100 protein-coding genes and 4 tRNA genes (2 of these 104 running past the window's edge) are annotated in these 115,343 nt (G+C 47.9%); 53 read left to right on the top strand and 51 right to left on the bottom strand.

Annotated features, from left to right (window positions below; translation table 11 throughout):
• From BLU87_RS09920 to BLU87_RS09900, 5 genes are all read left to right on the top strand, one after another.
• A protein-coding gene (locus BLU87_RS09920; protein ID WP_092347569.1) for a universal stress protein crosses the window boundary here: on the top strand, positions 1-166 show its 3' end. Its footprint begins 260 nt before the window's first position; the window shows 166 of its 426 coding nt (coding positions 261-426); the start codon falls outside the window, past its left edge; its stop codon occupies positions 164-166.
• Between the two features lie 166 nt (positions 167-332).
• The gene (gene serS / locus BLU87_RS09915) at positions 333-1,604 is read left to right on the top strand and encodes a serine--tRNA ligase (protein ID WP_092347566.1); all 1,272 of its coding nucleotides are present in this window, start codon (positions 333-335) and stop codon (positions 1,602-1,604) included.
• A 101-nt stretch (positions 1,605-1,705) separates the two neighbouring features.
• Positions 1,706-1,793, top strand: a tRNA-Ser gene (locus BLU87_RS09910).
• 194 nt (positions 1,794-1,987) lie between these two features.
• A tRNA-Ser gene (locus tag BLU87_RS09905) sits at positions 1,988-2,076 on the top strand.
• Between the two features lie 238 nt (positions 2,077-2,314).
• Positions 2,315-2,391: transfer RNA gene (locus tag BLU87_RS09900), tRNA-Arg, on the top strand.
• Positions 2,392-2,540: 149 nt separating this feature from the next.
• Here the strand turns inward: BLU87_RS09900 and BLU87_RS09895 are convergent.
• Positions 2,541-4,241: a potassium channel family protein gene (locus tag BLU87_RS09895; protein ID WP_092347563.1), complete on the bottom strand. Its 1,701-nt coding sequence runs from the start codon at positions 4,239-4,241 to the stop codon at positions 2,541-2,543.
• A 273-nt stretch (positions 4,242-4,514) separates the two neighbouring features.
• On the opposite strand from BLU87_RS09895, the gene BLU87_RS09890 reads away from it, so the two are divergent.
• Positions 4,515-5,795 carry an MFS transporter gene (locus BLU87_RS09890; protein ID WP_092347560.1) on the top strand — a complete coding sequence of 427 codons (1,281 nt, stop codon included), beginning with the start codon at positions 4,515-4,517 and terminating at the stop codon, positions 5,793-5,795.
• A gap of 7 nt (positions 5,796-5,802) precedes the next feature.
• On the opposite strand, the gene BLU87_RS09885 is transcribed toward BLU87_RS09890, so the two are convergent.
• Together BLU87_RS09885 and BLU87_RS09880 are read right to left on the bottom strand one after the other, a co-directional pair.
• Positions 5,803-6,450, bottom strand: a complete 648-nt coding sequence (locus BLU87_RS09885; protein WP_092347557.1) for a response regulator — start codon at positions 6,448-6,450, stop codon at positions 5,803-5,805.
• Positions 6,447-8,015 carry a PAS domain-containing sensor histidine kinase gene (locus tag BLU87_RS09880; RefSeq protein ID WP_092347554.1) on the bottom strand — a complete coding sequence of 523 codons (1,569 nt, stop codon included), beginning with the start codon at positions 8,013-8,015 and terminating at the stop codon, positions 6,447-6,449. Before BLU87_RS09880 ends, BLU87_RS09885 begins: the two co-directional genes overlap by 4 nt.
• Before the next feature lie 312 nt (positions 8,016-8,327).
• Here BLU87_RS09880 and BLU87_RS17440 point away from each other — a divergent pair, with 312 nt between their 5' ends.
• From BLU87_RS17440 to BLU87_RS09865, 4 genes are read left to right on the top strand one after another with little or no spacing between them, the layout of a single operon-like run.
• The gene (locus BLU87_RS17440; protein ID WP_217637479.1) at positions 8,328-9,092 is read left to right on the top strand and encodes a molybdopterin-binding domain-containing protein; all 765 of its coding nucleotides are present in this window, start codon (positions 8,328-8,330) and stop codon (positions 9,090-9,092) included.
• 45 nt (positions 9,093-9,137) lie between these two features.
• Positions 9,138-11,405 (top strand): molybdopterin dinucleotide binding domain-containing protein, encoded by a 2,268-nt coding sequence (locus tag BLU87_RS09875; RefSeq protein WP_217637478.1) that lies wholly within the window; start codon positions 9,138-9,140, stop codon positions 11,403-11,405.
• The gene (locus tag BLU87_RS09870) at positions 11,406-12,095 is read left to right on the top strand and encodes a TorD/DmsD family molecular chaperone (RefSeq protein WP_092347551.1); all 690 of its coding nucleotides are present in this window, start codon (positions 11,406-11,408) and stop codon (positions 12,093-12,095) included.
• Positions 12,092-12,712: a 4Fe-4S dicluster domain-containing protein gene (locus tag BLU87_RS09865; RefSeq protein WP_092347548.1), complete on the top strand. Its 621-nt coding sequence runs from the start codon at positions 12,092-12,094 to the stop codon at positions 12,710-12,712. The genes BLU87_RS09870 and BLU87_RS09865 overlap by 4 nt, the downstream gene beginning before the upstream one ends.
• Positions 12,713-12,810: 98 nt before the next feature.
• Here BLU87_RS09865 and BLU87_RS09860 read toward each other — a convergent pair whose 3' ends face one another.
• On the bottom strand, positions 12,811-13,908 hold the full coding sequence (locus BLU87_RS09860; RefSeq protein ID WP_092347545.1) for a GNAT family N-acetyltransferase: 1,098 nt from the start codon (positions 13,906-13,908) through the stop codon (positions 12,811-12,813).
• Between the two features lie 305 nt (positions 13,909-14,213).
• On the opposite strand from BLU87_RS09860, the gene BLU87_RS09855 reads away from it, so the two are divergent.
• Together BLU87_RS09855 and BLU87_RS09850 are read left to right on the top strand one after the other, a co-directional pair.
• On the top strand, positions 14,214-14,786 hold the full coding sequence (locus tag BLU87_RS09855) for a manganese efflux pump MntP (protein WP_092347542.1): 573 nt from the start codon (positions 14,214-14,216) through the stop codon (positions 14,784-14,786).
• Between the two features lie 140 nt (positions 14,787-14,926).
• Positions 14,927-16,498, top strand: coding sequence for a bifunctional aminoglycoside phosphotransferase/ATP-binding protein (locus BLU87_RS09850; protein ID WP_092347539.1), 1,572 nt, complete (start codon positions 14,927-14,929; stop codon positions 16,496-16,498).
• A 9-nt stretch (positions 16,499-16,507) separates the two neighbouring features.
• On the opposite strand, the gene BLU87_RS09845 is transcribed toward BLU87_RS09850, so the two are convergent.
• From BLU87_RS09845 to BLU87_RS17810, 4 genes are read right to left on the bottom strand one after another with little or no spacing between them, the layout of a single operon-like run.
• Entirely contained in the window at positions 16,508-17,854 is a 1,347-nt protein-coding gene (locus BLU87_RS09845; RefSeq protein ID WP_092347536.1) for a TolC family protein, read from the bottom strand.
• Complete coding sequence (locus BLU87_RS09840; protein WP_092347533.1) at positions 17,847-20,885, bottom strand: efflux RND transporter permease subunit; 3,039 nt, start codon at positions 20,883-20,885, stop codon at positions 17,847-17,849. Before BLU87_RS09840 ends, BLU87_RS09845 begins: the two co-directional genes overlap by 8 nt.
• A 15-nt stretch (positions 20,886-20,900) precedes the next feature.
• A complete protein-coding gene (locus BLU87_RS09835; protein WP_092347530.1) occupies positions 20,901-21,788 on the bottom strand; it encodes an efflux RND transporter periplasmic adaptor subunit in 888 nt (295 codons plus the stop codon).
• Between the two features lie 24 nt (positions 21,789-21,812).
• A complete protein-coding gene (locus tag BLU87_RS17810; protein WP_281242533.1) occupies positions 21,813-22,454 on the bottom strand; it encodes a TetR family transcriptional regulator in 642 nt (213 codons plus the stop codon).
• Between the two features lie 242 nt (positions 22,455-22,696).
• Here BLU87_RS17810 and BLU87_RS09825 point away from each other — a divergent pair, with 242 nt between their 5' ends.
• The 5 genes from BLU87_RS09825 to BLU87_RS09805 are packed head-to-tail and all read left to right on the top strand — an operon-like array spanning position 22,697 to position 28,742.
• Complete coding sequence (locus BLU87_RS09825; protein ID WP_092347524.1) at positions 22,697-24,643, top strand: LTA synthase family protein; 1,947 nt, start codon at positions 22,697-22,699, stop codon at positions 24,641-24,643.
• Between the two features lie 25 nt (positions 24,644-24,668).
• Positions 24,669-26,258: a phosphoethanolamine transferase gene (locus BLU87_RS09820; RefSeq protein ID WP_092347521.1), complete on the top strand. Its 1,590-nt coding sequence runs from the start codon at positions 24,669-24,671 to the stop codon at positions 26,256-26,258.
• Positions 26,259-26,289: 31 nt separating this feature from the next.
• Positions 26,290-26,658, top strand: coding sequence for a diacylglycerol kinase (locus BLU87_RS09815; RefSeq protein WP_092347518.1), 369 nt, complete (start codon positions 26,290-26,292; stop codon positions 26,656-26,658).
• Positions 26,659-26,677: 19 nt separating this feature from the next.
• The gene (locus BLU87_RS09810) at positions 26,678-27,364 is read left to right on the top strand and encodes a winged helix-turn-helix domain-containing protein (RefSeq protein ID WP_092347515.1); all 687 of its coding nucleotides are present in this window, start codon (positions 26,678-26,680) and stop codon (positions 27,362-27,364) included.
• The gene (locus BLU87_RS09805) at positions 27,357-28,742 is read left to right on the top strand and encodes a sensor histidine kinase (protein ID WP_175498342.1); all 1,386 of its coding nucleotides are present in this window, start codon (positions 27,357-27,359) and stop codon (positions 28,740-28,742) included. The genes BLU87_RS09810 and BLU87_RS09805 overlap by 8 nt, the downstream gene beginning before the upstream one ends.
• 78 nt (positions 28,743-28,820) lie before the next feature.
• Here the strand turns inward: BLU87_RS09805 and BLU87_RS09800 are convergent, their stop codons facing one another.
• Positions 28,821-29,240: a DUF4019 domain-containing protein gene (locus BLU87_RS09800; RefSeq protein WP_175498341.1), complete on the bottom strand. Its 420-nt coding sequence runs from the start codon at positions 29,238-29,240 to the stop codon at positions 28,821-28,823.
• Between the two features lie 164 nt (positions 29,241-29,404).
• Entirely contained in the window at positions 29,405-30,103 is a 699-nt protein-coding gene (locus BLU87_RS09795) for a diacylglycerol kinase (RefSeq protein ID WP_092347506.1), read from the bottom strand.
• A 266-nt stretch (positions 30,104-30,369) separates the two neighbouring features.
• Here BLU87_RS09795 and rpsA point away from each other — a divergent pair, with 266 nt between their 5' ends.
• Both rpsA and BLU87_RS09785 read left to right on the top strand, forming a co-directional pair.
• On the top strand, positions 30,370-31,575 hold the full coding sequence (rpsA, locus tag BLU87_RS09790) for a 30S ribosomal protein S1 (RefSeq protein ID WP_092347503.1): 1,206 nt from the start codon (positions 30,370-30,372) through the stop codon (positions 31,573-31,575).
• Positions 31,572-32,951, top strand: coding sequence for an MFS transporter (locus BLU87_RS09785; protein WP_092347500.1), 1,380 nt, complete (start codon positions 31,572-31,574; stop codon positions 32,949-32,951). Before rpsA ends, BLU87_RS09785 begins: the two co-directional genes overlap by 4 nt.
• Positions 32,952-32,972: 21 nt before the next feature.
• Here the strand turns inward: BLU87_RS09785 and BLU87_RS09780 are convergent, their stop codons facing one another.
• Positions 32,973-33,779: an HAD family hydrolase gene (locus tag BLU87_RS09780; RefSeq protein WP_092347497.1), complete on the bottom strand. Its 807-nt coding sequence runs from the start codon at positions 33,777-33,779 to the stop codon at positions 32,973-32,975.
• 118 nt (positions 33,780-33,897) lie between these two features.
• On the opposite strand from BLU87_RS09780, the gene BLU87_RS09775 reads away from it, so the two are divergent.
• Both BLU87_RS09775 and BLU87_RS09770 read left to right on the top strand, forming a co-directional pair.
• Positions 33,898-34,371: an EVE domain-containing protein gene (locus BLU87_RS09775; RefSeq protein ID WP_092347494.1), complete on the top strand. Its 474-nt coding sequence runs from the start codon at positions 33,898-33,900 to the stop codon at positions 34,369-34,371.
• A gap of 267 nt (positions 34,372-34,638) precedes the next feature.
• Positions 34,639-34,968 (top strand): hypothetical protein, encoded by a 330-nt coding sequence (locus tag BLU87_RS09770; protein ID WP_092347491.1) that lies wholly within the window; start codon positions 34,639-34,641, stop codon positions 34,966-34,968.
• Between the two features lie 105 nt (positions 34,969-35,073).
• Here BLU87_RS09770 and cysS read toward each other — a convergent pair whose 3' ends face one another.
• The 5 genes from cysS to BLU87_RS09745 form a co-directional block, all read right to left on the bottom strand.
• Positions 35,074-36,519 carry a cysteine--tRNA ligase gene (cysS, locus tag BLU87_RS09765; RefSeq protein WP_092347487.1) on the bottom strand — a complete coding sequence of 482 codons (1,446 nt, stop codon included), beginning with the start codon at positions 36,517-36,519 and terminating at the stop codon, positions 35,074-35,076.
• Between the two features lie 53 nt (positions 36,520-36,572).
• Positions 36,573-38,237 (bottom strand): glutamine--tRNA ligase/YqeY domain fusion protein, encoded by a 1,665-nt coding sequence (locus BLU87_RS09760; protein WP_092347484.1) that lies wholly within the window; start codon positions 38,235-38,237, stop codon positions 36,573-36,575.
• Positions 38,238-38,248: 11 nt separating this feature from the next.
• Entirely contained in the window at positions 38,249-38,764 is a 516-nt protein-coding gene (gene ispF / locus BLU87_RS09755; RefSeq protein ID WP_092347481.1) for a 2-C-methyl-D-erythritol 2,4-cyclodiphosphate synthase, read from the bottom strand.
• Positions 38,752-39,462: a 2-C-methyl-D-erythritol 4-phosphate cytidylyltransferase gene (gene ispD / locus BLU87_RS09750; protein WP_092347478.1), complete on the bottom strand. Its 711-nt coding sequence runs from the start codon at positions 39,460-39,462 to the stop codon at positions 38,752-38,754. The genes ispF and ispD overlap by 13 nt, the downstream gene beginning before the upstream one ends.
• Before the next feature lie 126 nt (positions 39,463-39,588).
• Positions 39,589-40,068, bottom strand: a complete 480-nt coding sequence (locus tag BLU87_RS09745; RefSeq protein ID WP_175498340.1) for a CarD family transcriptional regulator — start codon at positions 40,066-40,068, stop codon at positions 39,589-39,591.
• Positions 40,069-40,271: 203 nt separating this feature from the next.
• Between BLU87_RS09745 and BLU87_RS09740 the strand changes: the two genes are divergently transcribed.
• The gene (locus BLU87_RS09740) at positions 40,272-41,129 is read left to right on the top strand and encodes a tetratricopeptide repeat protein (protein WP_092347475.1); all 858 of its coding nucleotides are present in this window, start codon (positions 40,272-40,274) and stop codon (positions 41,127-41,129) included.
• An 18-nt stretch (positions 41,130-41,147) separates the two neighbouring features.
• Positions 41,148-42,059 (top strand): putative 2-dehydropantoate 2-reductase, encoded by a 912-nt coding sequence (locus BLU87_RS09735; RefSeq protein WP_092347472.1) that lies wholly within the window; start codon positions 41,148-41,150, stop codon positions 42,057-42,059.
• 15 nt (positions 42,060-42,074) lie between these two features.
• On the opposite strand, the gene BLU87_RS09730 is transcribed toward BLU87_RS09735, so the two are convergent.
• Complete coding sequence (locus BLU87_RS09730) at positions 42,075-42,863, bottom strand: sugar phosphate isomerase/epimerase family protein (RefSeq protein WP_092347469.1); 789 nt, start codon at positions 42,861-42,863, stop codon at positions 42,075-42,077.
• 353 nt (positions 42,864-43,216) lie between these two features.
• Here BLU87_RS09730 and BLU87_RS09725 point away from each other — a divergent pair, with 353 nt between their 5' ends.
• Entirely contained in the window at positions 43,217-43,930 is a 714-nt protein-coding gene (locus BLU87_RS09725; protein ID WP_092347466.1) for a GntR family transcriptional regulator, read from the top strand.
• A 20-nt stretch (positions 43,931-43,950) separates the two neighbouring features.
• On the opposite strand, the gene BLU87_RS09720 is transcribed toward BLU87_RS09725, so the two are convergent.
• Positions 43,951-44,844, bottom strand: a complete 894-nt coding sequence (locus BLU87_RS09720) for a complex I NDUFA9 subunit family protein (protein WP_092347463.1) — start codon at positions 44,842-44,844, stop codon at positions 43,951-43,953.
• 308 nt (positions 44,845-45,152) lie between these two features.
• Between BLU87_RS09720 and BLU87_RS09715 the strand changes: the two genes are divergently transcribed.
• The 13 genes from BLU87_RS09715 (at position 45,153) to BLU87_RS09655 (ending at position 64,434) form a co-directional block, all read left to right on the top strand.
• Complete coding sequence (locus BLU87_RS09715) at positions 45,153-49,148, top strand: response regulator (RefSeq protein WP_092347460.1); 3,996 nt, start codon at positions 45,153-45,155, stop codon at positions 49,146-49,148.
• Positions 49,149-50,216 carry a response regulator gene (locus BLU87_RS09710; RefSeq protein ID WP_092347457.1) on the top strand — a complete coding sequence of 356 codons (1,068 nt, stop codon included), beginning with the start codon at positions 49,149-49,151 and terminating at the stop codon, positions 50,214-50,216.
• Between the two features lie 34 nt (positions 50,217-50,250).
• Positions 50,251-52,407: an ATP-binding protein gene (locus tag BLU87_RS09705; protein ID WP_092347454.1), complete on the top strand. Its 2,157-nt coding sequence runs from the start codon at positions 50,251-50,253 to the stop codon at positions 52,405-52,407.
• A 207-nt stretch (positions 52,408-52,614) separates the two neighbouring features.
• The gene (gene pckA, locus BLU87_RS09700) at positions 52,615-54,198 is read left to right on the top strand and encodes a phosphoenolpyruvate carboxykinase (ATP) (protein ID WP_092347451.1); all 1,584 of its coding nucleotides are present in this window, start codon (positions 52,615-52,617) and stop codon (positions 54,196-54,198) included.
• Positions 54,199-54,350: 152 nt separating this feature from the next.
• Positions 54,351-55,331, top strand: a complete 981-nt coding sequence (gene thiL, locus BLU87_RS09695; RefSeq protein ID WP_092347448.1) for a thiamine-phosphate kinase — start codon at positions 54,351-54,353, stop codon at positions 55,329-55,331.
• Positions 55,315-56,232, top strand: coding sequence for a CheR family methyltransferase (locus BLU87_RS09690; RefSeq protein ID WP_092347445.1), 918 nt, complete (start codon positions 55,315-55,317; stop codon positions 56,230-56,232). Before thiL ends, BLU87_RS09690 begins: the two co-directional genes overlap by 17 nt.
• A gap of 52 nt (positions 56,233-56,284) precedes the next feature.
• Positions 56,285-57,568, top strand: coding sequence for a methyl-accepting chemotaxis protein (locus tag BLU87_RS09685; RefSeq protein WP_092347442.1), 1,284 nt, complete (start codon positions 56,285-56,287; stop codon positions 57,566-57,568).
• The gene (locus BLU87_RS09680) at positions 57,565-57,996 is read left to right on the top strand and encodes a chemotaxis protein CheW (RefSeq protein WP_092347439.1); all 432 of its coding nucleotides are present in this window, start codon (positions 57,565-57,567) and stop codon (positions 57,994-57,996) included. Before BLU87_RS09685 ends, BLU87_RS09680 begins: the two co-directional genes overlap by 4 nt.
• A gap of 2 nt (positions 57,997-57,998) precedes the next feature.
• Entirely contained in the window at positions 57,999-58,367 is a 369-nt protein-coding gene (locus BLU87_RS09675; protein WP_092347436.1) for a response regulator, read from the top strand.
• Positions 58,368-58,416: 49 nt separating this feature from the next.
• A complete protein-coding gene (locus BLU87_RS09670) occupies positions 58,417-60,249 on the top strand; it encodes a chemotaxis protein CheA (RefSeq protein WP_092347433.1) in 1,833 nt (610 codons plus the stop codon).
• Between the two features lie 313 nt (positions 60,250-60,562).
• Positions 60,563-61,540 carry an ABC transporter substrate-binding protein gene (locus BLU87_RS09665; RefSeq protein ID WP_092347430.1) on the top strand — a complete coding sequence of 326 codons (978 nt, stop codon included), beginning with the start codon at positions 60,563-60,565 and terminating at the stop codon, positions 61,538-61,540.
• Positions 61,541-61,625: 85 nt separating this feature from the next.
• A complete protein-coding gene (locus BLU87_RS09660; RefSeq protein WP_092347428.1) occupies positions 61,626-62,714 on the top strand; it encodes an ABC transporter ATP-binding protein in 1,089 nt (362 codons plus the stop codon).
• Between the two features lie 37 nt (positions 62,715-62,751).
• On the top strand, positions 62,752-64,434 hold the full coding sequence (locus BLU87_RS09655) for an ABC transporter permease (RefSeq protein ID WP_092347424.1): 1,683 nt from the start codon (positions 62,752-62,754) through the stop codon (positions 64,432-64,434).
• Positions 64,435-64,450: 16 nt separating this feature from the next.
• Here BLU87_RS09655 and BLU87_RS09650 read toward each other — a convergent pair whose 3' ends face one another.
• The gene (locus BLU87_RS09650; protein WP_092347421.1) at positions 64,451-65,215 is read right to left on the bottom strand and encodes a sulfite exporter TauE/SafE family protein; all 765 of its coding nucleotides are present in this window, start codon (positions 65,213-65,215) and stop codon (positions 64,451-64,453) included.
• A 59-nt stretch (positions 65,216-65,274) separates the two neighbouring features.
• Positions 65,275-65,351, bottom strand: a tRNA-Pro gene (locus tag BLU87_RS09645).
• A 209-nt stretch (positions 65,352-65,560) separates the two neighbouring features.
• Between BLU87_RS09645 and rnr the strand changes: the two genes are divergently transcribed.
• A complete protein-coding gene (rnr, locus tag BLU87_RS09640) occupies positions 65,561-67,675 on the top strand; it encodes a ribonuclease R (RefSeq protein ID WP_092347418.1) in 2,115 nt (704 codons plus the stop codon).
• A gap of 51 nt (positions 67,676-67,726) precedes the next feature.
• On the opposite strand, the gene BLU87_RS09635 is transcribed toward rnr, so the two are convergent.
• The 5 genes from BLU87_RS09635 to ugpB form a co-directional block, all read right to left on the bottom strand.
• Positions 67,727-68,347, bottom strand: coding sequence for a DUF2238 domain-containing protein (locus tag BLU87_RS09635; RefSeq protein WP_217637477.1), 621 nt, complete (start codon positions 68,345-68,347; stop codon positions 67,727-67,729).
• A gap of 11 nt (positions 68,348-68,358) precedes the next feature.
• A complete protein-coding gene (locus BLU87_RS09630) occupies positions 68,359-69,693 on the bottom strand; it encodes an iron-containing alcohol dehydrogenase (RefSeq protein ID WP_092347415.1) in 1,335 nt (444 codons plus the stop codon).
• 3 nt (positions 69,694-69,696) lie between these two features.
• Entirely contained in the window at positions 69,697-70,617 is a 921-nt protein-coding gene (locus BLU87_RS09625) for an ABC transporter permease subunit (protein ID WP_092347799.1), read from the bottom strand.
• 8 nt (positions 70,618-70,625) lie between these two features.
• A complete protein-coding gene (gene ugpA / locus BLU87_RS09620; RefSeq protein WP_175498348.1) occupies positions 70,626-71,516 on the bottom strand; it encodes a sn-glycerol-3-phosphate ABC transporter permease UgpA in 891 nt (296 codons plus the stop codon).
• Positions 71,517-71,605: 89 nt separating this feature from the next.
• Positions 71,606-72,931: a sn-glycerol-3-phosphate ABC transporter substrate-binding protein UgpB gene (gene ugpB, locus BLU87_RS09615; protein WP_175498339.1), complete on the bottom strand. Its 1,326-nt coding sequence runs from the start codon at positions 72,929-72,931 to the stop codon at positions 71,606-71,608.
• A 277-nt stretch (positions 72,932-73,208) separates the two neighbouring features.
• Between ugpB and BLU87_RS09610 the strand changes: the two genes are divergently transcribed.
• Positions 73,209-74,312 carry an ABC transporter ATP-binding protein gene (locus BLU87_RS09610; RefSeq protein WP_092347409.1) on the top strand — a complete coding sequence of 368 codons (1,104 nt, stop codon included), beginning with the start codon at positions 73,209-73,211 and terminating at the stop codon, positions 74,310-74,312.
• A gap of 71 nt (positions 74,313-74,383) precedes the next feature.
• Here BLU87_RS09610 and BLU87_RS09605 read toward each other — a convergent pair whose 3' ends face one another.
• The 13 genes from BLU87_RS09605 to BLU87_RS09545 all read right to left on the bottom strand — a co-directional run bounded on the left by BLU87_RS09605 (position 74,384) and on the right by BLU87_RS09545 (position 85,437).
• Entirely contained in the window at positions 74,384-74,851 is a 468-nt protein-coding gene (locus BLU87_RS09605) for an LEA/WHy family protein (RefSeq protein WP_092347407.1), read from the bottom strand.
• Between the two features lie 18 nt (positions 74,852-74,869).
• Complete coding sequence (locus BLU87_RS09600; protein ID WP_217637475.1) at positions 74,870-75,757, bottom strand: amino acid ABC transporter permease; 888 nt, start codon at positions 75,755-75,757, stop codon at positions 74,870-74,872.
• A gap of 49 nt (positions 75,758-75,806) precedes the next feature.
• Positions 75,807-76,631 carry a transporter substrate-binding domain-containing protein gene (locus BLU87_RS09595; RefSeq protein ID WP_092347404.1) on the bottom strand — a complete coding sequence of 275 codons (825 nt, stop codon included), beginning with the start codon at positions 76,629-76,631 and terminating at the stop codon, positions 75,807-75,809.
• 22 nt (positions 76,632-76,653) lie between these two features.
• Positions 76,654-77,397, bottom strand: a complete 744-nt coding sequence (locus tag BLU87_RS09590) for an amino acid ABC transporter permease (protein ID WP_217637474.1) — start codon at positions 77,395-77,397, stop codon at positions 76,654-76,656.
• A 78-nt stretch (positions 77,398-77,475) separates the two neighbouring features.
• A complete protein-coding gene (gene msrA, locus BLU87_RS09585) occupies positions 77,476-77,943 on the bottom strand; it encodes a peptide-methionine (S)-S-oxide reductase MsrA (RefSeq protein ID WP_092347398.1) in 468 nt (155 codons plus the stop codon).
• A gap of 2 nt (positions 77,944-77,945) precedes the next feature.
• Positions 77,946-78,830: an ATP-binding protein gene (locus BLU87_RS09580; RefSeq protein ID WP_092347396.1), complete on the bottom strand. Its 885-nt coding sequence runs from the start codon at positions 78,828-78,830 to the stop codon at positions 77,946-77,948.
• A 32-nt stretch (positions 78,831-78,862) separates the two neighbouring features.
• Positions 78,863-80,455: a DUF445 family protein gene (locus tag BLU87_RS09575; protein ID WP_092347393.1), complete on the bottom strand. Its 1,593-nt coding sequence runs from the start codon at positions 80,453-80,455 to the stop codon at positions 78,863-78,865.
• 221 nt (positions 80,456-80,676) lie between these two features.
• Entirely contained in the window at positions 80,677-81,672 is a 996-nt protein-coding gene (locus BLU87_RS09570; RefSeq protein WP_092347390.1) for a sugar phosphate nucleotidyltransferase, read from the bottom strand.
• A 22-nt stretch (positions 81,673-81,694) separates the two neighbouring features.
• A complete protein-coding gene (locus BLU87_RS09565) occupies positions 81,695-82,285 on the bottom strand; it encodes a Gx transporter family protein (protein WP_092347387.1) in 591 nt (196 codons plus the stop codon).
• Positions 82,266-82,661, bottom strand: a complete 396-nt coding sequence (locus tag BLU87_RS09560) for a NusG domain II-containing protein (RefSeq protein ID WP_092347384.1) — start codon at positions 82,659-82,661, stop codon at positions 82,266-82,268. The genes BLU87_RS09565 and BLU87_RS09560 overlap by 20 nt, the downstream gene beginning before the upstream one ends.
• A 32-nt stretch (positions 82,662-82,693) precedes the next feature.
• Positions 82,694-84,034 (bottom strand): 30S ribosomal protein S12 methylthiotransferase RimO, encoded by a 1,341-nt coding sequence (gene rimO, locus BLU87_RS09555; protein ID WP_092347382.1) that lies wholly within the window; start codon positions 84,032-84,034, stop codon positions 82,694-82,696.
• A 39-nt stretch (positions 84,035-84,073) separates the two neighbouring features.
• Positions 84,074-84,559 (bottom strand): YajQ family cyclic di-GMP-binding protein, encoded by a 486-nt coding sequence (locus tag BLU87_RS09550; protein WP_092347379.1) that lies wholly within the window; start codon positions 84,557-84,559, stop codon positions 84,074-84,076.
• 113 nt (positions 84,560-84,672) lie between these two features.
• A complete protein-coding gene (locus BLU87_RS09545; protein ID WP_092347376.1) occupies positions 84,673-85,437 on the bottom strand; it encodes a LolA family protein in 765 nt (254 codons plus the stop codon).
• 147 nt (positions 85,438-85,584) lie between these two features.
• Between BLU87_RS09545 and modF the strand changes: the two genes are divergently transcribed.
• Positions 85,585-87,033 carry a molybdate ABC transporter ATP-binding protein ModF gene (modF, locus tag BLU87_RS09540; protein WP_092347373.1) on the top strand — a complete coding sequence of 483 codons (1,449 nt, stop codon included), beginning with the start codon at positions 85,585-85,587 and terminating at the stop codon, positions 87,031-87,033.
• 37 nt (positions 87,034-87,070) lie between these two features.
• Here modF and BLU87_RS09535 read toward each other — a convergent pair whose 3' ends face one another.
• A complete protein-coding gene (locus tag BLU87_RS09535; protein ID WP_092347370.1) occupies positions 87,071-87,670 on the bottom strand; it encodes a flavodoxin family protein in 600 nt (199 codons plus the stop codon).
• A 31-nt stretch (positions 87,671-87,701) separates the two neighbouring features.
• Positions 87,702-88,631: a cation diffusion facilitator family transporter gene (locus BLU87_RS09530; protein WP_092347367.1), complete on the bottom strand. Its 930-nt coding sequence runs from the start codon at positions 88,629-88,631 to the stop codon at positions 87,702-87,704.
• Between the two features lie 288 nt (positions 88,632-88,919).
• On the opposite strand from BLU87_RS09530, the gene BLU87_RS09525 reads away from it, so the two are divergent.
• The 3 genes from BLU87_RS09525 (at position 88,920) to BLU87_RS09515 (ending at position 91,699) form a co-directional block, all read left to right on the top strand.
• Positions 88,920-89,867: an ABC transporter substrate-binding protein gene (locus BLU87_RS09525; protein ID WP_092347364.1), complete on the top strand. Its 948-nt coding sequence runs from the start codon at positions 88,920-88,922 to the stop codon at positions 89,865-89,867.
• Positions 89,868-90,020: 153 nt separating this feature from the next.
• Positions 90,021-90,908: an ABC transporter permease gene (locus BLU87_RS09520; protein ID WP_092347361.1), complete on the top strand. Its 888-nt coding sequence runs from the start codon at positions 90,021-90,023 to the stop codon at positions 90,906-90,908.
• The gene (locus BLU87_RS09515; protein ID WP_092347358.1) at positions 90,905-91,699 is read left to right on the top strand and encodes an ABC transporter ATP-binding protein; all 795 of its coding nucleotides are present in this window, start codon (positions 90,905-90,907) and stop codon (positions 91,697-91,699) included. The genes BLU87_RS09520 and BLU87_RS09515 overlap by 4 nt, the downstream gene beginning before the upstream one ends.
• Before the next feature lie 29 nt (positions 91,700-91,728).
• On the opposite strand, the gene BLU87_RS09510 is transcribed toward BLU87_RS09515, so the two are convergent.
• Positions 91,729-91,974 carry a Trp family transcriptional regulator gene (locus BLU87_RS09510; protein ID WP_092347355.1) on the bottom strand — a complete coding sequence of 82 codons (246 nt, stop codon included), beginning with the start codon at positions 91,972-91,974 and terminating at the stop codon, positions 91,729-91,731.
• 114 nt (positions 91,975-92,088) lie between these two features.
• Here BLU87_RS09510 and BLU87_RS09505 point away from each other — a divergent pair, with 114 nt between their 5' ends.
• The 10 genes from BLU87_RS09505 to BLU87_RS09460 all read left to right on the top strand — a co-directional run bounded on the left by BLU87_RS09505 (position 92,089) and on the right by BLU87_RS09460 (position 107,768).
• A complete protein-coding gene (locus BLU87_RS09505) occupies positions 92,089-92,949 on the top strand; it encodes a branched-chain amino acid ABC transporter permease (protein ID WP_092347352.1) in 861 nt (286 codons plus the stop codon).
• Positions 92,950-93,087: 138 nt separating this feature from the next.
• Complete coding sequence (locus BLU87_RS09500; protein WP_092347349.1) at positions 93,088-94,914, top strand: thiamine pyrophosphate-dependent enzyme; 1,827 nt, start codon at positions 93,088-93,090, stop codon at positions 94,912-94,914.
• A complete protein-coding gene (locus BLU87_RS09495; RefSeq protein ID WP_092347346.1) occupies positions 94,911-95,417 on the top strand; it encodes a 2-oxoacid:acceptor oxidoreductase family protein in 507 nt (168 codons plus the stop codon). Before BLU87_RS09500 ends, BLU87_RS09495 begins: the two co-directional genes overlap by 4 nt.
• Before the next feature lie 89 nt (positions 95,418-95,506).
• Entirely contained in the window at positions 95,507-96,505 is a 999-nt protein-coding gene (locus BLU87_RS09490; RefSeq protein WP_092347343.1) for a branched-chain amino acid ABC transporter permease, read from the top strand.
• Positions 96,492-97,256 (top strand): ABC transporter ATP-binding protein, encoded by a 765-nt coding sequence (locus BLU87_RS09485; protein WP_092347340.1) that lies wholly within the window; start codon positions 96,492-96,494, stop codon positions 97,254-97,256. Before BLU87_RS09490 ends, BLU87_RS09485 begins: the two co-directional genes overlap by 14 nt.
• 159 nt (positions 97,257-97,415) lie before the next feature.
• Positions 97,416-99,503 (top strand): ATP-binding cassette domain-containing protein, encoded by a 2,088-nt coding sequence (locus BLU87_RS09480; RefSeq protein ID WP_092347337.1) that lies wholly within the window; start codon positions 97,416-97,418, stop codon positions 99,501-99,503.
• Positions 99,504-99,836: 333 nt separating this feature from the next.
• Entirely contained in the window at positions 99,837-104,402 is a 4,566-nt protein-coding gene (gltB, locus tag BLU87_RS09475) for a glutamate synthase large subunit (protein ID WP_092347334.1), read from the top strand.
• A complete protein-coding gene (locus tag BLU87_RS09470) occupies positions 104,395-105,873 on the top strand; it encodes a glutamate synthase subunit beta (protein WP_092347331.1) in 1,479 nt (492 codons plus the stop codon). The genes gltB and BLU87_RS09470 overlap by 8 nt, the downstream gene beginning before the upstream one ends.
• 287 nt (positions 105,874-106,160) lie before the next feature.
• Positions 106,161-107,312: an ABC transporter substrate-binding protein gene (locus BLU87_RS09465; RefSeq protein WP_092347328.1), complete on the top strand. Its 1,152-nt coding sequence runs from the start codon at positions 106,161-106,163 to the stop codon at positions 107,310-107,312.
• An 81-nt stretch (positions 107,313-107,393) separates the two neighbouring features.
• Positions 107,394-107,768, top strand: a complete 375-nt coding sequence (locus tag BLU87_RS09460; protein ID WP_092347325.1) for a hypothetical protein — start codon at positions 107,394-107,396, stop codon at positions 107,766-107,768.
• 121 nt (positions 107,769-107,889) lie between these two features.
• On the opposite strand, the gene BLU87_RS09455 is transcribed toward BLU87_RS09460, so the two are convergent.
• The 10 genes from BLU87_RS09455 to BLU87_RS09410 form a co-directional block, all read right to left on the bottom strand.
• Positions 107,890-108,570 carry a cytochrome b/b6 domain-containing protein gene (locus BLU87_RS09455; protein WP_092347322.1) on the bottom strand — a complete coding sequence of 227 codons (681 nt, stop codon included), beginning with the start codon at positions 108,568-108,570 and terminating at the stop codon, positions 107,890-107,892.
• An 11-nt stretch (positions 108,571-108,581) separates the two neighbouring features.
• Positions 108,582-109,628 (bottom strand): cytochrome c3 family protein, encoded by a 1,047-nt coding sequence (locus tag BLU87_RS09450; protein WP_092347319.1) that lies wholly within the window; start codon positions 109,626-109,628, stop codon positions 108,582-108,584.
• Between the two features lie 38 nt (positions 109,629-109,666).
• Entirely contained in the window at positions 109,667-109,912 is a 246-nt protein-coding gene (locus BLU87_RS09445; RefSeq protein ID WP_092347315.1) for a hypothetical protein, read from the bottom strand.
• Between the two features lie 40 nt (positions 109,913-109,952).
• A complete protein-coding gene (locus BLU87_RS17655) occupies positions 109,953-110,597 on the bottom strand; it encodes a response regulator (protein WP_245706440.1) in 645 nt (214 codons plus the stop codon).
• Positions 110,598-110,818: 221 nt separating this feature from the next.
• A complete protein-coding gene (locus BLU87_RS09435) occupies positions 110,819-111,292 on the bottom strand; it encodes a hypothetical protein (protein ID WP_092347312.1) in 474 nt (157 codons plus the stop codon).
• A gap of 306 nt (positions 111,293-111,598) precedes the next feature.
• Positions 111,599-111,832 carry a hypothetical protein gene (locus BLU87_RS09430; protein WP_245706438.1) on the bottom strand — a complete coding sequence of 78 codons (234 nt, stop codon included), beginning with the start codon at positions 111,830-111,832 and terminating at the stop codon, positions 111,599-111,601.
• 42 nt (positions 111,833-111,874) lie between these two features.
• Positions 111,875-112,255 carry a response regulator gene (locus tag BLU87_RS09425; RefSeq protein WP_092347309.1) on the bottom strand — a complete coding sequence of 127 codons (381 nt, stop codon included), beginning with the start codon at positions 112,253-112,255 and terminating at the stop codon, positions 111,875-111,877.
• Positions 112,252-112,494: a hypothetical protein gene (locus tag BLU87_RS09420; protein ID WP_092347307.1), complete on the bottom strand. Its 243-nt coding sequence runs from the start codon at positions 112,492-112,494 to the stop codon at positions 112,252-112,254. Before BLU87_RS09420 ends, BLU87_RS09425 begins: the two co-directional genes overlap by 4 nt.
• 309 nt (positions 112,495-112,803) lie before the next feature.
• Positions 112,804-113,649: an AAA-type ATPase lid domain-containing protein gene (locus BLU87_RS09415; protein WP_175498338.1), complete on the bottom strand. Its 846-nt coding sequence runs from the start codon at positions 113,647-113,649 to the stop codon at positions 112,804-112,806.
• Between the two features lie 373 nt (positions 113,650-114,022).
• Positions 114,023-115,343: the 3' portion of a sigma-54-dependent transcriptional regulator gene (locus BLU87_RS09410; protein ID WP_092347303.1), read on the bottom strand. The gene runs 107 nt beyond the window's last position; 1,321 of the gene's 1,428 nt are visible here — the last part of the coding sequence; its start codon lies off the right edge, out of view; the stop codon is at positions 114,023-114,025.

The following is a 115,343-nucleotide window of genomic DNA, read 5'->3' as shown; positions in this document are numbered from 1 at the left end:
GTTTGGCGCTCCACGTCAGGTGATTCCACACATCGCCAATGATGAAGAGTTCCAGCTACTGGTCATTGGTCGTAAAACCGGAGGTGGCGAAATCCGTGATGTCCTGTTTGGGTCCGTCGCAAACTATGTGCTCCATAATGTCAAATGCCCGGTTCTACTCCTTTAACCGAGGTCTTTCTGGTCATATCTGTCGCAAAGAACTGGCTTGAGCAGAAGATCAGGCCTTCTCACAACGGTTTTTCCCGCACAGAGAAAAGCAACCCTTGAACTTCAAGAATAGACATGCTATCAATTTTTTTTGACTGAATGATGGTTGTTTTAAGGAGTTAATAATGCTCGATATTAAATATTTGCGCGAAAATTTTGCTGCGGTTGAAAAAAGCTTGGCAACTCGGGGTGGAACCATTGATCTCTCTGGTTTCACAACGCTGGACCAGCAGCGTCGTGAACTGCTCAGCAAAGGGGAAGTCCTCAAAGCTGAGAAAAATAAAGTTTCTGCAATGATTGGCCAAACCAAGAATAAAAGCCTGGTGCAAGCAGAAATTTCCAGCATGAAAGAGGTCTCAGCTCAGATTAAAGACCTAGATGACCAGTTACGTGAGGTTGAAGAGCAACTGAATCAGTTATTGATGGGGGTTCCAAATATTCCCCATGAAAAGAGCCCTATCGGTCTTTCGGAAGATGACAATGTTGAAGTCAGCTCCTGGGGAGAGAAACCAAACTTAGACTTTCCCCCTAAAGCGCACTGGGATATTGGTGAGGACTTGGGAATCCTCGATTTCGAAAGAGGGAGCAAACTCTCAGGAGCCCGGTTTTGTGTCTACTTTGGAGCCGGAGCCCGTCTGGAACGAGCATTGATCAACTTCATGCTCGACCTCCACACCCAGGAACATAACTATAAAGAAACATTGCCACCTTTCTTGGTCAATCGCGCCTCAATGACAGGGACAGGGCAATTACCCAAGTTCGAAAATGACTTGTTTCACACCGAAGATGTTGATCTTTTTTTAATCCCGACGGCAGAAGTCCCAGTGACTAATCTTCATCGAGATGAAATTCTCAATGAAAAAGATTTGCCTCTCTGCTATACAGCCTACACTCCATGTTTCCGGAAAGAAGCCGGTTCCCATGGAAAAGATACCCGTGGCTTAATCCGCCAGCACCAGTTCAACAAGGTGGAACTGGTCAAGTTTGTTCGCCCTGAAGATTCCGACGCGGAACTTGACGCACTCTTAAAAAATGCAGAAAAAGTATTACAACTTTTGGGATTACCCTACCGAGTTGTTGATCTTTGCACCGGAGATATTGGTTTTTCAGCAGCACGGACCTTTGATATTGAAGTCTGGTTACCGGGACAACAGTGCTATCGGGAGATTTCATCCTGCTCCACATTCCGTGACTTTCAAGCGCGACGTGCATCAATCCGCTTTCGACGTGAAGGAGCTAAAAAGCCAGAGCTAGTCCATACTTTGAACGGTTCAGGATTGGCTGTCGGACGAACCTTGTTGGCCATTCTGGAGAATTATCAGCAAAAAGATGGCTCTGTTGTTATTCCTGAAGTTCTGAAACCCTACATGGGTGGCCTGGAGAAAATCGAAAAATAGCCTCAGAGAGGCAAGAAATCTTACAAAATTCAATAGGTTTATCTTGCATTCTTGAATATTTTTCGTTACAGTCCCAAAGTTTTTCGGTAAGGTAAAGATACGGATGGCTGGCCGAGCGGCTTAAGGCGGTAGTCTTGAAAACTATTGTGGGGAAACTCACCCGGGGTTCGAATCCCTGGCCATCCGCCATTTAATTGAAACCAATCCCTCATGGGATTTGAAGCGGAGCGAACGCTGACTAAATGTCAGAACAGCAGACAGGATGTCTGCGTCAGTGAGCGCAGGGGAGTCAACGCAGGAGCCAGCAGGATGCTGGTGACAAAGTGGACGAATCCCTGGCCATCCGCCATTTAAAAAATTTAACATCGTAAGCTGTTTATTGCGGAGAGGTGACCGAGAGGCCGATGGTGCTCGCCTGCTAAGCGAGTGTAGTGTAACGCTACCGAGGGTTCGAATCCCTCCCTCTCCGCCAGATAAATATGTACGACAGGATCCTTTTGGGATTCGAAGCGGAATGAGCGCTGACTTAATGTCAGAAAAGTGGACAGGATGTCCACGTCAGCGAAAGCAGGGGAGCCGACGCAGGAACCAGCAGGATGCTGGTGACGTAATGGGTGAATCCCTCCCTCTCCGCCAGTTAAATGATTGTAGAGCTTAAAAGAGATTGACAAATTGCTAAAATTAAGCGATATATCTTCTCTTGATTACATGCGCCGCTAGCTCAGCTGGATAGAGCGTCTGACTACGGATCAGAAGGCCGGGAGTTCGAATCTTCCGCGGCGCGCCATTTTAAATTAAAGGGTTACAGCAGAATTGCTGTAACCCTTTTTTAGTTTTATTCTCTCTGCTATCCGTGCATTACTTCTGTGCTAGCTTGGTAGAAGCGTAAGCTGTCCAAAGTGTCTTCTCCTACCTGGGGAGAGGCAGAAAGGCACATCATAGAAATGCTTTTGTAAAATCTCTCCGCTGGGATTCATCTCCCAACATCACGAGCTCCCCTTCAGGCTCTAAAATCATCGAAGCTGTCGCAGGGACAACCACGTCATTGGGTAGACGCAGTGCCAGGACATTAAGACCGGTCCGCGGCCGGATATTGCTGGCCATCAAGGTCTGTCCAGCCAAACTTGTCGGCACAGGGACATAAAAAAGATCGAACCCCTCACCCAGGATCACCGATTCTCGACGTTGCAGCAGTGACATCACCGCCTCCGCCCCAAGGGACGCAGAGCTCAGGACAAAGTCGGCGCCAGCCAGGTGGATCGCTTCAATGTTCCGTTCATGAGTGATGCGGCTGATCACACGGAGTTCAGGATTCAGGCGGCGGCAGTACACCGCCAAGTAAATATTCATAGCGTCATCATTAGTGGTCAGCAGCACGCTGGGTGCATCGGCCAACCCTGCACCCATGAGAAGTTCCCGATCAGCTGCGTCACCAATAAACAACCTTTCAGCAACCCCTTCAAGAGAACTCCGTAGAGACTCCTCTCGCTCGATCATGTGAACAGTTACTCCACGTTTACGTAGAGTTTGCGTGGTAGCGCAACCCACTTTACCACCACCAATCACGAGCACAGGGTTAAAATTGGTATTATAGATTACCAGATAGGTATCGAGGCTGGTGACCTGCTCTTCGGTGCCCACTACCACGGGAAAGCTTACGTCAGCAAGGATAGTATCCGGCGTCACCGGCACCATGTGCCCTCGCTCCCACACGGCGACGACGTTCAAACCAAAGGATTCTCTTATTTTCAGTTCCCGTAAAGAACACCCAACCAACGGAGTATTGTGCACCGGGAATTCTGCTATCAGAAGATCGCCCATTCGCCCGACCACGTGACAATGGAGGTGCCCGGTGCTAACACGATTGGCGAGGTGCTCTCCCAGCTGAAGTTTGAGCGGCAACACGTGGTTGCTGCCCGTCAACTCCAGCAGGTCGATGGATTGCTCGTTCTCGGCCACAGCCGTAATTGGTACCTGCGGAGAGAAATCTCTGATCGTCAAGGTGATGTTGGTATTGGTCGTATCGGCGCAGTTAGCGACGACCATCCGGCTATCTGCCACAGCCATCGCTTCGTAGGTCTCCCGATCCTCGACCCTTCCTGTCACCACAGGGACCCCTTCGTGGTGCATCTGTACCGCTTTGAGAGGGTCCGGTTCAATCACAAAGTGAGGGATACCATTGAGTTGTAATCGCGCCATCAGTTCTGTAGCCAAACTGTCCAGGCGACATAAGATGACGTGGCCCCGCATTCCAGAAGGCACGGCTCTGGGCGCCTGGAAACGCAAGCGAGATTCAATCCACGGCGCATAAAAGAAGCGGATAAAAACGAACGGAAGCACGATCAACAGCAACACCACCCCGGTCAGCAGGACGACGATGCTGAACAGTCGTCCGATGTCACTATGGAAGGTGATATCACCGAAGCCAAGGGTGGTCATAACGGTAAGAGCCCAATAGACACCGGTGACCCAGGAATGATCCTGACCTTCGACATTAGTCATGATCCAGTGAAAACCGAAGGCAAAAAGCACCACGGTCACTACCAACAGAAGCGAATAACTCACCAGAGCCCTGATATTGGGGCGGTTGCGCACTGGCAAGAGGAGGGAGAACAATTGACTGACAACAAACTTCATCGAAAATCCTCATGACTATGGGTCATTTTTGAAAAATAGACTTATCACATGCTAACCACATTATATACTCAGAAAACGACATATTCATTGTAACGTCAAGGTCACTATGAGTCGCATTCAAGAATTAGAGCAAAGGCGCAGCGGTTTGACATTATCCGTGTACGTATTGGTCATATATTGTAGACATAACCGATAAGATAGCCCAAAATCATTACCTGTCTTCATCATATTTTTTGCTAATGGACAAGTCTCTTTCGAAAAGGTTCATTTGTCGTGCCCTCTGCTTTAGCTAAAACCCTGCGTTACCGCTGGCTGATTTTTGGTGTCCTTGGCTGTGGTTATATTCTGGTCTACTTTCATCGCTTGTGCCCGGCAGTTTTAGCCGTCGATATGATGCGCGATCTGCAAACAGGTGGCGTGATTCTTGGGCTCCTCAGTTCTGCATATTTTTACCCCTATGCAATCATGCAACTGCCAGCAGGGATTCTAGCCGACTCTTGGGGAGCCAGAAGAACAATTCCGTTGTTTCTTCTCGTAGCCGCAACGGGGTCACTCTTACTCAGTCAAGCCACATCGCTTGGGCTTGCCGTGGTCGGCAGGGGCATGGTCGGACTCGGCGTTTCTATGCTCTTCGCTCCAACGATGAAAGTTTTGTCTGAATGGTTTCGCGCCGAGGAATTTGCCATCATGACCGGATCGCTGCTGGCACTGGGAGGACTTGGTGCGCTGTTCTCGACCGTCCCTTTGGCCATGCTCAGCGACCAAGTAGGATGGCGTTCGTCTTTTCTCATTGTCGCTCTGTTGACACTGATTCTGGCTCTTTTGATCTGGTTGATAGTCCGTGACCGGCCTGCTGATTTGGGTTGGCAGAGCCCCATCACCCATCCCGCTGAAACAACTCCTAAAATCAAACCACTGCATGGGATGCTGCTGGTTATCCGTTCCAGGTCAGTGCGCCCTATCATCCTCTGGTTTTTCTTGCTGCCGACGATCTACCTCACTTTTGCCGGACTTTGGGGGGGGCCATTTTTACAGCAAATCTATGGTTTTACCCCTGTTCGGGTCGCTAAAATCCTATCCTTGACCGTCGCTGGGAAAATCTTCGGCAGTTTTTTTCTCGTCTGGCTCTCCAATCGCATATTCAAAGGACGTAAAGCTGTTCTGGTACTGAGCAGCCTGGTGACCTTGGCAATAACCCTCATATTAGTGTTTGCCACGGACCAACTCAACCTTGCTAGTCTTTACATCATCTGCTTTTTGTTGGGGGCTTTTTCGAGCGGATCTGCAGTCATTGGTTTCACCGCCGCCAAGGAGTTGTTCCCTCCCCATAGCACCGGTACCGCGATAGGATTGGTCACACTCTTTCCATTTGCCGGAACAGCGATTTTACAACCTTTGCTCGGATGGATTCTGGAACGCCATGGACAGGACAGCAACATATTTGGGTTAGCGGCCTACCAACAGGCGTTTACAATCTTATTGATCTGCGCATCCCTCTCTCTGGTAGCAGGTCTGTTTGCGGTTGAAACGCTGCCACGCAAGCCAGGCAAATAACTTACGCTCAGATACTCGTTAATCCCTCACGGATGGCATACTTTGTCAGCTCGACCAAGTTGTGAACATTCAGTTTTCGCATCACCTGAGCGCGGTGAGTTTCTATCGTCTTGGTGCTGACGTTAAGCGCTTCGGCTATCTGCTTCGATGTCTGGCCTTCGGCGATCAACTGAACCACCTCCCGTTCCCGGGGCGACAGCGGTGAAGTCGTCTTCTCTTCAGCATGTTCAGACAGGTTGCGGTAGTCATCAAGAACCAGGCCGGCGATTTCAGGGCTCAGATAAGTTTTTCCATGAATAACCGCCTGGATAGCGTGAATCAATTCATCAAACACACTGTCTTTTAACAGATAGCCTGATGCTCCGACTTTGAGCATTTTTAAAACAAAGCGTCGGTCTGAATGCATCGAAAGTGCAACCACCTTAACTTCGGGATTGTCAGCGAGAATTTGGCGCGTAGCTTCAATGCCATTCAAACCAGGCATCGAGACATCCATAATAACGACTTGCGGATTCATCTTCCGGGCCATTTGCACAGCAGTGCGTCCATCTCCTGCTTCGCCAACAACAAACAGATCGTCTCTACTTTCAAACAGATGGCAAATCCCTTCTCGAAACATTTGATGATCATCTGCCAGCAATACTGAATAACTCATACCGTACCTTCCATTTTTGAAGATTCCTTCGGGACCTGAAACTGGACGCAGGTCCCTTGCCCCAAAGAGGTTAAAATTCTGATCTTCCCCTGCAGGTATTTAATCCTTTCGCGGATACTAAAAAGACCAAACCCGGAATAATCTTCGAGCTCGCTTTCAGGATCATACACGAACCCCCTGCCATCATCCTCAACTTGAACCTGAAGACCTTCGGGAATATTTTTAAGATAAATATGGACATTTTTTGCCTGGGCGTGCTTAACGATATTGACAAACAGTTCGCGTACCGCCTCAAACAGAAGAACCTGAGTATCCTCGCTCAATTCCTCTAAAGCATCGTCGGTCTTGATCCTGAATTTGATCTGGCAAGGGGCAAGAATATTATCTGCTAACCATTCAACCGATGACTCAAAATCAAGGCTGTAGAGAATCAGCGGGCTGACCTCTGCGGTTAAAGAGCGGGCAAAGCTGATGGCCGCCTCAATCGATTGTTCTACAGAATTAAGTTCACTTGTCAATTGAGGGGAAGAATTCATTGATTTCAAGCTTTTTATCTTGAACTTTGCCAGAACCAAATTCTGCCCAAGGTTGTCGTGTAGCTCAGTCGCAATCTTACGTCGTCCTCTCGCTTCAACCAATGAAAGTTGAGAAGAGAGCGAACGCAACTGCACTTGATAACGCTTCAGCTTCTCTTCAGCTTGATTACGTTCGGTCATATCGGTTGCAATCAAAATAAAACCGATAACATCCCTGTTTTCATTATATTTATAGCTCCAGTCAAGCTGAACATCAAAGATCCGACCGGTATGACTCGAAACCTTGGCCTTGCATGAAGCCGTAGATAGCTTATTGTGTAAAAAGTTAGTTAAACATTCCCCGGAGCAACTTTCATCCTCAACAGGCTTCAGGAGATCTTTCAGGTTCAGACCTTCGGGGGGTGCATCCTCCCGACCGACCATCTGTTTAAAGGCATTATTTGAGTAAGTAATAATACCCTCTGTATCCAGTTCAATAATTCCGTGTGGAATTGTTTCAAGCAGGGATTGATATTTGGTTTTCAGCTTAACCAGCTGATGCTTACGTCGATTAACCTCGGTGATATCGGACATCAAACCTACGACTCCGGCTGGCTCTCCGTCTGCACCGAGGAAGATCGCTTTGCTGAAGATAACATCGCGTTGTCGGCCATGCTCTGGATTAATAGTCAGTTCATAAGTGAGAGAACCTCCTCCTCTAGCCCTCAAAGCTTCATCCACTTCGGAACAACCCTCAGCTCTTTCCTGTGATGCGACATCAAAAACGGTCTTACCGATAATATTGTGCTGAAAAATACCTTTGATCTCGGCAAAAGCTTTATTGCAATTAAGATAAATCCCTTGCAGATCTTTATAGAAAATCGCGGTGGGGAGTGCCTGAAAAACATTTTCAAGGACTACCGCCTTATCTTCTGCATGTATCCGACATTGTTTCTCATGGCGTAGTTGTTCTTCGAGCTGAGCAATCCGTTCTTCTTGCTCTGCGTAGCTCAACCTACCATCTCTCTTGATTTCGACGCTGCTCTGCATCTATGCCTCCAATAGTGATGATGAAACCTCTAGAAAACTAACAGCTTTTACGGATAGATCCAATTTATTTGTAGCATGATCAAGTCCATTTTCTAGTAGCGAAACCAAGTATCCACGATCTCCCCCCATTGAAATCAGGTGATCACCTGATAGTACCAATACCCGCCTTATGAGATCCTTCATAGCAAATTGGGTTCCAAACGCATTTTAACATCTAAGGGACTGTTTCCTGCCAGCAGTCTCTTACAATGAGGAATCTTTATTTCGTCAGGCTGTTTCCTGCGAGACAGTCAAAATTCTAATGGAGGATTTATGAAACTAGGTAGACGCGATTTTTTAAAGGCGTCGGCACTGATTAGTGCGTCGACGTTGACAGGTCTTGGGTTCAAAGATCTGCTCTACGCTCAAACCGTACCGACCTTTACGCCGATGAAGAACGGTGGCCAAGAGCTCGAAGCAATCATTGACCCGTTGACAGGGAAAGTGACCATCAACCCTGACATCTTCATGCGCAATAGCTGCTGTGTCGGCTGCTATTCGTCCTGTGGCAATCAGGTGAAGATCAGCCGCAAGACCGGTCAAATTCTCTCTGTCAGCGGCAACCCCTACAACCCACAGAATACGCAACCCCATCTCCCAATGGATACCCCTCTGGCAGACTCTTATCTTGCTTCAAGTCAATACAAGGGTCTTGGTTTGAAACACCGAGCAACCCTGTGTGCTCGCGGACAAGGAACTTTGGAATCCCATTACGACCCTTACAGAATTCTAGTCCCATTGAAAAGAGCTGGCAATCGTGGCAGTGGCAAGTGGCAACCTATCAGTTGGGACACGGCGGTCCAAGAGACGGTCGAAGGTGGTGCCCTTTTTTCTACGATCGGCGAATCGCGACAAATAGAAGGTCTGCGTCAAGTCAGAGATACCGAAACTCTGCTGGATAAAAACCAACCGGAAATGGGGAGCAAAGCCAATCAGCTCGCCTTTATCGGTGGTCGTGGTGATGGTCGAACCCCATTTGCGTTCCGCTTTACCGGAGCTTATGGCACCGTCAACACCTATACTCACGGCTCCTCGTGAGGTGGTAGTCGAGCGACCGCGGCGCGGACGCAAACTGGTGGTAACATGCTCAGACCCGACCTGAACAATGCCGAATATGTATTGTTCCTCGGTGAATATCCCGGCAACTCCGGCAAACCCATGCAGGCAATCGGCAGACAAGCATCCATAGAATCTAACGATGGCAAACTCAAGTTTACCGTTGTTGATCCGGTTATGGTTGGTGGTGCCGTCTCTTCAGTCGGTAAATCCGCTGACTGGATCCCCATTATCCCGACAACCGATAACTCTTTTGTTATGGCTGTTGCCCAGTGGATCATTGTCAACCATCGCTACAATGCTCCCTACATGAGTTCTCCAACATTTGAAGCGGCAAAAAAGAAGGGCTTCAACAGCTATACGAACTCCTCTTACCTCGTTATTACCGATTCTGAACATAAAAATTATCGTCGCCTGCTCAGGGCTGAAGATCTTGGCCTTGCAGCTCCCAAAAAGAAAAAAGGGAAAGCTGAAGCTTTTATTGTGATTGATAAAGCGACGCAAAAGCCAGTCCAGATCACGGCAACAGCTGAAGCCGATCTGTTCTTCAAAGGTGAATTAAAAGATAGCAACGGCAAACCCATCCAGGTCGAAACCGCTTTTTCGCTGTTGAAAAAAAGTGTGATGCAACAACCTCTGGCAGAATACGCAAGGGATTGTGGTATTCCCGTTGAGAAGATCATCGAGATTGCAAAAAATCTGACTTCCCATGGGACTAAAGCCTCCATAGAAGGGATGGGCAATACTACATCCGCTACGGGGATGAATATTGCCAAAGCGTTTACCCTCATCAATGCCATGCTTGGCAACATCAACAAAAAAGGTGGTGTAATCAATCGCCGTCTCGCTTACCCTTCGACCTCAGGCGGTCCGCGCTACGATCTGAAATCAATTAAAGGTGGGCCCAAAAAAGGTGGTGTCAACCTCGGTCGGAACGGTATTTATGAGAAATCGACTGAGTATAAAAATAAAGTTGCCGCTGGTCAGCCAGCTTATCCTTCACGGCTGCCTTGGCATGCCAAAGTGACAGGTGCTGACAATCAGGCGGTTTTCTCTCTCATCAATGGTTATCCCTATCCAGCGAAGATATTAATCAACTGGATGTCCAACCCATTCTTTGCGACCCCGGCAGCTGCGCGTAAAGATGTCATGGACGCCTTCAAAAATTCGGATGTCATCCCATTGATGATCAGCTGTGACGCCTTTATGGGAGAAATGTCAGCGATATCCGATTACATTATCCCCGATACCACCCAGTATGAAAGCTGGGGATTCCCCAATATGGAAGGGAATTTCGCTGGAAAATACAAAGGGATGCGCTGGCCTGTCGTCACTCCTCTCACCCCTAAAATCGATTCCAAGCGTCATGCCTGCTTCGAGAACTACGTCATTGATGTGGCGAAGAAAATAGGCATTCCAGGGTATGGTGACAAGGCCATTACTGGCAGTGACAAAAAAACTTACCCCTTGAACAGTCCGGAGGATTATTTCCTCAGAGCGGCAGCAAACACAACCTATGCCGGGACACCGCTACCAAAACTTTCCGCCGAAGAGATGCAGCTCCAGGGGTTGGATGAGGTGATCAAACCGTGGAAAGCAGCTTTGACAGAAGAAGAGTGGCCACGTGTTGCCTTTATGATGTCCAGAGGCGGTCGTTATGAACCCGAGGGCGCAGGTTTTGATGGTGACAACCATAAATATGGTTATACCGGACGGGTCAATATTTATGCTGAAGAGATCGCCACGGAACGTAATTCCATCACCGGCAAGTTCTATCCAGGTGTCATCACCTCTGAGCCTGAACGCTTTGCCGACGGTCGTTTACTGGAAGATGTTTTTCCGAAGCTGCAATGGCCCTTTAAAGGCGTCTCTTATAAAGCGAAGTTGCGCAGTAACTCCACTCTCGCTAACAGCCCGATCCTCACAAGCATGTCCGCAGGTAACTACCTGGAAATCAATCCTCAGGATGCTGCCCAGCAAGGCTTTAAAGATGGTGATCGGGTACGGATTATCTCGGCAACCGGTGCCACAGCTGAAGGGATCTTGCAGGTTCGATCAGGTGTTGGCACAGGGGTAATCGCTGTCGCCTACGGCTACGGTCACTGGGAGTATGGGGTGAAAAAGCACCATGCAGGCAATCGCTCCTTCGGCGGTGATGCCAAGCGGGCCAAAGGGGTTTTACTCAGTGGTTTGTCACTTGTCGACCCGACCTTCAAAGAGCCCTTTGGCTATTCGGACATGGCGACCGGGTCTCCAGCACGAAATGGCGGAGCATTCCGCCTGGAGAAAATTTAGATGACCAATACACTATCAGCTGACGACATCGCAGAAGTTGAAAGCAGACAGAAAATCTATGGCTTATTAGCCAGCGTCTTTCTGCAGAAACCAACGCTTGAGAGTTTAACTCAACAGCAAGAGGCTTTAGGCTTTCTGCTCAAAGGTCAAGTTGATTGGGCCGCCTTATTGAGTGATATCGGTGCCGTTGAGCAATCCTACTTCGATTGTTTCTTTGTGCCGAAATCCGGGCAGTATGTCCCTCCGTATGAGTCTGCTTTGCGGACTTATACGGAGGACGGTAAACCGTTTGACAAACTGAATGGCCCAGCAACAAACCATATCGCTCAGTGTTGGAAGGAGACCGGTTTTACTTTGGATCATCTGTCCATCTATGAGCCTTTACGGCAAAGCTGTATGCCTGATCATGTTGGCTTGGAACTGGCCTTTATGACTTTCTTATGTGGTGCCGAGAAAAACGCATTGCAATCTAAAGTCATTGAGGGACCGGAGTTGGTCGCATCCCAATGGCAGAAATATCAAGTCGGGTTTATCAAAGATCACCTGCGTACCGCTTGTGGCAACTTTGCCCGCGCGCTACACAATATCGCGCCCGGCTATTATGCCAACATTGCCGCAGCTGCTACGGCATGGGTTGAAGCAGACGTCACTGCCCTTGACACACCGAAAGTGAGAGAGGAAACGTCATGAAAACTGACAAGAGTAATTATACAATCGTAATCGATACGAGGCGCTGTATAGGTTGTAATGCCTGTACCGTCGCCTGTAAGTTCGAAAATAGTGTTCCGGGAGATTTTTATCGCTCTTGGGTGTTCCAACAGGACAAAGGGACATATCCACAGGTGTCACGAGCAAAAATCCCCCATTACTGCAACCAATGTCTGGATGCACCATGCATACCCGTATGTCCGGTTGATGCGACTCATCGCGATGCCGGAGGGATCATCACCATCGATCAGGAGACCTGTGTCGGTTGTGGTGAATGTGTTGACAATTGCCCTTATGGGGCCCGTTATCTGAATCCGGAAACCGAGGTAGCCGACAAGTGTAATATGTGCTTTAACCGAGTTACTGCCGGTCTATTACCGGCATGTGTTTCCACCTGTGTCGCCCATGCTTTGTATTTCGGGGATCTCTCTGATCCGAACAGCGAAGTGAGTCAGTTGCTCAAGGAACATGACTGCCAGGTTCTGTCCCCAGAGTATGGGACCAAACCAAATGTTTATTACATTGGGTTGAAGGAGACAATGGACCAATTGGACTACGAAAAACACATCAAAAATGGTCCGTTTATTGCGACACCATAGATTAACAATTTAACCTGACAAACAAGGGGCCCTGGTAACACAACAACTGCAATAGAGTGACCAGGGCCTCTGTTTAATTTTTATTGTTACCAGTCGTCTTAGAGGAGCAAACGAAAGGCGCGGGAAGGTCGGGAAAAGTCATATTGTTGCTGCCATTGCTGTGGCAATTCTTTACGATCCACTTCACTGAATCCCAGATTTTCAAAAAAAGTCCACATTTTCTTGTTGATACTCAAGGCAAACACATACTCTTTTTTCTGCTTCGCTGCCGTTTCGATCATACTCAGGGCCAGCTGCATAGCACGCCCTTTGCCCTGATAACGGGGCAGAGTACAGAACTTGGCCAGTTCAGCAGCCACTCCATAGTCCACAAGAGTGGACGCGGCAACAATCGTATCATTGACGGTAAAGACAAAATAGTGTCCGACATTATCGGCGAGAAAATCCTCATTGATGGGCAAAATAGAGCCATCCGCTATTTCATGCTTGACCAGCATCAGCAGATCCATCAGATCACCGCTTCGCCCCTGACGAATAACATTGGGATAATCGCTGGTAAACAGGGAACCGCTACCACGGTGAGTAAAGATTTCTTCAAACAAAGACCCGCTAGCAGAATTGAGCAGTACCACCTCAACACCAATCCTGGTACTCGCCTGCATGAACAAATTGAGCTTCTCATTCTCGATGTTAAACTGATTGTCGGCGTCGAGATATTTTTGCAGCTCCTGAGGATGCAGATGGGAGACAAACTTTTCACCCATCACCAGCCCTTTTTCTTTGCCGAGAAAAAACACTTTGTCGGCCCCGACATTTTCCGCGACCTGCAGCGCTGCTTTTACCAACGCATGTGGATTGGGATAACCGTCAAGATTCAGCTCACAGATGGGGATAGCTTCCACTCCAACAGGAAAATGCTCCCCCTCCCGCACCTGTTGCGGCTGTAAATTGGAATAATGGTGAAAGGGAAAGCCACGTTGCCGCCAGAGGTCCAGTGTCTTCGTCACTTGCGCGCAAGGATGGTGCAGAATAAGGGTACGGATATGCGCAGCGTTAAGCATGCGGATATCCAGCATTAACTCATCGAGGGTACTGCTATCATCAAGAACAATAACAAAAAGATGGCTGCGAAATTTGTTGGCATAGTAAAATAATTCGAGCGCATCGAGCATTTGCGATTCTAGTTTATTCGTCATGCAAAGAGAGTAACATGTCTACTTTGTTGATGAAAAGCAAACATATCTCCAAAAACATAAACTTGCAGATCCCCATCATCCCCGTCAAAGTGGATGCTGATGGGCCAGCCATTCTGCTAAGGAGAAACCTTCGGTCACTTTAAAAGGACTACTTTTGCCCTTGCCAGAGCCATCAACACGTTCTACCTTGTTCACCACCTCCGCTGAAGTTAAGACAAACCTCGACACGAAGCTATATTCACATTGAGGTTACACAACATCTTGCTTCCGATCTCGACACTTATACACATAGCTGGAGTTAAAAATTGGATTTTTTCACCCTGCTGGGCCTCTCTGTTGCACTGGGAGTCGATGCTTTTGCCGTTGCCCTTGCTGCCGGAGCAGTTCTTGACCCTTTCGTTGAGCGCCGCTGGCTGCGTCTCGGCTTTCACTTTGGCCTCTTTCAAGCCATGATGCCAGTGCTGGGTTGGCTGGCCGGTCGTGGTTTACAGCAATGGATTAGCGCTTACGATCATTGGATTGCCTTCGCCCTTCTTTCTCTGGTTGGGGGGAAGATGATCTTTGAAGCGCTGCAAAGCGATGCTAAAAAGACTTCTGTCCGGGATCCGTCACGAGGTTGGACCCTGGTGATCCTGTCAGTCGCCACCAGTATCGATGCCCTGGCAGTCGGATTCTCCATCGCTCTGCTCGGTGAAACGATCTTATTCCCAGCTCTTATCATTGGCATCTCGGCCGCAATTATGACCATTACAGGAGCCTTTTTGGGACGCAGGATCGGGGCACTCTGGGGACACAGAGCTGAAGTTGCAGGTGGCATTGTCCTCTGTGCCATCGGGATTAAAATCCTCCTTGAGGATCTATTTTTTCAGATGCTGTAAAACAGACAGCCCCGCAGAGCAGACAACAGAAAAATAATAGCCATATCAATTGTCATCCATACCGAATCGATTAAACTTCAATATGAGATCGCAACAATTCAGCTCTTACTCCTGCACCCTGCTTTATCAGGAGAAACACAATGCAAAAACCTCACACCGCCCTGATTGAAGGGTTACAAAATCCAACCTGCTACAAACACCCTGTCGATGAGGTAAAGCTCGTTGAAACTCATATATCCTGGGTTTTTCTCGCTGGAGAATTCGCCTATAAACTGAAGAAACCGGTCAATTTCGGCTTTCTTGATTTTTCGACTCTGAACAACCGTCACCACTACTGTCAAGAAGAGCTACGGCTGAATCGGCGCTTTGCACCGCAACTCTATCTCGATGTTATCAGCATCGGTGGCTCACCCGAAAAACCACTGCTAGGCGTCACTCCAGCCATCGACTATCTGGTGAAAATGAAGCGTTTCTCGCGTCAGGATGAACTCGACTTGCTGCTCCAACAACACCGTCTCACTGCAACCATGATCGAGAGCTTCGCCACCTCTTTAGCGACCATCCATCAACAGGCACCGATTCTGGATAATGACAGTGACTTTGGTTCCTTGACGGCGATCCGAGCCCCAGTCAAGGAAAACTTCAAGCAACTGCGGACGCTTCTTCCCAACACAAAACAGCAGCAGCAATTACAGGATTTAAAAGGTTGGAGCCGGTCACGCCTTGAACAACTCATCCTGTTGATAGAGCAGCGGAAAAGGGACGGATTTATCCGCGAGTGTCACGGGGACGTTCACCTCGCCAACATGGTCTGGTTTCACAACCAACCGCTTTTGTTCGATTGTATTGAATTTAACGATAATTTCCGCTGTATCGATGTCATCAATGACACCGCCTTCTTACTTATGGACCTGGAAGACCGCAAAGCCGAACCGTTAAGTTGGCGATTCCTCAACCACTACCTGCAACGAACAGGAGACTACAGTGCCCTCCCCTTACTCAATTATTACAAAAGTTACCGGGCATTGGTGCGAGCCAAAGTACTAGCTCTGCGACTGCAACAGCCCGACCTGACTCACACAGAGCAGGAACAACACTATTGTCAGCTACAGAGTTATCTTGATCTTGCCCGTTGCTACAGCCAACCACGGGCAACACCACTGATCATTTGCCATGGGTTCTCCGCTGCAGGAAAAACAACCTTGTGCAAACAGTTGGCAGCCTTGTGCGGCGCCGTTTGCATCGACTCTGATATTGAACGTAAGCGCTTGCACGGTTTAGCCCCTGGGGAAAAGAGTGGCTCTGGCATCGACGCGGGTATTTATTCACCGCAATCAAGTCTGCACACCTACACCAGATTGCTACAATTATCGGCAACCATCCTCAACGCCGGTTTCCCCGTAATTGTGGACGCCACCTATCTGCTCCAGCAACAGCGCTCAGCAATGCAACATTTGGCCAAACAATCAGGGGTCCCTTTTGTCATCCTTGATTTTGAAGTGAGTGAAGAAGAACTCTTCGAACGAATTGCAATCCGCAGTCGACAACCGGGAGGAGTATCAGAAGCGACATCTGCTGTTCTGACTCAGCAGTTGAAGACAGCAGAGCCACTGTCAACTGCGGAAAAGCAGCTCACCATCAGCATCACCGCAGACAGGACCGCGGATGCGATTGCTAAACAGCTGAAACAATGGACCTCTAAGCTCCTTTAATGGTTCCAGTCAAAATTCCAAAATTCTGCCGCTGACCGCTTTCAATTGCTGTAGAGCCATCAAGTAATTGATGCGACTGGCCGCCTCAGCTCCTGAGGCACGGACGAGATCTGTTTGGGCCTCGTTTAAACGGGTCAGATTAGCAACACCTGCCCGGTAGGCTTTTTCCACATGATCGCGAATTTTTGCCGTCAATAACAGCGACTGTTGCTGACGTTGATACATAGCGAGGGTTGCTTCCGCAGAAGCGATCGCTTGCCGGATAGCCGACTGAATTGATAGAACTTGCCGCTGTTTCTGCTGTCGCAGAGCACTGATTTCATGCTCAGCTTCCCGCACTTTAGCCGGACGGCTACCACCTTGATAAATGTCCCAGGTCAGATGCAAACCAGCGTAAGCGTCATGCTCTTTTTGATCATAGCCTTTCAGCTCCTCAATTTTGGTGTAATCAAAACCTGAGTTAAGAATCAACTTCGGCCAGTAACGACCTTGCTGCACCTTTTTACTCTGTTGCAATGCAGCGATTGAAGCGTCCAACGCCTGCAGGTCTGGTCGTTGCTGCATGGCGTAGGAAAACTCCGTAGTGTAGTCCGGTATCTGTGTCGCCAGAACCGTTTTTTCGCTATGCGTTGGATAGAGTTCTTCTGGCAGCTTTGCATCAGGTAACGCCATCAGCTCAGCCAGAACAGTGGTCACCAGCTTGAAATTCTGCTCGGCTCGTAGGTAATCACTTTCAGCCTGCAGCGCCCGGAGCGAAAAGTTGAGCTTCTCCGCTTCGGGAATGCTACCAGCTTGCCAGCGAATATCCGCCTCTTCTTCCAGAATGCGGTTGAAGTTACTATTTTGCTGCGCGATCACCATACTTTCAACCGTCAGCTGGGCCTGATAAAACACACTGGAAACCGCCTCCGCCAGCAGGCGACGGGTTTCCTCACGGGTTTTTTCTGACGCTTCAGCCTGATGTTCGGCAGCCAACATCCGCGCCCGACTGGTAAAACCGTCAAAAAGCAACCAATTCGCTTCGATCCCGGCCGTCCAGACCTCATAGGAATCACTGAAATGGGTACTTGGATCCCAATCCGGATGAATCCTGCTTTTCAGATAACTTTTTCCCAGATGGGCACTGACCATCGGCTTAAAAGCTGAGCGAGCCTGATCGACAACGGCCTGCGCTGCTTCGATCCTTGCAGCTGCCTGCTTGACGTCTGGAGAGGCCTTCAGCGCGAGTTGCAGAGCCTCGCTCAGGGTCAGATTGCCACTGGGGATTTTCATATCAATCTGCGGCAAAATCACAGTTTGAGCGAAAGAGGTCAAAGGCATAAATAGCAGGAAAATGGTGATAATGACTTTAAACATAATTTTTATCCGCCTTGATTTTATAAACCTGAGTGTAGGCAACCGGAACAATGATCAGGGTCAGGAAGGTTGCCGCAAACAGGCCGCTCATAATAGTCGCCGCCATCGCTGCATAAAAAGCATCAAAGAGCAGCGGTGCCATACCAAATATTGTCGTTCCAGAAGCCATCAAAACGGGTCTCATTCTGCTGACTGACGAATCCAGCACGGCCTTGTAAGGATCAATTCCGGCGCTGAGATCTTGCTCGATCTGATCAATCAGCACAATGGCATTTTTGATCAACATTCCAGACAACCCCAGGAAACCGAGTATTGACATGAACCCAAACGGCAACCCAGCCAACAGAAGTCCAGCTGTAATGCCGATTAACGATAGCGGGACAGTCAGAAAGATAATGAGTGGCCGCCGGAAGGAGTTGAACAACCAAACCACAATCAGAAACATCCCCAAAATACAGATGGGGAAAACTTTAGCCAGTGGCGCCTGACTTTCTGCCGAACTCTCAAATTCGCCACCCCACTCCATGGAGTAGCCGATTGGCAACTCAATACTTTCAATCTGATCGCGAACAGCAGCATGGAATTCTGTCGGCAAGCCACTGATAGGGTTGGCCTGTACCGTGATCGTCCGTTGCCGATCCCGGCGTTTTACCAGCGCGTCTTCGGTCACCGGCAGAATCCCTGTGGTCACTTGGCGTAATGGGACGAAACTGTTTTGCAGCGAGCTCCAGATCTGCATATTGGCCAAACTATCAATACTGGCGCGTTCATTCTCAGGTGAACGAAACAGAATCGGGATTAATTTATCTTGCTCATGATAAAGACCCGCGGCGATGCCATTGAAGTTCCACTGTAGGGCATTCGCGACATCACTACGGGTAATCCCGGCATAGCGGGCCTGGGTCTGAGCAAACTGAGGACGTAAGACATCAACAGGATGGCGCCAATCCGTGCGCAGATCACGGGCATTACCCGTGTCCGCAAGAATCTTTTCCGCTTTGGTCGCTAATTCCTTCAGCACGGCGACATCAGGACCCCGAAAACGCGCCTCTATCTTGTAGGGGATCGCAGGCCCGGTCTGAATTTTCTGCGCATAAGGTTCAGCCGCAGGGAACTGCTCTGTCATGTAGGTCTCGATACTTTTCAACAGCTGATCAATGTGGTGATAATCGTCCACTTCAACCAAAATTTGACCGTAAGCACTGTTCGGTGTCTGATAATCGTAGCTGATGATAAAGCGCATCCCCCCCTCACCGATAAATGACGTCGTGTTAACCACCCCGTCAAGACCGCGGACATAAGTATCGATCTGTGCCACATCAGCTGCAGTTTTATCAATATGTGATCCTTGAGGGTTCCAGTAATTAACATAAAAATAACGCTGAGTTGAGTCAGGGAAGAAAGATTTAGGGATAAAACCGAAACCAAACAGTGCCACCCCCAGGGCGACAACGGTCAGGGTCATCACCACCCAACGGTAACAAATTGCCAGATGGAGAATGTGGCGGTAGAACCGATTCATACCACGGCTGTGAGAGTGATTGTCGCCGTTCGCGTCCTGCTTGAGAAACCAGACGCAAAACAGTGGCGTCACGCTGATCGCCAGAATCCAACTGATAAATAGTGATAACGCCATGACATCGAAAAGAGAGCGACAGAACTCACCCACTTTCCCCGGGGCAAAGCCGATCGCAGTAAAGGCAAGAATCGCAACGATTGTAGCACCCAGCAGCGGCCAGATCGTCGCTTTGACAGTCTTGTCCGCCGCCGTTTCAACATCATCGCCATGCTCCATCCGTACTAACGTCCCGTCTGCGACGACAATGGCATTATCGACAAGCATCCCCAACGCCAGAATCAAAGCGCCGAGGGATACCTTTTGCAGGTCGATGCCCATGACAAACATGCCGACAAAAGTGGCAAGAATGGTCAGCAGCAGCACTGCTCCGATCAACATTCCGGTGCGCCAGCCCATAAATAACATCAGCAGGACAATAACAATGACCACGGCTTCGATCAGGTTAATGATGAAGGTGTCGACAGATTCGGTCACCACCTGGCTCTGATAGTAGATGGAATGGATCTCAACGTGCAGCGGTTTGTTCGGCGCCAGTTCTTTGAGCCGAGCCTTGATCGAATCGCCCATGGTAATAACATTACCACCGTCCAGCGTGGCGATTCCCAAACCGATCCCTTCTTTGCCATTGTAACGGAGCATGTTGCGCGGCGGGTCGATGTAGTCACGGTAGATATGAGCCACGTCACTTAAACGGATCATGCCACGGGCGCTACCGATTAACAGATCGGCGATCTGATCTTCACTGTTGAGGTCGCCGCTCGGACTGATCCGCAGATAGTTATCACCCACCTGAACCTTACCACTGCGCTGCACCCGATTTTGCGCTTGCAAGGTCCCCATGATCTGCTGCGGGGTCACGCCAAGTTGCACCAATTGAGATCGCTTAAACTCGACAAAAATAGCTTCCTGGCGAACACCCCACATATCAATTTTTGCCACATCGTCACAAAGGAGCAGTTCTTTTTTGAGGATATCGGCATAATCGGCCAGCTCGGCATTTGTCAGTTCGTCACCAGTCAGAGCAAAAAAGACCCCATAGACATCACCGAAATCATCGTTGACCACAGAGGGTCCAGCTCCCGGCGGCAGTTCCCCTTGAACGTCACCCACTTTGCGGCGTAGTTCATCCCAGATTTGCGCTAACTCACTCGACTTGAAAGTATCCTTCATATCGACATAAACGAACGAGTAGCCCTCCTGCGAGGTCGAATAGATCTCCTTCACCTGACCCATCTCCTGGATCGCCTCCTCAATCACATCGGTGACTTCCTCTTCCACCTCTGCAGGGCTGGCACCAGGATAACTCGTCGCCACGACAGCGGTCTTGATGGTGAAGGTCGGATCTTCCAGACGTCCCAGATTATCGTAAGCAAGAATGCCTGCCGCCACCAGCAGAATGGTGAAAACAATCATCAGGTTGCGTTTGCGCAGAGCAAAAAGTTGTGATTTCATAATTTGCCCTCGAGGCTACATGATCGCACCGGAGACATTTTGCTGCTCCGGAACATGGTAAGAAGATGGTTGGCTCGCCTCATTAATAAGGCTGACTTCGGCAGTCATCCCCGGCAACACATGAAACTGTGGCAACGCAGTAAAGGCAAAACGCAGGGCATAAGTTCTGGTCACCGGATCAGCAGCGCTATTCCATTCCACCAGCTTGGCAGTAAAAGAGCTGTCGGCAATAGCCGCGAGCTTAACCCTCACCTCTTGTCCAACCCGGAGAGGGTAACGGACAATTTCATTCTCCGGTATCTTGATTTCAACCTCCAGGTTGGAGATATCATGAATCGCAAGAACTTCTGCACCAGCCCTGATCATCTCATAGTTTTCGGCACTCTGCGTCGTGATCACCCCCGCAAAAGGGGCGCGTAACGATGTATCTTTCAAACGATGACGGGCCATCTGCAACTGCGCTTCAATAATGGCAACACCTGAAAAAGCGACCTCGTATGCACCCTTGGCACGATCGAAATCCGCCGTCGCACTGACATGTTGATCAAACAAAGTCTGTGCCCGGTCAAAGTCGCGCAAGGCACGGTCCCGTTGTGCTTCGGCGCCGGCCAGTTGTGCTTCCAGTACCCGGATACTGTCTTCAAAGTCACGTGGATCAACTTGCATCACCAGTTGCCCTTTTTTCACCTTGTCACCGGGCTTGACCAACACTTTGATCAGTGGGCCGCTAACCCGAAACGCCAACTTGGCCTGATGGCTGGAAATGATCGTCCCTGGGTAACTTTGCAGGAACGAACTGCCGTGAATCTGTAACTTGGAACCTTTTTCCGCAGCGGTTGCAACACCGGACAGCAGGAACACAAGGCATAAGGTGACAATGATTATGACATTTTGTTTACGCATGATGAGTCTCTCTTTTCTTCAGTTTTATGCCACTGGCAAGCGATAACGCAACAAGGCCTGGTGAATGCAGTTCTCGAGTAAAGCATCCAGGTATTCTTCGCTATATTCCTCTTTTCCGAGCCGCTGCAGGATAGCGCCCCGGTAGTCTGCATGAAAAAACAACGGGGTGAACAGCAACAGGAAATGCTGTGTCCGCAACTCTTCACTCAGAGTCGGGTCGATAACATTGAGTAATTTTCCAACCTGTTCAAGTTCCTCTTCCATAACAGCGTCAAAAAATACATCTCGTAACTTATTGTCCGTTTGCATGACCTGATAAACGGCGCGGCAATACCAACTCGGAACCTCCTTGTCGAAAAGCAGATTGGTCACTCTGGTGATCGCCCGGCGGATCGCTTCTGCTTGGCCATCTTTACTCTGCAGATTACAATCAACCAGAACCTCGACCAGCGGATTGTCAATCCAGCCCTGACAAGCCGTCAACAAGGTGGCCTCAAATAACTTCTCTTTACTCCCAAAATGGTAGTGGATACTGCCAATATTCTCGCCTGACCGTTCCGCGATATTGCGGGTCGTAATGGCATTAAAACCGTCTTCGGCAGCCAACTCTCCTGCGGCATTGATCAGGGCCTGTTGGGTTTTATTACTGGTTTGATATTTAATCACAAGTTCAACCTCCATTGACAAAGCGCTACCAAGTTAGTCGGGTGACTAAATTAAGTCAAGCGACTAAAAAGGAGAAATGACGTCCTCCCTTGCGATACATCGTCGGGCAATTGTCATCCAGTCTCTGTCAACATTGCCAAAAAGTAATCTTCTCGTCATTTTGACGTCATTTTATCCCGCTATAGTCCATCCAATTTTTACAATATCGACTGGTCAAATTGACCATTTTCAAAAGGCCACATATGAAATCATCTCGTTTCCAGCTCCTTCTGGGGATCTACGCTTTTTGGACCCTCCTGTTTTTTTCTACCCGTTTTGTATTGCTCTTTCTAAGCTGGGGAAATATCACTCCAACAGCCTATAATTTTTTAGAAATTTTCACATCAGGCTGGATTTTTGATAGCGCCTTCTATGCCTATGCGATGATTCCGGCCGTTCTCTATCTTTGCCTTCTACCACAGAGGATCTGGACCCATCGTTGGCACGCATATTGGCTTAAACTGATCCTGTTCTCGACCATTTATTCCGCCTGCTTTATTGCTGTTGCTGAATATTTCTTTTGGCAGGAGTTCAGCGTCAGATTTAACTTCATCTCCATCGATTATCTCATTTACCGCCGCGAGGTCACGGACAACATTGTCCAGTCTTACCCCGTAGTCTTGATTTTTTCTGCTCTGTTTTTTGTTGCACTTCTCCTCTACCAACCCTTGGCTTCATTCGTCCAACGATCATTGCGCAGCAAAGAAACATTCTCCCGACGCTGCCTGATCGCCACCTCGTTGCTGTTGTTACCTCTCACGGTTTTTTTCACTATAAATCAGGATCTACGCAACATTTCTGCCAACACTTATACCAAAGAGTTGGCAAGTAATGGTCCCTATCAATTTGTCGCCGCATTCAGGAACAATGAACTGGATTTTCAGCAATTCTACACCTCGCTTTCTACGAAAAAAGCCGACACCCTGATCCGCAAAGAAACCGCCGAACCCAATAGTCAGTTCATTAGCCAGAACCCCTTCGACATCCGTCGCGAAATAAGCCGCACTGGAGCCGAAAAAAGATCCAATGTCATTCTCATTACCGTGGAGAGTCTGAGCTCCGATTTTCTCGGCTATTTTGGTAACCACAAACATTTAACTCCCAACCTCGATGCGCTGATAAAGAAGAGTTTATTTTTTGACAACTTTTATGCAACAGGGACCCGAACCACCCGGGGATTAGAAGCTATTACCTTGTCAATTCCTCCAACCCCTGGACGTTCAATCATCAAACGGATAGGCAGAGAAACGGATCTCTGGTCGCTGGGGAACGTCCTCGACACAAAAGGGTATCACTCATATTTTCTTTACGGTGGACGGGGTTACTTCGAAAACATGAATGCTTTCTTTTCGGGGAACGGTTATCAAATTGTCGATCAGTCAAGTGTTGCTGATGCTGAAATCCATTTCAGTAACGCCTGGGGCATGGCCGACGAAGACCTCTACCAGCAAGCCATCAAGGTTGCTGATCACGAAAATCAACAAGAAACACCATTCTTTCTCCACCTGATGACAACCTCTAATCATCGGCCTTATACCTATCCTGAAGGGAGGATCGATATTCCATCGGGTAAAGGGCGGGATGGCGCGGTCAAATACACCGATTACGCCATCGGTAAATTTATTCAGGACGCCGCTGAGAAGCCCTGGTTTGAGAATACCATCTTTGTCATTGTCGCCGACCATCAAGCTGGCAGTGCCGGCAAGCAGGCTCTGCCTATTGAGCGCTACCATATTCCTCTCTGGATCTATGCTCCGCAACAGATACAACCTGCGATCAACAACAGTCTTGCCAGCCAGATTGATCTCGCTCCAACCCTGTTGGGTCTACTGAATATGAGTTACCGTTCTTGTTTTTTTGGCCGGGATATTCTTCTGACACCACCAAAACGAGCCCTGATCGCCAATTATCAAAATCTTGGTCTCTACGATGGACATCAGCTCGCCATACTCAAACCCCAGGAAAAACTCACCCTGCTCACCGGTTATGAAAAATCTCAACCTATTGAGCAGCCCACCGGAATAAATAACCCCTTCGTTGCTCTCGGCATCAGCTACTACCAAGGTGCTGCTTCTATCTATAAAAAGGGCATCAACGCCTGGAGCGACAGAAATAACATCCCTGTCCACACCGTCAAACTTAACCGTTAAATCTAACGTCCTAAAAGAGTCATCAATGACCTTACAAATTTCCAGAATCAAATTGATCCTCCTGACCTCCTTATTTATAGTTTTTGCTGATAACTACAGGTTCTTTAGTCAGGTCAAAATAATTTACCCCCTCTCCCCTTCCAACACCCCATTCTTGCTTTCGATTGCGGTGGTTTTCTTTAGCTTTCTGGCCCTCTTTTTCAGCCTGTTTAATTCAATCCTGACACTCAAGCCCATACTTATTTTTTCTGTTCTGGTTGCTGCTTTCATCAGCTACTTTGCCAATACGTATTGTGTCATTATTGATGATACGATGATCCAGAATGTTCTTGAAACCAATGCAAGTGAATCGCTGGACCTGATCAGCAGCAAGCTCTTTCTTTACGTTTTTTTGCTCGGGGGATTGCCAGCGTTATTGATCTATAAGGTTAAAACTCCCGTACAAACAAGCAGACAAACCTTGGCTTCAACACTGGTTACAATTTCCATAACAGTTCTCATCATCATTGTGACCCTGCTTTGTTTCAGTAAATTTTACACATCATTTTTTCGAGAACATAAGCCCCTGCGCTATTACACTAACCCGACTTATGCCTTTTATTCCGTGGGGAAATACATCGGGCATAAATTTGATAATCATGAAACAGAGCTTAAAGCCATTGGCCTTGACGCAAAAAAAGACGCAGACGCTCATGGGAGGAGACTTGCAATTGTTGTTGTTGGTGAAGCGGCCCGCGCTGACAGATTCTCTTTGAATGGTTACAAAAAAGAAACCAACCCTCTGTTAAAGAAAGAGGACATCATTAATTTCTCCAATATGTATTCGTGCGGGACCACAACAGCGATTTCAGTCCCTTGTATGTTTTCTTATCTCGAACGGAAAAACTACAACGACAAAAAAGCGAAAACGACAGAAAACGTTCTGGATGTCCTTAACAGGGGTGGGGTTAAGATTTTGTGGCGGGATAATAACTCCAGTTCAAAAGGGGTGGCAGACCGGGTGAGCTACGAAAACTATCGCACCCCGGAAACCAACACCATATGTGACAGTGAATGCCGGGACGTGGGGATGTTAAACGGGTTGCAGGACTTCATCAATCAACAGGATGAAGGAGATATCCTGATCGTCCTCCACCAAAGGGGAAACCATGGCCCCGCCTACGCAAAGAGATATCCGCAAGCGTTTGAGAAGTTCACCCCGGTGTGCAAAACCAATCAGTTGGAAGAGTGCCAGCAAGAGGAAATCGGCAACGCTTACGATAATGCCATCCTCTACACAGATTATTTTCTGCAGCAAACCCTGGAGTTGCTCAAACAAAATGACGGGACATTCCAGTCCGCGCTGTTTTATATGAGTGATCACGGCGAATCCCTGGGTGAAAATGGTCTCTATCTCCACGGGATGCCCTATTTCATCGCCCCGGACGCACAGAAACATGCGGGGGCGTTGATGTGGTTCGGTGCCAGCGCCAGACAGGAGATTGATACCGAGAACCTTCAGCAGACCACCAACGATCATTTTTCTCATGACAATCTTTTTCACACACTACTCGGGTTTATGCGGATAAAAACATCCCTGTACAACGAGGAGAAAGATATTTTAAAATATTTTTAAACTTTCACCTCCCCAATTATTAAGGAATAAAATGCAGAAGAATACCGGCATTAAACGTATTATCCTAGCGGCAGGTTATTCAATCCTCGGAATCAAAGCAGCCGTTAAGCATGAGGCGGCATTTCGACAAGAGTTACTTCTAGCCATTATCCTTATCCCTCTGGCCTTTTGGCTGGATGTAGAGCCGTCACAGCGGGTCTTGATGGTTGCCACGCTGTTTCTGGTCATGATTGTCGAATTGCTCAATTCGGCCATCGAAGCCATCGTGGATCGTATCGGTCCAGAAAAGCACGAGTTGTCTGGGCGGGCTAAAGATCTGGGCTCTGCGGCCGTCATGGGGAGCCTGATCCTGTCCGTCTATATTTGGGGCGAATCTCTGTGGGCTCTCTGGTCAAAATAGAAAACTTAAAGGCCTAAACATGCGAATACTTCTGGTGGAAGACGATAATCGAACCGCGCAGTTTATCAAAAAAGGTTTTGTTCAAGCAGGTTTTGCTGTTGATCGGGCCGCTGACGGGCTTGAAGGTTTATTCATGGCTCAGGATGTGGCATACGATGCCGCCGTCGTGGATATCATGCTCCCTAAGCTTGATGGTTTATCCTTGATTGAACAATTGCGGAAACAGCAAGTCAACACCCCAATCATTGTCTTAAGCGCAAAGAAAACGGTTGATGAACGCATCCTGGGGCTACAAAAAGGCGGTGATGACTATCTGGTGAAACCCTTTGCCTTTACTGAACTTCTCGTTCGGGTACAGACCTTGTTGCGCAGGAGTCAATCAATTGAAGAGCCGGCAACGCTAACAGTTGATGACTTATCCATTGACCTTGTCACCCGTAAAGTCAGACGTGCAGGACAGCAGATCGAGTTACAACACCGTGAGTTTTCCCTGTTGGAATATCTGTTGAGAAACGCTGGTCGAGTCGTTTCTAAAACCATGATTATGGAACATGTCTGGGACTATAATTTTGATCCGGAAAGTAACGTTGTCGAGTCACGTATCTGCCATTTACGCGAAAAAATCGACCTTCCCAAAAGTCATAAATTGATTCATACCATTCGTGGTGCCGGCTATGTCCTCGAAAAACGGGGCGAACATGTTTAGGTCTCTGGCCTCCCGATTAACGCTCTTCTATACCCTTCTGTTCGCAGCCCTTTCTCTTCTGGTTTTTGGAGTGATTCAGTATAACTTGCGAAGCAACCTCCGCGAACGGATTGATCAGGAATTTCTCGGTGATGGGCGCGAATTTGTGGAGATATTTCAACATGGGGGATTTGAAGCTCTGTCTCGAGAAATCCACCTTGAAACCGAAGGTGAAGGGATTGATCTGGTTTTTATCCGCCTCTATTCTGCTGATCTACAGCTCATCGAAACCTCTGATTTGCGGTCTTGGGGCGATCTTCCGCAACCGGCATCAACCCTTAAAAATCTGCGTCAGGGGCAATTTGAAACGATCAATCTGACTTCCCATCCGGGTCAGGCACGGATTTTTTACCAACCTCTGGGGAAAGATTATATCCTCCAATCCGGAACCCTTCTCAGCTTTGATGAAGCGCTCCTTGCCAGCTTTCAGCAGGTTTTTTTCCTCACCTTCGCATTCGTCCTTGTGGCGGCGGTGTCAATTGGTTTTTATATCTCCAGAAGATCCCTTGCCGGGGTAAAGATCGTGCGAGAGACAGCAGATCAAATCAGCCGGGGTAACCTTTCACAGGAGATCACTTTCCACGATCAAGCTGAGGAAGTGAACCATCTCATCACCTCAATCAACCGGATGCAATCAAGAATAAAGACTCTGATCAAAGAACTACAAGACGTCACCAACAATATTGCTCACGACTTGCGCAGCCCAGTCACACGCATCCGCGGTTTGGCTGAAACGACACTCAGCGGGGTTCAATCTCTGCAAGAGTATCAGGGGATGTCTGGTTCGGTTATTGAAGAATGTGACAGCCTCGTCGGTATGATCAATACCATGCTTGAAATTGCTGAAACAGATGCCGGGGTCACCCCCTTGGAGAAGACACCGGTAAACCTTTCTGCCATTATCAGAGATGTCGCTGAACTCTACTCCCCAGTTGCTGAGGACAGAAGTATCCATATCTCCCTTAAAATTATTGATGATCCATTAATTGTCTCGGGGGATCGAGGTCGACTACAGCGTGCTTTCGCAAATTTACTGGATAATGCCTTGAAATTCACCCCAGAAGGGGGATGGATAGCGCTGGAAGCAAAACAAGAAAACCATTGCGCCCAGATCAGGATTGCTGACAGTGGGGCAGGTATTGCAACTAAAGACCTGCCCCGCGTTTGGGAGCGGTTTTATCGAGCTGACAGCAGTCGCTCAACCCCGGGAACAGGTCTTGGGTTGAGCCTGGTCCGCTCAATTATTCTCGCTCACGACGGCCAGATAGACATCACCAGTGCTCAGAGAGCAGGAACCCAAGTGACGGTCTGCATCAATATTGCCGCCACAGGGAGTTAACCGTTCCAAGATAATGATATTTCTAAAAACCTTGATGCTATCTGGTGAAACCGCTGTGCGCGGTCAACAAAATAGTCGCTATTTCAGATGATAAGAGCACACCTGCCAGGCTTCCCCGGCAAGACTCACAAGAAGAACCTCGGCAGCTTTCGCTTTTCTCTGAGTGCGGGCCTCAAAATAAATCACCAGATATTCATCGTCAGGCAACCCTGGATAGGTATCCCGGGCATGGATCGAGACCAGCTTACGATCCTGAACCGTCCCTAAAAGCAGACCAGAGAGTTCTCTCTCCTTCACCCATTCCGGCTCAGTGTCAACCATTTTCAGCAACGCCGAACTGGCACTATAGGCCGATCGATATTCCTTGTTATCTAACAGTTGGGTAAATTTTTCAGCAGCTTTCACTGCCTGTGATGGGAAGTTACCAGCGAGGCAAACAGAACTTAAGCAGCTGATAAGAACAACGGACACAACAATAATACGCGATAGATAATTCATAGATACCCCTCCATTGGCTCTAAGTTTATCCCACAGTAGCAAGAGTTTCTGACAAAAATCTGAATGCAATCTGAGTGAAGCGTTCCCAGAACGACTTAGATCAGCTATCAGGCACCTCTTTTGGAAACTTCGTGACATCGACACATTCAGTCGTGCAGGTCACTTCAGGTAAACAGCAGATAGGCCAACAAGGTCACCACTGAACCAAGCAAAGCACCAAGAAACACCTCTCTGGGGGAGTGAATTTTCATCAATAAACGGCTTTGGCTAACCAGCACCGCAAGCAGTAATACCATCATCCCAAGGAGAAAACTTTTTCCAAACAGAAACGTTGAAACTGCAATGGAAAAGGCCACCGCAGCGTGTCCACTGGGCACCCCACCACGCAGAGGTGTTCCCCGGTTATAGTGGGATTTGATCAGAATCACCAAAATAAGGACAATCAGCAACGCACCAACCGGAATCGTTCCCTGGGGCTCTTCGCCGAAGGTCGGCTCACTGTGAAATAATGGAAAGATATGCCCTGAAAGCACCAGATAACCAAGAATGACAGCGCCGACACTGGTCACCAGAACAGCTCCTGCGGCAACATCTTTGGCCCGCTTAGCCAACTCATGATAATCTTCAGTGACCAGGTCAACCACAGCTTCAATCGCCGTGTTCACTAACTCCGCGAAGATAACGATGACGGCAGCAAGAACCAGTAAAAAAAACTCTAAAGCGGAAATCTTAAAAAAAAGCGCCATAAAGACAACGGCTAAAGCAGCAACCAAGTGATAGCGAACATGTTTCTCACCTTTAGCCGCCCAGAGAATCCCCTCTATCGCGCAGTTAAGACTTTCAAGCCAGCTTGTCGGTTTCATAACGTTGTCCTCGAAGAAAATTTGTTTGTTATACAAAAAATAACAGCAACACCGGAAATCACAATCAAACAGGGAAAAAAGCGGCAGAAAAGGACTCTTCACGAGTTCATACAGGCCATTATCCCGCTGCAACTATCAAGAATCAGCAGCAGACACCATAGTTTCGCTTTCAATTCGTAGAAGTCTCCTTAATTCCCCCATTTACTCTCAAGAAAAAACCGGCTAATCTCTGAACCTTCCATAAATAAAATCAGGAGATTACAACAATGAGCGAAGATAACTTTAGCGATGAACCGATGAACGACGATGACGCCAGTTTTGCCGAGATGTTTGAAGCCAGTCTTGCTGAGGTTGGCAAACCGCTGATCCCCGGAAAGAAGATTGACGCAACAATCCTGCAAATTGGCTCTGACTGGTGCTTTTTAGATGTCGGTCAAAAGGGCGAAGGGGTTCTCTCTTCAGCTGAACTGCTAAACGCTGAGGGGGAGATTCAATATGCTGTCGGTGATGTCATCTCCGCTTATTTTTTATCCCGTAGCGGAGGAGAATTGCGCTTCACAACCAAAATTGGTGGCTCTGGCTCCGGGACAGAGCAGTTAGAAAATGCCTATCAAACTGGTATCCCAGTGGACGGCACCATCGAAAAAGAGATCAAAGGTGGGTATGAGGTAAAGTTGGCAGGAAATATCAGAGCCTTTTGCCCCTTCTCCCAGACTGGTTTGCGACTGGCGGAACCAGCAGACCTGATTGGCCAGAATCTCCCCTTTAAAATCAGTCAGTTCAGCGAGCGGGGACGGAATATTGTTGTCTCCCACCGCACCATCCTTGATGAAGAGCGCGAGCAACTCCGCGTCGGTTTGCGTGAGACCTTAAAGGAAGGAATGGTGATGAAGGGCAGCGTCACCAACATCCGTGATTTTGGTGCCTTCGTTGATATTGGTGGAATTGAAGGTCTGTTGCCGATTTCTGAGATCAGCTATGGCCGGGTTGAAGATATCAATGAGGTGCTGCAGCTGGGACAGGAACTGGAGGTCGCTGTTAAGAAAATTGACTGGGACAACAATAAATTTTCCTTTAGTCTGCGTGACACTCTGGCAGATCCGTGGAACAAAGTCGGATCAATTTATAAAGTCGGCGTGAAGTATCCCGGAAAAGTGAGTCGATTAGCGCAATTTGGAGCTTTTGTAACGTTGGAAGATGGCATTGATGGTCTGCTCCATATCTCCAAGCTGGGTGAAGGCAAGCGGATTCGCCACCCTCAGGACGTGCTCAGCGTCGGGCAACAGATAGAGGTGATGGTCGAAAAAATCGAACCAGAGGAGAGGCGTATCTCACTGGCATTGACCGACAATACCGATGAGGTGGCCGAAACCAGCTACAACGAACAACCAACCACTGCATCAAGCTTTGGCAGTCTCGGAGATCTACTCAAAGCCGGTCAAAACAAAAAAGAGCACAAGAAACACAAATGACCACAAGTTCGTCCCGTTCAGCCATCCTGTTTTCTGTTTGTATGGCTCACTTTTTAATGCCCTTCATGATGTCGGCAGTGGGAGTCGCCCTGCCGACAATGGGGCGTGAGTTCTCTGCCACTGCGATACAACTGGGACTGGTTGAAACCACCTATATCCTCTCTGCATCTATTTTTTTGCTAGCGATGGGGCGTTTCGGCGACATTCATGGACGCCGTAAGGTCTTCCAGATCGGTCTGCTGATTTTTTCCTTTATTGGCGGGTTGATTTCACAATCATGGTCCATCGAGATTGTCATTGCCTTGCGTTTTTTGCAAGGGATGGGCGGCGCCATGGTGATGGCAACTACGATGGCGATTCTCGTCTCTGCTTTTCCTCCGAACCAGAGGGGTAAAGCTCTCGGACTGGCTATTGCCAGCGTTTATGCAGGGATTTCATGTGGTCCCCTTATCGGCGGTTTTCTGGTGGAAACCCTCGGTTGGCGCGCGGTCTTTTATATGGTACTACCACTGGGACTCATCACCTATCTGATTACGCGGATAAAGATCAAAGAAGAGTGGGCGGAAGCTCAAGGAGAACGATTTGACTGGAAAGGGTTTGCTCTTTACGCTCCGTCCATATTGATGCTTGTGTATGGAGTATCAAACCTGAGTCAAGGAGGGTGGGCATGGGGAATGCTGATTCTAGCAAATCTTGGCCTGTTCCTATTCTTGGTCGCTGAGACACAGACCCCTTTTCCGCTGTTGGATATTAAACTGTTACGTAATAATCGCGTTTTTGCCCTGAGCAACCTGGCCGCTTTATTTAATTATGCAGCGACCTTTGGTGTCACTTTCTTTCTCAGTTTATACCTGCAATATGTCAAAGGGATGGGGCCGCAGCAAGCCGGCTCAATTTTGATCATCCAACCTATTGTGCAAACCATTTTTTCTCCATTTTGTGGTCGCCTTTCCGATCGGATTCCGGCCTCTTGGGTCGCAACTAGCGGCATGGGGTTTTGTGCCATCGGCCTGGCCGTAGCATCCACACTTGCAGCAGAGTCTTCGATGACCGTTGTGTTCTTGTTGCTAGGTTTTCTGGGGTTGGGCTTTGCACTGTTCTCTTCACCCAATGTCAGCATGATTATGGGGAGTGTCAAACCGCGCGAATTAGGGGTCGCATCGGGTCTGAATGCCAGTATGAGGACACTGGGAATGCTCTCCAGCATGACCATTATCACTCTGCTTTTTTCCTACATGATGCACGGTCAGCCGATAACACTGGAGACACAACCAGCATTTCTTGCCAGCATGAGGACAGCGCTGCTGATTTTTTGCAGCCTGTGTGTGCTCGGGATCGGTTGCTCTCTTGGACGGGTCAAAAAAACATCACGATGAGGGATCACTATCACTCAAAACTCATTCGTTCTGCCGTTTTACACGCAAGAGTGCTGCTGCGAGTTCAAGAAACCCGGTGCCACCCTCCTGCGTTGTAATCCAGGCTGGCTTAACGGCGCTTTGATCGAGAAAACGAGTAATATTCGCAACACCGACGCTCTCGGGAAAATAATCGAACATCGGCATATCATTTGGAGAATCGCCAATAAAAATAACCTGCCCCTTAACGGCCTCCAGATCCTCGTTAAAAACTTCCAGAAACAGATTGCGGGTCATGCTCAATTTATCGTAGTCGCCAAACCAGCCATTCACATGGATAGAACTGATCTTTGCATGCGCCCCTGCGGCTGTAAACATCGCCATAATTCTGTTGACCTTGGTTGTCGACAACGGTGCAACATCTTCACAAATATCAATCGCCAAATCGGTTTCACGATAGGCCTGATCAGCTGCAACTCTGGCTTCAGGGATCGCCGTCAAAATCTCATCACTCAATGCCAAAAGCCGGGCACGATCTGTTTGCCGTTCAGCATCAGCCTTCCAATAACGGCGCAGCATATGTTGTCGCTCAGTGCGATAACAAAAATAAAACGCTCCGTTCTCACCCACAATGCCATCGATCGGCCACATCCGCGCCATATGATCACACCAACCGGCAGGACGGCCAGTAATCGGCACGAGGATAATCCCTGCATCATGGAGCTTTTCCAGAGCCATATACACAGCGGCGGGAAGACGGCCATTCAGTGTCAAGGTGTCATCAATATCTGCAAGCACATATTTGATCTGCTTTAACTTGTCAGGGGCTATATCTTTGAGGGGTTGCATGTTGTTTCCTGATCTGGTTTGCTATTCAGACAAAAAAATAGTCAAATGGGAAATCTCGATGTCATTGTAATATTTTTGTGCTGCGGCGCAAGCTGTTTGATAAAAAAGGAGAGCAGAAATGAACTATTGGTTGATGAAGTCGGAACCCAGTGCCTTCGGTATTGATGATCTTAAGAACATGCCCAAGCAGACAGAACATTGGGATGGTGTGCGTAATTATCAGGCCCGCAATATGATGCGTGACCAGATGAAGATCGGTGACCAGGTCTTCTTTTATCACTCTAACTGTGATGTCCCTGGAATCGTCGGCATTATGGAGGTGGTGCGCGAAGGCTATCCTGACCACACGGCATTTGATCCCCAGAGCAAATATTTTGATCCGAAAAGTGATCCGCAAAACCCACGCTGGATCATGGTCGATATCAAATATATTCGCCACACCAGACGGGTCATCCCCCTTGCTGAACTCAAACAATGTGAACAGCTTGAAAACATGCAACTGGTGCGAAAGGGTAACCGTCTCTCAATCATGCCAGTTCAACCTGATGAGTGGAACTTCATTCTCAGCTTGGAAGACAACCCTTCAATCTAGGTTCCGCTGGAACTCTGCTGTTACAGCTAGCGATGGAAAACAGTGATTTTGACTGATTAAGGCTGTTTTCAGCAAATGGATAGGGTTATTTATTGCTGCGTAGAGATCATTATAAGAGGGGTTAACCTATTTAAAATACTTGTTTTTGACTAGACATCCGGTGGAATCCGAGTCGATGTCGAATGAATCAGTTGTTTGCATCCGCTAGAGTTGGGGCAACAGAAGAAAACGAAACTTTTCTCAACGGTCCAACAACAGGAGGTTACGATGAAAACAACATTAGCTCTTTTAATTGCCGGTCTGATTTTTCTCGCCACTCCGATGCTAGCATCTGCTGACAACAGCCATAATCATAAACAATACCAGTCCAAGCAGAGCCATCAACAGCGACAGGTGTCTCAATACGCTCACAACAACCGCTATCATCAAAACCGGAATCTGCGAGCAAGCCAACACTTGAAGAAAGAACTACGGGAAACTCGCCAGCAACTGCGACAAGTGAAACGTCAAAAACAACAGCAGCACCAACGCCCCCATTACGCAAAATCTGTCGTACTCATTGGGGTTCCCAATCTGCTCTTCCATTTCGACTGGTAATAAATTCCAGCATCTCAAGCGTACCCTGAGGCGCTGTTCAAAGGAGCCACCCGTAACGGGTTGGCTCCTTTTATAACATCTGTACAAATTTTCAAGCAGCAGCAATTATTTCAATCGCCACGTCGTCCCTTCACGGGTATCGAGAAGTAAAATTCCCTTGCCTTCAAGTTCAACCCGAATCTCGTCACCCCGCGAAAAGTTTTTCTCTGCACGGGCTTGTAATCGTTGATCAATCAGCGCTTCAATCTCTTCTTGGGTGATATCTAACTTCTTCAACCCCTTCAGCTTGACCTTGTCCAGCCACTCCGTGGGTTGTGATCGATAGAGCCCGAGAACGCTACCAAGGCGGAGAATCGTAGCGTGAAGATCTTGCACTTGGGCGACCAAATCTAGTTTTTTCTTAAATTTTTTGGTTGCAATCAAACGATTCATGTTACGCACACCGTCAAACAGGTGGGCAATCGCCAGAGCGGTGTTAAAATCGTCATCCATCGCTTCACGAAATTTTTCTTCGAGCTTCTCACCTTCCTGGCTGGAATGTCCCGTCGAATCCAACCCTTCAATGGCATTGGTGGAAGCTTCTAGGGCCTCATAAAAACGCCTTAACCCACTTTGTGCCTCGGACAAATTATGATCTGAAAAATCGATCGGCGAACGATAGTGAGCCGACAAGATGAAGAACCGGACAACCTCTGCATCATAGTTTTTGAGGATGTCGCGGATGGTAAAAAAGTTGCCAAGGGACTTGCTCATTTTCTCTTTGTCAACATTAACAAAACCATTATGCATCCAATATTTGACAAAAGGTTTGCCGCTGGCCCCTTCACTTTGAGCGATTTCATTCTCGTGGTGAGGAAAGATCAAATCCCGACCGCCACCATGAATGTCAAAACTGTCCCCCAGTAAAGAAGAACTCATGGCTGAACACTCGATATGCCACCCTGGACGTCCCGCCCCCCAAGGTGATTCCCAACTGGGTTCCCCTTCCTTGGCCGCTTTCCATAGAGCAAAATCCATAGGGTTGTGCTTTTGTTCACCTGGAGCGACGCGCGCACCAGAGACCATCTCATCCATGTTGCGCTTGGAAAGTTTCAGGTAATCTGAAAACTTATCGACACTGTAATAGACATCACCACCAGAGGCATAAGCCATCCCTTTATCGATCAGTTTCTGGTTGATATCGATAATCTGCTGGATATATTCCGTGGCTCGGGGTTGATGTGTTGGTTTGATCAACCCAAGGGCTTCCATATCTTCATCAAATGCTTGAATAAACTCTTCAGCTAAATCTTGACTTGAGATCTTTCTTTCGTTGGCACGATTGATAATTTTGTCATCGACATCCGTATAATTACGCACGTAGGTTGTTTCATATCCAGAAAATTGCAGATAGCGGAAGATAATATCAAAGACAATATTAGCGCGGGCGTGACCGATATGGCAGTAATCGTAAACGGTTACGCCACAGACATACATCCCGACCTTACCTGGAACCAGAGGTTTAAACTCTTCTTTCTTGCCACTCATTGTATTGTAAACACGTAAACTCATCGTTGCTATCTCCTATGACGACCAGACATGGGCACAAGACCCCTCTTGATCACTTATTTCAGCTTGGCCCAGGTGTCTCGTAAGGTCACCGTACGGTTAAAAACCGGCTGCCCGGATTTCGAATCCTTGCTATCAACAGTAAAGTATCCGACACGTTCAAATTGAAAAGTGGAGCCAGGTTCTACCGCTATCAATTCTGGCTCGACCAGTGCAGTCGTCGTCTGAAATGAATCGGGATTTAAGGCTTGCAGATAGTTTTCGGCTTTATCAGGATTTTCCTGGTTGAAGAGACGGTCATAAAGACGGACCTCAACTTCTTGCGCCTGCACTGCTGAGACCCAATGGACAATCCCCTTCACCTTATGTCCATCCGCTGGATTCTGCCCTAAGGTATCAAGATCGGCACTACAGCGTAGTTCGACGACATCGCCATCGCTATTTTTGATCACCTCTTCACATTTGATAATGTAGGCATTTCGCAGACGCACTTCCCGACCAGGACCAAGACGGAAAAACTTTTTTGGTGGTTCTTCCATAAAATCGTCCCGATCAATATACAATTCGTGGCTAAACGGTAACTTCCGTTTCCCCAACTCGGGCTGTTGCGGATGGTTCGGTGCTTCCAGCATCTCAATTTTATCGGCTGGATAGTTAGAAAGGGTAACTTTAAGTGGTTTAAGTACCGCTAACCGCCGGTAAGCTGATTCATTTAACTGTTCTCTGACACAATCTTCCAGAACCGATAAATCGATCCAGCTTGCCCCTTTACCAACCCCGATACGTTCACAAAACGTCCTGATCGCTGCAGGAGGATAACCACGGCGGCGCATCCCCACCAGGGTAGGCATACGCGGGTCATCCCAGCCAGAAACATACTGCTCATTAACTAATTGCAGTAATTTCCGTTTACTCATCACCGTATAGCTGAGGTTCAGTCGGGCAAATTCAATCTGCTGCGGTGCAAAAATCCCCAGTTGCTCAATGAACCAATCGTACAGAGGACGATGGTCTTCAAACTCCAGAGTACAAATTGAATAGGTCACCCCCTCTATCGAATCTCCCTGCCCATGGGCAAAATCATACATAGGATAGATGCACCACTTATCTCCGGTGCGGTGATGATGAGCGTGGAGAATCCGGTACATCGCGGGATCGCGCAAATTCATGTTGGGTGAACTCATGTCAATTTTCGCCCGTAAAATATGCGCTCCGTCTGGAAACTCACCAGCCTTCATCTTTTCAAACAACTCAAGATTTTCAACCACACTGCGATCTCGAAATGGGCTATTTACCCCTGGCTGAGTTAAAGTCCCTCGATTTTCTCTCATCTCTTCAGCGGTCTGACTGTCGACATAGGCCTTGCCCGCTTTGATCAACTGCACCGCCCAGAGATAAAGCTGGTCGAAGTAGTCAGACGCAAAGTGAAGATGCTCACCCCAATCAAAACCGAGCCAACGCACATCGGCCTTAATCGCATCAACGTACTCGTCTTCCTCTTTTATGGGATTCGTATCGTCAAAGCGAAGATGGCAGCGACCGGAAAAATCTTCGGCCAAACCAAAATTGAGGCTGAAACTTTTCGCATGGCCGATATGAAGATATCCGTTCGGTTCTGGAGGAAATCTAGTAACCACCTGTTCTCGCTTACCATTTTCCAGATCTTCAGCGATGATGTTGCGGATAAAGTTAGAAGTTACAGCTGTTTCGGATGTGCCCATGAAAATACCCTTTATGAAATAATTGCTGCCCGTTTAGCCGCAGATTTTCGTTCATCACGTTGCAATAGAACGACTGCATGTGCTGCTATCCCCTCACCACGACCGGTAAAGCCGAGCTCTTCGGATGTCGTTGCCTTAATATTAATCATTCCTGAAGCAACCTTGCAATCGGAAGCGACCAGATCAACCATTTTTGCAATATACGGGGCCAACTTTGGCTTTTGACAGATTATAGTACAGTCCAAATTCCCGAGGCGATAATGAACCGCTTCCATCTTGGTAATAACATTGCGCAGCAGTTCCCGGCTATCAATTCCGGCATAGGCAGAATCGGTATCTGGAAAATGTTTGCCAATATCCCCCAAACCTAGCGCTCCAAGAATAGCATCACAGATAGCGTGTAATAGGACATCCGCGTCTGAATGCCCCAGCAAACCATACTCGTAGTCAATTTCTACACCACCAAGAATAAAGCGACGGCCCTTAACAAATCGATGGACATCATATCCATGGCCTATCCGGAGCAATGGTCATCTCCCAATAATGCGACCGCAACGAGAATATCTTCAGGTGTTGTCACCTTAATATTACGGTAGTCCCCTTCCAGAATTTGTACCGGATGACCTAACCGCTCCAGCAATGAAGCGTCATCCGTGGCAACAAAACCATCGGCATCCGCCTGGGTAAAAGCATCGTTGATAAGCCGATACTGAAATCCCTGCGGCGTTTGCGCTTGCCACAACCGACTGCGGTCTGGCGAACCGGTTATGGTCTTATTGACAACATCTTTGATTGTGTCTTTAACTGGAACACCGATAGTACAGGCTCCCGACTCTTCAACAGCCTCAATCAGGGCTGATAAGCGCTTGCAATCAAACAGCGGACGAGCCCCATCGTGGATCAGAATCGGCCTATGCGGTTGGTTAAATCCATCTTCGGTCAATGCCTTCAAGCCATTCCTGACTGAATCCTGACGTTCGGCTCCTCCAGCAATAATCCGGCTCACCTTGTTGAACTTAAAGCGATCGACAATCTGCTCCTGGCAGTAGCTGATATCGTCGCTTGAAACGATGAGATAGATGTTTTCAACCTGGGGATGATTTTCAAACAGAGTCAAGGTATGAGCTAAAACTGGTTTGCCAGCAAGTTCCAGATATTGCTTATTAATCGAGCCTCCCATCCGGCGACCCGTCCCTGCTGCCGGAATAAGGACAGTTGCTTTCATAATTTTCCCTTAACCGAAACCAGAGATAATCTGGTATCGAAGAATGATAAAATGACCTCTGCCATACAGAAAGACCAGGCACATAATATGTGTCTGGTCTCAAATACTGCAATATCAAAAACGGATTTAATGGAAAATATTTTCTAATCTTTGGACAACCTGAGCTTCTTTAGCCCCTTCAGCAAGAGCCACTTCTGTCACTAACAACTTACGCGCTTGTTCCAAGACCTTCTTTTCTCCGTAAGAAAGTTCTTTTCCCGTACCAATTTGATACAGGTCACGTAAAACATGTGCGACTTCCAACAAATCACCTGTTTTTAATTTATCATTGTACTCTCGTTGTCGACGACTCCACGACGCCACCTTTCCACTAGGAGCAGGCTCAGCTAACGCATCAAAAACCCCGGTTATCCGCTGTTGATCGATTAACCGACGCATGCCAACGTTACTAACATTGCCAACTGGAATCATAATCTTCATATCACTATCGACAATTCTCAGGATATAAAACTTTTGACTATGCCCAGAATACTCACGAACTTCAATATCCTCAACGACCCCAACTCCTTGAGTTGGATAAACTGCCATATCCCCGACTTTAAACACAATTAAACTCCTTTGGCTAGATCAGTAATAATAGCACAAATGACTTATTCCGTCAAAGTTATAATTAAAAGTTAACTCCTTGAATAAAAAGAGAAAACCGTTTAAAACATCGACCTTCAGCGCGGGTTTTCTATAGAGTCAGTTGAAGTGACTGTGTTAATGTTTTTGCTACATTTTTTTCGCCCAGACAAGAAAGTGCTATTATGCCAATATTTGTACTCTTCATATTACTATCTGTTACCCCCAATGCCTGCGCCACAAACGGCTTTCTTTCTTTTGCTGACAGTCTCGCTGCTGAGAAAGATTATTATCGCGCCATTACCGAATATAAGCGCTTTCTGCATTACACCCCGGAAGATTCGCGGGCCGCTTATGCCCAGCTTGCCATTGGTCAATGCTTGCTGGCAGGGGAGCGTTGGCAACAAGCGGATTCTGCACTGGAAAAAGTCTGGACGGTCTATCCTGAGAGTGATGAGGCAAAAACAGCCCGGCAGCTTTACGCAGATGCAGCTTACAACCGAGGCGATTTTGCCGCTGCAGAAGTGCGCTACAGGGCAATTCAAGACACCGCTCCTGCTGATGCAAACCGCTACAAGTTGGGTCTGAGCCAACTGCAACAAGATAAACCGGATCAGGCGCACAGCACCTTCTCCCAATTTCAAGCGCCGTTGAAGCAGCAACTTTCCTTGTCTCTTGATGCGTACCAACAGCTCGAAAACAAGTCACCACAGCTGGCAGGAACGCTCTCTGCCCTCCTCCCTGGAGCAGGACAACTTTACACGGAACGGCCGCTTCAAGCCGGGATCGCTTTTGCCCTCAATACAGCTTTTATTTATGGTGCCATAGAGTCTTGGGAAAACGAAAATTATGCGACAGCGGGGATCTTATCCCTTTTTGAGATTGGCTGGTATGGTGGCAACATTTATAACGCCATGAACAATGCCCACAAATTCAATCGGCGCCAACAGGATCACTTTCTGAACCAATTGCAACATCGTTTTGGCTTCTCTCTCGGATGGCAACAGGGACGTCCTCAACTTCAGGCCCAGTTTAATTTTTAACTCAGGAGTATCAATATCATGCGCATCGGCATCATCGGATCAGGAGCTCTTGGCCTCTATTATGGGGCGATGCTCCAACGTAGTGGGCAAGACCTACATTTCTTACTGCGACGGGATTATCAAGCGATTCAGGAAAACGGGCTTCACGTCTTTTCCTGTCATGGCGATTTTTACCTTCCTCAAGTCGCCTCCTATCTGACTCCGCAAGAGATTGGCCCTGTCGATCTGGTGATCGTCGGCCTGAAAACTATTTCAAATCACCACTTAATTGAGCTCGTTCGTCCACTTCTTGGCGATAACACAGCGATCCTGACGCTGCAGAACGGCCTTGGAAATGAGGAGCTTCTCGCGACAGCTTTCGGCCCTGAACGTGTCCTCGGAGGGGTTGCATTTCTATGCAGCAACAGAGGGGAGCCAGGGACGGTTCATCACCTCGGAGAAGGAAAAATCCTCCTTGGTGAGTTTCGTGGCGGCAGTAGCCAACGCAGTCACAATCTCGCAGAGATGTTTCAAACAGCCGGGGTCCCATGTACCGCCGTCAGTGACCTGCGGCGGGCCCGTTGGGAAAAGTTGGTCTGGAATATCCCCTTTAACGGTTTGTCGGCGTTGCTAGAGAAGGACGTCACTGAAATCCTCAACCACCCCCCAAGTAAAGAGCTAGTAAAGAAATTGATGCTTGAAGTGATCGCGGGAGCCAACGCCCAGAAGTTGGAAACCCAAATTGATGCACTCAAGTTCAGTCAGCAGCTGATCTCTTTTAGTGAAAAAATGGATCATTACCGCCCCAGCATGATGATTGACCGGATCGAAGGACGAGCGCTGGAACTCGAAGCCATCTATGCGATTCCGTTGCAACAAGCCAAAACCGCCAACGTCAGCATGCCACTTATCGAAATGCTATTTACATTACTTGACTGTGGAGAAAACTGAGAAGGGTCCGATCTTTCAGGCCTTTAAAATCTCAGGAAAGTGCCCCTGAAGAGTAACTAAAGATTGTTCAACTTCAGGCAAACTGTGATTTTCCAGAGTGATCGTAGGTGGGGATTGCGCTGTCTTAAGCCACCCAAACAGGTCTGAAAACGGAACAGTTCCCTGCCCGACAGCAAGATGCTCGTCTTTCCCACCATTATTATCATGCAGATGCATATGCTTTAAGTAGGGGGCTGTCTCAGCCAACCAACCACACAACGATCCCGTCCCAAAGATATTCCAGTGCCCCACATCGAACACATGGCCGATATGGGGTGAGTCGAGTTCCACAAGGAGACGAATCAAGATGTCTGGCGACGTCGCATAGATATTTTCAATACAGAGGGTGCAGTTTATCTCAGCTGCACGCTGAATAAACTCGGGCCAGAAGGTCAGGCTGTTCTCAAACCAGGAGGCAACCTTCTTGGCATCACTGCCATAGGCAAGACCAGGATGAAAAACAATTCTTCGGGCATGAAGTTTTTCTGCTAACAGGAGCGATTGAGCAGCCATCTGCAATGAATGATTACGGATTTTTCTCTTACTACTCCCAGGATTAAAAGCACTGAAGGGCGCATGTAAAGTCGTGCTCAGCCCAGATTCCAGCAATTGATCAGCACAGCCACCAAGTTGAACAAAGTCAAGCATTTCCAAGGCGACTTCTTGACACGCCACTTCTGGCTGTAACCGCCGATTGAGAAGAAAAGGGAGCCGGGCCGGTAACAAATGGGCCGGGGTATAGACGTAAAGTGACGAGGCCATCATAGGGATTCATCCATAATAATTAATTTCCGTTCTGTGTGCAGTACAGATTGACTCAAGACTTTGCAGCAACAGGAAGTAACACTCATAGAGAAAGCGCAGCGAAACAACTCTCCCCTTTAAGCGTCGATACTTCCGGTATTTGACCATTCATGTTGAACGATCAATATTAGCACAGAAACCTCGCTTTGAAACTCCCATAGGCCGTCTCCTGACATTAAGTTTAGTCGCTAGCGGCCGGACAACAAAAGATCTGAAATCTGCGCCCCAATCTACACTGTTTTAGTTGTGAAATAAAGATTGACAACAATTGTATACAGTATACAATTCTTTTATACTAATTTGGGAGGATAACATTGAAAACAAAACTAATTGAACGGCATCAAACGTTGCGGGAAAAAATTCTCGAAACGATCCGTGATGCCATCCTGAAGGGCGACCTTAAACCCGGTGAAAAAGTCGCTGAACCAGAACTCGCCGAACGGTTTGGTATCAGTCGGACACCGATACGTGAAGCTTTTCGACAACTAGAGTCCGAAGGTTATTTGACTGTTGTTCCACGTAAAGGTGCGGTTGTAGCTGCTTTGTCAGAGAAAGACGTCCAGGAATATTACGCAGTTAAGAGTATTCTTGAAGGGTATGCCGCCGAGCTGGCAGCAGAAAATTTGTCAGAAAAAGAGCTCGCAAAACTGATATCCATCAACGAACGGCTCAAACGTTTGGCGACAGAGGGTGATGTAAAAACCTTCTATAAGGTCCACCATGAGTTTCACGATACCTTTTTAAAAGCCGCGGACAACAGCAAGCTATATGAACTAATCAATCAGTTAGGTCAAAAATTCACCCGCCTGCGGATGGCCTCCCTTTCGGTCGAAGGACGGATGGCTATTTCCGTTGCGGAGCATGATAAACTGCTCAAAGCCTTCCACGATCATGACGGTAAAGCCGCCGAGAACCTGATCAAAAAAACAGCGGCCATCGGTGGCAAAGTGCTGTTGGAGAATATGGCTCATTCACAAGGAGAGCCAGTCACTGACTCCCTCCTCGATCAGAACATTGATGCTTACTGAAGGGGACTAAAAGGTTACGCTTACACCTGTAAATACGCTTGGATACCGCTGGTCAAGTTTTGTAGTTCTAAGGTCAAGTCATCTTTCCAACAACAGTCTGGACAGACATTCCCCTCTAAGAGCATCTGCAACTGATCACTGGTCATCGGAAACTGTGGTATTGACTGCATCGCGGCAACCACTGGCTGCATCAACCAGAGAGGTTGATGCAGTTTGCGCGCCCCACCTCTTTGCCCCAAACATCGAGCTATCACATCGAGAAGCTGATTATAGCTGAGCACCTCTGGCCCACAGCAATGATATGTTTTGCCCACCGCCCCACTGGTTTCCAGTGCCCGCACAAATCCGGCGGCAACGTCGGCGACATGGACTGGCTGCAGTTGATAATCCCCATTGCCCATAACCGGCACAACCGGCAGAGCTTTTATCAGCCGTGCCAACAGGTTAATAAACTGATCATCCGGACCGTAAATCAGCGATGGACGGAAGATCGTCCAGTCAAGGCCGGATTGCCGGACCTGCTCTTCTGCCTCCCATTTTGTTTGATGGTAACGGGTGATCGCATCAGCCCGGGTCCCATTAGCGCTCATCTGCAGAAAACGCTTCACTCCCTGTGCTGTTGCAGCTTCGAGAACATTCGCCGTTGACGCCACATGGAGTTGTTGAAAGGTCACCCTTTTTTTAGGAAATTCCCGTATAATTCCCACCAGATGGATCACAGCATCGCAGTCTGAAAGCTGAGCAGATAAGGTCTCGGGTTGCGTGGTGTCTCCTAAGACTTCTTCAACCTCAGCAATACCACGAACAGCTCCTTCCGCTCTCACCAAAGCACGCACAGAGTGGCCCTCATTAATTAATCGCTGTATGACCGCTCGCCCCACGAAGCCACTTCCACCCGTGATAAAAACTTGCATAACTCTCCCTATAGGTATTTTCTTCGATGTAAAAATTATACCACTCCTTGAAAAAAAATCCCGAGAGCACACGCTGTTTGAAAAAAACCTATCTTTTTAAAGATTTATCTTTAAATTATGGGCAAATCATTATATTGTGTGTTTCTAATGATGGATTCTAAAAGGATTTTCTTTTTCACCGCCACAGCTTGACAACGGGAGTGACCGTATTGTTTGGTTAAAATGCCCTAAGTCTGAAGTTTGAGAACTATCAAGCGCTAACTGTATCCGCTGCAAAAAATCAAATCTCCAGCGGATAAGAACCCAATATGAATCTTAAAACAAAAAGCATTATCCTCATTTGTGTCTCCCTTGTCTTTGTCCTGTTAGCCTCATACGGCGTCTTTCAACTTATCAGCCGCGACATCAGTGCCGGCGTTGCCACGATGTATGCAAAGGAGCAGGTCAGCTACAACCGTTTCCGAGCCTTGCAACCCCTCAAACAAGAGCTGGTTCTGGCGCGTAAATTAGCTGAATCAACCGTTATCAGGAATTGGTTCAAAAACGAGAACGACCCCGAGCTTCACACCGCTGCCATGACTGAACTCGAAGATTATCGGCAGTTTTTTTCAGATCATAGTTACTTTTGTGCGATCCAGGAATCAGGCCATTATTACTTTAAAGATAAAGACAGTCAGGACCTGAGCTTTGAACCCCGTTACACCCTTGATTCGAATCAACCCGGTGACCTCTGGTTCTCCCGCACCCTCGAACAAAACCAGGATTATCAGCTCAATGTTGATTACGATCAAAATCTTGGGCTGGCAAAGGTCTGGATCAACGTCACCGTCCGGGATGACGGTCAACCTATCGGCATCATTGGCACCGGTCTCGACCTCTCAGGCTTTATCAGCACAGCTATTGTTTCAGATCATCCCGGAGTGACCAGTCTCTATATTGATGCCAACGGCGCCATACAGGCCCACAGCGATGAGGGGTATATCGACTTTCGCACCATCGCCAAGAGTAAATCCGAGCGCAAGACAATCTTTCAACACTTCGACTCACAACAGTCCGGGGACGAACTCCGTGCAGCTATCATCCGCTTACAAACAGACCCGACAAACACTGAAGTCATAACCGTTAAAATTGATGGTGTGGACTATCTGGTCGGCATTGGGGCTCTTGCCGATATCGGCTGGTATAATTTGACCCTGCTTGAGACAGACGCCATCATCGGGCTCGAACAAGCACGCCCTTTTTTGCTCGCACTCTTGATTGGCCTGTTGTTATTCTCAGTGACACTAACCTTCCTCTTTAACCGCTTGGTTATTAAAAGGATTGATCGACTTAAGAATAATATCCAGGTGTTCTCACAAGGGCGTGGGATCCATTTTCCCACCGTGACATCCAAAGATGAAATAGGCCAGTTGGAAACAAGTTTTCAAAAAATGGCCAACACATTGCAACAGCATACCGAAACATTGGAAAACAGTGTCGCTGAACAGACGCGGGAACTCACCGAAACAAATACCCAACTGGGTGCGGCATACCTATCTATTCAGCGTATTGAAGCACGACGCAAGTCCCTTAACGAAATCAGCAAGGAATATCTCACCAATGGTTCTCTGGAACAGTCTCTGGAATTGCTGGTCGTCAATGCGGCTAAATTTGTCGGCGCACAAGGGGGCCGCTTTCTCCACTGCTCAATGGAAGGTGGGCACTTTAAAATTACAGCTGTCTCGAAAGTCTATTGGGCCAAACCCAGCTCATACACAGACAATCCGTTGTTTCAAGAGGCTCTTTCCAAACACGCTCTCACTCTACTCGAATCTTCAGATTCGCTGCTTGCCCGTGTACTAAAGAGCAACCAAACCACCTTTTTGAGCGGCGAACAGTTTCAGAAATATTGTACGATCCCTCTGCCCAACGGGCATCCAGGCATCGAATCCCTGACATTGACTCCCATATCCATAGGCAAAGAAATACTGGGGGTGATTCTCCTGGCGAATTGTCCTGCAACCTTTGCTGTTGATGATGACACCGGACTGGATGCCTTTGCTGCGGAAGCCGCCCTTCTCATCCATGCCGATTCGCGCGAAGTTGCACGAGCTGCGGCAGAAGAGACGGCAAGATTGCGGAACACTTTCCTTGCCAATATGAGTCATGAGTTGCGCACTCCGTTGAACATCATTATTGGTATGAACAAGCTTCTGCAAGGGATGGAGAATTCCAGCACACAAAGAAATTACCTGGAAAAAATCGGCTTTTCTGCCCAACAATTGCTCGAATTGATATCAGGAATTCTCGACCTTTCACAAATCTCTGAAGGCAAACAACTGAAACTTAAAGAGCTCCCGTTTCAAACCGAGGAGTTATTCTATGGTATTGCCCAGCTGCTAGCCTTTAGACAAGATAAACGCAAGGTTGAAATACATGTTGACGTCTGTCGCGAGATTCCTCCGGTCCTCATTGGAGATACGCTGCGCGTCACCCAGATTCTCAACAACCTGCTCAGTAATGCTCTGAAGTTCACCCCTCAGGGGAGCGCCACCCTGAAGATCGACTTGGTCGAAACAGCAGAAAACTTCGTCAGGTTAGCTTTCAGCGTTACAGATACAGGGATAGGTATAACAACAGAGCAGATGAAGACAATTTTTCAGCCATTCGTCCAGGTTGACAACTCTACAACTCGTGAACAGGGTGGTAGCGGCCTCGGTTTGGCCTTATGTCAACAACTCTGTCAGTTAATGGGCGGAGAGATCTGCGTAGAGAGCACGCCGGGACAAGGGAGTACTTTTTACTTTGAGCTCCCTTTCAAGATTGACCCGACAGCCAACCAGGAACAAGCATACCTGCAACCTAGGAGCGAACTTCAGGGAACCTCCATATTGGTTGCCAATTCCTGCCCTGACTGCAACAAAATTCTCCCACCGATGCTTGAAGCGATGCAATTCAAGGTCGATGCTGTCGCCTCATCCAGTGATGCGTTGATACAATTGAACAATGCCAAAGAACAAAGCACTCCGTACCTGTATCTCCTGATCGGCATGTATCTTGAGGACATGTCAGGGCTCGAATTTTCCAAATATTTGACAACAGTCAACGCTCCCACTGTGAAAAAAATCCTGATGGCCAACCCTGCCGATATTGCCGACATCTCTAGACAACTGGCCTCTCTGGACTTGACTGAGGTTCTCTCCATCCCGGCGAGCCCCTCTGATTTGCTCAAGGCAATAGTTAGCGAAAGAGAACCACCTCCAAAATCACGTCTCTTCGCACCGGAACGACCTGCTGCCTGGCAACAAATGAAAGTGCTTCTGGTTGATGACAATGAAATGGGTCGTGAATTAGGCCGTGCTTTACTGGAAAATGTTGGACTCACCGTCTGTGAAGCGAAAAATGGTCTTGAAGCGGTCAATAAAGTGAAAAGCGAAGACTTTGACCTGGTACTGATGGACATACAAATGCCAGAACTCGATGGATTAAGCGCAACACGGGCGATCAGAGCGTTGGACACGAAAGAAACCCATGACTTGCCGATCATTGCCATGACGGCCCACTCTTTGGATGAACACCATGCCGAAAGTCTGGCAGCCGGGATGAACAGTCACATTACCAAACCCATCGAGCTTGACACGTTATATGCGGAACTGCTCCGTTGGCTCCCGGGAGAGGCCCCGGCAACGCTGCCCGGATCGAAACAACAACTCTCGTCCGAATTTCCGGATCTGCAGGCGGCCCTTCCAGGGATTGACGTCATAGCTGGAATCCATCGCGTCGTAGGCAACCAACAACTCTACCTTGATCTGTTAAGCAAATATGTGAAGCAATATGCAACAACAGAGCAAGAGCTAGAACGAGAGCTGAGACAAAAACGCCATAAAGAATCACTCCTTCGGGTCCATTCCCTAAAAGGAGTTGCTGGAAGCCTGGGAGCCACCCACCTTTACCAACTCGCGGGAGAACTCGAAGAACAGTTGAGAAAGAAACAGCCCCTCTCAGCGCTAGAACCCATGCTTGCAGAACACAGAAAATTCTTACATTTATTACAAGAGCTACCGACATTAAGACAACCGGCTACAGACAAGCATGAATCATCTGACGCAAAAATCGAGCTGCATGCACTTTTAGAGCAAATGCTCTCGCCATTAACTCAGCTACAAGCGCATGGGGTCACCCCTTTACTGATTAAGATGCAAGAGAACACTTGGCCGGAAGAGTACCATGATTCGTTGTTCCAACTCGAGGATCTGATTAGTCGTTATCAATTTAAATTGGCGGCTGAGTTGGTACAAAACCTTTTAGATAGAGGAGAGAATTAAGTGGGTGAGCGAAAACACCAGATCCTGATCGTTGATGATACCTGTTCAAACATTGATACGCTGATAGCAGTTCTGGGCGAAGAATATGATCTGCGTGTTGCCGTTGATGGCGAAACGGCACTGCAATCGCTGCAACAAAACCCCCTACCCGATCTGGTCCTGCTGGACATCATGATGCCAGGGATGGATGGCTATGAAGTCTGTACCCGTTTGAAGAGCTCGAGCAGAACCCGTGGGATCGGCATCATCTTTCTCACCGCTCTGGCAGAGAATTCCGAGCAGGCCAAGGGTCTTTCCCTTGGCGCCGAAGACTACATCACCAAGCCGTTTGATCCTGCAATCGTCAAAGCACGGGTGAGAATTCAGCTGGAACTGAAAGGTTATCGGGATTATCTGGAAGAGCAAGTTTCTCTCAGAACAGAACAGCTGGCCCATGCACAAGAAGCCACCATTGCCAGTATGGCGATCATGGCGGAGTACCGAGATCCAGAAACCGGCAGCCATATTCAGCGGACCAAGTCCTATATCCGCGCACTTGCCGAAGAGATCAGAAGCACAGGGACCCAAACGATCAGCAAACAGATGCTAGAGGTTCTCTACCAGGCAGCCCCATTACATGACATCGGCAAGGTCGCCATTCCCGATGCAATCCTGTTAAAACCAGGCCGTTTAACCGCCGAAGAGTTCACTATCATGGAAAAACATACCCTCTTTGGCAGTGAAGCGATCCAGAGAACTGAAACCATCCATGGCGACAATGAACTGTTACATACGGCAGCAGAAATCGCAGAATTTCATCATGAGAAATGGGATGGCTCAGGCTACCCCCATGGCCGCAGAGGGAACGAAATACCCCTTGGCGCTCGCTTGATGACGATCGCAGATGTGTATGACGCGCTGATCAGCAAACGTCCTTACAAAGAAGCTTTTAGTCATGAAGTGGCGGTTAAAACTATTTTGGAGGGAGATGGCTATACCCATCCAGACCATTTTGACCCACAAATTTTATCCTGTTTTCAAAAAATTCATCATCAGTTTCATGCGATTGCACTGAAGTTTGACGATTAAAACTGCACGGTAACTTGCAAATGAAACCGATCAAATGAGTATATATCACATGAATGTCCGTCTAAAAATATTTCTACTCCTCAGTCTAGTTCTACTGTCTGCAATGACAACTTATGTCTGGTTCTATTCGCTGATGGATCATCAGCGCCTCCTGGATGAATTTAAGACCGCAGCAAGTGAGGCAGAAGATGCATTCAGGGGCGAACAGCAAGCAACCGAAATCAACATGTTGCAGATCGCAACATTTATTGCCCAGGATCAGAAAGTGCAACAGTTATTCCTCCTGGGCAAGAAAGCCGTTGCACTTTCGGGAGGTAGTACAGGAGATGAACTGGCCAATCAGGTCAGACAATCCCTGCTAGAATATGTCCAAGGCAGTCAACAAATTTTGGCCGACAAGTTTGGTTTCCGGCAACTCCACTTCCATTTTGAACCGGGTTCTTTAAGCTTTTTACGCGTCTACCATAACGAAAGATATGGCGATCGCATGGATAATATCCGCTTCACCGTTGTCGCCGCCAATGCAGAACAAAAAGATATCACCGGATTTGAAACCGGTCGGATTGTGTCTGGCATTCGTGGTGTTGCCCCCATGTATGCGACAGACAGCATCAGCCACGAACGAATCCATCTGGGCGCCCTAGAAGCTGAAACTTCTTTTGCCACGACCCTTTCCCGTTTTCACAGTGCCCGTCCGTCGCAAGAGGTAGCCGTGCTCCTTACCAAGGAACACCTTGAGACAAACCTCTGGCCCGAATTTTTGGATAAACTCCTCAAACAGCGCCCCTTTATAAAAGGCTATCGCGTCGAAGGAACCACCTCGCCCGCTATCGAAAAGTACTTAACTCACAAATCTTTTTCGGAAACGATTCTCTCTTCTGGGCAACATCTTCTTCAGGATGGTGAGAGTTCCTACAACGTTATCTCTTTTCCACTGCGTGATTTTCATGGAGAGCAGGATTCTACCGTTGCAGACGCGGGATTGGTGGTCGTCTGGCAAGAGGTCAGTGACAAAATTGCTGCCTTTCATGACCATGTTGCCTTTCTGATTTTCTATGGTGCTCTACTCTTTATCGTCATTGAAGTCTTGATGTATTACGCCCTGAAACTGGTCACAACCCAACTTCAACAGGAACTGCTCAAAACCCAAAAGAAAGAGGTAAAAACGCAGCAGGCTCGTCTGGTTGCCGAAGAATCATCACGCTCAAAAACAGAGTTTCTTAACAACATGAGTCATGAGATCCGGACGCCGATGAACACGATCATGGGATTGGGTCGGTTATTGAGTGAAACGTCATTAAATCAGCAACAGCAGAACTATATCGATAAAATCAATCTCTCATCGAAAGATTTGTTGTCCCTGATCGATGATATTTTACTGATTGCCAACATGGAATCACAGTCAGTCGCTGCATTGGCAGTTGAAGAATTTAATCCTGAAAAATTATTGCGCCGAGTGGTAGATAATTTTTCTCGAAAAGCTAAAAACAATGACGTCGCACTGCATGTCAATCTATCCAGTCAACTTCCACACAGTTTGGAAGGCTCCCCCAAACAAATTGAGTGGGCCCTGAATCAACTCATAGAGAATGCATTAAAGTTTAACTCTGGCCATGACGTCGTCTTATCTCTACAGCTACTTGAGCAAAACAACAACACTGCTACGCTCGAATTCGCTGTAACCGATAAGGGAATTGGCATCGCAGACACGCAAAAAGAGAAGATATTTCAACCCTTTTACCAAGGCGACGGCTCTAAGACCCGCGCTTATGGTGGGACCGGTCTCGGCCTGACCATCGTACAGAAGATCTGTCAGCAATTAGGTGGCGAGTTGACACTTGAAAGCACCCTTGGCCATGGGAGTCGGTTCAGTTTTTGCTTAACCTTTCAAAAGTCCGTAACGACGACCATTGATCATCCTGTTACCTCGGAGAATTTACCCCAAGAAGAGATCTCTTCAGCGTTACCATTGGGGGATATATCCGAACTTGTAACCATCATCCATCAGCTTGAAGAACCTCTTCATCAACTGCAAGCCATCTCATGCCAAAAAATAGCTCTATCATTAGCAGACAGGCAATGGCCTGCCCCCCTGAACAGACAAGTCCAGATGCTAAGAAACCTGATCCAAGAATACCGCTTCATCGAGGCGCAAACAGCATTACAACGACTTAAGCAACAGCTTGTTTAAATCCACCAAGCCACAATTTTACCCTTGCATAAAAGTCTAGAGATTGCCGGTCATCCACACCCATTGTTTATTGTTTACTATTAAGATACAATTTATCTCATAAAGGTAATTACGCTTAAAAACAGTGGTAACCTGTTTCGCCCCTTTTTTATCGTGTAAATTATCATTTAAAACACTTATTAAATGCAGAGAAAGAAGATAACCGAGATGAAAGAGATCACGGCAACAGAATTGGGACTGAAAAATGTCGGTCAAATTTACTACAATCTTGACTATGATCAATTGTTTGCACACGAAATCAAAAACCAGGAAGGAGCCCTCTCAGCAAACGGCACCATGATGGTCGATACCGGTAAATTTACCGGTCGCTCACCCAAGGATAAATATTTCGTTCAGCAAGATCCATCCCAAAGAAACATTGCCTGGGGCAATATCAACCAGCCCGTTTCTGAAGTTATTTTTGATGAACTTTACGCTGACGTTGTTGATTATCTGTCGGGCAAAGATATTTATGTTACAGATGGTTTTAGTGGTGCGAACCCGGAAACAACCCGCAAGATCAGGTTTATTACCGAAATCGCCTGGCAATCTCACTTTATCAAGAACATGTTTATCCGCCCGAGCGTTACCCAATTGGAAGGTTTCGCTCCTGATTTTACTGTTTACAATGCCGCCGGCATCTCGAACAAGAACTGGAAGAAGCATGGCTTGAACTCTGAAGTTTTTGTTATCTTTAACATTGAAAAAAACATCGCCATTATCGGTGGGACCTGGTATGGCGGAGAGATGAAAAAGGGCATCTTTACAATGATGAATTACTGGTTGCCACTGGAAAAAATTCTCTCCATGCATTGCAGCGCCAATGTTGGTAAAGATGGTGATGTCTACCTCTTTTTTGGTCTCTCTGGCACCGGAAAAACGACCCTGTCAACCGATGCAGCTCGCAAGTTGATTGGTGACGATGAGCATGGCTGGGATGATGCTGGCATCTTCAACTTTGAAGGTGGCTGTTATGCAAAAACGATCGACTTATCAGCTGAAAGCGAACCGGAGATTTTCAACGCCATCAAGCGCAACGCCTTGCTGGAGAATGTCGTATATGACAAAGACGGGGTTATCGATTACGCGGATAGTTCTAAAACTGAAAATACTCGGGTCTCTTATCCGATTGAGCACATTGCAAACCATGAACCAAAACTTATGGCAGGCCACCCCCAAAATATCATTTTTCTCACCTGTGACGCTTTTGGTGTCCTCCCCCCGGTGTCAAAACTGAGCAGAGCACAAGCCATGTATTACTTCCTCTCTGGCTATACAGCCAAGGTTGCTGGAACCGAGCGCGGTATTACCGAACCTCAGGCAACCTTTTCTGCCTGTTTCGGAGAGGCATTTCTCCCTCTTCACCCGACCGTTTACGCCCAGCTTTTAGGGAAAAAAATCGATGAACACAACGTTGGTGCTTATTTGGTGAATACTGGTTGGGTTGGTGGTAGCTATGGTGTCGGCAAGCGGATGAGCATCAAAGGCACTCGCGCCTGCGTCAATGCTATCCTTGATGGCAGCATCAAACACTGTGAATTTGAACAAACAGCCTTTTTTGGGTTGGATATCCCCAAAAAACTAACCGGGGTTGACACCAATCTTCTGAATCCACGCAATGCTTGGCAAGACAAAGACAGCTTTGATAGAACAGCTAGACAATTGGCGGAAATGTTTGTTGAAAACTTTCAAAAATATATCACCGACAATCATGATTTTGATTTTACTCACGCAGGTCCAAAGATTAAATAATCGCCTGCTACCATTGTACAGTCCGGGAGGGCAGCAAAAAGGGTCTTCAGTCATCGCTGGAGGCTCTTTTTCTATCAGCAAGGAGGCTTTCCTTGACATAAGGTGAAAGAAAAATAATAATTAGCAAAGAAAAATTAACAAAGGGTAAATTTATGCCGCTGACGAAGCAAAAACGACTGGAAGAATTTGAACTGATTCGCTGGATTCAACAACAAGCAGGGAACGGGGCGCACCTCGCTCTAGGGATTGGGGATGACTGTTCAATTCAACCGCAACAACCTGATCGGGATCTGCTGACCAGTATCGACTTGCTGATTGAAGATATCCATTTCAAACGCGAGTGGAGCAATATGTTTGATCTGGGCCGCAAGTCTGCTGCGGTTAACATCAGTGACATTGCGGCCATGGGCGGAACACCACAATCGGTATTCTTGGGGATTGGTCGGCCAAAAACCATTGACGATACCGAGATAAAAGAATTTCTCTCCGGGTTTTTGGCAGAGATCAAAACCTACGGTGCAGTTCTGACTGGTGGCGACAGCTGTGGCTCCCCAGGTCCGCTGATGATTTCAGTGACAGTGCAAGGAGAGGTGCCAACAGGGGATGCCATCTGTCGGCAAGGGGCCAGCTATGGTGATGCGATTTATGTTTCAGGTTCCCTTGGTGATAGCGCTCTTGCCCTGCATCAGCTGCAACACGGGCGACAACCTGACGCGTACTTAAAGCAACGTTTCCATACCCCAACCCCCCGGGTAGCTTTAGGTCAAGAGCTATCAAAGCGGCATTTAGCAACCGCGATGCTTGATGTTTCAGATGGACTCATCGCTGATCTGGGACATATCCTCGCCGCCTCCAACGTAGGGGCGGAGCTTAATTTGGACGCTATCCCTCTCTCTGCAGCATTTAAGCGCCTTTTAGATGACGATTCAGCGCTCATCGATTTTGCCTTGGCTGGGGGAGAAGATTATGAGCTGGTTTTTACTTCACCATTGAAGGATCTTGATCAGCACATAAATTTGCCCCTTGCCGTGACCCGCATCGGTAGCATCAGTCAACAACCGGGCTTGCATATTCGACAAACCAACGGCGAACCTTACCATTGTCGACGAGGGGGATTTGACCATTTTAGCTGATCAGGAGAATCGACCCAAGGGGATCGACACCACTGCAAACGAACTCCATACGGAACCACTTGGTCAGAATTCACCACCTTTTATAGGAAATCAACTTGATGATACGATCTATCAACAGATTGCGGATATTTTACAACAGCAACAGAACTTCAATTTAGGTGGGTACAAAGACCTGTGCATCAAACGACGGATAGCAGCCCGAATACGGACGATTGGTTATCATAATCCAGAGACTTACACGCAGTTGCTGCAACAGGACACTCTCGAACAACAACAGCTGCTTGCGGCACTAAGCATTCACGTTTCACAGTTTTTTCGTAACGAGAGTGTGTTCCGCGCACTGGACAAACAAATTCTCCCCGAACTTCTTGAGATATCTCGTCACAATGGGAGCAAACTGAGAATCTGGAGCGTCGGTTGTGCCAATGGTGAAGAGCCCTACTCTCTGGCTCTGCTGTGTCAAAAGTGGCGGAAAAAAGGGGATGAACTTTCAATTATAGGCACAGATCTGAGCCCGAAAGCATTGCTTCGCGCCAAGCGGGGTTCTTTTCCTGCCGATCGAATCAGCAGTGTTCCCAGTGAAATGCTTGCAGATTATTTTATCAATAGTGGCGATCAATACCAGCTGAGTGATTCCATTCGTGAGCAGGTTCAGTTTTTTCGTCATGACATAATTACAGATAAACCCTTTTACCGTGCCACACTGATTTTATGTCGCAACCTGTTGATTTACTTCTCACGAGAGCAGCAGCAGAAAGTACTGGGAATTCTTGCAGCGGCGTTATTGCCCAAAGGATACCTCGTCTTGGGAAGGGCTGAAACTTTGGCACCAGACTGCCGTAAACTTTTTGTTTGCATTGATCCGGCCGAACGGATTTACCAACGAGTATCGGAAAACTAAAACTTCACAATAAGACGGTTAGAATCGTCAGGTCACACTGAAGGAGAAAAAAATGCGCGTTGAGATCAGTTACAAGTTTGTTGTTGGGTTCATTGTTGTGGTTGCTTCTGTGGTTCTGCTCAATCTCCTTGTTCCACAAATGCAAGTCCCGGAATGGACCCACCAATGGATAACCATCGTTGGCGCTTTGCTTGTCGGCCTTATTTTTGGCTGGATTTTTTCCAAAGCATTTACCGCAAATTTTAAAGTTCTATCAGATTCCGCAGAGCGGTTAAGCGATGGCGACCTCAGCCGCCAGGTGCGTTTACGCAAAGGTTTTTTTTCTGACGAAACCGAAGATCTTGCTAACTCGTTAAATCTGGTGGTCGGCAGTTTGCGTAATTTAGTCGGACAAATCAGAACCAGCTCTGTCAATGTCAACGAGCTCTCTTTGTCTCAGGCAACAACGGCTGAACAAATGACAGCAACAGCTCATGAAGTGGCAGGATCAATTGAACAGATCAGTCGGGGAGCAGAGACCCAAGCTGAAATGGTTGAGCGTGCCTCCAAAGTTATCCGGGAGATGGCTGAACAGATTGATTTGGTTGCATCATCGGCAAACAGTCTGTCCTTATCATCAGAAGAAACAACCCTGTCAGCCTGTCAGGGTGAAGAGATGACAGCGACAGCGCTGGAAAAACTCAAACAGGTTCTCAGTCAAATTCAAGAAAATGGCGAGATGTTTGTCGCCTTCAGTGAGCAGGTCCAAAAAATAGGCACCATCATCGATGTTATTACTGGAATCGCCCAAAAAACTAACCTGCTGGCCTTAAACGCAACGATTGAAGCTGCCCGGGCCGGAGAATATGGTCATGGCTTTGCTGTGGTCGCTGAAGAGGTGAGTAAGCTCGCCGATAGCACCAGCGTCTCGGCTGGGGAAATCACGCGGATGATTGAAAAAACGCGCGAACAAAGCCTCAAAGTACAACAATCTATGGCTGAAAGTGTCAAATCTATCGACTCAGGGCGCGCAGCCGTTGATATTACCAATAGTGCCTTTAAAGAAATTATCGCCAAGGCCGAAGCAGCCCAGCTCAAATCGGTCAAAATTCGTGACCTGACAGAAAAACAGACGACGGGGGCTCACGCGATTGTGGCAGCGATCGAAGAGATTGCCCGGGTCACAGAAGATAATGCCGCCTCGACTGAAGAAGTCTCAGCTGCGACGGAGGAGCAAACCGCATCCATGGAAGAAATGACCTTTGCCTCACAACGTCTCTCTCACCTTGCAGATGAACTCTTGACCTCAGTCAGTCGCTTTAACCTCGGGATCAGTTTAGAGGATGACGCAAAATGAAACAGCTCCTCCCCTTCAAGGTGGGTTACGAGACCTATGCGTTACCTCTGATTGAAGTTCAGGAAGTGGTTGAAAACCAGATCGTTCACCCCTTCCCCGGAGCCCCAGCCATTATTGCAGGGGCCATCGCTTTTCATGGGCGAATTGTCCCAGTGGTCAATCTATCCCTATTGTTGGACTTCCCTGTCGGCAAGATAGGCCCGCGGCTCATTGTTCTGATTAACAAACGTGGGCCTGTGGCTCTGGGAGTCGACCAAGTCCGGACGGTCATCAATCTGGAAATCAATCAAACCAATCAGATGCAGAACAGAATTGAGCGAAATTATATTGATGACGTCATCAATTGGGACGGAGAGATGATCAGCTTGTTTGCCCTTGACCAGCTGCAAAATGAACTTCAATCTCTTTGTGAACAGAGGGGGAATTAACATTGTCAAAGCGAGTTCTGATTGTCGATGACGCACTGTTTATGCGGACCATGTTACGAGATATTTTTACCACCGCAGGGTGGCAGGTGATCGCCGAAGCAGAGACCGGGGAGCAGGCCATTACAGCTTACCACGAACAACAACCGGATCTGGTGACAATGGATCTGGTCATGCCTGAAATGGGTGGAATCGAGGCCCTGCAAGCTATTCTGCGCGATGCCCCTGATGCAGCTATCGTCGTCTGTAGCGCTCTGGGACAGAAAAGTTTAATTTTAGATGCCATAAATTCCGGGGCCAAAGACTTTATTGTCAAACCATTTCAAAGTGCCCAGGTTCTTGAGGTGGTTGAACGCGTCATAAGTGAGTCCTGAAATAAAATAATGATAACTGTGAATGAACTGACAGAATGGGTTTCCATTGATGGAAATAGACAAATTTAGAGATATGTTTCTGGCCGAGGCTGCCGAACATCTGGAGTCAATGGTCGATATTCTGATGCAACTTGATCTGGACCCACAGGATCAGGATGGTATTGATGCACTGTTTCGTGAAGCCCATTCCATCAAGGGGATGGCAGCCACCATGGAACATGCGGAAACCACAAAGCTGTCCCATCACCTCGAAAATCGCCTCGATATCTGCCGCAAACTGGGACGGATTAGCGGCGTCGAGATTGACTGGTTATTGGAGGCAACAGACCTCTTCAAGTTATTGCTGGATGACATCCGCAATAATCATGAGGAGCGATGTGTCGCCAGCTTCATCGCGACCAGTCCCAAAGAAACAGGCACCAGCACAACTCTGGACAGTCCCCAGCGAAAAGATCCTCTGTCATCAGAGGGAGAAGGGCTGCTTGTGCAGCTGCAACTCAAAGCGACAGTCGCAGCTCCGGGACCCCGGTTTCTGGTGCTGTTAAAAACTTTGTCTAAATTCGGAACAATTATCGAATCCACCCCATCCACAGATGAGCTTCTGCAGGGAAACGTCCCTGATCAATTATTCGTCCGCTTACTCAGCGATACCCCTCAAGAGCAAATCAAGCAACAACTGCTTAGATATAGCGAACTGCAAGAGATTACCTTCCCCGGTAAAATCAACAAACCGGTGAAATCATTGTCAAAAAGCCCTGCAGATAAAACGGTACGGATCAGCACTGAACTCCTTGACCACTTCATTAATCTCACCGGTGAACTGATTACCAACCGCTATCAGCTGCAAAATGCCCTCAAAGAAAAAAACTGGCAAGAGTTGGATGATGGCGTCGGCCAGTTAAAACGGCTGGTAAAAAATCTCCATCATCAGGTTTTGAAAGTACGGATGGTCTCTCTGGAAGGCTTGACAGGGCGCTTATCACGAACGGTCCATGACCTCTCCCGCAGTCTGGCTAAAGAGATTCAATTAAAGGTAGAAGGGGCCGAGATAGAGTTGGATCGTGCCATTGTTGAGGAATTGACAGATCCACTCGTCCATATGGTTCGCAATGCCGTCGATCACGGCATTGAGTCACGTGGAACCGTCTCAATTAAAGCTTGGCGGGAAAGGGACCAGATTCTGATTCAGGTTGCAGATGACGGTCGCGGGATCGATCCGGAAAAAATCCGGCAAAAAGCGTTAGATAAGGGCTTTCTGAACCCAAGTCAGGCGCAAACTATCCGTGATTACGACCTGTTTCAATTGCTCTGTCGTCCCGGTTTTTCCACAGCTCAGGAAGTCAGCCAGACATCCGGGCGGGGTGTCGGTATGGACGTGGTTAAAACGGCAGTCGAGCATATTGGGGGGATTTTACTAATCGATTCTGCTCCGGGAGAAGGGGCGCGGATCACCCTTAAGGTTCCGCTCTCTCTGGCAATTATCCGCGTGCTTATTGTCGAATGCAACGGGGCTAAAATGGCCATGCCCATCTCGCGGGTCATACAAACCGCTGAGATTGCACCTGAAGAGGTTCAAAGCAGTGGTAAGCAGCTGATGATAAATTACCACGACGAGCGTTTGCCACTGATATCACTGCGAAAAATCTTGAAGTATTCTAAGAACGTGGCCCTCGACCCGATCCCTCTGGTTATTACTGAAGTCCTTGGGCGAAAAATAGGGCTGGTGGTCGATCAGTTGGTAGGTCAGCAGGAGGTCTATGTGCAGCGCTTACCGGCCCCGTTTGATCAAATTCGTGGTTGCAGTGGCGGGACAATTCTGGGAGATGGGCAGATCATCTTTCTCCTTGATTTACAATCCCTGTTTGAGCGACGCAGGGGGTAAAACAGGTCACCACCAATGCTATCAGGGTGGCAACAGAGACGGACGATCTTACAGCCAGATGAAACTCTTACTTAAAAATAATTTCTGATCCCAAAAATTAAGTTTCCGCCATGGCAACAGCGTCAATATAACCGGCCCCCATCCACCTAAAATCGACACAATCCAACCTCCCCCCTTTAACCCAAGCTTTTATCTGCTAGACTGATATTTATAGGGAATACGATTTAACAAATGCATGTAATACACGACAAAGAATAAACTTTTTCCGAAATCATCTTCTTCACTACAGGATTTTTTGAAAGGAGTAATTTTTATGAAAAAAATGTTGGTTCTACTGTTGAGTCTTGTTCTTATCTGCGGATCTTTTGGTGCTGCCCTAGCTGCCGAAAAAATCAACTTTTACGCTAATATCACAGCAATTGAGCCAATTATTGATGACTTCAATAGCAGTCATACTCCTGGGGCAATTTATACACGGATCTCAACCTCCAAGTATCTGGCAACAGTCTTAACTGAATTTTCAGCGGGTAAGTTGCGTGCCGATGTCTTACAGAGCCCCCTCCCAATTATGCAAATCTTAAAAGAAAAAGGGGTTCTTGCACCTTATAAATCAGCGGCAGCAGCAGGATACCCGACATGGGCACAAGAAGATGACTCCATCATCCAGTTTGGCATTGAATATGTTGCCCCTATTTATAATAAGGATCTGGTCAAACCAGAAGATGTTCCCACCCGCTACGAAGATCTGACCGATCCGAAATGGTACAATAAAATGGTTATGCCTGACCCCGCTTCACACGCAACAACCATTTCCTGGCTGGTCGGCATGAAAGAAGCGAAAATTTTCGGCGATGATGCGGGCTGGATGAAGTTCCTGAAAGGCCTTGCTGCCAATAAGCCGATGTTTGTCAAATCTTTTGGCCCGACTCCGGCTCCGATAGAAAGCGGCGAGAAAGTGCTGGGGATTTCCATGCCTAAATATATCATATCAAAAGCACCTGCCCCTCTTGCCTGGGCCAAAGTTGATACGTTGTTGGGAACTCCACGTGGGATTGCTGTCGCTGCTAACGCCTCCGATCCAAAAGCAGCACAAGAATTTGTTGATTATTGGTTGAGCAAAAATGCCATGCAGTTGCTGGCCAGCCAAGTTGGTGAATATGTTCTTGCGCCTGGGGTTTTTCCACCTATTGATGGAATCAGCACCGTAAAAGTGCTGCCTATCAGATCTCTTTCTGATGATGAAATTCGTAGTTGGGGCAAAGAGTTCCGCAAGATCTTCTACGAAAAATAGTTTCTAATTTTTCAAAATCGGGGCAGCCACGGCATTGGGCTGCCCCAATTGTGACCACTGGCTACAGCCATGACTTCGAGGTCTTATGGAAATCCGAATTAAAGATCTGACACGGACTTACTATTCTGAAGGGAAACAGATCAAAGCTCTTGATCATGTCGACCTAACCATTCCAGCCAACAAAATTTTCACTCTCCTGGGCCCAAGCGGTTGCGGAAAAACAACCTTGCTTCGCTGTATTGTCGGGCTGGAAACACCGGATGATGGTGACATTTACATCGGTGATGACCTCGTCTTCTCAAAAGATAAAGGTCTTTTTATTCCCCCTGAAAACAGAGGCCTCGGAATGGTTTTTCAAACCTATGCGATCTGGCCCCACATGAATGTTTTTGACAATGTTGCTTATCCCCTACAAACCAACCGAACCCCTAAAGACAAAATTCGCCAACAGGTCGTAAAGGCCCTCAAGTTCGTTCAATTGGACGGTTTTGAAAATCGTCCGGCAACAAAACTGAGCGGCGGGCAACAGCAACGCGTTGCCTTAGCTCGGGCATTGGTCGCCGAACCAAAAGTGATCCTCTTTGATGAACCATTAAGTAATCTGGATGCTAAACTTCGCGAAGAGACACGTAAAGAGCTGCGCAGTTTTCTCACAGAATTGAAAATTACCGCGATTTATGTCACCCATGACCGGATTGAGGCTTTGGCGCTGTCTGATCTGATCGCTGTTATGCGTGCAGGAAAAATCATCGAAATCGGCGATCCCAAAAAAATCTATTTTAATTCAGATGACAAATTTGTCGCTGACTTCATCGGCCGGGCAAACTTGATCAAAGGCAAAATCGAAAAACAAGAAGGAGAGCACGCGATCATTGCCTCTGAAATCGGTTCTATTCTTGCGCTCAACAGCCAGGGAATCTCCGTAGGTCAGAGTGCCATGCTCTGTGTCCGCCCTGAATTTATCCGCCTCGCCCCGGAACAGGGCAAGCAAGGTCAAAACATTTTCAGTGGGCAGATGGAATCACTGATCTTTATTGGTGAAGCCTACGAAGGGGAAATCCGGATCGGAGATACCCTGCTGACCACCACCATTGAGCCCACGGCAAACATTGTTGAAGGGGACAAAATATCCATCTCTTTTGACCCCGATCATTGTTTCCTTCTTTCGGCATAGGCAACGCAGCCTGTGTTCGTTTTTGATAGGTGATTCTATGTTTAAAAAACCGACTCTGACCACCACCCTGATTGTCATCGTTGGTTTCCTGACCCTCTGCCCGGTCATCATGCTGTTACTGGGTAGCTTCTCAGCAGACTTTGTCTCGTTCGGCCAGTTTACGACCATTAAATATGTTGAGGCTTATACCGATCCAGATTTTGCCGCCATCCTCTGGAATACTGTCCTTTTCACTGGTGGATCTGCACTGGTCGCTACCCTGCTAGCGCTGTTTCTGGCCTATGTCAACACCCGAACAGACCTGCCATTTAAATTCATCTTCAAAGTCATCGCCATTGTGCCAATGATGATTCCGCACATCCTCTTTTCGGTCAGTTGGGTATTATTACTCAATCCCAGTAACGGCACCTTGAACCGACTGCTGATGGATCTGTTTGGCCTCAAAGAGGCCCTCTTTGATATCTATACCTTGCCAGGAATGATCCTTGTAGAAGGGTTGTTGGACCTGCCGATTGCCTACCTGATCATTGCCCCGGCAATGAGTGCATTTGATGTTTCACTGGAAGAATCTTCCAAGGTCTGCGGGGCGTCCAACCTGCGGACGTTGATGAAGGTGACTCTCCCGGTACTCCGACCAGCGATTCTCGCCTCTGCCATTCTGGTGATCGTCAGAAGCCTCGCTTCTTTTGCGGTGCCATCAGTCATCGGCATGCCCGGTCGCATCTATGTCCTGTCAACTCACATCTACCGCAATATTGCGACCGGTTTTGCCGCTGATTTCGGTAAGGCCGCAGCGATTGGCATGAGTGCATTAGCTGCATCAATCACGTTAATCTACGTTTATCGTTACCTGACATCCGAGAGTGGAAAGTTCGTCACTATTTCCAGTCGGGGCTTTAAACCGACGATGATTAAGCTGAAAAAGGGCAAATACCCCCTGTTTATCGTTGTCGGTTTTCTTTCCTTTATCCTGATCTTGTTGCCGGTCATGGTCCTTTTTTATACCTCCATGCTCCCGTATTCAATGGTGCCAAGTGCCAAAGCCTTTGCAATGATGTCGTGGGATAATTGGACTGAGGTCCTTAGCGATCCAATCTCATTGCTCTCGCTGAAAAACAGTCTATTCCTCGGCGTGGTTGGCGCCACCATTGGCACGACCTTATCCATCTTCGTCTCCTATGTGATCGTCAAGGTCCGCTCTACAGCGTCGGGAATTCTCGAATCGCTCAGCTTTCTTTCGTTTTCCTTCCCCGGTATTGTCATCGGCGTCGGGTTCATGTGGTTTTTCGTCCGCACCCCTATCTATGGGACGATCACAGCTTTGCTAATCGGTTATATTGCCACCTATCTACCTTATGGGATCAGACCAATTTCCAGTGCGTTCGTCCAGATTCACAGTCATTTAGAAGAATCCTCCCGGGTCTGTGGAGCGACCCCCTTCTACACCATGCGCCGAATTGTCATTCCTCTTTTGATTCCCGGTATCGTCTCCGGTTGGATTCTGATGGCGAGTATGTTCTTGCGCGAACTAACACTCTCTGTTGTCCTCTCCCGTCCAGGGACCGAAGTTCTTGCCGTTCAGATTCTCAACTTTGCAGAAGATGGCTTATGGGGGCCGTTATCGGCTCTTGGAATCATTATGATTTTTATTTCTTCGATATTGGTTATTATCGCCGCAGTACTTGGCAAAAAGCTGAGTAAGATGGAAGTCATGAATTAATAAGGAAAGAGTGGATCTATGCTAAAAACAGATCGTAACCACATTTGAGCATCAACAACATCAGCACAAAGCGGAAGACTGGCACCACGACCTTATCCGCTTTATTGATAACCAGTCCACTTCCCAGCCAGTTACCACAGATAGCACCAGCAATTGCGACCAAAGCTATCGGCCAGAAAATTCGTCCTTGATAAAGAAAATAGATAAAGGCAGAAATATTAGAAGCATAATTGACGATTCTGGCATTGGCGCTGGCCTCTTTCGTACTCATATGCAAAAAGAGCATAAAGGCTAACAATAAGAAAGTTCCGGTTCCAGGGCCAAAAAGGCCATCATAACCACCGATGAAAAAACCTGCCAAAGACGAGCGGATTGCAATCTGTTGGCGTGTTAGTTCTCCCTTTATCTTTAGTGATCCCATGTGCTGGGCTTGGAGATATAACAGCAGAGGAATGACGACTAACAACAAGGTAAAGATAACGCTGCGGGAGAGGTAAACCGAGAGAGAGGCCCCTATAGCAGATCCAACTAAGGCAGCAACAATCGCATAAATAACCGTTTGCCAGAGGATTGAACCGCTTTTAATATAACGGTACACAGCAAAGGTTGTTCCAGAGGAACTGACACACTTGTTGGTCCCCAGAATCAACTCAGTGGGAACCCCCAAGGCCAAGTAGGTCGGCACCGCAATCAACCCACCACCACCCGCAATAGAGTCAATAAAGCCAGCAAAACCAATCAACAAAAAGACCGAAAAATACTGCCAAAGTTCTATTTCCATAGGATTCGATTCTACATTAAAAAAGCACCTAGAGAGTATCCCCTAAGTGCTCTTAAAGTTGGTCGGGGCGAGAAGATTTGAACTTCCGACCCCCTGCTCCCGAAGCAGGTGCGCTACCAAGCTGCGCTACGCCCCGACGTTGTTTTTTTATGAAATCAGAGAGTCAGTTTTAGCACCGCTGATCTGTGAAATCAAGAATTTATCCAGCACTTTTGCCTCCTCAAACTGTCTCCCTTGTTTCGACATAACTTCTCTTCGGTATCTTTTCATTCTTTTTTGCCGATCCGCTGCCGAACTGCTACCTTTTTTGATCATTCTCTCTTCGTTTCATATAGAATATGATCTATGCAAACTTTAGAAGATAAAATTATTGGCCTTCTTTCTCGTCGAAAAAAAAGATCCTTGACACGCCGCGAGCTCGCTGAGCGATTAGACCTGCACGGCAGAGAACGAAAGCTGTTGAGCAAGGCGCTGGAACGATTAAACAGCAATGGCACCTTGCAAGAACGTCGCGGCGGCTATCGTTTACTCCCTCAACAGCAACGGACCCTTGAAGGGCTCTTTTCCCTGGCTGACAAAGGTTATGGCTTTTTACGTCTCGATGAGGAGCAAAAAGAAGATCTGTTTATACCTGCGCGTTACGTTGGCAGTGCCATGGAGGGTGATCGAGTTCAGGTCAGTTGCCATGTTTCACCGCGTGACCGACGTCACTATGCGAAGGTCCTTAAGGTTGTGCAACGGGCGCACAAACGCATGATCGGTTTTTACCAGCAACGTGGCAAAGGGGCTGAGGTCTGGCCGTTGAACAAGAAGTTGGGGGGGCAAATTCTCGTCAGTAGGAGCAACAATGTTAATCCTGGCGAGATTGTCGAAGTTGAGATCAGCCAATATGCCCATGGTGATATTCCAGCCAGAGGAGAGATTGTCGAGGTTATTGGAGCTGCAAATAACCCGCAGGTCGATATCGAAACTGTCATCCGCAGCCATGATCTGCCTCACCGCTTTTCCGACGCAGCTTTAGCCCAAGCCGAAATCGCAACCACGAGCATCACTCCGGAAGAGATTGTTGAGCGGGTTGATTTACGCCATCTGCCGCTGGTCACCATTGATGGTGAGACAGCTAAGGACTTCGATGACGCCGTTGCGCTACAAACTCAAGCAGATGGATCTTGGAAGCTTTGGGTTGCCATTGCTGATGTTTCTCACTATGTCACACCACAATCTCCTCTCGATATTGATGCCATTGAACGCGGCACCAGCGTCTACTTCCCAGGGTTTTGTCTGCCCATGCTTCCTGCCGCTCTGAGCAATGGTATTTGTTCTCTCAATCCAGATGAAGAGCGGCTGGTGATGACCGCTGAACTCCTGTTCTCAGCAGATGGCACCCGTCTTGAATCCAACTTTTACCCAGCGGTCATACGTAGTCACGCGCGTTTAACCTACACTCAAGTCTCAGTCTGTCTGCAGAACCCTGCTCAATCTGATTTGGATATCGATCTGATCCCACAATTGCAGCAGATGGTCGAGCTGGCAACAGCTCTTGGTCAAAAGCGACAATTAAGGGGCAGTCTTGATCTGGATTTGCCTGAGGTCGAAGTCGTATTGGATAGCGATGGTGCCCCCATCGATCTGGTCAAAACTGAGCGGACCATGGCCCATCGACTGATAGAAGAGTTCATGTTGGCTGCCAATGAAGCCGTCGCTGACTATTTAACTGAGAAAGGGTGGAACTTCCTTTACCGTATCCACGAAGAACCCGACCTGTTGAAATTACAAGAGTTGCAACAACTCGCTGCTCAATGTGGAGTGGGGCTGGTGTTGGGAAAAAAACTGCAAACATCCCTGCAACAGCTACTCATCGATATTGCCGATAAACCGGAAGCACGACTCATCAGTCAGCAACTGCTACGCAGCTTACAACAAGCCTGCTACTCTCCTGTCAACAGTGGCCACTTCGGCCTTGCAACCGATTGTTATTGCCATTTTACTTCGCCGATTCGCCGTTATCCTGATCTTGTTGTGCACCGAATTCTGAAACTGGCACTGTCCGAACAACCTCAATCCGCCTCCCTCACCATGAGTCAACTGACGAAACTTGGTCTTGATTGTTCGACCAAAGAGCGCCGGGCAATGCAGGCAGAACGGGATCTGGTCAATCTCCGCTGTTGTCAGGTGATCAGCAAACGCTTAGGCGAAGAGTTTAGCGGGACCATTTCATCGGTGACGGAGTTTGGATTTTTTGTTGAGTTAGATGGTATCTATGTCGAAGGGCTGGTGCATCTGCGTACTTTACAAGATGATTATTACCATTTTGATTCGACCACTATGACACTGGTTGGTGAGCATCGCCGTAACGAGTTCCGAGTGGGCATGCCCGTTAAAGTGAAAGTCGCAAAGGTTGAACTCTGGCGCAGACGAATCGATTTTTCTTTGCTGGAAAACGCCAACAGCCGAGGATAACTTTCTCAGGGAGTTATTCCCGGTTATCAGCCTCCGCTTTCAGTGCGAAAATTATCCTTTAATTTTCAGGGCAAGTTCTTTGAGTTGCCGGTTGTGCCAGCGGGACAATAACAGTTGTGCCGCCATTGCTCCGCTGAAGGCGAAAAACATGTCCCATTGGGTATCCCAGATATCGCCCTGAGTCCCCAGAAAAGCGGTTGCCGCATCTCCTGAGAGCAACGCCGTCCACCATTCCAACAGCTCGTAGAAGGCACTGAACGCTAAACACACACTGGTCACTAGAAAAAAGAGCCATTTCCCCGGAACAAGAGGTGAGCGACGGAGCAAAATCTCGCGAGCGAGGATCGCAGGGACAAACCCTTGGGCGATATGACCAATGCGGTCGTAGTTATTACGGCTAAAATCAAAGAGATCTTCCAACCAGAATCCGAGCGGTACCTTAGCGTAACTGTAGTGCCCTCCCAAAATTAAAATCAGAGCATGAAAACTGAGAAGACAACAGAGGAGAGGTGTTAATGGAAAGTGGCGCCAAGTCAGCAGAATCAAGACAATGCCGATCATAACTGGGGCGGTTTCGAGAAGCCAGGTGAGCTGGTCATAGGGCTTATAGAACGATATGCCCAAGGCTAGCAGAACGATGATCAGCAGCAACATGGGCAAAATATTCTTCATCAGGAAACCTGTCAGCGCAAGAGTTGGAGAGCATCCTCAGTGGCGGCTTCCAGGACTCCAGCGTTAGCGGCCAAGTCGAGAACGGTAATCCGTTCGCGGATTGCCCGGCCGTTGAGTGCCGCGAGGGTGAACTCCTCCTCTGTCAGACGGAAGGCGTCCAGATTAAATGGGGCACCGGTTCGAGCAAACAGCGCAGCAAAATACTCTGGTGATGGGACTTGTTGAAAAAGGGATTGTAACTCCTCCCACTTTTGCGGCAGGAGATGATCAAACTGTTTAAGTAATTCCCGTTTGTTTTGAAACTGCTTATCAACCTCCGCAGCGTAAGGACCCCAAATAACTGGGATCTGTGCCGCTGTTGCAGCAAAAATCCGATCTGCTTGCGGCTGCAATGCTGCCGAATCTAATTGTCTGAGTCGTTGATAGCAGGCCGTCGACAGGATAATCCCGGCACCAACCTGCAAACCATGCAGTTCCGGCTCTCTGCCAGTGATAGCTTCGCGCATATCCCAGAAGTGAGACACCAAGTGCTCCCCTCCAGAAGCAGGGGCACTTGATCCTGCCAAACTCATAGCCACCCCGGATAACAGCAAACCGTTAAACAATCCCATAACGGCTGACTCATCACCACGACCGATTTCCTCAGGATGCTCGGAGTAACTCTTTTCGACCCCTGCCATCATTGTCGCTGGCAGGCCACAATAGCCGCCACTGAACAAAAGCGATTCACACTGCCAGTCAATATCGGAGACGACTTTTGCCAGAACATCACAAAAACCTGCTTGACGCAGCTTTAATGGTGCCTGTTGGATAACCTCAGGAAGAACATATAGTCTTTGGGGCGGAGTCGCAGGGAGGGTTCTCTTTACCCCCTTGACCTTGATTGCGGCAATACCAGAGGTATAGCCATTCATTGATGGGGCTGTTGGTACGCTCCAGAAATCAATTTTAGCTTCGCTGGACGAATATTTTCCCAGATCATTGACCGTCCCCGAACCCACAGAAATAATCAGGACACTCGCATGAATCAAAGCACTGACAGTTGCAATCAATGTATCTGTTGCAACAGGGTGAGAATCGAATTGATAGGTTGTCAGGTTAACATTTTCAGCAATGAGACATTGCTGCAGTTCAGCACCAGCGACAGCATAAGTATCTGGATCGAAAAGGAGTAAAACCGGCTGATCCTGATAGATAGCTCGGCAATCTCGGGCCAGGACCTGACAGGCGTCCGCACCACGATAGAGGGTCACTTCTGGGGCCGGATGCTCCTGTTCACAGGTGCAACCGGAAAGATAGTCCTGCAGATCAACAATGCGCGGATGGTTGTGAGGATCTTTGCACATCGGTTACTTCTCCCGCTCAACCAGACCTTTGACAAACCAGCGTTGCATAAAGATCACAACCAGAACTGGTGGTAACATAACAATCAGCGCTCCGGCCATGGCAATATGCCAATCAGGCGGATCTTCAGGCGAAGGAAGCAGGCTTTTAAGACCAATAACAGCGGTCGTCATCTTTGGGTCTGTGGTAATCAAAAGTGGCCAGAGGTATTGGTTCCAGCCATAGACAAACTCAATAACCACGAGTGCTGCGATATTGGTCTTGGAGAGGGGAAGGAGAATTCTCCAAAAAAAGGTCATGGGTGAGGCGCCATCCATTTTAGCCGCTTCACAAAGTTCTTCCGGGATGGTGAGAAAAAACTGTCGGAACAGAAAAGTACAGGTCGCCGAAGCTGTCAGCGGCAGAATCAGACCAGCATAACTGTCCAACAAGCTGAAATCCAAATTCACTTCAATATCATGACCGGCGAACCAACTGACAATACTGTTCAATCCAAGAGCATCCCAAATCCCTTGTAGAGGACCAAACAAGTTTGCGGCCATTTCGTAGGTTGGCAGAATACGGACTTCAACCGGGAGCATGAGAGTGCAAAACACCGCAGCAAAGGCGACACTCCGGAGACGGTAATCGAAATAAACAATTGAGAAAGCACCAAATAAGGAGACAATAATCTTGCCGAGGGTAATTCCACTCGCCATAATAAAAGAGTTATATAGCTGTGTCCCTAAATCTCCTTGCGTCCAGGCTTGGTGCAGATTGTTGAATAATTGGTCCCCTGGTATCATTGACATGGGGACGCGCGAGACCTCCTCAAGGGACAGAGTCGCAGCGATAATTGCATACAGAATCGGAAACCCGACAGCGATAATCCCAAGGATTAATGCGCCATAGGTGAACAGATCAAGTTTGGGGGTCTTTTCTACCATCATAAGCGTTAGCCTGTGTACTGAACTTTACGTTCGACATATTTAAACTGCAGAAAAGTGATCAGAATAATTAAACTCATCAACACAACCGATTGAGCAGAAGATGAACCAAGGTTTAAACCGATGAAACCATCTTGATAAACCTTATAAACCAAGATATTGGTAGATCCACCAGGACCACCCTGAGTGACCGCATGGATAATTCCAAATGACTCAAAAAATGAAAAAATAATCGTCATGACGGTGACAAAAAACATGGTCGGTGAAAGCAGCGGAAAGGTGATGGTCCAGAACCGCCGAAACGGGCTGGCTCCATCCATAGCGGCAGCCTCAATCAGCGAGTGAGGGATAGCCTGTAGGCCGGCAAGAAAAAAGACAAAATTATAGCTGACATTTTTCCAGGCACTGGCCATAACAATCATCAGCATAGCATGAGAACTTTGCAACAGAGGATTCCAGTCAATCCCTAGAAAGTCTTCAATAAATATAGCCACTACCCCGTAGGAGGGGTGCAGCAGAAACAGCCACAAGATCCCCGAAATTGCTGGAGCGATCGCGTAAGGCCAGATCAAAAGCGTGCGGGTCAGGGTCGTGACCTTCAGCACCCGATTGGCCATCGTTGCCAGGAACAGACCGAAAGTGATGGAAACAAATGCAACGGAGCCACTAAAAAAAAGTGTCGTTGCAATTGATTTCAAATAGAGAGGGTCTTTAAACAGGGCAATAAAGTTATCAAACCAGACAAATTTGGTGTAAAGCCCGAAGGGATCACTCAGTTGAAAAGAGGAAACCACCCCTTGCACTGCAGGCCAGTAGAAGAAGGTTAATGTAATCAATACCTGAGGCAGGATCAGCAGATAAGGAAGTGATCGCGACTTAAAATATGAGCGTTTTTTTATCATAGTTGGGATAGTATCACTAATAGCGGGGCATCCTCAATAAGAAGATGCCCCGGCAGCATCAATGCAAAAAATAATTAAAATAGCCGTTACTTGTAGGTTCTTTCGAACTCACGTAACTTAATGTTACTTCTGGCAACAGCACTGTCCATAGCTTGCTGAGGTGTTTTGGAATCATTCCATACCAATTCAAGCTCTTCATTGACGATATTACGGATCTGGATAAAATAACCAAGACGCAACCCGCGGGAATTCTTGTTCGGGATCTGCCGTGTCAACTGCTTGATTCCGACCTCTTGGAACGGATTCTCTTTGTAGTAGCCCTCTTCTTTAAGTTGCTCATAAGCACCTAGAGTAATTGGGAAATACCCAGTCTCCTTGTGCCAGAGAATCTGCGGACCGTTGCCCGAAAGATAATTCATGAATGCAGCAACACCGGCATAATCTTTCGCTGGAAGCCCCTTAAAAACCCACAAAGAAGCCCCACCGATAATACTGTTTTGTGGTTTTTTGTTCCAGGACTCTACTGGCAACGGGGCAACATCCCAGTCGAACGTGGCAGCAGCCTGAAGTTTAGCGATACCACTGATCGAGTCAATATAAATCCCTGCATTTTGAGCAATAAATTCAGACTTCGGACCCTGATATTTTTGCCCACCATAATAGAAACGATTGTCACTCATCCAGCTTTTCAGCCGGGCAATGTGGTTGATGACTTTATCATTATTGATCTGCAGTTCAGTATCCAGACCTTCATAGCCATTGGCCTTACTGGCAAAGGGAAGGTTCTGAATAGCACTGTAGTTTTCAACCTGTGTCCAGGATTGCCAAGCGGTAACCATCCCCCCTTCAACGCCTGATTTAACCAACTTAGCGGTAATCTCACCCATTTCATCCCAAGTAATAGGCTCATCCTTGGAGAGCATGGGAATCCCGGCTTTCTTGAACAACTCGACATTGTAGTACATGACCGGTGTCGAGGAGTTAAACGGCATTGACATCAGATTGCCGTCTGCATTCATGTAGTATGAGAGGACCGGTTGGAGGTATCGGCTCCAATCAATTTTATAACCCTTGTCTGCCATCAATTGATAGACGGGATAAATAGCACCTGAGAGCATCATCGTCTGCGTGCCGACTTCAAAAGATTGGAGAATATGCGGTTGCTTTCCGGCCCTGACCGCCGCGACACCAGCATTCACGACTTCGTCATATTCGCCTTTGTAAGTGGGAATAACTTTGTACTCGGATTGTGAACTGTTAAAACCATCAACGATTTTTTGTACCGTTTCACCACGAGCGCCTCGCATAGCGTGCCACCAGTTGATTTCGATTGGCTTAGCAAAAGCTGATCCGGCAAAACTGATCATCATGGTTACTGCCATAATGAGCCAAAAGCATTTCATTTTTGACATTGTTACCTCCTCAATTCGGTTAGGATGTTGACAGGCTCAACACGATGTTTTGCGAGCAACAGTTTAGCGATACAAGATAGATATTTCACTAATAATTTCACCTACTCTTTCAAGTAAAGACGATTAAATCGGTTTCGTCAATCACTAGAAGAAAAATATCTCATAGATTATATTCGAGCAATAATTTATCCTGCGTTATCTGATTGAAAGATACCTGACATTTGTTGTAATTTGATGAGGATGGATAAACGTTTCTAGCCGAATGGAGTTTGTGTTCATGGCCAATGTAATCTTAAAAGATGTTTTCAAAAATTATGGCAAACTGGAAGTGGTGCATGGAATTAATCTGAATGTCGCCCATAAAGAGTTTGTCGTCCTCGTTGGCCCCTCTGGCTGTGGCAAATCGACAGCCCTCAGAATGATAGCCGGCCTTGAAGATATTACTGCTGGAACTATCGAGATCGGTGATAGGGTGGTCAACGATGTTGCACCTAAAGATCGCGATGCAGCCATGGTTTTCCAGAACTACGCCCTCTATCCACACATGAATGTTTATAAGAACATGTCTTTTGGACTGAAATTGAGAAAAATGCCAAAAGATGAGATTGAAAAAAGGGTTCGCGAAGCTGCAGATATTCTAGAACTGGAAGATTACCTCTTTCGTAAACCCCATGAACTCTCCGGTGGACAACGGCAGCGGGTCGCCATGGGGCGTGCCATCGTCCGTCGCCCTGCGGTTTACCTGTTTGATGAACCACTGTCGAATCTGGACGCCAAACTGCGTACCCAGATGCGGTTGGAAATCAAGCTCCTCCATCACAATGTCCAGAACACCATCATCTATGTGACCCATGATCAGGTCGAAGCCATGACTCTGGCAGATCGTATTGTTGTCATGCGAGATGGCTACATCGAACAAGTTGGCAGTCCGATTGAAATCTTTCAACACCCCGCCAATGCTTTTGTTGCTGGATTTATCGGTTCACCGCCAATGAATCTCCTCTCCGCAGTGATTATCAACAGCGGTGACAAGCAGAAATTAAAGCTCGGTGAGCACTTGGAAATTCCCATTCCGGCAAGAGAAAATACTCAATTCACCGATGGACAAAAGGTGATCATGGGATTGCGTACCGAAGATATCCACGTGACTATTGCCGATAAACAGGAGAGAAAAGGTCCAACCTGTTCTGCTAACGGCATCGTCAAGATCGTTGAACCCTTGGGAAATGAAACCAATATCCACATGGACGTTGATGGCGCTGATCTGATTGCCAGAGCCGATGGGCGACACATTTTCACTGCGGGAGAAGAACTGGAGTTAACCCTTGATCTAACTCATCTCCATATTTTTGACGCCGAGTCTGAAAAATCCATCTATTAATAGATGGGTTTCTTTACAAATCAAACCCATCTCCGATGGATATGCTTGGAACCTGTCCACGGAGATGGATTCTAATGGTTCCCTCCTGCTAAGGCGACCTCCCCCTTTTTATTGACCCGAATCTTAGGCATCAAACCTCCGACATCGAGGATTGCATCAAGGTTGAAGTGGTACTTATCCCGAGGGCGGTTCATCAAGTCGGTAAATAGACTGATCGTACTAAACAGATCAGGTTTAGCAAGCAGCAGGACATCCCCTTCTCCATAGGCTTCAATCTCTGGCAATTGGTTGGAAACACCACTGAGGACACGATAGCCTTCCAGTTCTACATTATAGGAAAGCCCCTGTAATTTAAGTGCATTACGGTTTGGATTGATGACATGCAAGCCAATCTCAAAGGTTGGGACAATGCTATCACCCGGCACTACCTGAAAACTGGAAACAGTGACACTGGGCGCCTCAAAGCGGGGAAACAAGGAGGCACAGCCAGCAACAACAAACGTGAGCAGCAGGAGAAGCACGTATTTCCATCGATTCATAAGTTTCACTCCGTCATCTTAAGAAGGTGATGTCCGTTGGAGGCGTAATTCCAGCTTTCCCGCCAACCAGGAGCAGCTATATGTCAGCAGTAAATACAGAACGGTCACGGTAATCCAGACTTCAAATGTTAGATATGTCGCAGCCATCAACTCCATCCCTTGAAATGTCAGTTCCTGAATCGAGATCACCGAGACAATCGCCGAATCCTTGATGGTCGATATAGCCTGTCCAGCTAAGGGTGGAATCATCCGCTGGAAAGCCTGCGGCATGACCACACTCTGCAGCACTTGCCAGCGCCGCATTCCCAAAGCTCTACCGGCCTCCCATTGTCCTGTTTCCACACCATTGATCCCAGCACGGACAATTTCACCAATATAGGCCGCCTCAAAGAGTGCCAAGGTTATGATCGCTGCGATAAATGCTTCCAATTGATCTGACGGTGCCAACAATAGCGTTGCGACCTGCTGTAGCCAATGGGGCGCGGCTAAGACCCACTCACCTAAATTCAGAAACGGAAGGATCTGATCACTGATAAAAAAATAGAAGATAAAAATCAGCACCAGCGGCGGCAAATTCCGCAACAAGGTGACATAGGTCCCGCCCACCAGTCGATTAAACAGATGGTTACTGGTGCGCATCAATCCAGCAATCACACCGATGGGCAGGGCCAGGAGCAAACTCCAGAAACTCAACCGAATGGTCGTGAACAGTCCGAGGATCAAAAGATTCGGCACCCAGCCATCAACAGGGTCATATCGCACTAAATATTGCGGAATAACCTGCCAGTTCCAGCGGTATTCCAGCCCCGTATGAATCCGCATGCCGAGATAACCTAGAGCACAAAGCAAGAGCAATAATAAAACTGTATCGAGTTGCCCCCAGCGGGGCCGATGATTTGGCAGCAAAAGTTAAACTCCTGAAAACGGTTATCTCGACGTTTCGGCAAAAAAGGGACTATTCTAGCTGATTTTTCCAGTCTTGGGTTGTAAACCAGAAGTCATAGCGCTCTTGCAGCCAGCCATCTGCATTTTTAACCCGAACCCAATTATTCAAAAAGTTGAGGAAGTCGACATCACCCTTCTGAATGGCAAAGCCGATAGGCTCCTTGGTAAAGGTCTTTCCAGCCAAAGGTAAAAAGAGCTTCCCAGAATATTTCAACGCTTGAAATTCTGGAAAAGGTTGTGACGAAACCATTGCCGCTGCACGTTGGTTTAGCACTTCTTGCAACGCCTGTCCTTCATCATCAAACAAGCGGATTTGGGCTTTGGGTAGATATTTTTTTGCTACCGTTGCTGCCGTCGTCCCGATGCGGGCAACAATGGTGACATCAGGTTTATTAAATGCATCAAAGTCGGAATATCCTGCCGCAAGTTTATTATTTGCGACAATGGACATCCCCGAATACTCATAAGGGTCACTAAAGTTGACTTTCAGATTTCTTGCTGGTGTGATCCCCATTCCACCAATAATAATATCAAACTTGCCGGTCAGCAGTGCGGGGATGATCCCCGACCACTTGGTCGGGATAAAAACGGCTTCAACCCCCATATCCGCTGCTAACTGCTTAGCCACATCAATTTCAAATCCAGTATATCCCCCTTGTTTATCTTTCATGGCCCAGGGGACAAAGGTCGAAAATCCAATCCGCAATTTATTCTTGGAAATGACCTGTTCAAGGGTCCCTGCCCGCACCAGATCCTGACGAATAGTTGCTCCCCACAACGGTGCGGACAGAACCGTCAAGATCAAGAATAAGGCTAACGTTATCCGTATTTTCATAAAATTCTCCTGTGCAATTGGTTTAGTTTGTATATCCTGAAAAATGGTGTTCTAAGTATTTTACCAGAATTGACAGGGCCATGGTGACCAGCAGATAGATTGCTGCAACCACAAACCAGATTTCAAAGGTCAAAAAGGTTTCTGCGATAATCTGCTGTCCTTGCATGGTGAGATCGTAGATAGCAATCGTCGAAACCAGAGCTGAGTCCTTGACCAGCGAGATCCCCTGACTGGTCAAAGGTGGAATCATCTGCCGCAAAGCCTGAGGAAGAATAATCCAACGGTAACTCTGGGCTTTATTCAATCCCAGCGAAGCGGAGGCTTCCCATTGACCAACGGGGATCGCCTGGATTCCTGCACGAATAATCTCTGAAGCGTAAGCCCCTTCGAATAAACTGAGCGCTAATATCGCTGAAGACATGCGACCTAGGTCGAGGATCGGGGCAAAAACAAAATAGATGATAAAAATTTGAATCAACAGTGGAGTATTACGAATCAACTCAAGGTATACCAGGGCCAGGCCTCGAGCCATAGGACTCGCCGAAAGACGCATCAAGGCCGAAACCAGACCGATTGTCATCGACAGACAGAGACTGAGAAGGGTGATTTCCAAGGTCAGCCATAAACCTTGTAGCAACGGCCCAAATTGCCAACCATCAGCAGTGCGAGCGACAAGACAACGGCTGACTCGACTCCACTGCCAGTTATAACCGAGGTTTTCTGCCCCCTGCATCAGCCCCAGATAAGATCCGCCTAACAGCAACAAAAAGGCAGCAATCTGTAACAGATGAGAAAAACGGATGTGTGTGAATGGGTGACGGAAAATCGGATTATCTCCAAGTCTCTACAACATAAAGTCCGGTTTTTGTTTCTTGATATATTGCTGGTGATATTCTTCTGCTCGCCAGAATTGACCAGCCTGCGTCACTTCGGTCACCACCGGCAACTTGTATTTCCCGGACGCATCTAGAATTCGCTTTGACGCCTCCGCCTGTTCGCGCTGTTCACTGCTGTGAAAAAAAATGGCACTCCGGTATTGCGTCCCCCTATCCACCCCCTGAAAGTTTAAGCTGGTTGGGTCATGCCGGGTCCAGAAATATTCAACCAGTTGGGAATAACTGATAACCTCAGGATCAAACTTGATATCCACCACCTCGGCATGACCTGTCGCACCAGTGCAGACCATCTCATAGGTGGGCTCTTCTGTGGTCCCACCCATGTAGCCAACTGTGGTTTCAATCACCCCATCTAAAACCCGAAACGCTTCCTCCACCCCCCAGAAGCATCCTCCTGCAAACGTCGCTCTCGCCATCATCACCTCTGTTTTAAAAGCTGTTGTCCGACCCAATACCGGGAAAATTGCAGCGCGGTTCGGCCGCAGCGCTTACTCTTCTCATGGGACCATTTCAACGCAGCCGCATATAATTCATCGTCCAGCATCAGGTCAAGCTGGTATTCAAGCGCATGCTTTTTCACCAACTGCCCGACTAATTCCAGATACTGTTCCTGACTGAAAAGATGAAAGGGCACCCAGAGGCCAAAACGATCCGACAAGGAAGTCTTCTCTTCGACCCCTTCTCCTGCGTGCAGTTCATTATTGACCATCTTAAACCCAAGGTTATCAGTTTCATACTCCGGGAGTAAATGACGCCGATTTGAAGTAACGTAAAATCGCACGTTCTCTGGAGCGGCATAAACGGCCCCATCCAAGGCGCTCTTGAGAACCTTGTAGCTCGACTCCCCAGGTTCAAATGAGAGGTCATCGCAAAGAATAATAAATCGATAAGTCTCACCTTTTATGGCAGCAAAAATATCGGCAAGATTAACCAGATCATCCTTATCAACCTGAATCACCCGCAGCCCTTGATCGCCATACTCATTTAGCAACGCACGCACCAGAGTTGACTTACCTGTCCCCCGGGTTCCCCAAAGCAGGGCATTGTTGGCAGGAAAGCCCCGCACAAACTGCCGGGTATTGTCTTCCAGAATTTTCTTCTGTTTGTCGATTCCAAGCAAGTCATCCAGATTGACGGGGTCCAGATCGTTGATCGCTTCGAGATAGCCGGCAAAAGAATAGCTCCGCCAATTAGCAGCCCAGCTCTGGTTCCAGTCTAGCGTGTCAACGACCTTGGGTAGCAGCTGTTCAGCCGCAGCCAACACCCTGTGCAACTGAGCCTTCAGATCTTCATCACGCAACACAGTTCACTCCTTGAGGTAAATGATTCTTGGCACTACATCAGTTGAAACGCCAGAATATTGACAAATCCAATCAGAAAACCCAGCAGGGCACCAAAGAGGTTAATATATTTAAACTGTTCTTTCATCACCCCCATGAGCAGATCTTCCACCTGTAACAAATCTAGACTGTTTACTTTTTCTTCAACCATTCTGCGGATGTTGAGAGTGTCGACAAGCCGAGGGGCCTCCTTTTTCAACATCTCTTCAACCAACTGGCAGATCCCGGCTTCCAGCTCCAAACGCAAATCGCCAGGCAATCGGGCAGACAATAACCCCAACGGTTGCTGATAAAGCCAGTGATTACTCTGCTCAACCAGCACCCTCTCTAAGGTTTCCCGCGCTTGAGGGGATCGGATCAATTCCAGCAATTTATCAGCGATCCGTTCACGGCTAAAGTCCAGCCCGTTTTCTGGCAACACCTGGTTGAGAAGTTCGGAAAAGGGTTTGTCCTTGAGTCGATCAACGGCACTTTCGGTCAAGATGATAGCGGTGTCGACCGTCTTGTTGGACTGAACCGTGCCGACAACTTGATCTTTAATAAACTGACGCACCCCCTCAATCTTTTCATAGGGCATCTTTTCGACATAGCTGGCTAAAGAACGATCCAGCAAACCATCAGCGCGCTCGCGCAGCAGTTTAGCCAATTGTTGTTGGGTTCGTTCTTCTTTTAACCAATCAGCGATTTCATCGCCGGCCTTATCCAAAAATTCAGGGATCTTGTCATAAATTTTATTTAGATCCATAAAGCCGCTGAGAAGTCCGGCTAATCCGCCAAGGGAATCAAGGAAGGAATCGATCGCCAGTTTCCCTTTATTCACCAGTCGAGCACGGAAGGTTGGGTCATAGAGCATGCCACCAAATTTTTCGGCCAATGGCGGGAGCTCTTTCTCCAGCTGTGCGAGGACCAACTCAACCAGATCATCCGGAAGCAACTTGCGCAAAGGGAGATCTGTTGCCAGCAACTGTCCGGTTTTGCGGTCAACATAGCCGCCAACCATAGAGGCCGTTTTCGGTGAACGAAAAAAAGCGCTGTATTTAGCTGAAACATGATTCTGCGCCGCCTGATAGTGTTCCGGGGTTAAAAAGCTGGCGAGATCTCGTGCTAAAAATTGATTCGACTGTTCTTGCAGATACTCCCTCAGCGTCTGTTCAAACTGTTCACTCTGAAAATACTCGAAGATGAGCTTAGCGAGTTTCACCTGAATGAGGCTGGTTATCTCTCTAAATCTGGGGCGGAAATGTTTCGGGATCAACGATTCCACCGTCCCGAGTTCTCGATCCAGGAATGAACCCAGCTTCTCAGTCACCGTTAACCGCAGTTCCCGTTGAATAGAGTCTTTGGCAAAGGCCCGTCCGACATCATCTGCCGTGAGCAGATGAGCTCCAACCATTTCGCCCATTTTGACGGCAAGCTCACCCCGCTTAGCCGGGATAATCCCCGGAGTGAGTGGCAGCCTGACCCCCAGAATACGCCAGGCACGCAGAGGCCGGAACAACATCCGAATGGCAATATAGTTAGTGACATAGCCAATTAAGGCGCCAAGTAGCGGGGGGATGACATAAGGGAGATACTGTTGATATTCCATAGGGTTAATTTTATCCTTAAAACCACTTCAATCGAAAAACTTATCCTGTCTTATACAACGAGCTTGCCGCCAAAGCAGCGAACTCGCCAAGAGAATCACCGTCAGAAAAACTGGCATTTTTTTGAACTTCTGATTGATTTCTTCCTGGGTGTTCTTGGTGCCTTAGTGGCTATTCTAGATCCACTCTGCGTTCTCTTGTGCCCTGCGTTAACATTTTCCCCCTACTGATCCATAACAATATGCGAATGATCGCCTATGTTCATTCGGCGCGGTGAACCAATCAAGTTGACCGAATCTCCCAACAGGGAGTGATCCAGAATCATATACTCGACAATATTATTCGTGTTGACAATTGATTCACTGATGACACTATTTTCAATAACACTTCCGGCAGCAATCGAAACATTGGGTCCGATGATGGAATTTTTGATCCTGGCTCCCTCTTCCACATGGACCGGTTCAATCAAAACACTATCCTCAACATCACCGTGAATATGGTGCCGGCCTGCAAGCAGAAACCGGTTGGTCTCAAGTAAAGTCTCCGGCTTGCCACAGTCGAGCCAAGCGTCAATCTCCGGGGCCTTGAATTTGAAACCCTCTGCGATCATCCGCATAAACACCGCAGGGAGGTAATATTCCCCTTTGACAGTTTCACCAGCAGCGATGGTTGCCTCGATGGCCGCAATAAAACCCGCCCCATCTTTCAGATAGTATAAACCCACCTGAGCCAGACGTGAAATCGGAGTATCGGGTTTTTCCACCATATCAACGATGGTCTCTCCCTCCAGAACATTGACACCAAAACGTTGATAATCTTCGACCTCTTTCGAATAGATCAAACCATCGGCATTGCTGCAAAGAGCATTAATCTCTGTCAGATCAGTGACAAAAATTGTGTCATTAAATACCACCAGCAAATCATCGCCGGGCTTCACTGAAGGGGCACCCAGAGCGACCGCATGCGCTGGACCCAGACGATCATGCTGAATATAGTAGCTGCATTTTAACGCCGGAAAGTTCTGTGCCATAAAGTCACTGACCTGCTGACCATTATCATCAATAATGAAGATGTATTCCTCGACGTTGATGTTTTGCAGCCGTTCGATGATATGTGCAAGGACAGTTTTACCGGCAACATTAACCAATGATTTCGCTTTTGTATGGGTGTGTGGCCGCAGGCGTGTCCCTTTTCCCGCAACTGGCAAGATAACTTTCATGCTTCCTCCAGGGGCTCGATGTTTATGCTTCTGAATATGTTTCCTCTGCTCCAGCCTTAGAAGCTCTCAACTTTAAAAAAGCAGGGTGTTTATAGAGTGAAGTTAGCAAATAATCGGCAGCGAGCCCATTAATAATACCACTGATCAGGGCAATGAGCAGAAAGAACGGCAGCAACATCCAGATCGAAGGGTGGCGGATCACCACCAACCAGGCAATCACCAGCTGCCCGGTGACATGTCCTAAAGCGCCAAGAACTGAGACACCTATGGGTCCAATTCTATTCTGCCAGAGTTTATAGCTGAGGCTCATGATACTATTGGCAAAAAGCCCCCCCCCAAGAGAGAGTAAGAATCCGGGAGAAAACAAGCTACCCAGCAGCAAGCTTCCGATAAAAATCCGTGAAAGACTAACAATCCAGAGGGCCTGGATGCCATAACTGAACAACGCAGTCAGAGCAAGGATATTTGCCAACCCAATCCGAAACCAGGGGAGCGGATTGGGGAGCAGGAACTCCACGGCATGAAGAGCAACAGCCAAGGCCACAAACAAGGCTAGAAAAACCCGGCGTCGGACTTGCTCCAGATCTTCAGAATCACCGCTGGATGAAGTCATACTCCGCATCCTCCCCAATGCTGTCACCTTCAATGCTCACCACAATTTTATTGGGGACACAGGCGAGCAGATCCCCCGAGTGGCGAGCATCCCCCATCCGCATACAGACCTTATGTGGACAAGGGGAACTGATAATTCGCGCTGCGCCATTCTCAACTTGTAAGACAGTTTTTCCGAGGGGGCCGACGAGTTCAACCTTTTGGTCTTTAGCCAATGGAGCGACAAATACGGTCCGATCATCGATGCTAACCACCACACGAGCGCCAGAACTCTGACGCAGCAGTATTGAGAATGAAAGGGCAACCAAAACAGCAACAATGACCAACAGCCTACGATCAAAAGAGGTCAGGTGTTTTGTCCAGGAAAAAATTTTCATAAGGAAATGATAGCCTTGTTGGTGTTGATCACTTAATGTTCAACAATCTCACCGATGAGGTCATATTCAGATGAATCGGTAATCTGCAGTTGCACATATTCACCAACATCGGCAATCCCTGAGGTAATCAGATATTGGCCATCAATATCGGGAGCCTGTCTTGCACTGCGCCCCTTTAACAACAGGTCGGTCTCGTCGCTGAAGCCTTCAACCAGAACCTGTTCTGTACACCCGACCAAAGCGCGGTTTTTATTAAAAGAGACCCGCGCCTGGGCTTTCATCAGCTTGTTTAAACGGCTGGTTTTCGTGCGTGCGGGGATTTGGTCAGGGAGTTTTGCCGCCACGGTTCCCTCTTCACGAGAATAACGGAACACCCCAACCCGCTCAAAATGGCCTTCTTCGACAAATTTTAAGAGCTTATTGAACTGCTCGTTGGTTTCACCGGGGAAGCCAACAATAAATGAGGTCCGCAGGGTCAAGTCCGGAATTCGATTCCGTAGTTTCTGCACCAACTCACGGGTTTGCCCCTCATCAAGGTGACGATTCATTCTGGTCAACAGATGATCATCAATATGTTGCAGCGGCAAGTCTAGATAGTTACAAATCTTTTCTTCTGTGGCAATCAACTCAATTAACTCATCGGTAACCCCATCGGGGTACGCATAAAGGAGGCGAATCCACACAAGCTTGTCAATCTTGACCAACTCTTTAAGGAGTTTTTCCAGCGTCGCGCCATCGTTTCGATCAGCGCCATAATCGGTAATATCCTGAGCAATGAGAATGATCTCGGTCACCCCCTGAGCGGCCAAGGTCTCCGTCTCCGCGACCACCGATCCAATACTGCGTGAACGCAATTTTCCACGTAATTGCGGGATGATGCAGTAGGAACAGTGGTTAGAACAACCCTCAGCTATCTTGACATAACTACTGTAAGTTGGAGATGAATTCACCCTTGGAGTCTGGTGGTCATACAAATAATCAGGCGATCCGACCTTCTCTGCGGGAGTCTGGTTCTGGAGCTGCTGTTCGATCAATTCAACGATCCGGGGCCCTTCAGAAGTGCCGATGAACAGATCAACTTCTGGCAACTGATCTTTTAAAACCCCTTGATAACGTTGCGGCAAACAACCTGCAACCACCAGTAGCTTGCAATGACCCTGTTCTTTATAGTCACTGACTTCAAGGATCGTATCGACCGACTCCTCTTTGGCGTCATTTATAAATGCGCAAGTGTTGACAATAATAATGTCCGCTTGGCTCTCATCAAGGACGATTTCATACCGATCTAAAGGCAAATGACCGAGCATAACCTCTGAGTCCACCAGATTTTTGGGGCAGCCAAGGCTGACGAGACTGACTTTTAATTTATCCACGTATTTAATATCCTGATTGCTGGTATTTTACCGATGCTGTCACGCTCTCATATTTTCAAACTGGAGCTCAATATCCAGATCTTTCCCTTTTAACATCTGCATAACTTCTTGCAGGTCATCAATTTTTTTACCTGTCACTCGCACCTGGTCTTCCATAATCTGGGCCTGAACCTTCAACTTTGTTTCTTTAATCAATTTGACGACCTCTTTCCCTTTATCTTTGCTGATCCCTTGCTGGATAGAAGCCTTAACCCGCACCGCCCCCGCAGCTGCGACCTCTTCTTTGCCATATTGGAAACATTTGGGTGAAACTTTGCGGCGCACCAATTTAGCAATTAAGATATCTTTGATAGCCTGAAGTTTGTAGTCGTCAGCAGCCAGAATATCCAGGTGATCTTTCTCCAGAGTAATTTCATTGCTGGTCCCCTTAAAATCATAACGCTGCGAGATCTCTTTTATCGCCTGATTAACAGCATTATCAACTTCTTGCAGGTCAACCTTAGAAACAATATCAAAACTCGGCATAATCCATCTCCTTTTCGTCTCCAATTTCTCTATAAAACCCAAAGAATCGAAGACTTATAGCACAATTTATACTGGGCACAAAATCGTTCCGCGTTAATGGCTAAGGAACGGTTTTAAAAATTCATCTGTTCGGCCGGATCGATCAACTCAACCCCTTCAGGACGTTGAAAAGAAAATAACCCCTTGGCAAGGTTCTGATTGACCCGTACGTCCCGAAACTCAATCGCGGTACGATTGCCACTAGCGTCCGTGACCAGAGTCGACAACAGGGGAAAGATATCCCCGGTTTTATGTTGTTTCAGCCAACTGTTAACCGCTTTTTCACTCACCACAACTTCAATTTGTTGGATCAAGGGTGACTCTTTAAGCGGCTTTAGCAACAACTGATAATCGCCTGTTGCCGTGGTTTCAGAGGAACCCCAATGAATAGAAAAATCGCGCGACAAGTTCCCCAAACCACTTAAAAAGGTGACTGGATTTTCTCCTTGTTGCGCATTGATCTGGCTGAGATCACTTTCAATAACCTGACGATTTTCCGGCATATACACCCACATGGTCAGGCCATCTGAGATAATTTCCTGAACACTGGGCTGACGATATTCCCAGAAAAACTTTGCCAACGGAGCTTCCTGCACGCTTGCGGTTTCAAACTTAAAGCGGACCGTCCCCTCCCCCCGCTGGGTTCGACCAATAGAGGCAATCAGAGACTCCTGAAAAAAATTTGCACTAAAATCGTAAATCTGCTCTGATCGTTTCGTTTCCGCCTTAAATGGTGTCTCCAATGCCGCGACAACATCACTTAGTTTGACCTCAGCAGCGGTCGCCATCGCGGGAACAGCGAACAACATGAGCAAGTAAGTGAACAATACTTTTAACATAGCAAGACTCCGGTTTCTGCAAAGGGACAAAAAGGGTCACTTTAGCAGATATCAGCCAATTGCGACAAGGACGCTGAAACCTGGCTTCGCCTGCATCGCCAGACAGAACCCGCAAAAGCTCTGTCCACACAGACTTATTGAGACTAAATGAAGATTAAATTTACACAACTCCAAGCACAATCAACCAGTTTCACCCTCACTATCGACAATTGGACCATTGAGGAACAGCAGTCTTGGGGGGTATTCAGCACCGAGGGCGACATCGGCTCACTGCTCGGTGATCTGCTTTGTGAAGAGTCCTGCTGCTGTTCAGGTCACATTTTAAAGGGGCCAGGTCATATTGCTCAGGTATCACTAGCGGAACAACAACGCTTATTGGAACAGGAAATCGCCAATGATGATTCCGATTTTCTCGACCACATCGATATGGGGAGCACTGTTTACACTCTTATTTATCAACAGTGTCACAACGCAGAAATCACTTCGCGGTTGCTTTCAGAGCTGGACCTATCCCATCTGCAAGACCGTGGTTTCAGAGCCCTCTCCAGCGGAGAAAGCAGGCGTTTGATACTGGCCAGAGCGTTGGCGACACAACCTGACCTCTTATTGCTGGATAAACCTTATGCAGGGCTGGATGTCGCCCACAGGAAATCTTTGGCGCAATATCTCACCCGGTTATCCCGCTCCATACAAATGCTGATTATTGTCTCCCGCGAAACAGAGATGCCAGAGTGGATCGAAAAAATAGCCTTATTCAGTCGGGGAAAACTGGATAGCCTGATGGACAAAGCAACCTGGGATGTCCACCCCGTCGTGACCCAGATAAAGGCTCAGTCCAAGGAGCAGGGGGAGCAAATCATGGCGCTGATACGTCAACATCGCCACACATCTGAATTTTCTGATCCCCTTTTTGCATTGACAAACGGTCGGGTCGCTTACACCGATAAAGTTATCTTTTCCGACGTTACCTGGCGCATCAACCAGGGCGAGCACTGGCAAGTCAGAGGACCTAACGGGTGCGGTAAAAGCACTTTGTTAGGAATGATATTTGGCGATCACCCTCAGTGTTACAGCAACGACATCCAAATTTTCGGCAAACAAAGAGGATCGGGTGAAACGATCTGGGAGATCAAGCAACATATCGGTATGGTCTCTTCTGCGCTGCACCTCCAATATCGGGTGGATTGCAGCGCGTTGAAAGTCATTATCTCCGGATTTTACGATTCCATAGGTCTTTACCAAAAACCAACCAAGCGGCAGCAGAACATTGCCCACGAATGGTTAGCAATTTTGCATATGAGCCAGTTCGCCGACACCTCTTTCCGCAAGCTAGAGTACGGGCAGCAGCGTTTGTTACTGATTGCGAGAGCACTCGTCAAACAACCAACGCTGTTAATTCTGGATGAACCTTATCAGGGGCTTGATTATCTCGGCAGGAGACTGATTAAGAATGCCCTTGAGCTGATTGCCAGGGAGCACCTCAGTCAGCTCCTTTATGTGTCCCACTATCAGGACGATAGCCTGGAAAGCATCCACAATTATCTGGACTTTGTCCCCGCTGAAGATGGTTTAGGCTACAAAACCATTGTATCCTAGGCAGCTTTGGCGACAACTGCAGAGGCGCCCCGACAGCTCAACCCGCAGGGTATTCCAAGGTGCTGGTTTTGATTGACCGTCCAAGCCAATTGATCACCTCACCAAGATGACGCATATTTTTCATCCCTTCTGCATCATCAGTCACTTCTCCTTTTTCACGGCCAACACCCATGTTCCAATAGGTTGATCCGGGGACAATCATCCGTGACATCTGATACATGTGATTGATGCTGTCAAAAGCATGAGTGGCTCCGCCTCTTCGGACTGCAACCACTGCCGCACCGATCTTCCCGGAAAACGCGTTACCGTTAGCGATAGCCACAAGACCCGCCCGCTCCAGAAGCGCTTTCAAATCAGCAGAAACCGCAGCAAAATAGGTTGGTGAACCGAGGATCATAGCATCAGCTTGCAGCAATTTAGCGTAGATCTCGTTGAAACCATCGTTGCCAATAACACAGCGATTATTTTTATTTTCGAAACATTTGTAGCAGGCGGTACAGCCACGGATTGCAGTACCACCAACCTTCACAAGCTCGGTCTCCCAGTCGCACTCTGCAAGTGAGCTGAGGACCTCCTTTAAAAGCATTTCGGTATTGCCACCTTCCCTGGGGCTACCATTAACTGCCAGTGCATACATAACTTTCTCCCTATCAATTTTAAAAATATGGTTACAAAGTGACGGTCCGTTTTTTTGTCACCAGTTTTTCTGCTTCGATGAATACCCGCTTGACTCGTGGAAATTTGGCTTTTATTTGCCGATTCAATATCTCCACCTGCTCTTCAATCTCAGTCGCGGAAGCGCTATCGACAAAATCAGCACCTAAGGCGACAAGAATAAAATCCGGCCCCATATGCATGGTCAAAACTTCATTAATCCCCTCAACAATCGCGTTATCTTCTACCATCTGTTGAATTGCCTGCACAATGAGGGGATCAGCACTTTCTCCGATCAACAGGCTTTTGGTTTCGCGAGCCAACCAGATTGCGGTTCCTATCAGAATGAGACCAATTAAAATGGACGCCGTACCATCGTAATAGACATTGCCGGTCAGATGGGACAAGGTGACACCAATAAAAGCAACAAACAGGCCCAACATCGCTGCAGAATCTTCGAAAAGAACGACAATAACAGAAGGATCCTTGGTCTGATTAATTGCATCTATATAGTCATTTCTGCCTTTACTCTTTCTGAATTCGCGTAGCGCGAAAAACCACGCAACCCCCTCAAAAATCATTGCCAGCGCGAGGACAAGATAGTTGATAAATGGGCTTGATGCCGGCTGCGGATAGAGGAGATGATGAATCCCCTCATAAACAGAGATTCCACCGCCTAACGCAAAAATCAGAATCGCGACAACAAAGCTCCAAAAATAAATTTCCTTACCGTGGCCAAAAGGGAACCGCTTATCTGCAGGTTTTGCCGCCCTCTTCATACCGTAGAGAAGCAGAACCTGATTGCCTGTATCAACCAGAGAATGGATAGCTTCAGACAGCATCGCCGAACTTCCAGTGATAGAGGCAGCAATAAATTTTGTGATCGCAATCAGTGAATTACCCGCAAGGGCAGCATAAATAACTTTTTTAGAACCAGATGCCATAGCTAATCCTCGAATTCGTAGGTCGATCCATTCTAACCGATAACCATTTTCAGCGCATTTGCACTCTTCAGCATGTCGTTACACCTTGCGGATAAAAAATGTCAATAAAGATTCAACGCTGGCAACAAGCCAACCTGACAGAGAGAATATCTTACCAAGCCGATAAGAGGTTTACTTTGCCAATTCTTGACCGCGGAGACTCTGAAGAGTTAGATTGTCGCCTCTTGAAGTTTAGAAGACCTATTTATCTCAACATCTATAAAATCGAACCTGCAATGGAGACAGGATATGAAACGTTTTATCGCTCAATGCTTTTGTCTACTACTGTTGTTACCAGCATTTCCAAGCCTGGCGGCCGACTATACCGTCTCTTTCAATCAAATTGTTGAACACCCCGCACTCGATTCTTTGCGCCAAGGGGTCAAGGATGAGTTAGCGGCACAAGGGTTGAGTGTCGATTACCATGATCACATCGCCCAGGGCAATATCGCCACCGCGAACCTGATAGCCAAACAGATCCTCGGTGAACAGCCTGACGTCGCAGTTGGCATCGCGACTCCTACGGCTCAGGCCTGTGCTCAGGTCATTAAAAATATCCCTATTATTTTTGCGGCTGTTACCGATCCTGTTGGCGCAGGGCTGGTCCAATCATTAGAGCGCCCAGGGGGAAACGTGACCGGGACCACCGACATGAGCCCGATCAATCGGCAACTTGAGCTGATGCTTGAATTTCTCCCGGAACTAAAAACCATGGGGGTCATTTATAACTCCGGGGAAGTGAACTCTGTCACCCTTGTTCGGGTCCTCAAAGAAGAAGCCAAGAAAAAGGGGATTGTTGTCGAAGAGGCCACCGTTAGCAACTCTGCCGGGGTTTCCCAAGCAGCAAAGAGCCTGATTGGCAAAGTCGAGGCCGTCTATATTCCCACGGATAACACTGTCGTTTCAGCAATTGAAGCAATTACCCAGGTCGGCTATCTGGCCAAGCTACCCATCTTCGCTGCCGATACTGACTCCGTGACCCGGGGAGCGGTTGCCGCCTTGGCCGTCGACTATTATAAAATGGGACGTCAAACTGGAGAAATGGTCAGCCGAGCCCTCAAAGGGGCAAATCCTGCTGATATGCCAGTCGAAACACTCCGTGAGTTCCGGATTCACCTGAATCCCGGTTCCGCAGCAAAAATGGGGCTTGAAATTCCAGCTGCATTGTTGCAAAAAGCTGACAAAATTATTGAGTAATCATCACAACATAAGAGCCACATTCACACTGCCTCTTTTGAGGGGGTTGAAAATGCGAGCGAGCATAAGGGGTCGCTCACACAAAAGTTGATCGTTTTAGGAAGGTGAAAAAGGGGGCAGCTCAGCCTTTTAACGCAGTCCCCTAGATAACATATGACATACTTTGCTTTCATGGGAGCCCTCGAACAAGGCTTCGCTTATGGATTTCTGGTTCTCGGTGTTTATCTGACATTCCGGGTTCTCGATTTTCCGGATCTGACTGTGGATGGCAGTCTACCTCTGGGAGCGGCGGTTTCTGCTGTCGCCATAACCGCCGGATATGATCCCTTTTTATCTTTGCTTTTTGCCCTGCTTGCCGGTTTTCTTGCTGGAGTTGTCACTGGGGTTCTCAATACCAAATTTGGCATCCTCCACCTGCTGGCATCAATCCTCACCATGATCGCCCTTTACTCTGTCAATTTGCGCATTATGGGGCGGCCCAATATTACTCTGCTCGGTAAAAGTACCATATTAGAACCACTCACCAATGCCGGAATCGGGATGTTTAATGCAGCGCCACTGCTTTTCGGTCTCCTCTCTTCCTTGGCGTTACTGTTCCTTTTATGGCTCTTGCATACAGCCTTTGGTTTGGCGATGCAGGCGACCGGGGTCAATCCGCAGATGATCACCAGTCAAGGGGTCAATACCGACCGGGTCATTATCCTCACCGTCGGCCTCTCTAATGGACTGGCCGCAGTCAGTGGTGCTCTTCTCTGTCAAAGCCAAGGCGCTGCCGACGTTAATATGGGCGTTGGCACCATTGTGGCAGGGTTAGCCTCAGTGATTGTCGGTGAAACGTTGTTCGGTTGCCGCTCCATTGGCAGGGCCCTGCTTGCGGCTCTGCTCGGATCAGTCCTTTATCGACTGACGATTGCCTTGGCATTGAGCCTAAAATTGGGCTCGTTTTCATTGACCCCCAGTGACCTCAACTTATTAACCGCTTTGCTCGTGGTTGCAGCGCTAACCTTGCCAAAATTGCGCGGGAAGGTTTTCAGTCGATGATTCATGTAACTGATCTGGTTAAAACTTTTCACCGTGGCAGCATCAATGAGGTTCTCGCCCTTTCAGGCATCAACCTTCGGGTTAAAAAGGGGGACTTTATTACCGTCATTGGCTCCAACGGGGCCGGGAAAAGTACCCTGTTAAATTGCCTCTCTGGCAGTTACCCCATTGATAGTGGACACATCCTGATTAACGAACAGGAGGTCTCACGCTGGCCTGAATACCAACGGGCATCACTCATCAGCCGGGTCTTTCAAGATCCATTGCTCGGAACCTGCGGCCCACTCTCCATTGAACAGAATTTAGCCCTGGCAAACCGGCGCGGGAAACCTCATGGTCTCAGACGTGGAGTGCAAAGAAGTGATCGGGAGCTTTTCCGCAAGCAACTAGCTCAATTGAATCTGGAACTGGAAAACCGCTTGAAGGACAGCGTTGGTTTACTCTCTGGCGGACAACGCCAAGCTCTCACCCTGTTGATGGCAACCTTAGTCAAACCCAAAATCCTCTTGCTTGATGAACACACTGCCGCCCTTGATCCAAAGACCGCACAACAAGTTCTGGAACTGACCCAAAAACTGATTGAAGATCAGGACTTAACCACCTTGATGGTCACCCACAATATGCGTCAGGCACTCCAACTGGGAAATCGGTTGATCATGTTTCACGGGGGAAGAATTATTCTGGATGTTTCAGGGAGTGAAAAAGCAGCGATGTCCGTGGAAGACCTGCTGGAACAATTTTACAAGGTTCGTGGTGAAGAGTTTGTCTCTGACCGGATGTTGTTGGTTTAAACTGTCAATAGCAGGCAATTCCCACCCCACTAACTGCTGCGCTTTAACGCATTTGAGCCACGCGTAACGGTAGCAATACCGACACCCAACTTGTCCGCGATCTGCCGTTGTGGCAACCCCTGCTCCAACAGTTCAATAATCTGCAGACGGTTGGCGACATCAATCAATTCATTAGCCGTCAAAAGGTCACGTAATACCTTCTCCATCGCCTCGGGCGAGTTTTGAGCCAGCAAATGATTGACTAAATAATCTATGTGTTTTATGTTCGCGCTCATGTACTAGTACAATAGTACACAGGGTTTAGATGTCAACTCTTTTCTTGCGACACACTCCCCTCTGTTTATTCGTACTTACCGAGTCTGATATGGACACTGGAGTGTGCAATTTTTATGTCTCAGGATTTCCTACAATATCTTTTTTCCGGCATCACGATTGGGGCCATCTATGCCCTGATTGCCCTCGGTTTTTGTGTTGTCAACAACACCATGGGCATCGTCAATTTTGTCCAGGTTGACTTTGTTTCTCTGGGTGGGATGCTGATGTTTTCGGCCTTATTGACCGCCGGATTACCGATGATTCCCGGTCTGCTGCTCTCGGTTTCAGGGGTCGCTCTGGTGGCAATGTTGGTGGAACGTTTTGGTCTTCGACCGGCACGCTCGGACAATCATCTGGTGTTGATCTTTCTCACCGTTGGCCTGTCAATCATTTTGCGGGGGATCATAAAATTGGTCTGGGGGAAAAACCGCATGGCCTTGCCGCCCCTCACCCCCGATGTTCCGGTGCAAATCTTCGGTGCCAGTGTTCTCCCTCAAGCCCTCTGGATCCTCTTTTTAACTGTCCTCGCAATCGGCTTGTTAACGTGGTTTTTTTATCGGACCTCTTTGGGTCTATCGATGCGGGCTGTTGCTTCTAATCCCACCGCGGCGGCAGTTGTCGGCATCCCCGCAGGTCGAGTGAGGTTGACCAGCTATGCCATCGCTGGTGCTCTCGGTGGCCTCGCCGGGGTTTTGGTCACCCCGATCACCACATTGAGCTACGATGTCGGTGTCTTACTCGGGCTTAAAGGTTTTGCCGCCGCTATTCTCGGTGGTTTTGGGTCGTTTCCGGGGGCCATTCTCGGTGGTCTCGGGCTGGGATTGTTGGAATCACTTTCTGCTGGATATATTTCCAGCGCCTATAAAGATGTGGTCGCTTTTGTGGTGTTGTTGCTGGTGTTGTTTGTGCGCCCTAAAGGGTTGTTAGGAAAGTAAAACTAAAATATTAACGGAGAGATCGGAGAGAAAGCTTTGCTTTGAGGTTTAAACCGAAAAAGACTCTAGCTCTTCTCTGCGGTCTCAGCGTTCTCTCCAACTCTGCGTTAAAGTTTTTTCAATTTAAGGTTAGAATAAATGAAAAATCAAATTGAACTTCTCATGGGCAACGAAGCGATCGGTCAGGGACTGATTGAAGCGGGTTGCCAGGTCGCCGCCGCCTATCCCGGCACCCCCTCGACAGAGATTCTTCAAGCGGTGATTGATCGACAGGAACAAGCGGTCGAACCCCTCCATATCGAATGGTCTGTGAACGAAAAAATTGCTTTTGAGGTCGCTCTGGCAGCCAGTTACACTGGCAAACGTTCTGTCGCAGTAATGAAACAAGTGGGCCTGAACGTGGCGGCCGATCCTTTTATGCGTACCGCTTATATCGGAATCAAAGGGGGAATGCTAACGATTGTCGCCGATGATCCCGGCCCCCACAGTTCACAAAATGAGCAAGACACGCGACTCTTCTGCTTACAGGCGCGGGTACCAGTACTTGACCCCTCTAGTCCCGCTGAAGCTAAAGCGATGATTCAACCGGCTTTTGAATTGTCGGAGAAATATGAAACCAACATTGTCTTACGACCGACAACCAGAATCTGCCATTCGCGGCAGAATGTTTCCCTGGAAAAACCGATAGAATTGAAGCGACAAGCCGACTTTGAGCCCAATCCGACCCGGTGGGCTGCAACACCTGCTTTTCTACCGCAGCTGCATCGAAACCTGAACCGTCATCTGGAAGAAATTGCGCTCGAACCTGCCTGGCAGCCACGACTGCTCTCTGGTAACGAAAGCCAACCCCGGACAGCTTTTATAGCATCAGGGATTGCTTACAGTAATCTGGTCGACCTGCTCGAAGAACTCGGGTTAGATCATACTATCGATCTTTACCAGGTGTTGATGCCCTACCCGTTAAACCCCGATTTCTGTAAGCTGATGCAGAAAAAGTACGATCGAGTGCTGATTCTGGAAGAAACCTATCCGGTCATTGAGCTACAACTCGCCCACCCCGGAGCCGTTGGCAAGCAAACAGGGGGAGTCCCCCGTGAGGGAGAGCTGACACCCGATGTGATCCATCAAGCGCTAGCTGATTTCCTTCAGCTTGCGCCACCCGCAGAGAAACCGGCAGCTCGACGTGGACAACGCCCCTCTCTCTGTCCGGGCTGTTCCCATCGAACGGCCTTTTACACCATCAAGAAATGTTTTCCCAAAGGGATCTTCCCTTCCGATATCGGTTGCTACACCCTGGGGATGAATCTGGGCGCCGTCCACACCGTCCATTGCATGGGGGCTTGCATCAGTCAGGGGGCAGGTTTCTACCAAGCCTATCAGCAGGATGATGGACAATTTCCGACCATCGTTGTCACCATCGGTGATTCAACCTTTTTTCACGCCGGAATTCCAGCGCTGATTAATGCCGTTATCCAGCAAACCCGGATGATTGTTGTCATCCTCGACAACGCCACTGCGGCAATGACAGGTGGCCAGCCCGTTCCCCACATGGGGGTCGCGGCCGGGAATAAACCCACCAAAGCCATTGCTATTGAACCTCTGGTCAAAGCCAGTGGGGTTGAATTTCTGGAAACCTGCAACCCCTATGATCATGAACGCTTTGAAGCGTTGTTGAAACAAGCTGATAGCTATATTCGCTCCCCTGAGGGGGGCGTTGCGGTTTTGATTGCCCGCCATGGCTGTATCATGGATCCGGCAACTCGTAAAGCCCAGAAATCCTTTACCGTCACCATTCAGGACAACTGTATCGGCTGTGAAAAATGTACCAGTGCTTTCGAATGTCCGGCTCTATCCATGGATAGAACCCGGAATATCGCTGTGGTTGATCAGGATCGCTGCATCGGTTGCGGCACCTGTATCCCGGTTTGCCCAGTTGCGGCCATCATCAAGGAGGAAAAATCATGAAACAGCAGATTATCGTCAGTGGCATCGGCGGACAGGGTGTGCTGTTTTTGACCCGAGTGATTGCACAGGTTGCCGTCAACACAGGGATTCCCGTGTTGACCTCGGAAACCCACGGCATGGCTCAACGGGGTGGCACCGTCCTCTCGACCATCAAGGTTGGCAATTTTGCCAGTCCGCTGGTACGCACTGGTCAGGCCGACTTGGGGCTGCTCCTCTGGGAAGCTAATCTTCCGGTTCATCAATCATTACTTAAAGCCGATGGAAAACTGTTGCTCAATGCTGAAAATACCGGTGAAGGGATCCGGATTGACGCTGCAAAAATCGCCCGTGATCTTGGTAATGCCGTCCTCTTGAACCTCGTGTTGTTAGGCTTGGCCGTACAGAAGCAAGTGTTGTTTTGCGGCATCGAAGACTGTGAAACCGCAATCAAACAGTTGGCTCCGGCAAGGTTTGTAGAACAAAATTTAGCCGCCTTCCACAAAGGCTTGGACAGTAACAAATGAAGATCCACGGAGACACTGTAATGCTGAGAACTGCTTTAGAGGGCGATCTGCTCCCTATAATTCAGAGCTTTTATGGTAAATAGAATTCTATGACCAGCAAACAAAAATTCCTCTATTTTATTTACCTCCACCGCACTGGTCTCTCTGTCACCGGGCTCTCATTAGCACTGTTGCTCTTCCCACTGATTGAAGACAATCCCTACACCCTCGGACTGACGAATCTAATCGCCATCAATGCTCTGGTGGTGCTCGGGCTGAACCTTTTCATCGGTTACGCCGGACAGATCTCTCTTGGTCATGCCGCCTTTTTCGGTATGGGAGCCTATGGTTCAGCCATTGCAACTGTCACCCTTGGAATGCCTCCCTGGCTTGCCATGGTGATCGTCGCCATCTTGGTAGCGTTGGTCGCACTGTTAATCGCTGTCCCGATCTTGCGTCTTTCGGGTCATTATCTGGCTATGGCGACTCTGGGGTTAAACTTCGTCATGTACACGGTCCTGCTGCAGTGGGATGAAGTGACTGGTGGTCCCAGTGGTTTTTCCGGCATCCCTTATCTCTCGATTGGCGACGTTCAGTTTGATGATGAATTCCGGCTCCATTACCTGCTTTGGAGTTTTGTCATGGTCAGTCTGATGCTCTGCCTGAATCTGGTCCGCAGTGGCGTCGGTCGCGGTCTCTCAGCAGTGGCCGGAGACGAAGTTGCAGCACAAGCTCTGGGGGTCAATACCCGCAACGCAAAAATTAAAGTATTTATCCTCTCGGCAGTGCTGGCGTCACTTGCCGGCAGTCTCTTTGCCCACTGCTATTCTTTTGTCAGTCCTGACTCCTTTGGTATTTTCACCTCGACAGATATGGTCATCATGGTCGTCGTTGGTGGCATGGGATCAATCTGGGGATCTTTGTTTGGCGCGGCCCTGATTACCCTGCTTCCAGAGTGGGTTGATATGTTTGAGACCTACAAAGATTTTGTTCATGGCGGCATTCTGGTTCTCGTGCTGATGTTCCTGCCTCAAGGGTTGGTCACTGGCTTGATCGACACCATCAAAATCAAGCTCGCACTGCGGAGGCGTAAAAATGTTGCGTCTTGAGAACGTCAGTAAAAACTTTGGCGGTCTGCCGGCCCTGAGTGAGGTGACTTTCACCGTTCCCAAAGGACAACTGACGGCTCTGATCGGGCCAAATGGTGCCGGAAAAAGTACCTTGATTAACTGTATGACCGGGGTTATCGAACCAAGTTCGGGGCAGATTTTTTTTCAACAACAGCAGATCGCTTCGCTTCCAGCATACAAAATCAGCAGACTGGGGATATCTCGAACCTTTCAGAATTTAAAAATTTTCCCCCGTTTGACCGTTCTAGAAAATATTTTAACTGGTTTGACCAGTGAAGGGGGCGATTCGATGCTCATGGCTATGTTGCGGCTCCCCTATTTGCGCCATCGGGAAAGAAGTTTGAAATTACGGGCACTGGAAGCTCTGGACCGCTTCGGCTTGGCCGACAAAGCCAACTGGCCTGCCGAAGTATTAGCCTATGGTGATAAAAAGCGCGTTGAATTAGCTCGGGCTACGGTAGGAAAACCACAATTGATCTTGCTCGATGAACCGGTCGCAGGTCTCAACGCCGAAGAAACAGCCACTGTTGCTGAGCAGTTACGCTTGTTGAGAAGCGCTGGGCATACCATGCTTCTGGTCGAACATGATATGGATCTGGTCATGGAGATCGCTGATCAGGTTGTGGTGCTGGACAGTGGTAAATGTATCGCCACAGGGACTCCAGATGAGGTCCGCTGCAATCCGTTAGTGCTGGAGGCATATCTGGGTCGAATGGGCGCTACGGCTTAATTTTTTAGTGGAGGGACGCAAAGAAATGCTGAGATCGCTGAGAAATCCTAGAATCTCATCGCTGTAATTTAACTCTGAAAGAAAGCTTCTTGCCCCTTCTGCGTTAAAGATGTGATCCGCGTGTGGCTTTTTATAACTTGTTACTTTAATGGTTTAATTATGCTGAAAATCAATAATCTCACCGCTCACTATGGCGCAGCTCAGGCTCTGTTTGGAATCGATCTGCAGATCAACCAGGGTGAAACAGTGGCCTTGGTGGGGGCCAACGGAGCAGGCAAAAGCACCTTGCTGAAATGCCTTATGGGGCTGATTAAGCCCTCAGCCGGTGAGATCAGCCTCAACGGAAAAAAAGTCACCAGTTCCAGCCCGGCACAGATGGTGCGTCGTGGCTTGGCTCTCTCTCCCGAAGGACGTGAGGTTTTCAGTCATTTATCGGTGTTAGAAAATCTCCAACTTGGAGCCATCCCGCTAAAACTCCCAAAATCCGAGACCACCCTGCGGATCGATGACGTTTTTGCCCGTTTTCCTAAACTCCATGAGCGGCAGCAACAATTGGCCGGCACCCTGTCAGGGGGCGAACAACAGATGCTCGCAATGGGACGGGCCTTGATGGCAAAACCAAGCTTATTGCTATTGGATGAACCCAGCCTCGGACTGGCACCCAAAATTACCGATGAAATCTTTGCCATTGTCCAGCAACTTTCCCGTTCCGGGACCACGATCCTGCTGGTTGAACAAAATGCCGCACGGGCACTTTCAGCTTCGGACAATGCCTACCTGATGGCCAACGGGAAAATCGTTGAGCAGGGGAAAAGTCGAGATTTATTAAACGATCCTGTGCTCCGTTCAACGTTTCTCGGAACTGCCAGTAAAGCAAACCCAGCCGCCAGCCGTTTAGGTGCTGCTGGACTGACCAATATTCGCCTGGAGAAGACCAACATGCAGCTACAGAACTTTATGCCCGCGTTTACCAATGAGGCCGAACTCAAAACCCATCAGCTCGCAGGACTTCAGTGGACAGTGCGCCACGCCTACGAAGGTTCGGCTGAATACCGGAAAAAATTCGATCAACTCAACATCACTCCGGAGACAATCCAATCTCTGGAGGATTTACAAAAACTCCCGTTTACCACCGCTGAAGACCTGCGTGATGGCTACCCGTTCCCACTGCGCTCTGTCCCTTTCGAACAAGTCGTCCGCGTCCACGCCTCATCAGGGACAACCGGAAAACGAAAAGTTCTCTGCTACACCCAGAAAGACCTCGATGATTGGACCGATTTTTTCGCCCGTTGTTATCAGATGGCCGGGGTCACACCTCTGGACCGGGTGCAGATTGCGGTCGGCTATGGCGTCTGGACTGCGGGCATGGGCTTCCAACTGGGTTGTGAGAAGATCGGCGCTCTGGCCGTCCCTGTTGGTCCCGGTAATATTGACATGCAGATTCAATTTTTACTCGATTTTCAATCAACTGTTTTTTGTTCCACAGCATCCATGGCGTTATTGATGGCAGAAGAGATCCACAAACGTGGCGTTGCCGATCGAATTGCCGTTAAAAAGATCATTTATGGTTCAGAACGGTCCAGCCGTTCGATGCGACAAAAAATATCCGAGCTATTCGGTGGGGCAGAATTGTTTGATATCACTGGGCTCACTGAACTCTACGGCCCCGGAGCCGGCGTTGAATGCAGCGAGCATGACTGCATTCATTACTGGGGCGATTATTATCTGGTTGAAATTCTCGACCCAGAAACCTTATTGCCACTACCGGATGGGGAGTGGGGAGAGATGGTTGTCACATCGCTGTGCAAGGAAGGAGCTCCGCTGATCCGTTACCGGACCCGAGACATCACTCGGATCATTCCCGGCCGTTGCGACTGTGGCAGTATTTTGCCGCGTCATTCTCGGATCAAAGGACGCAGTGATGACACCATCAAGTTCCGTGGTGTCAATATCTACCCCAGCAGCATTGATACCATCTTATCATCCGTTCCGGGAATCGGCTCCGAATTCCAAATCCATTTAACCCGTGATACTGCCGAACGCGACCACCTCCGTTTGGTTGTCGAACGCGCCGAAAATGTCGATCCCAAACGCAGCCCGGAACTCAGCCACGAAGTGACCCATCAGGTTAAAAAACAGTTGCTGGTTTCCATTGATCTGGAACTGGTTGATTATGCCAGCCTCCCTCGGTCAGAAAAGAAAAGTCAGCGGGTTTTTGACAACCGTATTGAGGATGAAATTGTTTAGTTTACCGCGGGTTTATTGCTATAAAGGTCGATGACAAAAAGGATTATGCTGTTTTGCATATATTTTTCGTTGGATTTTAAACACAGTAAGTGGTAATGTCTTTGGCTATCTTTCTGATTTATGTCGCGCTTTCTTGTCATATTCACAGTTCAGTCTGACAAAGACATCCCAAGAAACTGATTGAATTCTTAGGCTCGGACGTTTTTCTAACGCCCACGGCTATTTGCTGCAAGATATTTGACCGCATCGGCTTCGCCGTTTCGTCAAAACTTACCCGGCAGTGGTTCCAAAAATATCCTCTGCCCCAGTTACCTCATAGATTTAGGACCAACGATGACAAATCATATCGGTATGCCGCCCGCACAGGGCCTGTACGATCCAGCTAACGAGCATGATAACTGTGGTGTCGGTTTTATTGCCAACATCAAGGGTAAAAAGAGTCATAGTATCGTTAAACGTGGTATCGAGATTCTTTACAACCTGACCCATCGAGGCGCAGTAGGAGCGGACCCATTGGATGGTGATGGCGCTGGCCTGATGATTCAGATACCAGACACCTACTATCATGAAGTCTGCGATTTTGAACTCCCCGTAGCGGGTGATTATGGCGCCGGAATGATCTTCCTGCCTATCGATTCAGTTTCTCGTGAAGCTTGCATTGCCGCGTTGGATCGTGAACTGGTTCGCGTCGGTTGCAACGTCCTTGGCTGGCGTGAGATTCAGACCGATAGTAGCGGCATCGGCCGCAATGCCCGTGCTCTTGAACCACGGGTAATGCAGGTTTTTGTCGGTCGCGGTGAAGTCGAAGCCGAACGTTTCGACCTGATGCTCTATCTGGCCCGTAAACGGGCTGAAAATCACATTCGCAACAACAAACTTGCTGGCGCTGAGATGTTCTATGTCTGCTCCCTCTCCAGCCGTACCATCCTCTACAAAGGGATGCTCCTTTCTGAGCAACTAAATACCTTTTACCCCGAATTGGATGATGAACGTCTCGTCAGTGCCTTGGCTTTTGTCCACCAACGTTATAGCACCAATACGTTCCCCACCTGGGATCTGGCTCAGCCGTTTCGCTATATCGCCCACAATGGTGAGATCAATACCCTGCGTGGCAACATTAACCGGATGCGTGCTCGGACCGCGTTATTCGCTCATCTCGATCTGGCTGACGGAGTCACTGATCTTGACCCTGTCATCATTGAGGGGAGTTCTGATACCGCTTGTCTTGATAACGCTCTGGAACTGCTGGTGGTCACAGGTCGTAGTCTGGCCCACTCGCTGGCGATGCTGGTGCCCGAAGCCTGGGTCTCCAAAGCCCACCTGCGCCCCGACGTTAAGGGTTTCTTTGAATACCACGCAACGATGATGGAACCCTGGGACGGCCCAGCGAACATTGTCGCCTGCGATGGCAAACAGATTGTCGCAATCCTCGACCGTAACGGTCTGCGCCCTGCCCGTTACTGGATTACCAGTGACGACGAGATTATCTACGCTTCGGAAGCTGGAGTTCTGGATGTCCCTGCAGAGAAGATTCTGCGTAAAGAGAGACTGGCACCCGGCAAGATGATCCTGGTCGATATTGAAACCGGTCAATTTAAAGAAGATCATGAAATTAAAGGTGACCTCGCAGCAGAGCACCCTTATGCTTCGTGGGTTCGTGAACATTTGATCAGATTAGATGACCTTCCAGCTCCGGCAACAAAACGGGTCCCCAGCCTCAGCGAACTCCGCCGCACACAAGGGAGCTTTGGCTATACCCTGGAAGAGATGCGAGTCGTTTTAGCACCGATGGCAAAGAATGGTCAGGAGCCCGTTGGTTCTATGGGAACCGATACTCCGGTTGCCGTGTTGTCAAAGAACAGTAAGTTGCTCTACTGGTACTTCAAGCAACTTTTTGCGCAGATCACCAATCCACCGATTGATCCTCTGCGTGAAGAGATTGTTATGAGTCTGACCCAGTATCTGGGACCGGCGCGCAACATTCTTATGCCTGGTCCTGAACATTGCGAAATGCTGGAATTGGATCACCCGATCGTCACCAACGACGTGCTGGAACAGCTCCGACACAGTGATATTCAAGGATTCCGCGGGACGACCTTGAGCACCCTTTTTGATGCGACTCAAGGTCCGGAAGCTTTGGAACAACGTCTGCAGGCTTTGTTTATCGAAGCGGAGGAGGCTGTTGACGCTGGCCGGACCATTTTGGTTCTTTCTGATCGTGGTGTATGTGCTGACAAAGCCCCGATTCCTGCATTGTTAGCTTTATCTGGAATCAATCACCACCTGATCCGGGTCGCTAAGCGTAGCCAGTGTTCTCTGGTCGTTGAAACCGGTGAAGCCCGCGACGTTCACCACTTCGCTCTGTTGCTCGGTTACGGTGCAACCGCCATTAACCCATACCTCGCTTTCGAAACATTACAAGACATGGTCACTCAGGGGATGCTGCCCGGTCAGGATGGTAACGATCATGCCGACGAAGAGACCGATATCCTCCACCATTACAGTAAAAATTATATCAAAGCGATCGGAAAAGGCTTACTCAAGGTCTTTTCAAAAATGGGGATCAGCACCTTGCAGAGTTACTGTAGTGCGCAGGTCTTTGAGATTGTTGGTCTGGATCAGGAATTCACTGCCAAATACTTCCCTGGTACCGCCAGTCGTATCGGTGGAGCGAGCTTGCTGGAAGTTGCTACCGAAAGTCTGATGCGTCACCAACTGGCTTATGCCACTCGAGTCGATCGCAATCGCAACCTTGACCGTGGAGGTGAATATTCCTGGCGGCGTGAAGGAGAAGTTCATCTGATGAACCCGGAAGTTATCGCCTTGCTGCAACATGCGGTACGATCCGGTAGTCGCGAGGACTATAAGCGCTTTTCTGCTCAGGTTGACAATCAAAGTGAGCGTCTCTGCACCCTGCGGGGGTTATTCAAGTTCAGACCTCAAAACGAACCGATTCCACTTGATGAAGTTGAGCCTGTCAGTGAGATCGTCAAACGTTTTTGTACCGGAGCCATGAGCCTCGGTTCAATTTCACCCGAAGCTCACGAAACCCTCGCTATTGCCATGAACCACCTTGGGGGTAAATCCAACACTGGTGAAGGGGGTGAAGATCCACGTCGTTTTACTCCAGACGCCAACGGTGACCTCCGCCGCAGCGCGATCAAACAGGTGGCTTCTGGACGCTTTGGGGTTACTCCACACTATCTGGTCAACGCGGACGAATTACAGATCAAGATTGCTCAAGGCGCAAAGCCCGGCGAAGGAGGACAACTCCCCGGGCACAAGGTGAGTGAATATATTGGCGAACTCCGTTTCAGCGTTCCAGGGGTGACTTTGATTTCGCCGCCACCACATCATGATATCTACTCCATCGAAGATCTCGCCCAATTGATTTTTGATCTAAAGAACTGTAATCCCAAAGCTGACATTACGGTTAAACTGGTAAGTGAAGTCGGTGTCGGGACTGTTGCTGCAGGGGTCAGCAAAGGCCACGCAGAACGGGTCATCGTTTCTGGTTACGATGGTGGCACCGGAGCCTCGCCAACCTCCTCCATTAAACACGCTGGGGTTCCTTGGGAAATCGGCTTGGCGGAGACACAACAAACGTTGGTACTCAATGATTTACGTGGACGGATCACTGTTCAAACTGACGGTCAGCTACGTACTGGGCGTGACGTTATTATCGCAGCCTTGCTAGGCGCTGAAGAGTATGCCTTTGCAACTGTCGCTTTGGTGACTATTGGCTGCGTCATGATGCGTAAATGCCACCTCAACACCTGTCCTGTCGGCGTCGCCACTCAGGACAAGGCGATGCGTGCCAAGTTCAATGGGAAACCCGAACATGTCATCAACTATTTTACCTTCCTCGCTGAAGAGGTGCGCGAACTGCTGGCAGAGCTCGGTGTACGTAGTCTTGATGAACTCATCGGTCAAACCCAGTACCTTGAAATGGATGACGCCATCAAACATTGGAAGAATCAAGGTCTCGACTTTTCGCGAATTCTAACCAAGCCCCAAGTAAGTGAAGGGGTTGCAACGCGACGGATCCAAGGGCAAGAACATGGCCTCGAAAAGCAATTGGATAATCAACTGATCACCCTCGCTAAACCGGCCCTAGAGCGGCAGGAAGTAGTGAATATTCAATTACCTATTCGCAACTCTGACCGTACCTTTGCGACGATGCTTTCGGGTCAGATCGCTTTGTTACACGGTCGCGAGGGTCTGCCTGCCGGAACCATCAATATTCAACTGACAGGGATCGCCGGACAGAGTTTTGGTGCCTTCCTCGCTCCCGGCATTGATCTGCGCCTGGTCGGTGAAGCCAATGACTACGTTGGTAAAGGGATGGCCGGTGGACAAATCAGTATCCGTCCGGATCCAAAAGTATCCTTCGTCTGGCAGGATAATTCAATTATAGGCAATACTGTCCTCTACGGAGCGACTGGAGGTGAAGCCTATTTTGCCGGCAAAGCTGGCGAGCGCTTTTGCGTCCGTAACTCGGGCGCCACTGCTGTGGTCGAAGGGACAGGTGACCATGGCTGTGAATACATGACCGGAGGTCGCGTCGTCTGTCTGGGGCGCACGGGGCGCAATTTTGCTGCAGGGATGTCAGGTGGATTTGCTTACGTCCTCGATGACGATAATCGCTTCCGTCGCCGCTGTAATCCGGCGATGATTGATCTCGAACAGATGGCTATCGAAGATGAGGATGCCAAATGGTTGCGGCAGACCGTCGACAAGCACCACAGATTGACCGGTTCACCGCGAGCGGCTGATATCCTTGCAGACTGGGATAACTACCTCTCCCGTTTTGTCCGGGTTTTCCCCCGCGAATACCGCCGTGTGCTGACCGAAAGGGCAGCTCAGGCTGAGAAAGAGAAGGAGTCCATTCATGGGTGATCCACGTGGATTTATAAAACATGGCCGTCGTGATAAAACCCTGCAACCGGTTAATTCCCGACTACAAAATTTTGACGAACACTATAATTATCCCAGCGAAGAGAAAGTCAAAACTCAGGCTGCCCGTTGTATGGATTGTGGTGTCCCTTTCTGTATGACTGGATGCCCACTAGGAAACCTGATCCCAGAATGGAACGATCTGGTTTATCGTGGTCAATGGAAGCAAGCGTTGACCGCTCTACACGCGACCAATAACTTTCCGGAATTTACCGGCCGGGTCTGTCCCGCGCCCTGTGAAACGTCCTGCGTGCTCGGAATCAATGAGCCCCCAGTCACCATTAAACTGCATGAGGTCTCAATCGTTGATAAAGGTTTTGAGGAAGGCTGGATCCGTCCTCAACCACCAGAGCAACGCACCGGCAAAAGTGTCGCCATCATCGGTGGCGGCCCTGCCGGTCTCGCCTGTGCCCAGCAGCTCAATCGAGCAGGTCACAAAGTAACAGTCATCGAAAAATCTGACCGCGCCGGTGGTTTGCTGATGTATGGCATTCCCCACTATAAGTTGTGGAAACAAAGAGTACAACGGCGGATTGATCTGTTGGTGGCGGAAGGGATTGAGTTCCGTTATTCCTGCGAGGTTGGCAAGGATGCCACCTTTGATGAGATCAAAAGTTCATTTGATGCTGTCGTTTTGGCGACAGGGGCTGAAGAGCCACGGGATCTCCCTGTTGAAGGACGGGAATTAAAAGGTATCCACTTTGCCATGGAATTTTTACCGCAACAGAACCGTGCCTGTTGGGGAGATCATAATATCGCCGCACTTCATCCGCGGCAGAGATTGATCAACGCGAAAGGGAAAAAGGTGATCGTTATCGGTGGTGGTGATACCGGTTCAGACTGTATCGGCACCTCTATGCGACAAGGGGCAACCAGTGTCTTCAACTTTGAGCTGCTGGAACACCCTCCGGCAGAACGCAGCCCAAACAATCCCTGGCCGCAATGGTCACGCATTATGCGCGTCAGCACCTCGGTTGAAGAGATGCACGTTTTGGGCGGCGACGTATACTATGAGATTATGACCACCCGCTTTATTGGCAGGGACAAAAACGTCACTGGGCTGGAGACTGTCAAAGTGAAATGGAAAGACGGACGCCCCGAGAAGATACCGGGGAGCGAACAGATTTGGAAGTGCGATCTGGTCCTCTTGGCTATGGGCTTTCTGGGTCCACGCTCAGAACTGATAAAACAGGCCGGTTGCAAAACCGATCAACGTTCCAATGTCGTAACCGACCCAAAAACACGCATGAGCACAGTTGACGGTGTCTTTGCTGCTGGCGACTGCCGCCGAGGACAGAGTCTGGTCGTATGGGCCATCAGTGAAGGTCGTGAGATCGCCCGATGCGTGGATGAGTATCTGACCGGAACAGAAAGTCAGTTACCAAAGGTCCGGTTGGAATTTTTCGACTATTAAGCAACTGCTATCTTTTTATCCCACCTTTTTGTTCCTCATCAACTCCGCGCCAATCAGGTTTTGGCGCGGAGTTGATAATACGAAACCAAGTTTAAATTGCCCCTCAACTGCCCCGCAATCCTCAACAGCTCCTGTTTTAACACAATTTATAAGCACAAAAGATTGACTCAATCGCTTAAATCCTCTATCTTGACTTCCGCGTACTATCGTACTAGTACATAGATACAAGTCACAGGACTCAAGATCTGAGCTGATCTTCACCGTTGGTTGAAAAGGAGAATAAATAAATGAACAAAGTAATGGGACTGCTGCTAGGTCTTGCACTTCTCGCCTCGTCTGCAATGGCTGCTGACAACATCAAGCTTGGTGCTTTCTTTGACCTCTCCGGTCGTGGTGCCTTCATTGGCACACCGACAAAACTTGTCGCTGAGATGGTTGTTGACAAGATCAACACTGCGGGGGGGATTCACGGCAAAATGTTGGAGTTAAAAATTGCTGACACCGAGGCTGATCCTGCGAAAACGGCTTCCATTGCCAAGAAATATATCTATAAGGATAAGGTCGCTGCGATTATTGGTCCCACCCTCACAGATACCGGCATGAATGTGAAACAAGTTGTCGATAAAGGTCGGACACCTATATTTATGACCGTTGGTGGTGATCCGGTCATTATGGGAGGGAAGTTCGGTCCAACCAAGTGGGTGTTTAAATCCCCACAACGATCCAGTATCGCTGTAGAGCGGCTGTTTATCTACCTTAAAAGCAAAGGTTTGACAAAGGTTGCTTTACTCGCAGCAGCCGACGGTTTTGGGAAAGACGGTTCAGGCTGGATGGACAAACTAGCCCCGAAATATGGGATTGAAATCGTTGCACGTGAATCCTTTGGGACCCGTGACACCGATATGACAGTGCAGCTGACAAAGGTTAAAAATAGTCATCCCCAAGCGCTATTAGCCTGGACAATTGGTCCGGCCGGTTCCATTCTCGCGAAAAACAAAGTTCAACTGGGGATCGATATCCCGCTATTCCAATGTCATGGTTTACCAGATCCTAAGTATATTGAATTAGCTGGTACTGCAAGCGAGGGCGATCGGATGCCGGCAACCAAACTCATGGTGGCTGATGAATTACCAGACTCTGACCCGCAAAAACCAGTCATCCAGGAATTCATCCGACTTTATAAAGAAAAAGGTTATGACAAACAATTCCCCATCAATACCCACTCGGGATATGCTTGGGACGCGATTATGATTGTTTCCAACGCGATCAAAAAGGTCGGAACCGATCCCGAAACATTACGCAATGAGATCGAAACCACGACAAATTATATCGGTGTGTCGGGCATCTATAACATCAGCAGTGATGACCATAATGGGCTTGATGTCGATTCAATGGTGATGGTTCAAGTCAAAAATGGTAAATTCGTTCTCGCTGAATAGTAAAATTTATTCGATCCTTAACAATTAAAGAGCCTTCTCTGCCATAGGCGAAGGCTCTTTTTTATTCTCTGCAAGATCGCCATGAAATACGATTTCGATTTTTCACAACGGCCCGATTATATTTTGATCAAAACCGGTGGTTTTGATGTTGTGGAGGATTTTTATAATCTGTTAAAAGATTTATTTGCTTCACCGAATTGGACTCAAGGAACTGCACTGATTATCGACCATCGATATCTTGACCTAAAAGTGCTAACCCTCAAGCAAATCAAAATGATCTTTTCCATCCTTGAATTTCATGCCGACCAATTGGCTGAAACAAAATGTGCTTTCATTATTGATCTTAAAGGTGCAGCATTGGTGAACGACTTGCTCAACCGGATGGATCAAACATCAACCATAGCTGTCAAGTTTTTTACGGATCCACAGAGCGCAAAGCAGTGGCTATCGGATTAATCATTTACCCCCCCCCAATAAAATTAGCCAAGTTTCGCGTTATAAATTAAAAAAGCGAACGGACACGATAATTGTCCGTTCGCTTTGATGCTAAGAGCGACAATACTAAGTTCTGACTATGTTAGTGACCTGATGTTACGCCACCGGTCTCAGGCTTTTCGTCATGCTCTTCCTCTTCTTCCCAGCCCGTCCACATGGTTTTGATATGGTCAGTGGGTGTGCGCCCCATAGTTGCCAAGTAAATATGTGTCGGGATAAAAGCAATAAGGCAACAGGCCAGCAAAAAGTGTAATCCCGCAAGCAGCTTCAAACCTCCGATCATGACAATCAATCCACGCAATGGATCAACATTCGTCAAGAAAATTCCCGACAAACTGACCAGTGGCATCATCACAAACATAATCGCGAGATAGGCAGACTTCTGCATCGGATTAAACTTGCTGTCTGGAGTGGGATGATGAGGATTGTCCCAGCCCAGAAAGTAAGTAAGAAAATAAAACTTTGCCTGCTTCACGAGCCCGGTCTTCAGATCTTCAACTTTAGGAACATACAGGTTAGCCATCGTCCGAGTGACAAAGGTATAATAAAAGAACCACAAAGAAAATGAGATCGCCACCACGAAACCTGCGGTATTGTGAAGATATATCGCTGACTTATAGCTACCAAGCAGGGTGATATATTCTGGAAAGCGAATTTGTGCACCTGAGACAGCCAGGGTCACGATCCCAAAGGCATTAATCCAATGCCAAATCCGGACAGGTATCGGTTGTAGGTATATTTGATGTTGATGTTCTTCAGCCATGATTAATCCCCTTAATGTTTTCGGTTGTTACGAGTCAAGAAACGTAATGTTCCATGGCCAATCGGCATGACAAAACCACCACAGATGATGATCAGGCCAATGATATTCATTGCAGCGCTACGTGTCGGCCCGGTCATATAAAAGTTCGGTGTGCCGTACAGGGTGTCAAGCATCGCCCCTTCTGCAACGGACATACGCTGATATCTACCATCCTCCGTCGGAAAAGCGACGAAGCTCGTTTGCATGCTACCGGGACCTGAAGCGTGGCAGAAAGTACAATCATAACGATTGTCCAGTGTGCTCAGGTCGTGGGAGACCTCACTTGGAACCATCGTGCCGCTCAAGTGGAGATCAGTGTATTCGGGGTTTTTGTTGAAGGTGCGTAATTCAGCTAGAGAGATATGATTATCACCGTCAATATCAATGAGCTGTTGAATCTCTTTGTCGTTGCTATACTGTTTTAAATCGTCATAGGTCGAGAAACGGTACCCTTTTCCCCCTTCGCTCTTCTTCTTTTTCTGGGTAATGTTCAAAACAATCTCATAGGCTTCGGCTGAGGTGTGGCAAGTGATACAGGGGAGCTTAGAGATATGCAGGCTTGCTTGCGGCAACCATTGTGAATGACTATCCATGACATCGACGTCTTCATGACATTGGCTACATTGTTGATTCATATCAGGACCAGAAACAGCTTCGATCCCATGCACCTGATGGGGATTATGGCAATCACTGCAGCTGGCGTTTTCTGCATGTGCAGTTGCCATATATTCACTACCAAGCTCTTCGTGACAGTCAAGACAGTCCGCACTGGATACTGACTCACCATCGTCAGGATGCTCATCCGTCACCGATTCATGGCAGGTCACACATCCCATCTCTGCATGTTCTGTCGGCAGAAACTTGTCTTCATCAATAAATAAATCATCCCCAACCTCATCAACATCACTATGGCAGCCAAGGCAGTCTTCCATCTCCATTGCTGCCACTGAAAGTGGCAAAGCAAGGATCACTAGCAGTAAACCTAACCACAGGCTGTTAAGCACATTATACCTTTTCATATTCTTACCTTTATTCTGGGTTAAAATTAGCTTTCAGCTCAGCGTTGCTTGACAGCAACCGACTTTCCCTCAGATCCTTTACCACCAAAAATACCCTTAATCATCCCAAAACCCAAAGCAAAAACAGGGATCATCTGTAGAAAGATAATCAGTCCACAGACACCAAGGAAAAGATAGACCAGTGTCATACTGTTATCTGTTCTTGTTCCTGTTGCAGCGACAGCTGGCATTGCTGTCAGCAAAAAGGCTGTTGCCAATAAACCGTTTTGAACTATTCTTTTCATAATCATCTCCTTTAAATGGTTATTCCGTCATACCTCTTTATCAGCTCATCGCTGGATGAAAGGCTTCCAGGGCACATTCCACTGCTGAACGTAATTCTTCATTATCCTCCTGGTTGTGTGGCTTCAGCGCATGATAGAAGACTCCGTCTTCACGCATGCGTCGCAATGCATCCAACGAAGTATCATCCGAGACCAAGATGATTTGCAGATTTTTATTACACTTGCGCATCAAAGCGACAACATCTGACGAGGCGATTTTTTCTTCAAAAGAATCTCCAAGAATAACAATGGGTTCATTCTTTTGCACAATCTTGGCAATTGCGTAAGCGGCTGATGCTGTCGTTTCCACTTCGTAATGTGACTTTTCAAAAAGTTCGGCCAACTGTTTTCTATTCACAAGATCTTTATCTGCAATCAATATTTTCCTAGCTTTCATCTGACAAACTCCTTTTTTACTAGGGGATTGTTCCGTAGCTGCCAATTGTCCAACTGATATTTTCTTAATCATGCTAATAAATTGTAATGCCGCAGGAACACTCGACAAGCCAATAATGGCGCTGATCAATACACCAAAATACCGGTTCAATGGCGTGAGTCCGAAACCGACAAAGCTGAGGCTAAATACCCCCGTTACGATCAAGACCATGGCAAAGGCCGACAATTTAAAGCCATTGTTTTTAACCATCCATTTCTCCCTCATTGCGTTTCGTCATGCGGCTCTCTTTAGAGCAACCTGCATACCAACTTTTACAACCCTGATGATTTTTATTTAATCTCGTTAGTTCAGATAGTTACCGACATATGTAAATATTCATAGTCGGGTTTTAGCTTATTCATAGAAAACGATTCCTGTTTTGCAGGAATCGTCTTGTTTGGCAAGAAAAACATTTTTTCAGACTCTAGTGCTCAGGATTTACCCAATGCCCCTTTACCTTCATGGCTCTCTTTGGCGTTAAATATCAGGATCTGCCCCTGATCCAAACCATAAAGAAACAGACCAACCAGAACAACGGGGATGAAGTTTGCGGCAATAGCCCCAGAGAAACAGTAAAAAACAAAGAACACCGAACGATAACCAAGATGACTCCACTTAGAGGCCGGTTGAGTTTCATTAGCTATAGCAGCTAAGGTGAGTATTGCCGAAGAGAAGCAATAGACGGCTAAAGCAATACTGACCAAGTATGCAGGAGGAGGACAACCAAGGACCTGGCGAACGGGTTCTGATGCAATTTCAAACAGATTGAAAGATTTAAACTGGTAGGCAACGATACTGATCAACAAAAACAGAGTTAATCCCAATAAGCTCTGGTTCGTCATGTTGTGCACATTGCCATTGCTTTTTGGAGCTTGGTTTGTTGCTGAGTCGCTATATTCAATCATTATTGCCTCCATAAGATTGCTGGTTGTCTTGTTCTTTCTTTATATCAATAGCATTAGCTATGCCAACTTCTAGATAACTTTTTAATCATGTTATATCAGCTAGTTAGCAACAAACCTTAGAATTGGATGGGACCTTCTCACGGAGAGATTTCTTGTTTTACAGGAATATTCTTGAGGGGCTGGAATGGGCATTGAACCCCCTTGACGCAGAACAGCGAGCTGGGTTTGAATCCAGCTCGCTGCAATATTACTTAGACCCATAAGGTTGCTCAGGTCACCTTTGTTCTGAGACTAGTCAATTTAAACTCAGTGCCTCTTTGGCGCGTGAGTCTCTTTATGACTGAACAAACCTTTAAGGATACCCAGCCCCATGGCAAAAACTGGAATCAGCTGTAAAAAGATGATCAAACCACAGACGCCCAAAAAGAGGTAGACCAACGTCATACTATTGTCTGATCTCGCTCCTGTCTCTGCAAAAGCCGGGATAATCGTCGCGAGTAGTGCAATTACTGACATACCAATTGGGGTTATTTTTTTCATGACGGACTCCTTATCGCGTGTAGGTCTATCTTGTTTATCTCGTTAGTACGCTTGCACTGCACATTCTACAGCTGAACGTAACTCTTCATTATCTTCCTGACTGTGCGGCTTCAATGCATGATAGAAGATTCCATCTTCTCGTATTCGCTTTAAGGTATCCAATGAACTGTCGTCAGACACCAGGATGATCCGCAGATTTTTATTACACTTACGCATCAACGCAATCACATCAACTGGAGCAATTTTTTCTTCAAAGCAATCACCTAGAATCACCAACGGCTCTTGTTTTTGGACAATCTTAGCTATTGCATAGGCGGCAGAAGCGGTCGTTTCGACCTCAAAATGTGAATCTTCAAAGAACTTGGCCATTTCTTTCCGTGCCACGCTATCCCCGTCAGCTATTAATAATTTTCGCGCTTTCATGATTTCACCCCGTTTTTAGTTAGTGAATTTTTCTGGTTAACGGTACAAACTCCCTTGACCATACAGATAAACAACAAAACAGCAGGAACACATTGCAGGCCGATCACTCCGGCGAAAAAAATAATGAATAGTTTGGTGAGTGGGGTAAGGTTCATCCCGAAGTTTCCCAGCATAAACGCTGCTGTCAGCAGTAGGGCGATAACCGTCGCGCTCAACTTATATATATTCTTTCTTCTCATATCATCCTCCTTAGAAGGTCGTTTTCATCTCTTATCTCTATGAATAGCAACCTGCGTACCAAATTCTTCTTTTTTCTAAAAAAATATTTTTACCTGTAAGTTCATATGGTTGAGTGTTTCAATAACAGGGATATCGTTTGTAAGTATGCGTCGCAAAAGATTTTTTCTTGTATAAAGAGAACTTTCTTGTCTGGCAGGAATGCTACTATTGATTGATGAGAAAAGTTTTGGCTTAAGATTAGAGAGGAAAAAGCATGGGATTGAAGAACTACTCCCTTGTTAGCGTGACTCGACTTACGGCCAAAAGGATCAGATCCCTTTTTTCTGTGCCGCTGAGGAGTTTATGGTTTGAATACGGATATGGGTAGGGAGATCTTTGGCGAACAGCGTCTGTTTATCCTGTGCGGTCATCAGTAGTTGCTCTATGGTGTTCACCAACTCCAGCACGTTGCCTGGCCATGGGTAAGATTCGAGCATCGATAATAAATCGGGTGAAATTGTCTTGCTCTCTAATCCGCAACTGCGACAAATTTTTTCCATATAGAAGGTGACCAGTGATTCGATATCTTCTTTGCGCTGTTGCAATGGTAATAGCTCAATATAGCAACCCTGGATAAGGGTCAGCAGCTCACCAGAAAAAAAACCTTTTCGGACCAGTTCATACAGATCCGTGCTAGTCGTCGTAAGCAGCCGAAAATACTTCTGTTCAACTGGGATGCGAATGATTTTTTGCAGGACTCTCTGCATCTCAATGTCAAGATCCTGAATACCATCAAGCAACAAGGTTCCATGGCCCACCTTGACGAGGTAATCTATCATGAGTTGCTTTGTATTGTGTTTGTCGATGGCGCCGCAAGGGACAGAGACAAAGGGGAGAGCCTTCCGTCCACCCTGTTCATGGATAGAACGGGCATATAAACCCTTTCCTGTCCCATTTTCACCATAAATAAGAACAGGGTCATCGGTCTTTGCCATTCTCGCGGCAACACCACGTGCAACTTTGCTACGCGCATCCTGAGCAACTATATTTCTGGACTCTTGCGGTGACACCATCGCTTCAACATGGTCCTTACGACTGATTTTCAAGACATTTTCTGCAAAACTGATATCCAACTCCTTTTCGTCAATTCTGGGAGCCTCAATTTTTATTTTCAAGTTCTCCACAAAAGCTATAATCTGCTCGGGAGATTCTGACAATTGGCACAACGTATTATGTAATGTCTTAATGTCTGCGATTTTCATATTTTGAGTGAATAACATATTCTGCGCCCTCTTTTTTAATTCAACATCAACCCAGTTTTTTCCTATATCTACTTTAGCATTGAATATGCCAACATTTAATTTCAGCGAGAATGTTTCTTTTGTCTGGGAATTTTAGTCGCGACAAACGGGTCAGAACCTGAAATGGACGCTGATTTTATTTTGACGACAACTGTCGAGCCAGCCACAGCCCGTTTGGCGTATCGGGGAAGAGTTTACTGCCCAATAGGAATTGGACCATTAGCGAGGGAACACTTTATCCAAAGAGTTAATCTTTGCGCGAGATGGCGTTCTTCTTGAGTAATGCGTACAACCGGGACTGAGACAACCCAGAGATACGGCAGGCTTCGGGAATGTTGTCTGCGGTGATTTCCATCAATTCAAGCAGATATTCCTTTTCTGCCTGGGCATAAATTTCCTCTCGATAGTCCTGTAACTTCGGAAGGGTTCCGGAACTACGGCTAATCGTATGCTGATCGTCCCCTTTGCTCTCTCCGGCTTGTCCTGCTTCCATCTCAGCGCGACGCACATGAACCCGAATGTGGCTCGGGAGATGTTTTGGGTACAGAGTTTGATCAAATCGTGCGGTGGTCAGGCTACGCTCTAGTGTATTGACTAATTCACGCACATTTCCGGGCCAGGGATAGCTGACCAAAGTTTCTAGAAATTCCGGTGAAAAACCTTTGGAATCAAGGCCATACTGATGACAATATTTATCCATATGGTAGCGGGCCAATTCCTTTATATCGTCGCGTCTTTCCCTCAACGGTGGCAATTCGATGATGAAGGTTCTGAGTCGAAACAGCAAATCACTGCGGAACTCACCGCTCTCTACCATGGCATCCAGGTCGCGGTTCGTTGCCGCGATCAATCGGAATTCACTTTCAACCTCTTTATTGCTCCCCACCGGCCGAAAACGATGCTCTTGAAGAACACGGAGAAACGATTTCTGCAATGACATGGGGAGTTCTCCAACCTCATCCAGAAACAGAGTCCCTTTGTGTGCCTGTCGTATTAGCCCGTTTTGAGCCCGATCTGCACCAGTGAAGGACCCTTTTTCGTGGCCAAAAAGCAGACTTTCCACCAGCGTTTCGGGTAATGAGGTGCAATCAACGACAACAAATTCCTGTTCACTGCGCAAACTATTCTCATAAACGGCCCTGGCAAACAGCTCTTTTCCGGTTCCAGTTTCGCCAGTGATAAAAACATTGGCATCACTTTCAGCTGCTTGTGCCACCATATCAAGACAGTTATTTAATGCCGGACTATGACCAATAATATTGGCCCTCTTGAGACGAACGGGTTTGCGTTTTTCATTGGCTTCTTTTTTTTCCTTACGGTATTGCAATGCCCTTTCCAGAGACAGGGTAATCTCCTTAATGGAGAATCCCTTTTCAACATAGTCCCAAGCTCCACACTTAATCGCCAGTTCCGCCCCATTCGGATCACCAAACCCTGTCATAATAATAACTTCCGGGTTAGAAGGGCTTGCTTCTATCGTCGGTAACGCATCCAGACCGTTGCCATCAGGCATCTTTACATCCAGAAACACCACATCAAAATCTTCATTGGCTGCAAGTCTTATCCCC

The organism is Desulfuromusa kysingii, from assembly GCF_900107645.1.
Taxonomy (GTDB): domain Bacteria; phylum Desulfobacterota; class Desulfuromonadia; order Desulfuromonadales; family Geopsychrobacteraceae; genus Desulfuromusa; species Desulfuromusa kysingii.
Note: the sequence above shows the minus strand (reverse complement) of the source record. Positions and strands in the feature narration are given on the sequence as shown.

Bases quoted from the DNA above. Each gene is read 5' to 3' on its own strand.
- BLU87_RS09470 (WP_092347331.1), top strand. From the start codon at position 104,395: ATGGGTGATCCACGTGGATTTATAAAACATGGCCGTCGTGATAAAACC.
- BLU87_RS09550 (WP_092347379.1), bottom strand. From the start codon at position 84,559: ATGCCGAGTTTTGATATTGTTTCTAAGGTTGACCTGCAAGAAGTTGAT.
- serS (WP_092347566.1), top strand. From the start codon at position 333: ATGCTCGATATTAAATATTTGCGCGAAAATTTTGCTGCGGTTGAAAAA.
- BLU87_RS09720 (WP_092347463.1), bottom strand. From the start codon at position 44,844: ATGCAAGTTTTTATCACGGGTGGAAGTGGCTTCGTGGGGCGAGCGGTC.
- BLU87_RS09425 (WP_092347309.1), bottom strand. From the start codon at position 112,255: ATGAAAGCGCGAAAATTATTAATAGCTGACGGGGATAGCGTGGCACGG.
- gltB (WP_092347334.1), top strand. From the start codon at position 99,837: ATGACAAATCATATCGGTATGCCGCCCGCACAGGGCCTGTACGATCCA.
- BLU87_RS17655 (WP_245706440.1), bottom strand. From the start codon at position 110,597: ATGGTTAAAAACAATGGCTTTAAATTGTCGGCCTTTGCCATGGTCTTG.
- BLU87_RS09610 (WP_092347409.1), top strand. From the start codon at position 73,209: ATGGCCAATGTAATCTTAAAAGATGTTTTCAAAAATTATGGCAAACTG.
- BLU87_RS09820 (WP_092347521.1), top strand. From the start codon at position 24,669: ATGACCTTACAAATTTCCAGAATCAAATTGATCCTCCTGACCTCCTTA.
- rnr (WP_092347418.1), top strand. From the start codon at position 65,561: ATGCAAACTTTAGAAGATAAAATTATTGGCCTTCTTTCTCGTCGAAAA.
- BLU87_RS09685 (WP_092347442.1), top strand. From the start codon at position 56,285: ATGCGCGTTGAGATCAGTTACAAGTTTGTTGTTGGGTTCATTGTTGTG.
- BLU87_RS09630 (WP_092347415.1), bottom strand. From the start codon at position 69,693: ATGTGCAAAGATCCTCACAACCATCCGCGCATTGTTGATCTGCAGGAC.
- BLU87_RS09780 (WP_092347497.1), bottom strand. From the start codon at position 33,779: ATGCAACCCCTCAAAGATATAGCCCCTGACAAGTTAAAGCAGATCAAA.
- BLU87_RS09495 (WP_092347346.1), top strand. From the start codon at position 94,911: ATGAAACAGCAGATTATCGTCAGTGGCATCGGCGGACAGGGTGTGCTG.
- ispD (WP_092347478.1), bottom strand. From the start codon at position 39,462: ATGAAAGCAACTGTCCTTATTCCGGCAGCAGGGACGGGTCGCCGGATG.
- BLU87_RS09775 (WP_092347494.1), top strand. From the start codon at position 33,898: ATGAACTATTGGTTGATGAAGTCGGAACCCAGTGCCTTCGGTATTGAT.
- ugpB (WP_175498339.1), bottom strand. From the start codon at position 72,931: ATGTCAAAAATGAAATGCTTTTGGCTCATTATGGCAGTAACCATGATG.
- BLU87_RS09450 (WP_092347319.1), bottom strand. From the start codon at position 109,628: ATGAAAAGGTATAATGTGCTTAACAGCCTGTGGTTAGGTTTACTGCTA.
- BLU87_RS09485 (WP_092347340.1), top strand. From the start codon at position 96,492: ATGTTGCGTCTTGAGAACGTCAGTAAAAACTTTGGCGGTCTGCCGGCC.
- modF (WP_092347373.1), top strand. From the start codon at position 85,585: ATGAAGATTAAATTTACACAACTCCAAGCACAATCAACCAGTTTCACC.
- BLU87_RS09800 (WP_175498341.1), bottom strand. From the start codon at position 29,240: ATGAATTATCTATCGCGTATTATTGTTGTGTCCGTTGTTCTTATCAGC.
- BLU87_RS09815 (WP_092347518.1), top strand. From the start codon at position 26,290: ATGCAGAAGAATACCGGCATTAAACGTATTATCCTAGCGGCAGGTTAT.
- BLU87_RS09730 (WP_092347469.1), bottom strand. From the start codon at position 42,863: ATGATGGCCTCGTCACTTTACGTCTATACCCCGGCCCATTTGTTACCG.
- BLU87_RS09835 (WP_092347530.1), bottom strand. From the start codon at position 21,788: ATGCGTAAACAAAATGTCATAATCATTGTCACCTTATGCCTTGTGTTC.
- thiL (WP_092347448.1), top strand. From the start codon at position 54,351: ATGCCGCTGACGAAGCAAAAACGACTGGAAGAATTTGAACTGATTCGC.
- BLU87_RS09795 (WP_092347506.1), bottom strand. From the start codon at position 30,103: ATGAAACCGACAAGCTGGCTTGAAAGTCTTAACTGCGCGATAGAGGGG.
- BLU87_RS09575 (WP_092347393.1), bottom strand. From the start codon at position 80,455: ATGGAATATCAACAGTATCTCCCTTATGTCATCCCCCCGCTACTTGGC.
- BLU87_RS09430 (WP_245706438.1), bottom strand. From the start codon at position 111,832: ATGAAAAAAATAACCCCAATTGGTATGTCAGTAATTGCACTACTCGCG.
- msrA (WP_092347398.1), bottom strand. From the start codon at position 77,943: ATGGCGAGAGCGACGTTTGCAGGAGGATGCTTCTGGGGGGTGGAGGAA.
- BLU87_RS09525 (WP_092347364.1), top strand. From the start codon at position 88,920: ATGAAACGTTTTATCGCTCAATGCTTTTGTCTACTACTGTTGTTACCA.
- BLU87_RS09825 (WP_092347524.1), top strand. From the start codon at position 22,697: ATGAAATCATCTCGTTTCCAGCTCCTTCTGGGGATCTACGCTTTTTGG.
- BLU87_RS09505 (WP_092347352.1), top strand. From the start codon at position 92,089: ATGTCTCAGGATTTCCTACAATATCTTTTTTCCGGCATCACGATTGGG.
- BLU87_RS09545 (WP_092347376.1), bottom strand. From the start codon at position 85,437: ATGTTAAAAGTATTGTTCACTTACTTGCTCATGTTGTTCGCTGTTCCC.
- BLU87_RS09490 (WP_092347343.1), top strand. From the start codon at position 95,507: ATGACCAGCAAACAAAAATTCCTCTATTTTATTTACCTCCACCGCACT.
- BLU87_RS09670 (WP_092347433.1), top strand. From the start codon at position 58,417: ATGGAAATAGACAAATTTAGAGATATGTTTCTGGCCGAGGCTGCCGAA.
- BLU87_RS09605 (WP_092347407.1), bottom strand. From the start codon at position 74,851: ATGAATCGATGGAAATACGTGCTTCTCCTGCTGCTCACGTTTGTTGTT.
- BLU87_RS09885 (WP_092347557.1), bottom strand. From the start codon at position 6,450: ATGAGTTATTCAGTATTGCTGGCAGATGATCATCAAATGTTTCGAGAA.
- BLU87_RS09895 (WP_092347563.1), bottom strand. From the start codon at position 4,241: ATGAAGTTTGTTGTCAGTCAATTGTTCTCCCTCCTCTTGCCAGTGCGC.
- BLU87_RS09760 (WP_092347484.1), bottom strand. From the start codon at position 38,237: ATGGGCACATCCGAAACAGCTGTAACTTCTAACTTTATCCGCAACATC.
- cysS (WP_092347487.1), bottom strand. From the start codon at position 36,519: ATGAGTTTACGTGTTTACAATACAATGAGTGGCAAGAAAGAAGAGTTT.
- BLU87_RS09510 (WP_092347355.1), bottom strand. From the start codon at position 91,974: ATGAGCGCGAACATAAAACACATAGATTATTTAGTCAATCATTTGCTG.
- BLU87_RS09810 (WP_092347515.1), top strand. From the start codon at position 26,678: ATGCGAATACTTCTGGTGGAAGACGATAATCGAACCGCGCAGTTTATC.
- BLU87_RS09805 (WP_175498342.1), top strand. From the start codon at position 27,357: ATGTTTAGGTCTCTGGCCTCCCGATTAACGCTCTTCTATACCCTTCTG.
- BLU87_RS09785 (WP_092347500.1), top strand. From the start codon at position 31,572: ATGACCACAAGTTCGTCCCGTTCAGCCATCCTGTTTTCTGTTTGTATG.
- BLU87_RS09880 (WP_092347554.1), bottom strand. From the start codon at position 8,015: ATGCAGAGCAGCGTCGAAATCAAGAGAGATGGTAGGTTGAGCTACGCA.
- BLU87_RS09660 (WP_092347428.1), top strand. From the start codon at position 61,626: ATGGAAATCCGAATTAAAGATCTGACACGGACTTACTATTCTGAAGGG.
- BLU87_RS09650 (WP_092347421.1), bottom strand. From the start codon at position 65,215: ATGGAAATAGAACTTTGGCAGTATTTTTCGGTCTTTTTGTTGATTGGT.
- BLU87_RS09875 (WP_217637478.1), top strand. From the start codon at position 9,138: ATGCTCAGACCCGACCTGAACAATGCCGAATATGTATTGTTCCTCGGT.
- BLU87_RS09435 (WP_092347312.1), bottom strand. From the start codon at position 111,292: ATGATTGAATATAGCGACTCAGCAACAAACCAAGCTCCAAAAAGCAAT.
- BLU87_RS09770 (WP_092347491.1), top strand. From the start codon at position 34,639: ATGAAAACAACATTAGCTCTTTTAATTGCCGGTCTGATTTTTCTCGCC.
- BLU87_RS09530 (WP_092347367.1), bottom strand. From the start codon at position 88,631: ATGGCATCTGGTTCTAAAAAAGTTATTTATGCTGCCCTTGCGGGTAAT.
- BLU87_RS09740 (WP_092347475.1), top strand. From the start codon at position 40,272: ATGCCAATATTTGTACTCTTCATATTACTATCTGTTACCCCCAATGCC.
- BLU87_RS09705 (WP_092347454.1), top strand. From the start codon at position 50,251: ATGAGTATATATCACATGAATGTCCGTCTAAAAATATTTCTACTCCTC.
- BLU87_RS09535 (WP_092347370.1), bottom strand. From the start codon at position 87,670: ATGTATGCACTGGCAGTTAATGGTAGCCCCAGGGAAGGTGGCAATACC.
- BLU87_RS09445 (WP_092347315.1), bottom strand. From the start codon at position 109,912: ATGAAAAGAATAGTTCAAAACGGTTTATTGGCAACAGCCTTTTTGCTG.
- BLU87_RS09845 (WP_092347536.1), bottom strand. From the start codon at position 17,854: ATGTTTAAAGTCATTATCACCATTTTCCTGCTATTTATGCCTTTGACC.
- BLU87_RS09870 (WP_092347551.1), top strand. From the start codon at position 11,406: ATGACCAATACACTATCAGCTGACGACATCGCAGAAGTTGAAAGCAGA.
- BLU87_RS09715 (WP_092347460.1), top strand. From the start codon at position 45,153: ATGAATCTTAAAACAAAAAGCATTATCCTCATTTGTGTCTCCCTTGTC.
- BLU87_RS09455 (WP_092347322.1), bottom strand. From the start codon at position 108,570: ATGGCTGAAGAACATCAACATCAAATATACCTACAACCGATACCTGTC.
- BLU87_RS09860 (WP_092347545.1), bottom strand. From the start codon at position 13,908: ATGACGAATAAACTAGAATCGCAAATGCTCGATGCGCTCGAATTATTT.
- BLU87_RS09520 (WP_092347361.1), top strand. From the start codon at position 90,021: ATGACATACTTTGCTTTCATGGGAGCCCTCGAACAAGGCTTCGCTTAT.
- BLU87_RS09865 (WP_092347548.1), top strand. From the start codon at position 12,092: ATGAAAACTGACAAGAGTAATTATACAATCGTAATCGATACGAGGCGC.
- BLU87_RS09480 (WP_092347337.1), top strand. From the start codon at position 97,416: ATGCTGAAAATCAATAATCTCACCGCTCACTATGGCGCAGCTCAGGCT.
- BLU87_RS09465 (WP_092347328.1), top strand. From the start codon at position 106,161: ATGAACAAAGTAATGGGACTGCTGCTAGGTCTTGCACTTCTCGCCTCG.
- BLU87_RS09625 (WP_092347799.1), bottom strand. From the start codon at position 70,617: ATGGTAGAAAAGACCCCCAAACTTGATCTGTTCACCTATGGCGCATTA.
- BLU87_RS09500 (WP_092347349.1), top strand. From the start codon at position 93,088: ATGAAAAATCAAATTGAACTTCTCATGGGCAACGAAGCGATCGGTCAG.
- BLU87_RS09655 (WP_092347424.1), top strand. From the start codon at position 62,752: ATGTTTAAAAAACCGACTCTGACCACCACCCTGATTGTCATCGTTGGT.
- BLU87_RS09840 (WP_092347533.1), bottom strand. From the start codon at position 20,885: ATGAAATCACAACTTTTTGCTCTGCGCAAACGCAACCTGATGATTGTT.
- BLU87_RS17440 (WP_217637479.1), top strand. From the start codon at position 8,328: ATGAAACTAGGTAGACGCGATTTTTTAAAGGCGTCGGCACTGATTAGT.
- BLU87_RS09595 (WP_092347404.1), bottom strand. From the start codon at position 76,631: ATGAAAATACGGATAACGTTAGCCTTATTCTTGATCTTGACGGTTCTG.
- BLU87_RS09515 (WP_092347358.1), top strand. From the start codon at position 90,905: ATGATTCATGTAACTGATCTGGTTAAAACTTTTCACCGTGGCAGCATC.
- pckA (WP_092347451.1), top strand. From the start codon at position 52,615: ATGAAAGAGATCACGGCAACAGAATTGGGACTGAAAAATGTCGGTCAA.
- BLU87_RS09635 (WP_217637477.1), bottom strand. From the start codon at position 68,347: ATGAAGAATATTTTGCCCATGTTGCTGCTGATCATCGTTCTGCTAGCC.
- BLU87_RS09560 (WP_092347384.1), bottom strand. From the start codon at position 82,661: ATGAAAATTTTTTCCTGGACAAAACACCTGACCTCTTTTGATCGTAGG.
- BLU87_RS09680 (WP_092347439.1), top strand. From the start codon at position 57,565: ATGAAACAGCTCCTCCCCTTCAAGGTGGGTTACGAGACCTATGCGTTA.
- rpsA (WP_092347503.1), top strand. From the start codon at position 30,370: ATGAGCGAAGATAACTTTAGCGATGAACCGATGAACGACGATGACGCC.
- BLU87_RS09850 (WP_092347539.1), top strand. From the start codon at position 14,927: ATGCAAAAACCTCACACCGCCCTGATTGAAGGGTTACAAAATCCAACC.
- BLU87_RS09570 (WP_092347390.1), bottom strand. From the start codon at position 81,672: ATGAAAGTTATCTTGCCAGTTGCGGGAAAAGGGACACGCCTGCGGCCA.
- BLU87_RS09420 (WP_092347307.1), bottom strand. From the start codon at position 112,494: ATGAGAAGAAAGAATATATATAAGTTGAGCGCGACGGTTATCGCCCTA.
- BLU87_RS09665 (WP_092347430.1), top strand. From the start codon at position 60,563: ATGAAAAAAATGTTGGTTCTACTGTTGAGTCTTGTTCTTATCTGCGGA.
- BLU87_RS09565 (WP_092347387.1), bottom strand. From the start codon at position 82,285: ATGACTTCATCCAGCGGTGATTCTGAAGATCTGGAGCAAGTCCGACGC.
- BLU87_RS09735 (WP_092347472.1), top strand. From the start codon at position 41,148: ATGCGCATCGGCATCATCGGATCAGGAGCTCTTGGCCTCTATTATGGG.
- BLU87_RS09460 (WP_092347325.1), top strand. From the start codon at position 107,394: ATGAAATACGATTTCGATTTTTCACAACGGCCCGATTATATTTTGATC.